This window comes from Bacillus massilinigeriensis (genome assembly GCF_900111815.1).
Taxonomy (GTDB): Bacteria; Bacillota; Bacilli; order Bacillales; family Cytobacillaceae; genus Mesobacillus_C; species Mesobacillus_C mediterraneensis.
In genome coordinates, this window is record NZ_LT630004.1 from 2192322 (window position 1) to 2292589 (window position 100268).

At 42.8% G+C, this 100268-nt stretch carries 93 protein-coding genes, 2 pseudogenes, 1 riboswitch and 2 other annotated features (1 of these 98 only partly in view); of the genes and pseudogenes, 29 read left to right on the forward strand and 66 right to left on the reverse strand.

Annotated elements, in window-relative coordinates; genetic code table 11:
- The 5 genes from accA to dnaE form a co-directional block, all read right to left on the reverse strand.
- Window positions 1-294, reverse strand: the start of a protein-coding gene (gene accA, locus BQ5796_RS11440) for an acetyl-CoA carboxylase carboxyl transferase subunit alpha (RefSeq protein ID WP_071460360.1). Its footprint begins 684 nt before the window's first position; 294 of the gene's 978 nt are visible here — the first part of the coding sequence; the start codon lies at window positions 292-294; the stop codon falls past the left edge of the window.
- The gene (accD, locus tag BQ5796_RS11445; RefSeq protein WP_071460361.1) at window positions 279-1157 is read right to left on the reverse strand and encodes an acetyl-CoA carboxylase, carboxyltransferase subunit beta; all 879 of its coding nucleotides are present in this window, start codon (window positions 1155-1157) and stop codon (window positions 279-281) included. The genes accA and accD overlap by 16 nt, the downstream gene beginning before the upstream one ends.
- 180 nt (window positions 1158-1337) lie before the next feature.
- Window positions 1338-1961 (reverse strand): FadR/GntR family transcriptional regulator, encoded by a 624-nt coding sequence (locus BQ5796_RS11450; RefSeq protein WP_071460362.1) that lies wholly within the window; start codon window positions 1959-1961, stop codon window positions 1338-1340.
- A gap of 6 nt (window positions 1962-1967) precedes the next feature.
- Complete coding sequence (gene ystJ / locus BQ5796_RS11455) at window positions 1968-3206, reverse strand: NADP-dependent malic enzyme (RefSeq protein ID WP_071460363.1); 1239 nt, start codon at window positions 3204-3206, stop codon at window positions 1968-1970.
- Window positions 3207-3327: 121 nt separating this feature from the next.
- Window positions 3328-6663 (reverse strand): DNA polymerase III subunit alpha, encoded by a 3336-nt coding sequence (gene dnaE, locus BQ5796_RS11460; RefSeq protein ID WP_071460364.1) that lies wholly within the window; start codon window positions 6661-6663, stop codon window positions 3328-3330.
- A 167-nt stretch (window positions 6664-6830) separates the two neighbouring features.
- Between dnaE and ytrH the strand changes: the two genes are divergently transcribed.
- Complete coding sequence (ytrH, locus tag BQ5796_RS11465; protein WP_071460365.1) at window positions 6831-7160, forward strand: sporulation membrane protein YtrH; 330 nt, start codon at window positions 6831-6833, stop codon at window positions 7158-7160.
- Between the two features lies 1 nt (window position 7161).
- Window positions 7162-7665: a sporulation membrane protein YtrI gene (gene ytrI, locus BQ5796_RS11470; RefSeq protein ID WP_071460366.1), complete on the forward strand. Its 504-nt coding sequence runs from the start codon at window positions 7162-7164 to the stop codon at window positions 7663-7665.
- A 48-nt stretch (window positions 7666-7713) separates the two neighbouring features.
- On the opposite strand, the gene BQ5796_RS11475 is transcribed toward ytrI, so the two are convergent.
- Entirely contained in the window at window positions 7714-8664 is a 951-nt protein-coding gene (locus BQ5796_RS11475; RefSeq protein ID WP_071460367.1) for a DHH family phosphoesterase, read from the reverse strand.
- A gap of 99 nt (window positions 8665-8763) precedes the next feature.
- Between BQ5796_RS11475 and BQ5796_RS11480 the strand changes: the two genes are divergently transcribed.
- The gene (locus tag BQ5796_RS11480) at window positions 8764-9069 is read left to right on the forward strand and encodes a YtpI family protein (protein ID WP_071460368.1); all 306 of its coding nucleotides are present in this window, start codon (window positions 8764-8766) and stop codon (window positions 9067-9069) included.
- Between the two features lie 46 nt (window positions 9070-9115).
- On the opposite strand, the gene BQ5796_RS11485 is transcribed toward BQ5796_RS11480, so the two are convergent.
- The 3 genes from BQ5796_RS11485 to BQ5796_RS11495 form a co-directional block, all read right to left on the reverse strand.
- On the reverse strand, window positions 9116-10435 hold the full coding sequence (locus BQ5796_RS11485; RefSeq protein WP_071460369.1) for a CBS domain-containing protein: 1320 nt from the start codon (window positions 10433-10435) through the stop codon (window positions 9116-9118).
- A 126-nt stretch (window positions 10436-10561) separates the two neighbouring features.
- On the reverse strand, window positions 10562-10801 hold the full coding sequence (locus tag BQ5796_RS11490) for a hypothetical protein (RefSeq protein ID WP_071461274.1): 240 nt from the start codon (window positions 10799-10801) through the stop codon (window positions 10562-10564).
- 106 nt (window positions 10802-10907) lie between these two features.
- On the reverse strand, window positions 10908-11588 hold the full coding sequence (locus BQ5796_RS11495) for a metal-dependent hydrolase (RefSeq protein WP_071460370.1): 681 nt from the start codon (window positions 11586-11588) through the stop codon (window positions 10908-10910).
- 154 nt (window positions 11589-11742) lie between these two features.
- On the opposite strand from BQ5796_RS11495, the gene BQ5796_RS11500 reads away from it, so the two are divergent.
- Window positions 11743-12840 (forward strand): M24 family metallopeptidase, encoded by a 1098-nt coding sequence (locus tag BQ5796_RS11500; protein WP_071461275.1) that lies wholly within the window; start codon window positions 11743-11745, stop codon window positions 12838-12840.
- A 51-nt stretch (window positions 12841-12891) separates the two neighbouring features.
- Here the strand turns inward: BQ5796_RS11500 and queF are convergent, their stop codons facing one another.
- Window positions 12892-13389, reverse strand: coding sequence for a preQ(1) synthase (gene queF / locus BQ5796_RS11505; protein ID WP_071460371.1), 498 nt, complete (start codon window positions 13387-13389; stop codon window positions 12892-12894).
- Between the two features lie 88 nt (window positions 13390-13477).
- Window positions 13478-13523: riboswitch (PreQ1 riboswitch) on the reverse strand.
- Window positions 13524-13707: 184 nt separating this feature from the next.
- Between queF and deoR the strand changes: the two genes are divergently transcribed.
- The 5 genes from deoR (at window position 13708) to BQ5796_RS11530 (ending at window position 18313) form a co-directional block, all read left to right on the forward strand.
- Window positions 13708-14652 carry a DNA-binding transcriptional repressor DeoR gene (gene deoR, locus BQ5796_RS11510; RefSeq protein WP_428839296.1) on the forward strand — a complete coding sequence of 315 codons (945 nt, stop codon included), beginning with the start codon at window positions 13708-13710 and terminating at the stop codon, window positions 14650-14652.
- A gap of 180 nt (window positions 14653-14832) precedes the next feature.
- Window positions 14833-15507 carry a deoxyribose-phosphate aldolase gene (gene deoC / locus BQ5796_RS11515; protein WP_071460373.1) on the forward strand — a complete coding sequence of 225 codons (675 nt, stop codon included), beginning with the start codon at window positions 14833-14835 and terminating at the stop codon, window positions 15505-15507.
- Between the two features lie 451 nt (window positions 15508-15958).
- Window positions 15959-16357, forward strand: a complete 399-nt coding sequence (locus BQ5796_RS11520) for a cytidine deaminase (protein WP_071460374.1) — start codon at window positions 15959-15961, stop codon at window positions 16355-16357.
- 62 nt (window positions 16358-16419) lie between these two features.
- A complete protein-coding gene (locus tag BQ5796_RS11525; RefSeq protein WP_071460375.1) occupies window positions 16420-17601 on the forward strand; it encodes a NupC/NupG family nucleoside CNT transporter in 1182 nt (393 codons plus the stop codon).
- Between the two features lie 91 nt (window positions 17602-17692).
- Window positions 17693-18313 (forward strand): AmiS/UreI family transporter, encoded by a 621-nt coding sequence (locus BQ5796_RS11530; RefSeq protein ID WP_071460376.1) that lies wholly within the window; start codon window positions 17693-17695, stop codon window positions 18311-18313.
- A gap of 52 nt (window positions 18314-18365) precedes the next feature.
- Here the strand turns inward: BQ5796_RS11530 and BQ5796_RS11535 are convergent, their stop codons facing one another.
- Both BQ5796_RS11535 and ald read right to left on the reverse strand, forming a co-directional pair.
- Complete coding sequence (locus BQ5796_RS11535; protein ID WP_071460377.1) at window positions 18366-19298, reverse strand: manganese-dependent inorganic pyrophosphatase; 933 nt, start codon at window positions 19296-19298, stop codon at window positions 18366-18368.
- Between the two features lie 158 nt (window positions 19299-19456).
- Entirely contained in the window at window positions 19457-20578 is a 1122-nt protein-coding gene (gene ald, locus BQ5796_RS11540; protein WP_071460378.1) for an alanine dehydrogenase, read from the reverse strand.
- Window positions 20579-20844: 266 nt separating this feature from the next.
- Here ald and BQ5796_RS11545 point away from each other — a divergent pair, with 266 nt between their 5' ends.
- On the forward strand, window positions 20845-21294 hold the full coding sequence (locus BQ5796_RS11545; RefSeq protein ID WP_071460379.1) for a universal stress protein: 450 nt from the start codon (window positions 20845-20847) through the stop codon (window positions 21292-21294).
- A 34-nt stretch (window positions 21295-21328) separates the two neighbouring features.
- Here BQ5796_RS11545 and argH read toward each other — a convergent pair whose 3' ends face one another.
- Window positions 21329-22723, reverse strand: coding sequence for an argininosuccinate lyase (argH, locus tag BQ5796_RS11550; protein WP_071460380.1), 1395 nt, complete (start codon window positions 22721-22723; stop codon window positions 21329-21331).
- Window positions 22720-23925, reverse strand: coding sequence for an argininosuccinate synthase (locus tag BQ5796_RS11555; protein WP_071460381.1), 1206 nt, complete (start codon window positions 23923-23925; stop codon window positions 22720-22722). Before BQ5796_RS11555 ends, argH begins: the two co-directional genes overlap by 4 nt.
- A gap of 209 nt (window positions 23926-24134) precedes the next feature.
- Here BQ5796_RS11555 and BQ5796_RS11560 point away from each other — a divergent pair, with 209 nt between their 5' ends.
- Window positions 24135-24449, forward strand: coding sequence for a hypothetical protein (locus tag BQ5796_RS11560; protein WP_071460382.1), 315 nt, complete (start codon window positions 24135-24137; stop codon window positions 24447-24449).
- Between the two features lie 213 nt (window positions 24450-24662).
- Here the strand turns inward: BQ5796_RS11560 and BQ5796_RS11565 are convergent, their stop codons facing one another.
- The 9 genes from BQ5796_RS11565 to sppA all read right to left on the reverse strand — a co-directional run bounded on the left by BQ5796_RS11565 (window position 24663) and on the right by sppA (window position 32398).
- Window positions 24663-25175: a MogA/MoaB family molybdenum cofactor biosynthesis protein gene (locus tag BQ5796_RS11565; protein ID WP_071460383.1), complete on the reverse strand. Its 513-nt coding sequence runs from the start codon at window positions 25173-25175 to the stop codon at window positions 24663-24665.
- Window positions 25172-26014 carry an EcsC family protein gene (locus tag BQ5796_RS11570; RefSeq protein WP_071460384.1) on the reverse strand — a complete coding sequence of 281 codons (843 nt, stop codon included), beginning with the start codon at window positions 26012-26014 and terminating at the stop codon, window positions 25172-25174. Before BQ5796_RS11570 ends, BQ5796_RS11565 begins: the two co-directional genes overlap by 4 nt.
- A gap of 138 nt (window positions 26015-26152) precedes the next feature.
- Window positions 26153-27340, reverse strand: a complete 1188-nt coding sequence (locus BQ5796_RS11575; protein ID WP_071461276.1) for an acetate kinase — start codon at window positions 27338-27340, stop codon at window positions 26153-26155.
- A gap of 249 nt (window positions 27341-27589) precedes the next feature.
- Window positions 27590-28585, reverse strand: coding sequence for a class I SAM-dependent methyltransferase (locus BQ5796_RS11580; protein WP_200792879.1), 996 nt, complete (start codon window positions 28583-28585; stop codon window positions 27590-27592).
- 106 nt (window positions 28586-28691) lie between these two features.
- Entirely contained in the window at window positions 28692-29192 is a 501-nt protein-coding gene (gene tpx / locus BQ5796_RS11585; protein WP_071460386.1) for a thiol peroxidase, read from the reverse strand.
- Window positions 29193-29318: 126 nt separating this feature from the next.
- Window positions 29319-29768, reverse strand: a complete 450-nt coding sequence (gene ytfJ / locus BQ5796_RS11590; protein ID WP_071460387.1) for a GerW family sporulation protein — start codon at window positions 29766-29768, stop codon at window positions 29319-29321.
- On the reverse strand, window positions 29741-30481 hold the full coding sequence (locus tag BQ5796_RS11595) for a DUF2953 domain-containing protein (protein WP_083413105.1): 741 nt from the start codon (window positions 30479-30481) through the stop codon (window positions 29741-29743). The genes ytfJ and BQ5796_RS11595 overlap by 28 nt, the downstream gene beginning before the upstream one ends.
- Window positions 30482-30732: 251 nt before the next feature.
- Entirely contained in the window at window positions 30733-31326 is a 594-nt protein-coding gene (locus tag BQ5796_RS11600) for an RDD family protein (RefSeq protein ID WP_083413173.1), read from the reverse strand.
- 58 nt (window positions 31327-31384) lie between these two features.
- The gene (gene sppA / locus BQ5796_RS11605) at window positions 31385-32398 is read right to left on the reverse strand and encodes a signal peptide peptidase SppA (protein WP_071460388.1); all 1014 of its coding nucleotides are present in this window, start codon (window positions 32396-32398) and stop codon (window positions 31385-31387) included.
- 130 nt (window positions 32399-32528) lie between these two features.
- On the opposite strand from sppA, the gene BQ5796_RS11610 reads away from it, so the two are divergent.
- Window positions 32529-33329 (forward strand): NAD kinase, encoded by an 801-nt coding sequence (locus BQ5796_RS11610; RefSeq protein WP_071460389.1) that lies wholly within the window; start codon window positions 32529-32531, stop codon window positions 33327-33329.
- Between the two features lie 534 nt (window positions 33330-33863).
- Here the strand turns inward: BQ5796_RS11610 and rarD are convergent.
- The 6 genes from rarD to ezrA form a co-directional block, all read right to left on the reverse strand.
- The gene (gene rarD, locus BQ5796_RS11615; RefSeq protein WP_071460390.1) at window positions 33864-34793 is read right to left on the reverse strand and encodes an EamA family transporter RarD; all 930 of its coding nucleotides are present in this window, start codon (window positions 34791-34793) and stop codon (window positions 33864-33866) included.
- A gap of 137 nt (window positions 34794-34930) precedes the next feature.
- A complete protein-coding gene (gene mbcS / locus BQ5796_RS11620; RefSeq protein ID WP_071460391.1) occupies window positions 34931-36514 on the reverse strand; it encodes an acyl-CoA synthetase MbcS in 1584 nt (527 codons plus the stop codon).
- 240 nt (window positions 36515-36754) lie between these two features.
- Entirely contained in the window at window positions 36755-36952 is a 198-nt protein-coding gene (locus tag BQ5796_RS11625; protein ID WP_071460392.1) for an alpha/beta-type small acid-soluble spore protein, read from the reverse strand.
- Window positions 36953-37048: 96 nt separating this feature from the next.
- Window positions 37049-38251 carry a tRNA uracil 4-sulfurtransferase ThiI gene (gene thiI / locus BQ5796_RS11630; RefSeq protein WP_071460393.1) on the reverse strand — a complete coding sequence of 401 codons (1203 nt, stop codon included), beginning with the start codon at window positions 38249-38251 and terminating at the stop codon, window positions 37049-37051.
- Window positions 38248-39393: a cysteine desulfurase family protein gene (locus tag BQ5796_RS11635; RefSeq protein WP_071460394.1), complete on the reverse strand. Its 1146-nt coding sequence runs from the start codon at window positions 39391-39393 to the stop codon at window positions 38248-38250. Before BQ5796_RS11635 ends, thiI begins: the two co-directional genes overlap by 4 nt.
- Before the next feature lie 128 nt (window positions 39394-39521).
- Window positions 39522-41207 carry a septation ring formation regulator EzrA gene (gene ezrA / locus BQ5796_RS11640; RefSeq protein WP_071460395.1) on the reverse strand — a complete coding sequence of 562 codons (1686 nt, stop codon included), beginning with the start codon at window positions 41205-41207 and terminating at the stop codon, window positions 39522-39524.
- Window positions 41208-41423: 216 nt separating this feature from the next.
- Here ezrA and BQ5796_RS11645 point away from each other — a divergent pair, with 216 nt between their 5' ends.
- Window positions 41424-41654: a hypothetical protein gene (locus BQ5796_RS11645; protein ID WP_071460396.1), complete on the forward strand. Its 231-nt coding sequence runs from the start codon at window positions 41424-41426 to the stop codon at window positions 41652-41654.
- 57 nt (window positions 41655-41711) lie between these two features.
- On the opposite strand, the gene refZ is transcribed toward BQ5796_RS11645, so the two are convergent.
- Window positions 41712-42347, reverse strand: a complete 636-nt coding sequence (gene refZ / locus BQ5796_RS11650) for a forespore capture DNA-binding protein RefZ (RefSeq protein ID WP_071460397.1) — start codon at window positions 42345-42347, stop codon at window positions 41712-41714.
- 162 nt (window positions 42348-42509) lie between these two features.
- Between refZ and BQ5796_RS11655 the strand changes: the two genes are divergently transcribed.
- The gene (locus tag BQ5796_RS11655; RefSeq protein WP_071460398.1) at window positions 42510-42995 is read left to right on the forward strand and encodes a GAF domain-containing protein; all 486 of its coding nucleotides are present in this window, start codon (window positions 42510-42512) and stop codon (window positions 42993-42995) included.
- A 40-nt stretch (window positions 42996-43035) separates the two neighbouring features.
- Here the strand turns inward: BQ5796_RS11655 and megL are convergent, their stop codons facing one another.
- On the reverse strand, window positions 43036-44217 hold the full coding sequence (gene megL, locus BQ5796_RS11660; protein WP_071460399.1) for a methionine gamma-lyase: 1182 nt from the start codon (window positions 44215-44217) through the stop codon (window positions 43036-43038).
- A 146-nt stretch (window positions 44218-44363) separates the two neighbouring features.
- The gene (locus BQ5796_RS11665; RefSeq protein ID WP_071460400.1) at window positions 44364-46250 is read right to left on the reverse strand and encodes a sensor domain-containing diguanylate cyclase; all 1887 of its coding nucleotides are present in this window, start codon (window positions 46248-46250) and stop codon (window positions 44364-44366) included.
- Window positions 46251-46612: 362 nt separating this feature from the next.
- Between BQ5796_RS11665 and rpsD the strand changes: the two genes are divergently transcribed.
- The gene (gene rpsD / locus BQ5796_RS11670) at window positions 46613-47215 is read left to right on the forward strand and encodes a 30S ribosomal protein S4 (RefSeq protein WP_071460401.1); all 603 of its coding nucleotides are present in this window, start codon (window positions 46613-46615) and stop codon (window positions 47213-47215) included.
- Between the two features lie 160 nt (window positions 47216-47375).
- On the opposite strand, the gene tyrS is transcribed toward rpsD, so the two are convergent.
- Window positions 47376-48635, reverse strand: a complete 1260-nt coding sequence (gene tyrS / locus BQ5796_RS11675; RefSeq protein ID WP_071460402.1) for a tyrosine--tRNA ligase — start codon at window positions 48633-48635, stop codon at window positions 47376-47378.
- Window positions 48636-48688: 53 nt separating this feature from the next.
- Window positions 48689-48903: a binding site (T-box leader), on the reverse strand.
- Window positions 48904-49043: 140 nt separating this feature from the next.
- Between tyrS and BQ5796_RS11680 the strand changes: the two genes are divergently transcribed.
- Window positions 49044-51890, forward strand: a complete 2847-nt coding sequence (locus BQ5796_RS11680) for a transglycosylase domain-containing protein (protein WP_071460403.1) — start codon at window positions 49044-49046, stop codon at window positions 51888-51890.
- A gap of 55 nt (window positions 51891-51945) precedes the next feature.
- Here the strand turns inward: BQ5796_RS11680 and acsA are convergent, their stop codons facing one another.
- The gene (gene acsA, locus BQ5796_RS11685) at window positions 51946-53664 is read right to left on the reverse strand and encodes an acetate--CoA ligase (RefSeq protein ID WP_071460404.1); all 1719 of its coding nucleotides are present in this window, start codon (window positions 53662-53664) and stop codon (window positions 51946-51948) included.
- Between the two features lie 192 nt (window positions 53665-53856).
- On the opposite strand from acsA, the gene BQ5796_RS11690 reads away from it, so the two are divergent.
- Genes BQ5796_RS11690 through BQ5796_RS11700 form a run of 3 tightly spaced genes read left to right on the forward strand, consistent with a single transcriptional unit; the run spans window position 53857 to window position 56337 of the window.
- Window positions 53857-54489 carry a GNAT family N-acetyltransferase gene (locus BQ5796_RS11690; protein WP_071460405.1) on the forward strand — a complete coding sequence of 211 codons (633 nt, stop codon included), beginning with the start codon at window positions 53857-53859 and terminating at the stop codon, window positions 54487-54489.
- Between the two features lie 31 nt (window positions 54490-54520).
- On the forward strand, window positions 54521-55168 hold the full coding sequence (locus BQ5796_RS11695; RefSeq protein WP_071460406.1) for an acetoin utilization AcuB family protein: 648 nt from the start codon (window positions 54521-54523) through the stop codon (window positions 55166-55168).
- Entirely contained in the window at window positions 55165-56337 is a 1173-nt protein-coding gene (locus tag BQ5796_RS11700; RefSeq protein WP_071460407.1) for an acetoin utilization protein AcuC, read from the forward strand. The genes BQ5796_RS11695 and BQ5796_RS11700 overlap by 4 nt, the downstream gene beginning before the upstream one ends.
- Window positions 56338-56371: 34 nt before the next feature.
- On the opposite strand, the gene ccpA is transcribed toward BQ5796_RS11700, so the two are convergent.
- The 6 genes and pseudogenes from ccpA to BQ5796_RS11730 form a co-directional block, all read right to left on the reverse strand.
- A complete protein-coding gene (ccpA, locus tag BQ5796_RS11705) occupies window positions 56372-57373 on the reverse strand; it encodes a catabolite control protein A (RefSeq protein ID WP_071461279.1) in 1002 nt (333 codons plus the stop codon).
- Window positions 57374-57594: 221 nt separating this feature from the next.
- Window positions 57595-58671, reverse strand: coding sequence for a bifunctional 3-deoxy-7-phosphoheptulonate synthase/chorismate mutase (locus BQ5796_RS11710; protein WP_071460408.1), 1077 nt, complete (start codon window positions 58669-58671; stop codon window positions 57595-57597).
- Window positions 58672-58833: 162 nt separating this feature from the next.
- Window positions 58834-59163: a bacillithiol system redox-active protein YtxJ gene (gene ytxJ / locus BQ5796_RS11715; RefSeq protein WP_200792881.1), complete on the reverse strand. Its 330-nt coding sequence runs from the start codon at window positions 59161-59163 to the stop codon at window positions 58834-58836.
- Window positions 59164-59180: 17 nt separating this feature from the next.
- Window positions 59181-59447 (reverse strand): annotated as a pseudogene (locus BQ5796_RS11720) (group II intron reverse transcriptase/maturase); the annotation flags it as partial.
- A gap of 598 nt (window positions 59448-60045) precedes the next feature.
- Complete coding sequence (locus BQ5796_RS11725; protein ID WP_071460411.1) at window positions 60046-60510, reverse strand: YtxH domain-containing protein; 465 nt, start codon at window positions 60508-60510, stop codon at window positions 60046-60048.
- 16 nt (window positions 60511-60526) lie between these two features.
- Window positions 60527-61006 (reverse strand): DUF948 domain-containing protein, encoded by a 480-nt coding sequence (locus tag BQ5796_RS11730; RefSeq protein ID WP_071460412.1) that lies wholly within the window; start codon window positions 61004-61006, stop codon window positions 60527-60529.
- 195 nt (window positions 61007-61201) lie between these two features.
- Between BQ5796_RS11730 and BQ5796_RS11735 the strand changes: the two genes are divergently transcribed.
- Window positions 61202-62317, forward strand: coding sequence for an aminopeptidase (locus BQ5796_RS11735; protein WP_071460413.1), 1116 nt, complete (start codon window positions 61202-61204; stop codon window positions 62315-62317).
- A 155-nt stretch (window positions 62318-62472) separates the two neighbouring features.
- On the opposite strand, the gene BQ5796_RS11740 is transcribed toward BQ5796_RS11735, so the two are convergent.
- The 12 genes from BQ5796_RS11740 to BQ5796_RS11795 form a co-directional block, all read right to left on the reverse strand.
- The gene (locus BQ5796_RS11740; protein ID WP_071460414.1) at window positions 62473-63666 is read right to left on the reverse strand and encodes an ABC transporter permease; all 1194 of its coding nucleotides are present in this window, start codon (window positions 63664-63666) and stop codon (window positions 62473-62475) included.
- A complete protein-coding gene (locus BQ5796_RS11745; protein ID WP_071460415.1) occupies window positions 63663-64355 on the reverse strand; it encodes an ABC transporter ATP-binding protein in 693 nt (230 codons plus the stop codon). Before BQ5796_RS11745 ends, BQ5796_RS11740 begins: the two co-directional genes overlap by 4 nt.
- Window positions 64352-65482 carry an efflux RND transporter periplasmic adaptor subunit gene (locus tag BQ5796_RS11750; protein ID WP_071460416.1) on the reverse strand — a complete coding sequence of 377 codons (1131 nt, stop codon included), beginning with the start codon at window positions 65480-65482 and terminating at the stop codon, window positions 64352-64354. The genes BQ5796_RS11745 and BQ5796_RS11750 overlap by 4 nt, the downstream gene beginning before the upstream one ends.
- The gene (yknW, locus tag BQ5796_RS11755) at window positions 65479-66138 is read right to left on the reverse strand and encodes a YknW family membrane protein (protein ID WP_071460417.1); all 660 of its coding nucleotides are present in this window, start codon (window positions 66136-66138) and stop codon (window positions 65479-65481) included. Before yknW ends, BQ5796_RS11750 begins: the two co-directional genes overlap by 4 nt.
- Window positions 66139-66380: 242 nt before the next feature.
- On the reverse strand, window positions 66381-67643 hold the full coding sequence (ltrA, locus tag BQ5796_RS11760) for a group II intron reverse transcriptase/maturase (protein ID WP_071460418.1): 1263 nt from the start codon (window positions 67641-67643) through the stop codon (window positions 66381-66383).
- Window positions 67644-68238: 595 nt separating this feature from the next.
- Entirely contained in the window at window positions 68239-69540 is a 1302-nt protein-coding gene (gene murC / locus BQ5796_RS11765) for a UDP-N-acetylmuramate--L-alanine ligase (protein WP_071460419.1), read from the reverse strand.
- A gap of 217 nt (window positions 69541-69757) precedes the next feature.
- Window positions 69758-70855, reverse strand: coding sequence for a nicotinate phosphoribosyltransferase (locus BQ5796_RS11770; protein ID WP_071460420.1), 1098 nt, complete (start codon window positions 70853-70855; stop codon window positions 69758-69760).
- 77 nt (window positions 70856-70932) lie between these two features.
- Entirely contained in the window at window positions 70933-73170 is a 2238-nt protein-coding gene (locus BQ5796_RS11775; RefSeq protein ID WP_071461280.1) for a DNA translocase FtsK, read from the reverse strand.
- Between the two features lie 217 nt (window positions 73171-73387).
- The gene (locus BQ5796_RS11780) at window positions 73388-74179 is read right to left on the reverse strand and encodes a DUF1444 domain-containing protein (RefSeq protein WP_071460421.1); all 792 of its coding nucleotides are present in this window, start codon (window positions 74177-74179) and stop codon (window positions 73388-73390) included.
- A 33-nt stretch (window positions 74180-74212) separates the two neighbouring features.
- Window positions 74213-74530 carry a thioredoxin family protein gene (locus BQ5796_RS11785; protein ID WP_071460422.1) on the reverse strand — a complete coding sequence of 106 codons (318 nt, stop codon included), beginning with the start codon at window positions 74528-74530 and terminating at the stop codon, window positions 74213-74215.
- A 127-nt stretch (window positions 74531-74657) separates the two neighbouring features.
- The gene (locus BQ5796_RS11790) at window positions 74658-75185 is read right to left on the reverse strand and encodes a DUF84 family protein (RefSeq protein WP_071460423.1); all 528 of its coding nucleotides are present in this window, start codon (window positions 75183-75185) and stop codon (window positions 74658-74660) included.
- A gap of 60 nt (window positions 75186-75245) precedes the next feature.
- Window positions 75246-76319, reverse strand: a complete 1074-nt coding sequence (locus BQ5796_RS11795; RefSeq protein ID WP_071460424.1) for a M42 family metallopeptidase — start codon at window positions 76317-76319, stop codon at window positions 75246-75248.
- Window positions 76320-76492: 173 nt separating this feature from the next.
- Here BQ5796_RS11795 and BQ5796_RS11800 point away from each other — a divergent pair, with 173 nt between their 5' ends.
- The gene (locus BQ5796_RS11800) at window positions 76493-76807 is read left to right on the forward strand and encodes a peptidase M4 (RefSeq protein WP_071460425.1); all 315 of its coding nucleotides are present in this window, start codon (window positions 76493-76495) and stop codon (window positions 76805-76807) included.
- Window positions 76808-76834: 27 nt separating this feature from the next.
- On the opposite strand, the gene BQ5796_RS11805 is transcribed toward BQ5796_RS11800, so the two are convergent.
- Both BQ5796_RS11805 and trmB read right to left on the reverse strand, forming a co-directional pair.
- On the reverse strand, window positions 76835-77674 hold the full coding sequence (locus BQ5796_RS11805) for a YtnP family quorum-quenching lactonase (protein ID WP_071460426.1): 840 nt from the start codon (window positions 77672-77674) through the stop codon (window positions 76835-76837).
- 118 nt (window positions 77675-77792) lie between these two features.
- Entirely contained in the window at window positions 77793-78440 is a 648-nt protein-coding gene (gene trmB, locus BQ5796_RS11810; protein WP_071460427.1) for a tRNA (guanosine(46)-N7)-methyltransferase TrmB, read from the reverse strand.
- 159 nt (window positions 78441-78599) lie between these two features.
- Here trmB and BQ5796_RS11815 point away from each other — a divergent pair, with 159 nt between their 5' ends.
- The gene (locus tag BQ5796_RS11815) at window positions 78600-78878 is read left to right on the forward strand and encodes a YtzH-like family protein (RefSeq protein ID WP_071460428.1); all 279 of its coding nucleotides are present in this window, start codon (window positions 78600-78602) and stop codon (window positions 78876-78878) included.
- A gap of 2 nt (window positions 78879-78880) precedes the next feature.
- Here BQ5796_RS11815 and BQ5796_RS11820 read toward each other — a convergent pair whose 3' ends face one another.
- From BQ5796_RS11820 to pepV, 6 genes are all read right to left on the reverse strand, one after another.
- On the reverse strand, window positions 78881-79663 hold the full coding sequence (locus tag BQ5796_RS11820; RefSeq protein WP_071460429.1) for a phosphotransferase family protein: 783 nt from the start codon (window positions 79661-79663) through the stop codon (window positions 78881-78883).
- 181 nt (window positions 79664-79844) lie between these two features.
- Entirely contained in the window at window positions 79845-82010 is a 2166-nt protein-coding gene (pulA, locus tag BQ5796_RS11825; RefSeq protein WP_071460430.1) for a type I pullulanase, read from the reverse strand.
- Window positions 82011-82035: 25 nt separating this feature from the next.
- A complete protein-coding gene (locus tag BQ5796_RS11830) occupies window positions 82036-82821 on the reverse strand; it encodes a hypothetical protein (RefSeq protein WP_071460431.1) in 786 nt (261 codons plus the stop codon).
- Between the two features lie 20 nt (window positions 82822-82841).
- A complete protein-coding gene (gene thpR / locus BQ5796_RS11835) occupies window positions 82842-83396 on the reverse strand; it encodes an RNA 2',3'-cyclic phosphodiesterase (RefSeq protein ID WP_083413107.1) in 555 nt (184 codons plus the stop codon).
- 145 nt (window positions 83397-83541) lie between these two features.
- Window positions 83542-84411, reverse strand: a complete 870-nt coding sequence (dat, locus tag BQ5796_RS11840; RefSeq protein ID WP_071460433.1) for a D-amino-acid transaminase — start codon at window positions 84409-84411, stop codon at window positions 83542-83544.
- Between the two features lie 14 nt (window positions 84412-84425).
- On the reverse strand, window positions 84426-85847 hold the full coding sequence (gene pepV / locus BQ5796_RS11845) for a dipeptidase PepV (protein ID WP_071460434.1): 1422 nt from the start codon (window positions 85845-85847) through the stop codon (window positions 84426-84428).
- Window positions 85848-86285: 438 nt separating this feature from the next.
- Between pepV and BQ5796_RS11850 the strand changes: the two genes are divergently transcribed.
- Window positions 86286-86507 (forward strand): DeoR family transcriptional regulator, encoded by a 222-nt coding sequence (locus BQ5796_RS11850; RefSeq protein ID WP_071460435.1) that lies wholly within the window; start codon window positions 86286-86288, stop codon window positions 86505-86507.
- Window positions 86508-86553: 46 nt separating this feature from the next.
- Here the strand turns inward: BQ5796_RS11850 and BQ5796_RS11855 are convergent, their stop codons facing one another.
- A complete protein-coding gene (locus tag BQ5796_RS11855) occupies window positions 86554-87267 on the reverse strand; it encodes a pseudouridine synthase (RefSeq protein ID WP_071460436.1) in 714 nt (237 codons plus the stop codon).
- A gap of 12 nt (window positions 87268-87279) precedes the next feature.
- Window positions 87280-88896 (reverse strand): putative polysaccharide biosynthesis protein, encoded by a 1617-nt coding sequence (locus BQ5796_RS11860; protein WP_071460437.1) that lies wholly within the window; start codon window positions 88894-88896, stop codon window positions 87280-87282.
- A gap of 208 nt (window positions 88897-89104) precedes the next feature.
- Between BQ5796_RS11860 and BQ5796_RS11865 the strand changes: the two genes are divergently transcribed.
- Window positions 89105-90379, forward strand: a complete 1275-nt coding sequence (locus tag BQ5796_RS11865) for a BaiN/RdsA family NAD(P)/FAD-dependent oxidoreductase (protein ID WP_071460438.1) — start codon at window positions 89105-89107, stop codon at window positions 90377-90379.
- Here the strand turns inward: BQ5796_RS11865 and BQ5796_RS11870 are convergent.
- Window positions 90376-90567 carry a sporulation protein Cse60 gene (locus BQ5796_RS11870; RefSeq protein WP_071460439.1) on the reverse strand — a complete coding sequence of 64 codons (192 nt, stop codon included), beginning with the start codon at window positions 90565-90567 and terminating at the stop codon, window positions 90376-90378. The two genes, BQ5796_RS11865 and BQ5796_RS11870, sit on opposite strands and share 4 nt — an antisense overlap.
- A gap of 138 nt (window positions 90568-90705) precedes the next feature.
- The gene (locus tag BQ5796_RS11875; RefSeq protein ID WP_071460440.1) at window positions 90706-91017 is read right to left on the reverse strand and encodes a rhodanese-like domain-containing protein; all 312 of its coding nucleotides are present in this window, start codon (window positions 91015-91017) and stop codon (window positions 90706-90708) included.
- 149 nt (window positions 91018-91166) lie between these two features.
- Here BQ5796_RS11875 and BQ5796_RS17960 point away from each other — a divergent pair, with 149 nt between their 5' ends.
- Complete coding sequence (locus tag BQ5796_RS17960) at window positions 91167-91934, forward strand: YhcN/YlaJ family sporulation lipoprotein (RefSeq protein ID WP_071460441.1); 768 nt, start codon at window positions 91167-91169, stop codon at window positions 91932-91934.
- An 80-nt stretch (window positions 91935-92014) separates the two neighbouring features.
- Here BQ5796_RS17960 and leuS read toward each other — a convergent pair whose 3' ends face one another.
- Together leuS and BQ5796_RS11890 are read right to left on the reverse strand one after the other, a co-directional pair.
- Window positions 92015-94432 (reverse strand): leucine--tRNA ligase, encoded by a 2418-nt coding sequence (gene leuS / locus BQ5796_RS11885; protein WP_071460442.1) that lies wholly within the window; start codon window positions 94430-94432, stop codon window positions 92015-92017.
- A gap of 57 nt (window positions 94433-94489) precedes the next feature.
- Window positions 94490-94708 (reverse strand) — a binding site (T-box leader).
- Window positions 94709-94933: 225 nt separating this feature from the next.
- Entirely contained in the window at window positions 94934-96622 is a 1689-nt protein-coding gene (locus tag BQ5796_RS11890; RefSeq protein ID WP_071460443.1) for an L-lactate permease, read from the reverse strand.
- Window positions 96623-96912: 290 nt separating this feature from the next.
- On the opposite strand from BQ5796_RS11890, the gene BQ5796_RS11895 reads away from it, so the two are divergent.
- The 4 genes and pseudogenes from BQ5796_RS11895 to BQ5796_RS18150 form a co-directional block, all read left to right on the forward strand.
- Window positions 96913-97647 (forward strand): FadR/GntR family transcriptional regulator, encoded by a 735-nt coding sequence (locus BQ5796_RS11895; RefSeq protein ID WP_071460444.1) that lies wholly within the window; start codon window positions 96913-96915, stop codon window positions 97645-97647.
- Between the two features lie 182 nt (window positions 97648-97829).
- Window positions 97830-98546: a (Fe-S)-binding protein gene (locus BQ5796_RS11900; protein WP_071460445.1), complete on the forward strand. Its 717-nt coding sequence runs from the start codon at window positions 97830-97832 to the stop codon at window positions 98544-98546.
- A gap of 32 nt (window positions 98547-98578) precedes the next feature.
- Window positions 98579-100006 (forward strand): LutB/LldF family L-lactate oxidation iron-sulfur protein, encoded by a 1428-nt coding sequence (locus BQ5796_RS11905; RefSeq protein WP_071460446.1) that lies wholly within the window; start codon window positions 98579-98581, stop codon window positions 100004-100006.
- Window positions 100006-100268 (forward strand): annotated as a pseudogene (locus tag BQ5796_RS18150) (lactate utilization protein C); the annotation flags it as partial. The gene BQ5796_RS11905 and the pseudogene BQ5796_RS18150, both read left to right, overlap by 1 nt.

Here is a 100268-nt window from a genome sequence, read left to right on the forward strand (position 1 = left end):
GACAATTGCTTCGTCATCTCCATATGCTCTGTCTCCATGGCATTCAAAGAAGTCGGTGAAAAGACGATTTATATACTCTAGCGTTGTTGGCCTGTCGGGGTGTCTTGCTATTTGGACACGATCCCAAGGTTTTAAATTTTCATATATATCTTTCTCAAGCTTCGCTAGCCTTGCTTCCAGCTTGTCTATTTCAGAACTTAAGTCGACATCTGTATTCATTGTAAACTCTTTTAATTCAGCAATCTTCTTTCTTAGTTCAGTTACCGGCTTTTCAAAAGCTAAATCTCCTGCCATTCGAAACGACCTCCCGGCTGGTGAATTTGTAAAATGGTAGTTAATTTCTCCTTCAATTCAATTCTGGAAATAACTGCATCAAGCTGACCGTGTTTAAGGAGAAACTCTGCAGTCTGAAAATCTTCCGGGAGTTCTTCGCGTATCGTCTGTTCAATAATCCGCCTTCCTGCAAATCCGATAAGGGCGCCTGGTTCTGCAAAATTGTAGTCTCCCAATGAAGCAAAGCTAGCAGAAACGCCACCTGTAGTAGGGTGCGTCATGATGGAAATGATTAGACCCCCATTGTCGCTAAATCGCTTTAATGCAACGCTAGTCTTTGCCATCTGCATGAGGCTCAGTACGCCTTCCTGCATCCTTGCACCACCTGAAGCAGTAAAAATAATGAAGGGAACAGATAGTTCATCCGCCTTTTCAATGGCTCTCGTTATTTTCTCTCCAACAACAGAACCCATGCTCCCCATTCTAAAAGTTGCATCCATAACAGCAACGACCGCATCTTGCTCTCCAATCTTCACCGTCCCAGTAACAACGGCCTCATGTAGACCCGTTTTCTTCCTATCCTGTTCGAGTTTTTCCTCATATCCAGGAAATCCAAGCGGGTTTTCTGAAACCATATTCTTATCAAGCTCCATAAAAGTTCCTCTGTCCGCAAGACTATGTATTCGTTCGCGGGAATCCATCTGATGATGGTATCCACAATGAAAGCATACTTTCAAATTTTTCAGCAGTTCTTTCGTATACATGATTTTTTTACAATTAGGGCATTTTGTCATGATGCCTTCTGGCACATCCTGCTTTGCACTTTCAGAAGGTATAGTCGCATATTTTTTTTTCTTCGATTTTGTAAATAGCTCCTTAAGCAAAGTAAAACCTCCTTCAATCTCGCAGTAACGATATGATGATATATCCAAACTAATTCCAGCGTGGCCAGACCACTAAACGAAAAAAATGAGCTAGGCTGCCAAAATCAAGTAACATAATTTTTTAGAAGCATGTCCTATATTATAAGGCAATAACAAAACATTGTCTGTTATAATGTGTCGTTAGTATTCCGACAATTTCCGCAAAGCATCATACGCGGAGCGAATTTCATCCTCGCTGTCTGCATCCAAGGCTTCTGCCAAGCGAACATACCACTCTGCCGGAAATATAGATTTCTTTACATGAAGGGAATGATTATAGTCCTTTAGTATCTGCCAAATCCGGCAAACAAGGTAATTATCAGCTAGTTCAGCCACTTTCTGAAAAAAACGATCGTCTTCTAGCATCCTTTGAGCCTGTACCCATTCCTTTAACCGAAATCCTTTTCCCCTACACTTTTTTGCAGCAAGCAGCAGACAATTCATTTCAATAAGCACTTTCGTTTCAGCCACATCTTTTCTAGCTTTTTCATCCTGAAGGACAAAAGTACCCAACAACTGAACAAGCTGATTCCCATGGAAGTCACGTATAAAGGTTCCTTCTCCCCGCCTAGTTTCAATAAGTCCCAGCAGTTCAAGCGCCCTTAGGGCCTCCCGGACAGAGGAGCGCCCAGCGTTCAGGCGCTCTGAAAGTTCTCTTTCGGAAGGGATTTTATCGCCAGCCTTCAGTCCATCCTTTTCAATCATAGACCTTAGCTGCTTGACAATTTCAATATAAACTTTCGTTCCCCTATCTGACGGAATCATACCATCTCACTCACTTTTGTCAATAATAGCAAGTTTCTTTGTACGCTTTTTAATTTCCTCAGGATCTACTTTCATTCTGGCAACGCCAGTTTCCATTGCCGCTTGTGCTACTGCAGCAGCCACTTCGGGAGCTACACGCGAATCAAATGGTCCTGGAATAACATAATCTGCTGTTAGTTCGTCCGCACCAATCAATCCCGCTATCGCTTCTACAGCTGCTACCTTCATTTTTTCATTGATGTGCGTTGCCCGGACGTCAAGCGCTCCTCTGAAAATACCTGGGAATGCCAGAACATTGTTTACCTGGTTAGGAAAGTCCGAACGTCCCGTTCCAATGACCTTTGCTCCAGCTGCTTTAGCATTTGCTGGCATAATTTCAGGATTTGGATTGGCCATTGCAAAAATGATTGGATCCTGATTCATTGTTTTAATCATTTCTTCCGTCAATGCACCTGCAGCAGATACACCAATGAAAACATCTGCCCCTTTGACTGCATCCTCCAATGTTCCTTGCAGGTTATCCCTGTTCGTGAACTTCGCTACTTCATTCTTTATATTGTTCATTCCATTCGGACGTCCTTCATAGATGGCACCTTTTGTGTCACACATGATGATATCCCTTACTCCATAAGCGTACACCAGCTTGATGATTGCAATCCCCGCAGCCCCTGCACCATTCGCTACAACTTTGATTTCATTCATCTTTTTTCCTGTAAGCTTCAGGGCGTTAACAAGACCTGCGACTGTAACGATGGCAGTACCATGCTGGTCATCATGGAAGACAGGGATATTTGTTTCTTTCTTAAGCCTTTCTTCGATCTCGAAGCAGCTTGGGGCAGCGATATCCTCCAAATTCACACCACCGAATGTAGGCTCAAGCAATTTTACAGTTTCTACAATTTTATCAATATCCGTTGTATTAAGGCAAATTGGAAAAGCATCCACTCCAGCAAAGCTCTTGAATAGCACTGCCTTTCCTTCCATTACAGGGAGAGCTGCTTCTGGACCAATATTGCCAAGCCCAAGAACAGCGGTTCCGTCAGATACAATCGCGACCATATTTCCTTTCATTGTGTATTCATACACTGTTTCGGGCTTATCATAAATCTCCTTACACGGCTCTGCTACTCCAGGGGAATAGGCGAGGCTTAAATCCTTTGCGTTCCTCACAGAAACCTTCGATTGGGATTCTAATTTACCTTTATGGAGCCTATGCATATGTAAGGCTTCTTCGCGTAATGTCACGGGTTATTTCACTCCTTATTTCTTAAAAGGAAACACTATTCTGTTACAGCGTTCCAAAAGTGGTCAGACCAAAAACTTCCGCTTATCAATATAACATATCTATTTGAGTTATAAAACTTTATTATTTCAATACGACATGCTTAGCACCAAGGTACGCTTGCAGTTCTTTCAAACATTGCTGGCTCGCATTGACGCTGTATTCTTCAGGCAGCAGGATTGTCCTGTCCTGGGCTGCAAAATGCAAAATAACCGGAACCGGACCATGGTAAACCTTTAAAATATTTTTCAGCTCCCGAAGGCTATCAGGCGTAGATAGTGAAGCTTCCACCTTCAGGAATAGCTTCGATGCAGTGCTAGAGCTTTCCTTTATGTCAAGGAATTGCTGAACGATAAACTGAATCCTGCCGCCTCTTTCTTCGAATTTCCCTTGTAAAAGGACGATCATGCCTTCGTTTAGTTCCTTGCTATAACGCCGATACACTTCTGGGAAGACAACCGCTTCCGTTTCACCGCCTTCATCGCTCAAAGTAAGAAATGCCATAGATTCCCCTTTTTTCGTCCGTATCTTCTTGACTGAAACAATATAGACCCCTACTTTTGCTTTCCTGCCAGGTTTTCCTTCCGAAGCTGGAATCGCCTGGGCAATAGAGAGCTTAGCAGCATGGAGGGAAACAGGATGGGTCGATAAATACAGACCTAATGCCTCTTTTTCCAAAAGGAGTTTATCCTCCATCCGCAATGGATCAGCTTTCACATACTTTGGAACTATGTTGAACTCTTCTCCTTGGAACAGATTTTCTTGTTTACTATCATCTGGAGCTACTAGGCGAGCATGCTCGCAAGCGACATCCAATGTTGCCAAGAGAACAGCCCTGTCCTGACCAAACTCATCAAAAGCTCCGGAGTTCACAAGTGCTTCCAATGTTTTTCTCCCACATGCCTTTTGCGGAACACGAATACAAAAATCGAATAGATCCCGAAACTTCCCATGTTTCCTTGCCTTAAAGATTTCTTTGAGACTGGATGAGCTTACCCCTTTTATCGCGGCGAGACTGTACCTGATATTATCCCCCTCTATGAGGAAGCTGTACCCGCTCTTATTGATGGATGGAGGAATCAAAGAACAGCCCATCCTTTTAAGTTCTCTTACAAATTGCGAAATCCTTTCCGCATTCCCAACAGCAGAAGTCAGGAGCGCAGCCATGAAATGCAAAGGAAAATTCGCCTTCAGATAGGCAAGCTGATACGATATGAAACTGTAGGCAACTGCGTGACTGCGGTTAAATCCATAGTTGGCAAACCTGACAATATAATCATATACTTGCCCTGCCACTTTGTCGTCATAGCCTTGAGCCGTAGCACCTTCTAAAAAGTGCGCTCTTTCCCTGTCGAGCACTTCCCTTTTCTTTTTGCTGACTGCACGGCGAAGCAAGTCGGCTTCTCCCAGCGAGAATCCCGCCATTTTGGAAGCAATTCTCATGATTTGTTCCTGGTAGACAATAACACCGTATGTATCTTCAAGAATTTCCTTCAAATCCGGATGAGGGTATTCTACCTCCTTCTTACCGTGCTTTCTTTCAATAAATAGTGGAATATTTTCCATTGGACCAGGACGGTAAAGCGCATTTACAGCTACAATATCCTCAAAGCGAGAGGGCATAAGCTCTCTTAGTACTTTCCGCATGCCTTCCGATTCAAGTTGAAAAATACCTGTCGTATCACCTTTTCCTAAAAGCCTGTATGTCTCTTTGTCATGAAGCGAAATTTTTCTTATATCCAGCTTCTTACCAGTGCTTCTTTCTATAGAAGAAACAACCATATCCAGCAGCGTCAAATTCCTAAGCCCTAAAAAGTCCATTTTTAACAGTCCGGCTTCTTCAACATCCTCCATGTCATACTGAGTAAGCAATACGTCGTCATGCCCGTTTTGTATTGGAATCACATCAGGAAGAGGAAGTTCGCTTATCACAACACCAGCTGCATGTGTGGAAGTATGGCGAGGAAGCCCCTCTATCTTCAGGGCGGTTTCGTAAAGCTTCCTGTAGGTTTCTTTTTCACCTATAAAACTCCTAAGACCCTTCGATTCTTTATATGCCATTTGCAACGTCGTCCCAGGCCGAGACGGGATTACTCTTGACAGTCTCTCCAATTCGGTTGGATGAAGTCCAAACGCTCTCCCCGCATCCCTTGCAGCCGCCTTTGCTGCAAGGGTACCAAAAGTAACGATTTGGGCAACATGCATCTTTCCGTATTTATCTGCAACATATTCAATTACTTCATCCCGGCGGTGATCTGGAAAGTCGATATCGATATCCGGCATGGTAATCCGTTCAGGATTAAGGAAGCGCTCAAAAAGCAGCTTGTGTTCAATCGGATCGACGTCAGTTATGAATAAGACATATGCCACGAGGGATCCCGCTGCTGAGCCACGACCGGGTCCTGTCAAAATTCCCTTGTCCCGGGCATATTTCATAAAATCCCAAACAATCAGGAAATAATCGCTGAAATTCATCGACCGGATGACGGATAGTTCATAATCCAGCCTACCAAAATGTACTTTCCCGGGATTTCCATACCGTTTGGCTACCCCCTCCCTGCAAAGCGTTTCAAGTAGCTCCCCGGCTGTCTCTCCTTTTGGAACAGGATACTTTGGCAAATGTTTTTCTCCTAAACCTAACATGACATTGCATTCTTCCGTTATTTTAATCGTGTTCAGAAGTGCATCAGGGTAACGGGAAAAAAGTGCTTCCATCTCTTTTGGTGACTTTAAATAAAACTGTCCCGTTTCCTTTGTATCATGTGCAAGTTTTGCACCTGCCTTGATGGCAAGCAGGACTTCATGCGTAAACGCATCTTCCTGTTGGAGATAAAGAACAGGATTGGTAGCAACTGTCCTTATGCCCGATTCGCCAGCAAGTTGAGCCATTGTTTCCATCCATTCCGCTTGGCCATCTAGATTCTGAAGCGAAATAAAGAAATTACCTTCACCAAAGATTTCTTTGTAAAGGGAAGCGGCTTCCTTGGCAAGTTCGTACTTTCCCAGTGAAGCGTAGTGTTCGATTTCCCCGCACTTGCCAGGTGAAAGTGCGAACAGCCCATCAGCATAATGCCTCAGCCATTTTACAGGTATACCACGGGGTGATTTTGTTTTAATGGCACTTGTTATTTTAATCAGATTACCAAAGCCTGTGTTGTTCTTTGCCAACAATACAATCGGAAAGGCATTTTCCTCTTCCTCATTGCTCCGCAGTATATCAGCAGTAAGACCAAGAATTGGCTTTACGGAATGTTCAAGACATTTTTTATAAAACTTTACAGCTCCGTACATATTGTTACAGTCTGTTAGCGCTAGTGCAGGATAGCCTTTCGCCTTAGCTTCTGAAACCAACTGCTCTACGGAAGCGGTGCTCGTCAGCAGGCTGTATGCACTATATACATGAAGATGGATATACGGCATTCTGCTCACACCCTCTCAAGATTTCTCTCTTGTTTCATTATATGGCTATACTGCGAAAAAAGAAAATACGTTCTCATCTCCAACTGCAAAATGCACAAACATAAATATTCCTTATTGTCCATACAATGAATTATCCGTTAGAAAAAAGAGGATAAGGGGATAGTGTTATGAACCAACCGTTTTTCGCCCATTTGCTCGAAAGTTATTTTATCGCCCTCGGTGTCCTGCTTGGCGGATCGCTCGTGGGCGGCATTGCTTCCTTTTTAACAGGCCAGCCGCTTCTGACGGAAATTTCCCGTTTCTCCGACTCCATCCGAATCTGGGCTATCATTGCTGCGATTGGAGGAACATTTGATACAGTATACAGCTTCGAACGTGGTTTTCTGGAAGGGGAGACAAAGGATATTTTTAAACAGTTTCTTTTAATTGTTTCTGCGATGGGCGGTGCTCAGACTGGAGCTATTATTATAAAATGGATTACTCTGGAGCAAGGATAGTATGAGAATACCCCCATACTATCGGCTTCCTTCATGGAAGCGGTTCTTTTCTGGAATGGCCATCGGAGGCGTTGTCAGCTGGATGATCTTTCTTTATATACATGGTGTTTGGATGGAAGAAAAGTCGAAGAAAATTACCGAACAAGCAGAAACAATCGAGAAACTGCAAAGCGGATTAAAAATATATCAAGAAGATGACAGGAAATTGAACGAAAAAAACATCGAAGCATTAAAGATTCAAGAAATAAATGTAAGAATTCTTAACTATGAGAAGTATGAACTCGATAGTTTTGGCGTTTTCGAGTCAGAGGAAGAAATAAAAGATGATTTAAGCATGTTCATCGCCAAAGATCTAGATTTTGTCTATAAAAGCAGGGACATGATCAGAAAAATGATAGAGAATAAAGTGATCAAACTGAATGGGAAACGGTACAGGCTCGAAATAAAATCAATGTTATTCTTTACTACAGTGAATGTGTTAGTGGACATACACTTAGAAGAATAGAAACCGCTTTCTGTATAAGTTTACAGGGAGCGGCTTCTTCTCTTTCAATCAATCACGAACTGCGTATTCTCTGCATAGCTCCTCGAGGCTACGAATGACGTGATTAGACTCTTCCCAGCTATGAATGGATGCTCCAGCGGCAAGCGGGTGCCCTCCGCCCCTGTATTCTCTAGCAAGGCCGTTGATAACAGGTCCTTTTGAACGCAGCCTGACACGGATTTGGTCTTCCTCTTCAATAAAGAAAACCCATGCCTTAATTCCTTGCACATTACCCAGTTCACTGACAAGGAGAGAGGCCTGTGAAGGTCTTACTCCGTATTTCTCCAACAATTCCTTCGTCATCTTCAACGAGGCCACCCCGTTTTTATGAATGGTAAAGTTCTGCAAAACATAACCGTTCAGTTTGACCACTTGTGGAGGAAGTTCATACATTTTATCGTAGACCTCTGTTCTCGAAAAGTTGTAAAGAATCAGCTCCCCCGCATAAGAAAAAGTTTTCTCCGTTGTGCTTGGAAATAAAAAGCGCCCCGTATCTCCAACGATTCCCGCATAGAGAAGTCTTGCTGCTTCATCGGAAAACTGTAGACCCTGGGCATTGAACTCCTTGTAAAACTCGTAAATCATTTCACTCGTGGAGCTTGCAGTCGTATCCACCCAGACTAAATCCCCGTATGGATCTTCATTTGGATGGTGATCAATCTTTACAAGCATTTCGCCCAAATCGTAACGCCTGTCACAAATTCTTTCTGCGTTAGCAGTATCACAAACAATGACTAGTGCTCCATTGTACGTATCATCATCAATATTATCAAGTCTTCTTAAAAAATGAAGGGATTCTTCTTCCGTTCCGACTGTATAAATGTTTTTTTCCGGGAAGGATTCCTTTAAGATTTCGGCGAGTCCGCCTTGTGATCCATAAGCATCGGGATCGGGCCGCACATGGCGGTGAATAATGATAGTGTCATACTTTAACATTGCTTCAAAGATTTTTTCCTTCATGTTCGGTTCCTCCAAGTCGTTATTTGTAAACAGAATGATGGCTTTTCCTTCAAAAAATCGTTAAAATGGAGAGAGATTTTTAGATGGGGGAATTTTTTCATGCCAATATTAGTATTGTTTATCGTACTTTCATTCTCGATGTATGTATTCTATAAAATTAAATTTGTGCGCAGCAGCCTTCCGGGAGAAAGACAGTTCCTCAGATCTAAATCCGGGATTTCTCTTGGCCTGTTCGTCGCCTTATTTGGAGTGAACCAACTGTTTCTCTTCCAGACAACTGTCACTTATATCATCGCATCCATTTTTATCCTTCTCGGCGGACTTAATGTTTGGGCGGGAATAAAAGCTTACCGGCACATCCTGCCGATTGCAGCAGACGAAGCAGAAAAAAATCGGGCCTTATAAAAAGAAATGCATAAAAGCCGGTCTAAATAGACTGGCTTTTATTTTTTTAATGCCTGTCGATCAGCTGACACATCATCATCGTCTTTCCGACAAGCGTTCCGTCATGATATACCTCGACATCCACTTTTCCGAACTTTCTCCCCACTTCTAATATCTTCGGAATAATTTCAATCGTACTGTCGATTTGGACAGGCTTGATAAAGTAGATTGTCATATTCTCAACGACTAGGTCTCCCTTTTTATAACCTCTCAAAACTCGGTTGGCTGCCTCAGAGACAATGGTTGTGAACACACCGTATGATATCGTTCCTAAGTGGTTCGTCATCTGCGGTGTGACAGTGCATCGAAAAATATCTTCTTCTTTCGTTTTCCCTTTTGATAACACTAATTGGCTTGTCACCGTATCATCAATAGTTTCTCCGACCTGAGGCTGACGTTGTGTCATCTGCAAAGCTTTTAACACATCCTGCCTGCTGATCATTCCTTGAAGTTTATTAGATTCGTCTACGACTGGAAGTACCTCTATGCCCTCCCATACCATCATATGTGCAGAGGAGGCAACACTTGTCTTTTCGCTCACTGTCATCGGATTCTTAGTCATGATTTTTTCAATAGTAATCCCTGGATCGTCTCCCATGATGTCTTTCGACGTTACTATTCCCTGTACCTTCATATTCCGATCCACAACAGGGAAACGGCTATGCAGCGTTTCTTCCTTATATCGAAACCAATCGCCAACTGTATCATCCGTCCTGAGGTAGACAGTATCCTGGAGAGGGGTTAGAATATCTTCCACGAGCACGATTTCCTTTTTGATTAACTGATCGTAAATGGCCCTATTTATCATAGTTGCAACAGTAAAGGTATCATAGCTTGTAGAGATGACAGGAAGCTGCAGCTCGTCTGCAAGCTTTTTCACATGGTCCTCAGCGTCGAATCCACCTGTCACCAAAACAGCTGCTCCGGCCCTCAGCGCCTGTTCATGGGCGCGGTCACGATTCCCGACGATAAGCAAGTTTCCGGCCCCTGTATACCTCATCATTGCCTCGAGCTTCATCGCCCCGATTACAAATTTATTCAAAGTCTTATGAAGGCCGGCTCTTCCGCCAAGCACCTGCCCATCAACAATGTTCACCACTTCTGCATACGTAAGTTTTTCAATATTCTCTTTCTTTTTTCTTTCAATCCTTATTGTTCCTACGCGTTCAATTGTACTGACATATCCCTTGACCTCAGCATCCTTGATAGCCCGGTAGGCAGTCCCTTCGCTCACATGCATCGCCTTGGCGATTTGGCGAACTGATATCTTTTCTCCGATTGGGAGTTCATCTATGTACTGTAAGATTTGTTCGTGCTTAGTTGCCAAGACTTTCACCCTTTATAGTAGAATTCCGACACATAATATATTCCTACTCTTTATTATAAGGTGAATAAAGCATGTATTCAATTCATCACAGTCATATTTCTCCCTCTCAAGTGCTTTCTAATCCGTTTATCCTCTTCCTCTTACTTTTTTTTGGAGGTGCACACCATCTTTCAGCAATCGTTTTTGCTTCCTTGGCCCATAGAGGAATGCAGAAAGATTTCCAGCTGCTACAAACGAGGCAAGCAGCAGCCAAGATAAAGCAAAAGCCCCACCCGCACCTGCAGCATTCAGCGGCAGCAACGGCAATGCGTAGTAGCAGAGAAGACCGCAAAGGAGAAAGCACAGCAAGTACCTATTTTTACTCAAATATATCGCCTCCGGCAAAAAGATATTTCTATACTCTATGATATATCTTTTGTAAAAAACACCTTCATAGGAAAATAAAAAACTGCGGAATATCCGCAGCCGATGATTATAACTCAAAATGATCTCCTGGATTCATTAGGCGCCCATTTTTCCCTTTTAGCATGCTAAGGAATGTTTCAGGGTTCTGTTTAATAGGAGGGAATGTATTGTAATGAATCGGTACAACTGTCTTTGCTTCTAAAAACTCTGCCGCAAGGGCCGCATCCTCCGGTCCCATGGTGAAATTATCGCCAATCGGCAAGAATGCTAAATCAATCGGATGCCTTTGAGCGATGAGCTTCATGTCAGAGAAAAGGCCGGTATCGCCCGCATGGTAAACTGTTTTCCCTTCCGCAAAGATAAGAACACCTGCCGGCATCCCACCATAGATGATTTTGTTATCATCTGTCACGTATCCTGAGCCGTGAAAAGCTTGGGTAAACTTCACTTTCCCGAAATCAAATTGGAAGGCCCCGCCAATGTTCATTCCATGTGTGCGCACACCTTGCATACTTAAATAGGTAGCAAGATCCGCATTTGCAATAACAAGCGCATCACTTTCCCGGGCAATCTTCACAGTATCTCCAACATGGTCGTTATGCGCATGCGTCAGGATAATGTAATTCGGCCTTTCACTGGAAGCATCAAGGTCTGTAAGATTATTTCCAGTAATAAACGGATCGATTAAGAGTGTTTTCCCTCCCGTAATAATTTTTACTACTGAGTGACCGTGAAAAGATATTTTCACACTTCTCTCTCCTTTTTTCTAAATTTAATGTAGTCTTCGATAAAACCTCGCGCTTTCCTTCCTTTATACCCGGAAAGGAGGGGAATAAAAGTTTACATTTTCCTTGATTGTTGCTACGCTCATTCTAGCAAGAAAATGTTTGGAGGTTTTCAATTTGAACGATCGGCTGAATAAACTGTCGCTTTGGATGCGGGAAAATAACGTGGACATATGCTTTGTGACAAATCCAGATAATGTTTTTTATCTGAGCGGTTTTCTTAGTGATCCACATGAAAGGCTTCTTGGCATCGCCGTTTTTAAAGAAAACGACGCTTTCCTCGTTTGTCCTGCAATGGAAAAGGATGAAGCAAAAAAAGCTGGGTGGAATGGAGATATCATCGGTCATACTGACACAGACCGTCCATGGGATTTAATTAAGGATGCAATTACTGCCAGGATATCTTCCGTACATACGATAGCCATCGAAAAAGAACATATGAGTGTAGAGCGGTTTGAAAGGATGAGAAATCTCTTTCCTGAAGCAAGCTTTATCCCTGCAGAGGAAAAATTAAGGATACTAAGGCTGAAAAAAGACAGGAACGAGCTTGCAACAATCAGGAAAGCATGCGAGCTTGCTGATTTCGCAGTACAGACTGGAATGGCAGAGATCAAGGAAGGCAAAACAGAACTTGATATCATTGCTGCGATCGAGTATGAGTTAAAAAAGAAAGGCGTTACAGCGATGAGTTTCTCTACCATGGTGCTTACAGGAAAAAACGCTGCTTCTCCGCACGGAAATCCAGGACTGACAAAAATTAAGAAAGGGGATTTAGTGCTGTTTGACTTGGGAGTCGTGGTAGATGGGTATTGCTCCGATATCACAAGGACGGTCGCTTACGGAGAAGTTTCCTCCAAACAGAAGGAGATTTATGATACAGTCCTTAAAGGCCAGTTGAAAGCACTGGAAGCGATCAAGCCGGGAACAGCAGCATCTGTTGTCGACCTTGCTGCACGAAACGTCATTTCTGAAGCCGGATATGGCGATTACTTCCCTCATCGCCTCGGACACGGACTCGGGATCAGCGTACATGAATACCCATCGATAACAGAATCCAACCCGCTTGTTCTTGAGGAAGGCATGGTATTTACTGTCGAGCCCGGAATTTACGTTCCAGAAGTTGCAGGTGTCCGAATTGAAGATGATATCGTTGTAACTGCAAACGGACTGGAAGTTTTAACAAAGCAGCCGAAAGAACTGTTGACAATAGAATAGATGACAAAAAGCCTCCTATTCAAACATCTGATAGGAGGCTTTTTTTATTGATCAGCGATTATCCACTGTTTCCGGATATAAATCATGGTTCATCATCCGATATTCCGCCATTTTCTCATACTTCGTCCCTGGTTTACCATAGTTTGTATAAGGGTCTATCGAGATACCGCCCCGCGGAGTAAATTTCCCCCATACTTCAATATATCTTGGATCCATTAGCTTAATAAGATCATTCATAATGATATTCATGCAATCTTCATGAAAGTCACCATGATTGCGGAAGCTAAACAGATACAGCTTTAAACTCTTACTTTCCACCATCTTCACATCAGGGATATAGCTAATATAAACTGTCGCAAAATCTGGCTGCCCTGTCTGCGGACAAAGACTTGTAAATTCAGGACAATTAAATTTTACAAAGTAATCCCTGTCTTTATGCTTGTTCTCAAAGGTTTCTAATACTTGTGGCGAATACGCAAAACTATAATCTGTCCCCTGATTCCCCAGCAATGTGATGTTCTCTAATTCTTTTTCCGTTCTTCCGGCCATATCGGCTTCCTCCCCCTAACGTATTTACGGGACAGCCAGCCTCTAAAAAAAACAAAAACCACATCCTCTGGACATGGTATGAACCTTCATATCCATAGTTTTTTATAGAGGGTGGTGCTATGAACCTCTCCCGCAAAACACGGTATTAAAATGCAAACACATATGAAACTATAATAAAAAAAACGCTTTCCGTCAAAAGGTTTTCCAACTAAAAAATCTTGATGTAAAACAACTTCCACGTTACAATCAACTTTGCAAGCGTTTTTACATTCGTTCATACAGAATTGAAATTATGTAAAAATCACTTAAAGAGAAGAGATGGTGAACATGGACGAGAAATTAAAAAAGGTCATAGAAGCCGCAAAATTGTATTATCTCCTAGATAAAAATCAGAATGAAATTGCCTCAATTCTCGGGGTTTCCAGGCCCACTGTCTCCAGACTTTTGCAAACAGCAAAAGCGGAAGGCATTGTGGAAATCAGGATTAACAATCCGGCTGAACACAGCAGCAACCTAACGAACGAATTGGAACAAAAATTCAAAATAAAAAAAGCAATCGTAACCGCTATTCCCCAATATGAAGACAAAATCATCAAGAATCACCTCGGAAAGCGGGCTGCTGACTTCCTTCATGAAATGGTGAAGGATGGGGATACAATTGGCGTAACATGGGGAACAACCCTTTACCATATCGCGAGAGAACTTCAGCAAAAGCCCGTTAATAATGTAAAGGTCGTTCAGCTAAAAGGCGGCATTAGTCATTCGGAAACAAATACCTATGTTTCGGAAATTCTTTATCTTTTTGGAAAAGCGTTCAATACTTCTCCTATCCACTTGCCCCTTCCAGCAATTGTCGACCACTTTGTTGTCAAACAGGCAATGGAAGCAGATCGACACATTAAAAGAGTATTAGACCTTGGAAAACAAGCAAACATAGCGTTATTCACGGTAGGAACTATCCGTTCAGAATCACTGCTATTCCGGCTGGGTTACTTTACGGATGCAGACCTGAAGGAAATATATTCTCATGCTGCCGGGGACATTTGTTCGAGGTTCTTTGATAAACAGGGAAATCTTTTGAATGAAACCTTGAACGATAGGACGCTTGGAATTGACCTTGAAGCATTGAAGAAGAAAGAGTACAGCATCCTTGTTGGCGGAGGACCTCAAAAAATAGAAGGAATTTATGGTGCATTAAAGGGTGGATACGCAAATGTACTCATTACTGATCAATTTACAGCTCGTTTCCTTCTTGATAAATAGGGGTAAACTTATTATGAACAAAATGTGAAAAAGAAAATAGTTCCACTTAACATTAGTTCAATTTAATATTTACATTTGTTCAACGGGTTGTTATATTGTTCAATGTAGAAATTACAATTTACGTTTTTGAAATGTAAGCGTTTCAGGATTTTTATCAATTTATAAGGAGCTGCATCAATAATGAGTGAAAAATTTGCACGTATGATTGATCATACACTTTTGAAAGCGAACGCAACAGAAAGCGACATCATCAAACTTGCCGAAGAGGCAAAGGAATATTCTTTCGCATCCGTTTGCGTGAATCCAGCATGGGTTAAAACAGCTGCTAGTATTTTGAAAGATGCGGAAGATGTCAAAGTTTGTACAGTAATCGGCTTCCCTCTTGGTGCTAGTACCCCTGAAGTAAAAGCGTTTGAAACAAGTAACGCTATAGAAAATGGCGCTACAGAAATCGATATGGTCATCAATATCGGCGCAATGAAGTCAAAAGATTTTGACCTTGTGGAAAGAGATATCCACGCAGTAACAGAAGCTGCGAAAGGGAAAGCTTTAACAAAAGTCATCATTGAAACATGCCTCCTGACAGAGGAGGAAAAAGTGAAAGCTTGCGAGCTTGCTGTAAAGGCAGGTGCTGATTATGTCAAGACTTCTACAGGCTTCTCCACAGGCGGAGCAACAGTGGAAGATATTAAGCTTATGCGGAATGCTGTTGGACCTGAAATCGGAGTGAAAGCTTCCGGAGGAGTCAGAAGCCTTGAAGATGCTCAATCAATGGTTGAGGCTGGGGCAACTAGAATCGGTGCAAGCTCAGGTGTTGCAATTGTAAACGGTCTAAAATCCAACACTGATTATTAGAAAAGCGAAAGCGCCCGGTCAGCGCAATACGGCCTGGAGGTCCTCCGACTGAGATAAGGCGAATCTTAACCAGCGTTTTTTGCTGGTTACTAGATGAGCCAATCGGGCTTTTACGGGCAGTTAGAAATTACTGCCCGTTAATGCGCGGCAAAGGAAACACGATGAGCGGAGCGAATCGATGTTGACTTTCAACGCTAAAAACGCGCACGTCCTGTGCGCATAGCCTTACTCGCACATCCGGTGCTTCGTCGTAGAGAGGAGACCGAAGGACGTTAGGCGCTGGGCGCTGCAGCTGGACAATGAAAAGCGAAAGCGCCCGGTCAGCGCAGTACGGCCTGGAGGTCCTCCGACTGAGATAAAAGAAATACAACCATCAGAGCTATATACGCACACGTTCACCCATTAAATGTTAAAGCACCAAAAAATTTAGCTATGAATGGAGAAATGACTTATGGATGCAAAGAAGCTCGTTGAAAAAGCGGTGGAAGCCCAGTCACAGGCATATGTTCCTTATTCCAACTTCAAAGTTGGGGCGGCCGTGCTCACGGAGAGCGGCGACGTTTTCTTAGGCTGCAACATAGAGAATGCTTCTTATGGACTGACGAATTGTGCAGAACGCACGGCCATTTTTAAAGCTGTTTCCGAAGGTAAGAAGAGAATTAAAGCAATTGCAGTAGTCGGTCATACCGAAGGTCCCATTTCTCCATGCGGAGCATGCCGACAAGTTATCTCGGAATTTGCAACAAATGAAACGAAAATTTTTCTTGCTAATAATAATGGTGATATTAAGGAAACAACTATTGCTGAAATCCTACCTGGCTATTTCTCGTCAGATGACTTAAATAAATAATCTTAGCAGCCTGCTCCTGCGGGCTGCTCCCCGGAAAACTACACCAATGTGGAGGCATATACATGAAATACATTATCGCAATTCTGGGACTTATAGTTGTAATTGCCCTAGCGCTCGCAGGAAGCAACGATCGCAAAAACATAAAGTTTAAGCATGTTATCATCATGATTGTATTGCAGCTTATCCTGGCATATATCCTGTTAAACACAAAATTCGGATTGATTTTAATCAAAGGGATTGCCGGTGTGTTCACCAAATTGCTTGAATATGCTGCTGAAGGAGTTAACTTTGTTTTCGGAGGCATCGCTAATGACGGCTCAATGCCTTTCTTCCTGAATGTTCTCTTGCCAATCGTCTTCATTTCTGTTTTGATTGGAATTTTCCAGTATTTAAAAATACTCCCTCTCATTATGAAAGGGATTGGAATATTGCTCAGCAAAATAAACGGAATGGGAAAACTCGAGTCGTATAACGCTGTTGCTTCTGCAATGGTTGGCCAGTCCGAAGTTTTCATTACTGTGAAAAAGCAGCTTGGAAAACTCCCTGAACACCGACTTTATACACTATGCGCATCTGCAATGTCCACTGTTTCCATGTCCATCGTTGGTGCTTATATGACGATGCTGGAACCAAAGTATGTCGTTACTGCTCTTGTACTAAATTTATTTGGAGGATTCATCATCGCTTCAGTCATCAATCCATATACTGTTGACGACAACGAAGATATTCTTGACATACAAGAGGAAGAAAAACAATCTTTTTTTGAAATGCTTGGTGAATATATTCTTGATGGTTTTAAAGTAGCGATTATCGTTGGAGCAATGCTTATCGGTTTCGTTGCATTGATTGCCGCGATTAACAGTGTTTTTGACATGATTTTCGGAATTTCATTCCAAGAAATTCTTGGCTATATTTTTGCACCTATCGCCTTTATCATGGGTGTGCCAATGGCAGAGACAGTAAAAGCCGGCGGAATTATGGCTACAAAACTTGTAACAAACGAATTTGTTGCAATGATGCAGCTTGCTGATGCTGCAAAAACCTTTAGCCCTAGAACCCTTGGAATCATCTCCGTATTCCTTGTATCATTCGCTAACTTCTCCTCTATCGGCATCATTTCCGGCGCCGTGAAAGGATTGAATGAAAAACAAGGTAACGTGGTTGCCCGATTTGGTCTAAAGCTACTTTACGGGGCTACTCTTGTAAGTGTATTGTCCGCGATTATCGTAAGCATAGTGCTTTAATATTCAACAAACATATTTGGAAAAAGCATTTCCCAATTCCTTAAAAAGTGCCGGGAATTGCTTTTTCTTTTTTAAAGGAAGGTCGTTCATCATGGGAGACGCAGGATTATTAATGTCTGGCGCAGCACTGTTTCTGAACAGTTTGATGCTGCTTGGTAAAGCAGAGGCAAGGAGCGTGGCTATGTTCAACATCTTTGCAGGCATTTTACAAGTAGCAGTGCCATTTTACCTCATCGCTGTTTCCGATCAGCAGCATTGGACCATTTATAGTCTAGCTTGTATTTTTTTATTCGGATTTACTTATCTTTATGTCGGATTTACCCTTTTAAAGGGGCTTGATGGGACTGGTCTAGGTTGGTATTCCCTTTGGGTAGCAATTATTGCAATTGTCTATACGATTGTAGCAGCAGTGCATTTTCAAGATTTCGTGAGTGCTTTAACGTGGCTTATGTGGGCACTCCTCTGGTTCTTATTCTTCCTTTCCATGGGGCTTGGCAAGAAAATTGATGCTTACGTCGGGAAGGTTGCTTTCATTCAGTCGTGGTTAACATTGACCATCCCTTCGCTTTTATCGATGATAGGAGTTTGGAAAATGCCTGAGGTAAAAAACACTTGGATTATAATTGCCCTCATATCCATCTCCTACTTTACAATAGCCGCTTACAAATGGAATCGCGGAAAGGAAACAGGCAGCGAGCCAGCAAATGCATAGATTGAAAAAAGACAGCCGGATTCTTAATCCGACTGTCTTTTTCTATTCTATTTTATTTCGCAGCAAGGACATTTGTTAGGACAGGTACAACCTGCTTCTTTCGGGAAACAACGCCTTGCAATACAGCTGTGTTATTAACAAGCGGTACATGGAAAGCTTCCTCAATAGATGGAGCAGCCGTTCCAAGAGCGATGGCAGCGGAATCGTTTGTCAAAATATCGGTGATAATGAAAACGAATAAGTCAAGACCTTTAGCCGAGATAGTCTTGTTCAATTCTGCCTCAAGTTCTTCCCTGCGCGCAAGCAGTTCATTAACATCTACCGTGTTAACCTGTGCGATTTCCACTTTAAAACTTCCCATTTGGAATTCTTTCGAATCAAGGGAAATTAGCTCTGGAACTGTTTTTGTACTGAGGTCAGCTCCAGCTTTCAGCATGTCTAGGCCGTACTTTTCTGCGTCCACTCCAGCAATCTCCGCAAGCTCACGAGCTGCATTGACATCCACTTCTGTACATGTCGGCGATTTGAATAACAAGGAATCAGAAATGATAGCGGATAGCATAAGTCCAGCTGTCTGCTTATCCAGCTCCACGCCGTTCTCCTTATACATTTTATTTAGGATGGTCGCCGTACAACCAACAGGTTCCACTCTAAAGTATAACGGATCGCTTGTTTCAAAATTCGCCACGCGATGGTGATCGATCACTTCAGTTATCTTAACATCAGCAATATCATCAGCACTTTGCTGACGTTCGTTGTGATCAACGAGGATAACCTCATTGGCTTCTTCTGATACCTTATTTACAAGGCGTGGTTCTGCACTTTGGAAATATTCAAGGGCAAAGCGCGTTTCCTCGTTAATTTGGCCAAGCCTTACCGCCTCTACTTCCTTTCCAAGCTTTGATTTCAAGTTTGCATATGCAAGGGCAGAACAAATAGAATCCGTATCAGGATTTTTGTGCCCAAAGATTAATGTCTTTTCCATTATGACACTCCCAATTTCTTAATATCGGCATGAATACATTTCTTGCAAGCATACCCATAAATAATATACTCCATATCGTAACAATTTTACACCCTTTGTAGGAAAATGCCCACATATGCTAAAAAGGGTGCAGTCTACCGACCACACCCCTTTGCATATTAAGCTTGCTCCAGCAATTGTCGAGCATCCATATATTCAAGACCTTGATCTTCTGCAACAGCCTTATATGTCACGAATCCCCTTAGAGTGTTGATTCCCTTCAAAAGAGCTTCATTTTCAAGGCATGCCTGCTTGAAGCCTTTATTAGCAATCTGCACAGCATATGGAACCGTTACGTTGGTTAGACCCATTGTCGATGTCCGTGGAACAGCCCCAGGCATATTTGCAACAGCATAATGAACAACACCGTGTTTCTCATAAGTAGGATTGTCATGTGTGGTAATCCTGTCAGTAGTTTCAAAGATTCCACCTTGGTCGATAGCAATGTCAACAACCACTGAGCCTTGCTTCATAGATTTTATCATGTCTTCTGTGACAAGTTTTGGCGCTCTTGCTCCCGGAATTAGAACCGCTCCTATAACGAGATCTGATTCCTTAACTGCTTCTGCGATATTATAAGGATTTGACATCAGTGTTGTAACATCACTTCCAAAAATATCATCAAGCTGGCGCAGACGCTCTGGGTTTAAATCGATCATCGTAACTTGTGCCCCAAGTCCGATTGCCATTTTCGCCGCATTCGTTCCAGCTACCCCACCACCGATTATTGTTACTTTTCCTCTTTGAACACCAGGAATACCGGATAGCAAAATTCCTTGACCTCCATAAACCTTCTCGAGGAACTGAGCTCCAATTTGTACAGCCATCCTGCCGGCAACTTCACTCATTGGCGTTAATAGTGGAAGCGCTTTATTTGGAGTCTGAACTGTTTCATAAGCAATACCAACAACCTTGTTGTCAATAAGCGCTTTCGTTAGTTCTGGTTCCGGAGCAAGGTGGAGATATGTAAATAAAATGAGATTTTCACGGAAGTAACTGTATTCCTCAGGAAGAGGCTCTTTCACTTTCATAACCATCTCTTGGGACCAAGCTTCGGAAGCAGTTTCAACAATTTTTGCTCCTGCGGCAACATAATCCTCATTGGTAAACCCTGAACCAATTCCCGCACCATCTTCGATGAATACTTCATGCCCGAAATTCAGCAAATTTACTACTCCGGCCGGTGTCATCGCGACACGGTTCTCGTTATTCTTTATCTCTTTAGGTACACCAATACGCATTTTGCATGCCTCCTATATAAATATGAAAATCAATTGTGGCCGATTCCACTATAACACTAAACCGTCGAATAATGGAAGAAAAAATATTCATTTTTCCACTAAGCGCAAACAATTAAAATTTTAGATTATTTCTTTGTTCATTGCAAAAAAATTCATTATAAATGTACTTTTCGCCTGTTTTTTCACTTGTCCTTATTTTTCGTCAATTTGTAACAGCTTATAACTTACGAATGTTGTATAATTAAGGTAAAGGGAGGATGAGAGAAATGGGACTAACTTATAAGAATATTTTAGTAGCAGTTGACGGTTCAAAGGAAGCAGCTTGGGCATTCAAGAAAGCAATTGAAATTTCTAAGCGCAATGATGCAAAAATCGTGATGGCGCATATTATTGACCTGCGCACTTTTGCAACAGTGGAAGCTTATGACCGAACTATTTCTGAGAGGGCTAGCCAGTTTGCGACAGAATTATTGGAAAGCTACAAGCAGCAGGCCCTCGAAGCCGGTGTTAAAGAAGTGACATACGAAATAGATTACGGTTCTCCTAAAGTGAAAATAGCCAAGGATATTGCCAAGAAATATGATGCAGATTTAATCATCTGCGGCGCTACAGGAATGAACGCAGTTGAAAGGTTCTTTATTGGAAGCGTTTCCGAACATATTGCCAGATATGCTAATTGTGATGTTCTTATTGTAAGAACAGAAAAAGAAGAATAACCGCCTGAAACAATTGAAAAACGCGCGCAATCGCTCAGATCGCACGCGTTTTTGCTGCCTCCAGCACTTCTCTCGCTTTCTCCAACTGTTCCTTGACTTTTATAAAGCCTGTACCCCCAGCGCTATTTCTTCTTTCAACAGATGTTTTAGGATTCAGCGCTTTGTAAATGTCTTCCTCAAAAAAAGGATGTGCTTGCTTGAAGGAAGTTAAAGGCAAGTCTACAAGATAGCAACCTTTCCTGATACAGGAAAGTACAAGCATCCCGACAATCTCATGAGCTTCGCGGAATGGAACGCCTTTTGCTGCCAAATAATCAGCTAGTTCCGTAGCATTGGAAAAATCCGAATGAACGGCCGATTTCATGTTCTCCATTTTCACAGTCATGGTTTCTACCATTCCAGTGAAGATACGTAGTGAACCTTTCAAAGTCTTAACCGTATCAAACATTCCTTCCTTGTCTTCCTGCATATCTTTATTATAGGCAAGCGGAAGACCTTTCAACACAGTCAGGAGACTCACCAGGTTCCCGTATACTCTCCCGGTTTTCCCTCTGATCAACTCTGCCATATCAGGGTTTTTCTTTTGTGGCATGATACTGCTCCCAGTTGAGAAAGTGTCAGAAAGTTCAATAAACTGAAACTCCTGACTTGACCATAATATAATTTCTTCCGCAAGGCGCGATAGGTGCATCATCAATATTGAAGAAGCTGAAAGAAACTCTAGGATGAAATCCCTGTCACTTACAGCATCCAGACTATTTTCATATATTCCATCGAAACTAAGTAAACTAGCTGAGTATGAACGGTCGATAGGAAAGGTTGTTCCCGCTAGTGCCCCCGCTCCAAGCGGGCTGATATTTATTCGTTGCAGCATTTCTGTAAAACGCTGCCGATCCCTTTCCATCATCCAAAAATAGGCCAGAAGATGATGGGCAAAAGAGATTGGCTGGGCACGCTGAAGGTGTGTGTATCCCGGCATCACTGTCTCGACATGGTCTCCTGCCTTCTCAATAATCCCCTGCTGAAACTCGGTAATCAGGATAATCAGCTCTTTCACCTGCTCTCGCAGATAAAGGTGCATGTCTGTAGCTACTTGATCATTCCGGCTTCTCCCCGTATGCAGCTTCCCGCCAACGGGTCCAATCATTTCCGTTAGCAAATGCTCAATGTTCAGATGAATATCCTCATATTTTGCTAAAAACTCAAGTTCTCCATTTTCCGCTTTGGCTTTAAGTTGGAACAGACCGTCCATCATTTTCGCTGCCTCTTCTTTACTTACAACCTTTGTTTTTTCAAGCATTTTAGCATGGGCAATGCTGCCTTCAATATCTTCTTTAACTAACTGCTGGTCGAAGGGAATGGATGCGCCGAACTCATCCACCCACTCTTCGGCAGAAAGGGTAAATCTTCCCCCCCAAAGTTTTTTCATACTGTCACCTTCTTGCCTTGAACCATGCTTTGTACTTTAGTAGGGAGACCCCAAAGATTGATGAAACCAACAGCAGCAGCATGATCGAATTCATCTTGAGAAGTATAGGTAGCCAGTTTCTCATTATAGAGGGAATATGGAGATTTTCTACCATCAACTATTGCATGCCCTTTAAAGAGCTTGATTCTTACTGTTCCTGTTACATACTGCTGCGTTGAAGCCAAGAACGCAGACAAAGCGTCGCGAAGCGGGGAAAACCATAAGCCTTCGTAAATTAGTTCGGTCATTTTTTTCTCAATCACAGGTTTGAAATGTGCTACTTCCTTCACTAACGTGATATCTTCCAGTTCTTTATGCGCTTTGATTAGCGTCACTGCAGCAGGACACTCGTAAACCTCACGTGACTTGATTCCAACAAGACGGTTCTCAACATGGTCGATTCTCCCGATTCCATGCTTTCCAGCTAATTCGTTCAAGTTCAGAATCAATTGAGACAGGGAAAGTGATTTTCCATTTAATTTTACTGGGACACCTTTTTCGAAGTCTATTTCAATCATTTCAGGGGTATCCGGTGCATTTTCAAGACTTGCAGTCAATTCATATGCTTCTTCTGGAGGAGCTGCCCATGGATCTTCTAATATGCCACATTCATTACTTCTTCCCCAGAGATTTTGGTCAATGGAAAAAGGACTATCTAGATTAATTGGGATAGGTATATTGTTTTTTTGCGCATATTGTATTTCCTCTTCACGGGACCATTTCCATTCACGGACAGGAGCCAATACTTCTAAATCAGGATTAAGCGCCTTGATTGACACCTCGAAACGCACTTGGTCATTCCCTTTTCCTGTACAGCCATGGGCTACTGCAACCGCTCCTTCTTTCTCGGCCACTTCCACAAGCTTTTTTGAAATAAGTGGACGTGACAATGCTGATACAAGCGGATATTTCCCTTCGTAAAATGCATGTGATTGCAAGGCAGTCAAAGCGTATTCCTGTGCAAACTCTTCCTTTACATCCAGAACATATGAGGTGACCGCACCGACTTTCAGAGCCTTTTCTTTTACAAAAGCTAAATCTTTTCCTTCTCCTAAATCGAGGCAGCACGCTACCACATTGTACCCTTGATCTTGGAGCCATTTGATTGCAACGGATGTATCAAGCCCGCCAGAATATGCGAGCACCACTTTTTTCGCTAACATTTTTCTCTCTCCTTCTGAATAAATATTCATGTAGATATATTATTATTCAATACTATTTAATAACTTATCAGGTTTCCTTATCTTTTTCAATGGTTACATTACTTTTTCCCATAACAATTTATGCACAAGCAAAATTTAAAGTGTCTTCACTTCTTCTTCATGGATGATTGTTGTAGAATGAAATCAATAGGGAAACACGGGGGAGAAATATGGAGAATTTTTTCAAGCATGATAAACGCTTAGGCATCCCGGTGCCTGATTTACTACAGGAATGGGAAGCATACAGTTCCAGTACTCAAGATTATATTCTGTTCCATTGGGAAAGGATTCGCGGTAGTATTCCCGATCGAATTGCGGCACTGGAACATGTCATCAACCAAAAGCAGGCTCAGTTAGACGAAGAGATGAATTTCAAACGGTCGTGCGAGCTGAACAGCGAAATTGCTGAACTTGCCTCGGTCATTAATGAGCTTTGGCTGTGGTACCGAACAAACCAGGATATTTCCGGCAAAGCGCACAGGTAATAGACTCGTTCGATATCAGAGGAACAGGTATGGCTCCTTTCAAGTGGCCGATCCGGCTCCATACTTCTGTAATAGAGATATCAACCGTAAACGACAAAACAACTATACCAGTATCCATTATATTCCATTTTAATCTTTAATCTCTGTAATTTATAAAACAGATCCGACAATTTTTCTGCCGGATCTGCTTTATTCGTATGAAAGACGCATATACTATAGATCTTTTTTTATTTCGCGGATAATATGGCCAAGCTCTGGCAAGATAAGCCGATTCATTGCGAGCTTCACTGCTCCTGTAGAGCCAGGAGTTGAAAAAACCGCAGTGTCCTTGATGACACCTGCAGTCGCTCTGCTCATCAAGGCTGCAGAACCAATGTCCTCCTGATAGCTAAGCATGCGAAACAGCTCACCGAAACCAGTGATTTCCTTGTCAAACATCTCTTGCACTGTTTCAATTGTCACATCTCGCTTCGCAATGCCAGTTCCTCCATTGATGAGCACAGCATTGATATCCTCTTTGCCGCAACCCTTCAATACTTCATCCGCAATGAGTTTCGCTTCATCCTTAACGATTTTATAGTCCATAATCTTATGACCAGCATTACAGAGCAAGTCAACCATCAGTCGGCCGCTTTTGTCCGTCTCCCTGTTCCTTGTATCACTGACAGTAATAATCTTGCAGTGAACCACTGATGGGGCATTTTCTTTATGTTCCTTCGTGCTCAATCTTCGGTCAGTCCCTTCCGAAAAAAATACCTTGCCTGATAATACCTATGCGCAAAGTCAGTCACTTTCCTCGTCATCTGATAATTGACTCCGGCTCCTATCCCCATGCTGATGAGCGGAAATCCTGACAGCTTTTTCTTACGGAAAAACAAAATAGCGATCCCTTTAAAGACCTGCTTCAATGGCTGTTCAAGCCAGCTAGGATTCGTAATTTCTTCACGACCGTGATAAAAATAAAAATCCTCTGCCTTCCTCAGGTCACGCATTAATTCATCCCAGCCTGCTGACTGCATCCTTTTCGGCATCATTGCTACGTGGAAAACTTTTAAGGCAGCCATCATTTCAAAAGGCGTATTCACTTCAAAGCCATAGGACATGGCCACCAGCTGGACTGCCCGCAGATTGATGACCGCCATTGCTGGAATATCCGCACCCAGCATTAAACTGCCACCACTCCCGGCGGAACCACCTTGCAAAAAGGAATACAGGCGGTGCCTTGAAATCTGCAAGGTTGCGATATATTCCATTTGTTCAAGTGATAACTCTCTCATATCCTCAACTGTCTCAATATCAGGTTGAAATATTCTACCCGCTGACAGGATTCTTTCCCTCGCGTCCGTTTGCAGCTGGGATCCTTGAATTAAAGCGTGAAGATGAAAAAGCCAGCCGTCCATCATGCCAAAAAAACGTTCCTGAATACCTTCCGGCAAAAGAGCAAAGGAACGATCAACATATTGATGATAGATTTGCTCGAAGTCATTGGGTTGATACTCAGCAAGTGCATTTTCCCACTCTTTCAAGCCGTTCAATACCTTTTGCTCCCTATCGCTAAAATGCATAGTATAACCCCCTGGATATTTGTCATTAATTCTCAGTATAGCATAATTAACTGTTAAAGATTCAGACCTGTCCTGAAAGGAATGGATAAAAAAATGCAAAAGCGTCCTAAGCGCTTTTGCATTTTTTCAAGGAAAGAATTACTTTGTCAACCGAACGATATCTCTTGCAATCATGACTTCCTCATTTGTCGGAATAACCATGACTTTTACAGGGGAATGAGGGTAGCTGATAAACGCTTCTTCACCGCGTACTTGGTTTAGTGCAGGGTCCCAGTATACGCCCATAAATTCAAGGCCTTTCAGGACACGTCCGCGAATTGCAGAACTATTCTCACCAATTCCTGCTGTGAAAATAATGGCATCTACTCCGCTCATACGCGCAGCATACGAGCCGATATACTTATGGATTCGGTTGGCGAATACTTGAAGTGCAAGCTCTGCACGTTCATTGCCTTTTTCTGCCTCATCTTCAATATCGCGAAGATCACTAGAAAAACCTGTTACACCTAGCATACCGCTCTTTTTATTGAGTACTTCTAGCACCTCTTCAGCAGTTTGATCTGTCTTTTCCATGATATACGGAATGAGCGCAGGGTCAATATTCCCAGAACGCGTACCCATTGTCACCCCTGCAAGCGGAGTAAATCCCATTGACGTATCGATGGATTTTCCTCCTTCGATGGCAGCAATGCTTGCTCCATTTCCAAGGTGACAAGAAATAAGGCGAAGTTGTTCAACAGGGCGCCCAAGCATCTCAGCAGCACGTTGGGAAACGTACTTGTGTGACGTACCATGGAAACCGTACTTCCTTACTCCAAACTTCTCATAGTATTCGTACGGAAGACTATAGAGGAATGAGTTTTCAGGCATCGTTTGGTGGAATGCAGTATCAAAAACCGCTACCTCTGGAACATTCGGAAGCGCATGCTGGAACGCCTTGATGCCTGTAACGTGCGCTGGATTATGTAAAGGCGCAAGCTCAGAAAGATCTGAGATCTTTTCAAGGACTTCATCCGTTATGACAGCGGAATCGCTGAAAGTTTCTCCGCCATGAACGACACGGTGGCCAATTCCTTCAATTTCGTTAAGGGAGCCTATAATCCCTTGAGAAATAAGCTTGTCCAAAAGCATTTTAACTGCTACTTCATGATCTGGAATATCAAGCGTTTCTTTCACTTTCTTATCATTTACAGTAATCGTAAAGATGGAATCCGGGAGTCCGATCCTCTCTACAAGGCCTTTTGTGATAACCTTCTCACTCGGCATTTCAAATAACTGAAATTTCAATGATGAACTACCTGCATTAATTGCAATCATTTTTGCCATAATCAATTTTCCACTCCTTTTTATATAACAGATTACGTATATTTTGTCTGCTCCATATACAATTTGTCGGCAAATAAGCTATAAATCATACTCTCATTTTTACATTAAAACATTGTCGTTATAACTTTTCAAGCAATCTCTTGTTACTTTTCTTTTTTATATAAATGTATATTTATTCAGACACTTCTGCTTAATCAATTTATTGAATAATGAAAAAAGCCGGTGTATTTTAAAACACCGGCTCTTCGTTTATTCTTGCTTATTTTCCTTAAACCATTCGTCCATTTTATCGAGGATTCTTCTCATTGCTCCGCTGTCCGAAAGTGATGGAAGCTCCGCAAGCAAGGCATGTTTAGGCGGTTTGATTCCTTCCCCCTTCTTTTGAAGGATAAGGATGCTCTTTGCCGCATTCTTGTTTTTGAAAAGTGAGGATGGAAGCTGAAGAATACCTTGGACATTCATATTGTTTTTTATATATTTGTGAAGATAACCAGACTGTTCGCTTTCAAACAATTCATTGGGGATAACGAAAAACAAGTAGGCTCCGTCCTTTGCATGCCGTCCGCTTTGCTCGATGAACAAATGATGCGAATAAGTATGTCCTGTTTCTGCAAATACTTCAAAGTCCTTTGCCCTCTCATCAACAGGATAATATCCTATAGGAAGGTCACAGACCACCGCATCCACAGGGTCAACGAGAAGTGGTTCAAGCGAATCTTGATTAAAAAGTTCCACATCATGTCCAAGCAGGTTTGCACTGACATAAGCCAATCTAATGAGGACATCATCAATTTCAGAACCAGTCGCAAAGATGCTTTTGCTTTCCTGTTGGTTGATCACCGTTGCAAGGAGGTTTCCTGTTCCGACAGCAGGATCAAGCAGGCTGTAACTTTGCTTCGTAATAAATTTATTTAATAAATATCCCATGAACATCCCAATAGAATCTGGAGTCATTTGATGGTGCTGCTGAATATTTACTTGCATTCCTTTTAAAATAGCAAGCTGGAAGCTTCTTCGAATTTCTTCTTTGCTGTAATCCTCGAGCGAAATTTCTCCATAGGCTTTTTCGAGACGCTTGATAATAAACTCTCCCAAATCCTTTTGGAGTACCGATCCGTGAAACATATTTTCACCCGTTTCAGCGACGGCCTCTAAGTATGTACAATCCAACTCTTCCTTTAAAATATCCGCTGTCACGTTGAATGTTGTAAACAGCTGTTCTACTTGCGTTACGCTCACATTCATATCCTCCTGAAACACCTATAGTTTTTCTGTTTGTTTACATTTTAACGTTCTCTTTCCATCGCTACAAGAATGGAAAAAGCTGCGGTCATCCGCAGCTTAATAACGATTAATGAGCGCTTTTGGCAGCCTCAATTGCATTTTCATAATTTGGATGGTTTGTTGCTTCGCTGACGTATTCCACATATGTTACCTCGTCACTTGAGTTAACAACGAAAACTGCACGTGCAAGAAGGCGAAGTTCCTTGATTGCCACACCGTACGCTTCACCAAAAGATAAATCGCGGTGGTCGGAAAGAGTCGTGACTTTATCGATTCCATTTGCTCCACACCAACGCTTCTGCGCAAATGGAAGATCAACACTTACTGTCAAAATTTCAACGTTATCAAGCTTCGCTGCTTCCTCGTTGAATCTGCGAGTCTGTGCATCGCATACCCCTGTGTCAATCGATGGTACAACACTGATCAACCTAACTTTTCCTGCACTGTCTTTCAATGTGATTTCTGACAGATCATTAGCAAGCACCTTGAATTCTGGTGCTTTATCCCCAACTTTTACTTCAGTGCCTAACAGCGTTACTGGGTTTCCCTTAAATGTAATGTTTGCCATGCTCATCGTCCTCCTTCATTCACATATGTACACAGTGTTAATATATCCTCTTAACCCGCAAGTTTCAAATAAATTGCCTTTTACAATACGATTGGCAGCTTTTTTTACAAGCTGCCAATCGTATTGCTATAAATCAAGATCATTTTTTGGTCCATCATAATCACTGCTGCTGTCTTTCTGTTCTTTCTTTCCGCTGTTCTTTGACATCATATTCTGCACTTTTTCCACAGCTTGTGGGGCAAGATCTAGAATTTTTTCAAGCAAATGAGTGTTTTCGTCAAGATGAAGCATCCGGACGCCCTGATGGCTGACAATCAGAAATGCGATTGGCGTGATGGAAACTCCACCGCCGCTCCCGCCGCCGAAAGGGTGCTTTGAGTCCTTCTCGGAACTTTCTCCATCGGACATAAATTCACTTCCACCTGCGGCGAAACCAAATCCCACTTTAGAAACTGTCAGGATTACGCTCCCATCAGGTGTTTCCACTGGATCTCCGATGATCGTATTGACATCTATCATTTCTTTCAAGTTCTCCATCGCTGTTGTCATCAGACCCTGGATTGGATGATCGGCCATTTATACTTTCCTCCCTCGATATGCATGCTCTGATTTTTTTTTAGATAGAACTGAAGGGGCCGGCTTTTAGGTTCTGGAAAGCCACCCTTCCAATATTTCACGATTCTTGTTCCTGCGAAAATAGCATGCCCAATCCGGACCTGAATGATACATGACAGCTCTGTCTGAGAAAATGGTGCTTGAAAGCATGGAGTGACGCTTAACTCCGGCTTACAGCGGATTTTCGCATATTTACTCATTAACCCAACTGTCGACCCTTTGGCTCCCCAGATTATCCCGAAGATGACTGCAGTTGCAGCAGCATCACCAATGCCTGCTTTTGTATGCCAAGAAAGCTTTCTTACGATAACCTTCTTCATGAAGTTCCGGACAATCCTCTCAAAACCAATGATATGTTGTAAGATTTCCTTTAAGTCATGGATGATTTTCCATACATCCTCAAACTCCACTTTCCCCTTGGTATTTTCCTCCATAAACGAATCTTCCCTGTTCACCTGAAACATGATGGCTGTCTCGTCGTCATCTGTTATAAGGACAGGGAACTCATATTTTCTCCACCACATTCCTGCAGCAGTCTTCACGACAATGCTTAGACGGTCATCTTTATTTTGATGAAAGTAATCAATGGTGACAGTTATTTTCATTAGGAAAATCAGTATTATCAAAAATGCGAGGGCAGTTAATAAACCACCTACAAACAATAACCCGTACACCTTCCTTCACATCCTTCAGCCTTCCATTATTGGCAAAGGTGCATAAAGATAAACCTGCCGTATCCGCATGTTTATCTGGATGTCGCAAGATAAAAACGTTGTTTTTCTAAATATCTGTCCGTATGTTCGCCCTTCGTTCATCTATCCCGACCACAAATCTTTAAAATTTATCATTATGTCTTTTGCTCTTGTGAAAGATGTAAAAACCTCCACTCTGCGAGAGTGGAGGCTTAAAATATCAACAGTTATTTTCATGCTTCGTGTACAACCGTCGTATCCGCAAAAAGGTCATGCAATCCTTGTTTCTTCGGAAGGAACGCGACGATGACATAACCAAGCAGGACGGTTATGGAGATGAACCTTCCAATCCATTCCCTGAACAAGACAGTGCCCCAGGAAAGTCGTTCGCCTTTTAAGTCTACCACTTTTAACCCGAACAACATTTTCCCTAGCGTTTGCCCCAGATACTTTGTCATTAAGACAAAATACAGGTAGAAAATAATAGCAGTCAGTACTGTGGCGGGATCAAAAAGGCTGTCTTTATCGGTAGATATCCCAAGTCCTCTAAGGATTGGATAAATCAATAATCCATTTAAACTCCATATTATAATGAGGTCAGTAAGATACGCCCAAAACCTCATCCAGAAGCCCGCATAACGGCCATGCTCTTCAGGAATCTGACTTGCTTTTGAAACCAGCGGTATTGGAGAAACAGTCTCAGATACCTCTCCACCAATATCCTTTCCCCCAGCAGTGGTTGTTTCATCACTGCCCAAACGGCTACCATTCACCGTTTCATTTGGTTCCTGGGTTGTATCTCCTTCTAATTCGGAAGAAGTCTTCATGCTCTCATTCTGTTCTTCTGCTGTCCTATCATTTTCTTTATTCAAGCCCACGCACCCCCTATTCCGAATACAGATACATCGGCCGAGGAGCATTCGGCTGCATGAGAAGCTTCGCCATATCTGTCATTTGCATTTCATTTCCCATCAACTTTTGTGCTCCAAAGCTGAAAAAGGAACCGAATCCCATATCCTCTGAATAACTTACAACCATGGCATCCGCCATATCTTTCTCCTTTTTCATTTGCTCCACAACATCTTCAAAGTGTCCGAATTCATCGATTAGACCTAGCTTTTTCGCCTGACGTCCATCGTAAATCCTTCCATCCGCAATTTCTTTTACTTTCCCAGTTGGTATACCTCGACCATCCGAAATGACCTTCACGAAGCCTTGATAAGAGTTATCTATCATGCTCTGAAGGATTTGGTGTTCCTCTTCTGTCATTTTCCTTGTAGGACTCATAATGTCTTTATGCTTACCGCTTTTGATCGTAACAAAATCGACGCCATATTTCTCAGCAAGACCTTCATAATTGATTCCTTGCATGATTACACCGAGAGAACCAGTAATTGTTTCAGGACTAGCATAAATCTTATCTGCAGGAGCAGATATGTAATATCCGCCTGAAGCAGCCATGCTGCCCATTGATATATAGACAGGTTTTTTTGTTTCCTCTTGGATTTCTTTAATTTTGTCATGGATTTCCGCACTTTCCACAACGCCTCCGCCTGGGGAATTAACGCGAATAATAATCCCTTTTACCTCATTGTCCTCTTTGGCATTGTCTAGCTTTTTGAGAAATTCACGGTGGTTATATCCTGAACTGGACATAAAAGCAGAAGGCTCCCCAGCATCCTGTATCGTACCGTCCACCGAGAGTACTGCGATTTTTTCAAAATCATTTCCTTCTTCTATTACTTCCTCGCTGAAAGTATACCCTCCAACTTCAATTAGCTGATCCAAAGAAGAAGGCTTCTCTTCTTTTGTACCGAAAAAGGACAGCGTATTCACTAATACAGAAATAAAGAATAAACCAACGGCGATCCCAAGTGCCGCCCATCTTTTCCCGTTCATGATGTTCCCCCTTAATGATTTGGCTTCGTACAGATTTATGGTAATATTGTCTCAACCCTTTTTATTCTAGCAAAATTGAGAAAAAAAGGGGACTAAAAACATTTAAATATATATGCCTGGAGGAATGAATATGCCTAACCGACGCAATCTCTTTTTTTATCACAACCATGAGACAGATAAAAGCGAGAGTATTTCCTCTCTTAAGGAAGCAGCTGAAAGATACGGTTTTACTATAGTAAAAGACTACCAGGATGCCAATATCATTGTTTCAATTGGAGGTGACGGAACTTTCCTCCAAGCAGTGAGAAAAACCGGATTTCGTGAAGATTGTCTTTATGCGGGAATCTCCACGAGAGGGAACTTAAATTTATACTGTGATTTTACTCTTGAAGATACATCCAAAATGATCGGTGCCATTCAAAACGTAGAGCTGGAGGTAAGACGCTATCCATTAATTGAAGTGACCGTTGATAAAGAAGCTAAGTTCTTGTGTCTGAATGAATTTAGTGTCCGCTCCGGAATTATCAAGACATTTGTTATGGACGTCTTTATTGATGATTTGCATTTTGAAACCTTCAGAGGTGATGGCATGATTGTGGCCACTCCAACTGGAAGCACAGCCTACAACAAATCAGTCAACGGAGCTGTCGTAGACCCTCTCCTCCCTTGCATGCAGGTAAGTGAGCTAGCATCTGTCAACAACAATCATTACCGGACACTCGGCTCTTCCTTTATACTGAGCGGTGACCGAAAGCTTTCATTGAAAGTGGTCCAGGACGGAAACGATTATCCAATCATGGGTATGGACAATGAAGCCTTGAGCATTCAGCATGTAGAAACACTTGACATCACCTTGAGCGGGAAATATATCAAAACCGTCAAGCTAAAGGACAACTCGTTCTGGGAAAAAGTAAAAAGAACCTTTTTATAAAAACGAAAAGCGGAAGCGCCCGTTCAGCGGCGTACGGCCTGGAGGTCCTCCGACTGAGATAAAGGAAACACGATGAGCGGAGTGAATCGATGTTGACTTATCGTAGGAAGGAGACCGAAGGGCGATAGACGCTGGGCGCTGGAGCTAGACAACGAAAAGCGGAAGCGCCCGTTCAGCGGCGTACGGCCTGGAGGTCCTCCGACTGAGATAAGGCGAATCTTAATCAGCGTTTTTTGCTGGTTACTAGATGAGCCAATCGGGCTTTTACGGGCAGTTAGAAATTACTGCCCGTTAATGCGCGGCAAAGGAAACACGATGAGCGGAGTGAATCGATGTTGACTTATAACGCTAAACGCGCACATCCAGTGCGCTTCGCCTTACTCGCACTTCCTGTGCTTCGTCGTAGGAAGGAGACCGAAGGGCGATAGACGCTGGGCGCTGGAGCTAGACAACGAAAAGCGGAAGCGCCCGTTCAGCGGCATACGGCCTGGTATCAGAAAAAACCGTCCACACCTTAAATGTATGGACGGTTTTTCAAGCACTTTTCCCTGTTCGTATTCTCGATTCCCAATCAGCTGCTTTCTTTGTTCTAGAAAACGTGTACAATGCTAACGCTGCCCATATAAAAGAAAAAGCATAAATATGGGTTGGTGTAAAAACTTCTCCATATATAAATACTCCTAATAGGAGCGTAAGAGTTGGCGCTATATATTGCAGGAACCCGAGCATGGAAAGCGGGATGCTCTGCGCTCCCTTGGCAAAGTAAAGAAGGGGCACTGCCGTAACTGCACCAGCTCCTATGAGAAGAAGTGTTTCCGCTATTGATCCTGCCACAAGCGAACTGTCCCCTCTGAAAAACAATATTGCCATATAGACTGCTGCAATTGGCATGACGACCATCGTCTCAAGCGCCAAACCAACGGAAGATTCCATCTTGATTTTTTTCTTTGCAAGACCATATAAGCCAAAGGAAAAAGCAAGGGTCAAAGATATCCAAGGAAACTTACCATAGGAAGAAGTCATGATAAGCACACCTACGGCCGCAAGAAAAAAAGAAAGCACCTGCGCTTTTGACAGCTTTTCTTTAAAAAAAACAATTCCTAAGAGGACGCTAACAAGTGGATTGATATAATATCCTAGACTCGCCTGTATCATTTGCCCCGTATTCACTGCCCATATGTAAATGAACCAGTTAATACTGATGATCACCGAAGCCGCAGCGAGCGCAGCTAACTGCTTTCGATTTTGCGTGAATCCTTTCAGCGTATCAGTAAAGATGCGAAACCTCCCTGCAATCCCGAGAAACCCCAGCATAAAAAAGAATGACCAAAATACCCTGTTTGCTAGTATTTCATCTGCACTTACATCACCAAGAAACTTCCAATATATCGGGAGTATCCCCCATAACAAATAAGAAAAAGCCGCGTAAAATATCCCTTTTTGCTGTTCTGTCCTGTCAGACAAATTCTCACCCCTAATCTTTCTGAACCCGAAATAATTTTATTATATATGGAGAAAGCTTTGCTGACAATCTTTTCATACTAAACATAATCAAAAAAAAAGATGCAGATTTGTCTCGACAAACTGCATCACTTCCCAACTTATTTTGTACTAGCGCCTTCCATCTCCCGTTTCCTTAATTCGCCCCTCATAATCTTACCAGAAGTTGTTTTCGGTAATTCTTCAAGGAACTCAATTTTTCTTGGATATTTATACGGGGCAGTTAGCTCTTTCACATGATCCTGCAGCAAAGGAATCAGACTAGGGTCCTCCTTATCCACCTCGTCACGAAGCACGACAAATGCTTTAACGATTGTGCCACGAACCTCATCAGGAGATGCAACTACGGCGCACTCCTTTACAGCAGGATGTTTGACTAGCGCATCCTCCACTTCAAATGGCCCAATTGTATAACCGGAACTAATGATTATGTCATCTCCTCGTCCTTCAAACCAGAAATATCCCTCTTCGTCTTTCTTTGCTCTATCTCCCGTAATGTAATAATCTCCCCTAAACTGCATGGCAGTACGCTCAGGATCCTTGTAATAATTTTTGAAAAGGGCAGGCGTCTCTGTGTGGACAGCAATATCCCCTACTACTCCTGGAGGGCATGGCTTTCCATTCTCATCAATGATTTCCACCCTGTTCCCTGGAGTTGGTTTTCCCATTGAACCTGGCCGAATCTCCATTCCCTTAGTCACACCGACAAGAAGGGTGTTTTCTGTCTGTCCATAGCCATCTCTTACATTAAGACCGAAGTGATTCTGGAAAGTTTCAATAACTTCCCGATTCAATGGCTCTCCAGCAGAGACCGCACTATGTAGTCCGGAAAGTTTGTAATCGCCAATTGTTGATACCTTTGCCATCAATCGATATTCAGTCGGTGTACAGCAAAGTACATTGATTTGGTAATATTCCAAAAGCCGCAAATATTTTTCCGGTTCGAATTTCCCATGATAGACAAAGCCTTCCCCACCTGACCCAAGGACAGATAAAAAAGGACTCCAAATCCATTTTTGCCAACCTGGTCCGGCTGTAGCCCAAACGGTATCTCCTTCTTCAATACATAACCAATTTTTCGCTGCTGTCCGCAAATGAGCGAATGCCCACCCATGTGTATGAACAACACCCTTTGGGCTCCCTGTTGTTCCAGATGTGTAAGAGAGGAACGCCATATCATCCTTTTCTGTATCCGCAAGCTCCAGCTTTTCACTAGCAATTTTCTTCTCTTTATCAAGATGAATCCAGCCAGGAACCTCTTGCCCAAGCGAAAATTTGATTAAACCAACTATTTCATTCATTCCCTCAAACTCAGGGATATACGGAGAATAACTGATGACTGCTTTAACATCACCATGGTGGATACGGTATTGCAAATCCTTTGTCCTCAACATTTCTGAGCTTGGAATGACAACAAGCCCCAGCTTCAGCGCAGCAGTGTAAACCTCGTATGCCTCGATAAGCCTTGGGACAACAACCAGGACCACATCCCCTTTATGGAGTCCTGCTCCTTTGAATACGTTTCCAATTCGGTTTGCATTATAAAGTAGTTCATCGTATGTAATACTCGCTGTATCTCCATTTTCATTTTCCCAACGGAGTGCTGTTTTTCCCTTATTGACATACTTTTCAAACTCAGAAATAAGATTATACTGTTGCGGGGCAATTAGTTCTTCTGTTTTCATTGCCTCTCCCCCTAATTGTATTTTTATGTTAACAATTTAATTATACAAAATTATTCAAATATTTCAAAATATTATTTTTAGATATAAAAAAATACTTCTTGATGATACTACCAATCATGAGGAAAAATTTTTGAATGGGGATAGTATAGTACTCAACCTCTTTTGGACAATAAAAGCCAAAAAACATAAGAAGAGGCAGGAATTACTTCCTGCCCCTTGTAGCCATATTATTTATTTTTATTATCTAGAAAATCCGCTCATTTGCTGTTGAGCCATAGAAACTAGACGCTTGGTGATTTCTCCACCAACAGATCCGTTTGCACGTGACGTTGTTTCACCACCAAGATTAACGCCGAATTCAGAAGCGATTTCGTACTTCATTTGATCAAGAGCTTGTTCTACTCCTGGTACCAAAAGGTTGTTTGAGTTGTTTGACATGTGGTTTCACCTCCTTGTGAGTATAGATTGTGTAAAACCACATGCCTTCATACTGTCTCCCCTTTGGTAATTGTTCTCAATTACATCATGAAAATTCTAGAATAAATCTTCGTCTATCCCGGTCTGTCTGCCAGGTGTTATAACAATGGTTTCTGTCTTTTCTACCGCTTTTTTGATTAGTGGTTCAAAATCATAAAATTCTTCAAAACGCTGAACTTTTTCTAGCTTTGGCCTTGTTTTAGGTGCAGCTGGGACAAAAATGGTGCAGCAATCTTCGTAAGGTTGAATGGAAATTTCATGCGTTCCGATCCTTTGAGAAATTTTCATTATTTCTGTTTTGTCCATCATGATAAGCGGCCGCAATATAGGAGTGCTAATCACTTCATTGATAGCATACATGCTTTCGAGCGTTTGGCTAGCCACTTGTCCAAGACTTTCGCCTGTGATGATTGCAAGTCCACCCTCTCGTTTACGCAGTTCCTCTGTAATTCGGAGCATGAACCTTCGTGTAGAGGTCATTGTATAATTTTCCGGGACTTGCTTGTGAATCGCTTGCTGAACTTCGGTAAACGGGACGATATGGAGCACGAACCTGCCGCTAACCTCCGCTAATTTTGCTGCTAAGTCAATAACCTTTTGCTTCGCTCTCTCGCTCGTAAACGGCGGACTGAAAAAGTGCACGCCTTCTACTTCCAGGCCCCTCTTCATGGATAGATGCCCTGCAACAGGGCTGTCGATTCCTCCAGAGAGCATGAGCATTGCCTTACCGCTTGAACCGGCTGGCATTCCTCCTGCTCCATGAAAATTCCCCGCAGAAAGGTATACACCTTCCTTTCTGATTTCTACCTGAAGATTAATATCTGGTTTGCGCACATCAACGGTAATTCCAGGTATGCAGTGGAGAATGTGCCCTCCTAGAGCATGATTCATTTCGTTTGTATCGAGTTCATAGTTTTTATCTGCTCTTCTTGCAGTCACTTTGAATGTAGATCCTTCTTTGTACATGCCTTTTACTAATGCAACTGCGGTTCCTTTTATTTCATCAAGGTCTTGACTCGTCTTAACAGCAAGACTGAACGATTGAATGCCAAAAATAGCTTGGAGTCTTTCGGCTACCCTTTCTCCATCCTCTCCATTTAGGAGGACATACATTCTGTCACGGTCTGCCCGAATGGTGGCATTGGTAAATCCCTCAAGCGCATGCTGAATATTTTTTTTCAGCATATCTATGAACTTCTTTCTATTTCTTCCCTTTGTTGAGATTTCACCATAACGTATTAAAACACGATCATAAATCATCTGCTCATTACCTCTCTCAGTCTTATTGCTGCCTCTCTCATTGCCTGTCCGGCAAATTCAGCTTCTTCAGGAGTATTCTCGTACGAAAGGCTGATTCTTATCGCACTTTCTGCCAAATCCTGCGGCACTCCCATTGCCAATAGCGTTTTGCTGCCTTTACTGTGTCTCGAAGAGCATGCACTTGTTGTCGAAACATAAATTCCTTTTTCCTCAAGAGCGTGAACAAATACCTCTGCTTTCACCCCACTTAAGGAAAAGTTAAGGATATGCGGTGCGCTTCCATGTTCAGGTGTGTGGATTACTGCTCCCGGAATGCCTTCTACGGATTTTCGCAGTATGGATAGAACTTCAGTCATTCTATCACTGTGCGCCTGCTGGCTTTCCATCGTCATCCGCAAGGCCTTGGCCATACTTACGGCACCTGCAACGTTTTCTGTACCGCTGCGCCTTATTTTTTCCTGGTTTCCGCCTGAGAGCAAAGGATGAAGACGGATTCCATCTCTAACAAAAAGAGCTCCAGTGCCTTTTAACCCGTGGAATTTGTGGCCTGAAATGGAGCATAGATCGATTTTACACTCTGTTAAATCCAACGGAACTTTTCCAACACCTTGTACATAATCCACATGGAAGAGAATCTTAGGATAATCCAGCAGTGCTTTCCCTATCTCGTTTATTGGCTGGATGATGCCAGTTTCGTTGTTCACATGCATAACCGACACCAGGATGGTATCCTCTTTGATTTCCTTTATGATATCCTTCACATTGATTTTCCCTGTTTTGTCAACAGGAACGATTGTGGAATGAAACCCTGATTCCTTCAGATGTTCCGCTGCATTAGAAACAGATGGATGCTCGATTGCAGATAGGATGATATGCTTGCCCCTGGAGGCAGCTGCCATTGTAGCACCTTTTAGAGCAAGATTATTGCTTTCGGTTCCTCCTGAAGTAAACACTATTTCTTCGCTCTTTACCCCAAGGATGCCTGCCACCTGTGCCCGTGCCTGCTGTAGAAGCTTTTCCGCCTTACCGCCGAGAGCGTGAAGAGAAGAAGGATTTCCGAAAAATTTTCCGGCAACTGTTATATACGAATCCAAGACTTCTGGATATGGTTTTGTCGTAGCGCTATTGTCTAAATAAATCATACACCGATCCTCCTCACAATGAAGATGAAAGTGCCAACAAATAATCTTACCATAAACATGCTGAGCAAAAAACAAAAATAAATAAATAGGCCTCCAACTTTCATTGGAGACCTTCAAACCTATACTCGCTATTCGTAAATGTATTCTTCGATTTTTCTCATGGCACCTGGCTCGACTTCCTCAATTACAGCGGCTGCCTTTTCGAGTGCTTCAGCATACTCGCAGTTTCTGAAAAGTCCCTCTGCCTCCTGGAGCCCTACTGAAACTGATGGGTACTTGCTTCTATATCTGTTGCCGTATTGGATTACTTTCTCTGTGAGCATGGCGTTTTCAATCGTCTCTTTTGTAGTTGCAGACAGTTTTTCAACCGTCAGAACCGCTATTTCGAGATGCTGCTGTACAACAGGAATATCTAAAGGCTTCTGCTCCAGTTTTTCTGATGCGTTTTCGATGGTACTCTTTGCATCTTGGAGCAACTCCTTATACTTTTGGGATAATCCCGGAAGATTGCTTTTCGTAACAAGTCTCACCATTTCCGTTATCTCTTTAGACAATTCCTTCACTTGACTTCTTGCAGCAAGTTCGTCTTTTCTGAGGGCACTTAATTTATTCTGGAACTCACCCTGTTTTGACCTTAGCTCCTCCATTTCTTCCTTCAGTTCGAGCATCTCTTCATAAAGGAAACTTTGAGCGATTTCCCCCTGAGAAATTTTTCCAGAAAGCCGTTCAAACCTTTTCAGGAGATCTTGGAGCAGATGATCCATTGTTCGCTGCGCTCCCAAATCATTTTCTTGCAAATGATAGCTCTCCTGAATCGTCTCCAGCTCTGCTTGAATATGATCCTGCTCCTCGGCTGCTTCAGCCATCACCTGTTCCAAGTCCGGCTTTATCCTAGCAAGTGAGTGCTTCGCTGTGACCTCCTGTTCAAACAAATCAAACAGTGTTTCCATAGCAGCCTTCAATTCGGAGATGCCCACTTCCACCTTCGCGATATCGCCTTCATCTATCATTTGCTGGTACTCTCCGAGTGCTTTTTCCATCTCAGCAATTTGTTCTTCAAAGCCGATATGCTCCAGCTGGTAACCCTGGCCTGCCATTTCCTTGAAGCCATCTTTTAAATCGCTGATCTGGGAGGGAATAACACTTTGACATTCATGTAAAAGACCAGGAATTCCGATCATGACTCCATTTATTTGTTGAAGCAAGGCAGCGATCGACAAAACGACTTCTCTCGCTTCCAGATAATTTCCATTTTCTGTTTTTTCTTCGAAATCGGTGAATTTTGCATTCACATCGTCAAGCTGGTGTTCAAGCATCTCTTCTGCTTTCCCAAAACTATGCCGATGCGCTAATAGATTCTTTCTGCACTCACGATACGTTTCTTTCAGTCCCTCGATTTCGTTCCGGTTCTTTTCTTCGCTTCCGATAAGCTCGTTCAATTCCTTCAGTATATTATCAATAACCTCTTCTATTTCGTTGAGTTTGTTCTCAATGACAGAGAAAGTCTCTTTTGCTTTATTAAACCTAAGCTTATCCGTGTATTCTTCCGCATCGAACAAAAGCTCCTCTATCGCAGGCAAGCCTACTGTAACAACTTCATCCCATTCCCGGCGCCATCTTTCAAAGAGATCTTCTGTCTGTCCAGTCATGTTCAATTGTTTCACTTTCGACATTTCATCAAGCACAGGACGGTTCATAATATCCAGTTTCCATGCCTCATATTTATCTACTTCGTTATAATATTTCCGTTTCAATATGTATCCTGTCAAAAAAAATCCCATCAGTAAAATGATTCCACCAATAATAAATTCCATACTAATCCTCCTGGCCTATCGAAAAAAATCGGAGCGTCGTTTCATCAATAATAATCATTGCATAAAATGATTTATAATGTATTTATGATACCATGTAAACGACACTTTTTGACCAGTTATTTCTTTTTTTTGATAAAATTATCGAAACTAATCTAATCATTTCACGACTTTGACGTGGGCAACCTACGCTTTTTGAGTAATGGGGAATATTTCTGTGTGGATTACAGTCCAAGGGTTTTCGGAGAAATGGCAGATGTACTCGGAGCCGTCAAGGCAGTTCGCACTGTACGCATGTCAATAAATGCAAATCTTGACCCTGAAAGCCATGCAATCAATTATAACGGGGCAGGAAAGGCAGAGCCTCTCAATGCTAGCGAGCTTTACCCTCCCGCCTTAATAGCAAAAACAAGCTGCGAGCTTCGGTATTTCTCTGAACTATGGTTCTGATGCCCGCCAAGCAAAAGGACTTGGCCAAAGACTCGTGGACATACAGAACTGATTTTCCTAGAGGGAAACGGCTTCCCGTATATTATGCTTTCTATCAGGTGAGAGAAAAGCCTTTAGCCAGCTGCTGACTTGCCGACTATATTTTTCGGCAAAATAGCTTTCGTGCGGCAGAATATGCAAAACTTCCTTTACATAGTCTGCATTTAGAAACGGCATGCCTAATAGTGATTTTAGTTGAAGAATCGTATAGGGAACAGACTGGCTTGCAAATTCACCCGCATTCATTCCAGCCTCCAGCACCTTTTTCAGGTAGTATCTTTCCTTCGCCATATAGGTTGCCATAATTTCTCTTGCCATCTGAGAATCAATTGTCATTTCTCTCAAAACAAACCTTGTAAGCTGGAGGTTTTTGCATTGATAAGCAGTGAGACTGTCAACAATAGCTTCGAGGCAGACATACGCCCCTTCTTCGAGCGAAGAGTATCCTTTTTCTAATTCTTTAAGATAATTTTCAAAGTACACGGTTAAACAGTATTCGAGAAGCCCATTTTTATTGTTGAAATAGTAAGCAATATTGGCAGCATTCACCCTGGCTTTGGCAGCAATGTCCCGAATCGATGTCCCGCTGTAGCCTTTCGTATTGAAAAGGTAAACAGCAGAATCTACGATTTTTTCCCTAGCATTTTTTTTCATTCTTCCACCCGCCTTTTCCTGGTTTTCCACATTCACTGCTCACTTACTAGTTTATCGGAAAAGCAGCCATTTTCCCCGGAAAATCTGTCGACAAAGTCTCCTTCTTTTCTCCAAGTTCTGTTAAAATGAATGGATATTCTACGATGCATGGGGGGAAAGATTGTGTTTCAAGTCGATTCTTATGGTGAAAACAGGGAAAAAAATTACGATTTACTGATTAAACAGTTAAGATCACTCCTCCAAGGGGAGAGTAATGTCATCGCCAACTTGAGCAATGCGTCTGCCTTACTGAACCAGTTCCTCGATCGAATTAACTGGGTAGGTTTTTATTTGATAGATGAGAGCGAACTCGTGCTCGGCCCATTCCAAGGTCTTCCGGCATGTGTGAGGATCCCATTGGGCCGTGGTGTTTGCGGCACTGCTGCCGAAAAGAGAGAAACGATGAGAATAGAGGATGTTCACGCCTTTCCAGGTCACATTGCATGCGATGCAGCCTCTAAATCAGAAATCGTCATTCCCCTTTTAAATGGCGAGAAACTTATCGGTGTGCTTGATATTGACTCCCCTGAAACAAGCCGATTCGATGAACTCGATCAAAAAAAGCTTGAAGAATTTTGTGCGGTTCTAATGACAATTTACAAAGGGTAAGATACGAAAGACCGGCAACTTTTGGCTGCCGGTCTTTCTTCTATGTTAATCTTTCCAAAGCAGAAGCAAGGTCATCACGGATATCCTCCCAAGCTTCGAGGCCTACCGAGAGACGAAGCATATTATCCTTGATTCCCATCCTAGCTCTCGCTGATTCTGGCACGACTGCGTGTGTCATGGTTGCCGGGTGCTGAATCAGCGTTTCTGCATCGCCAAGGCTTACTGCTATCTTAATAAGCTTTAATTCGTCCATCAGTTGCTGTGCAGTTTCCTTGGTACCCTTTATTGTAAAAGAGATAAGTCCCCCTGCCTTTTTCATTTGCTTTTTAGCAATTTTGAAATCTTTCGAGGAAGAATCCCCTGGATAGAAAACCTCATCTATCATGGGGTGCTCTTTTAAGAAACCAAAAAGCTTTTCTGCGTTATCACTGTGGCGGTCCATCCTGACAGGAAGCGTTTTAAGGCCTCGCAACAGGAGCCACGCATCGAAAGGAGCGATGATTCCGCCAATATCCTTTTGGGTAGTAACCGCGATCCGGTCCATTATTTCTTTTTTACCTGCTGCAATCCCAGCTACCACATCTCCATGGCCACAAATGTATTTCGTTGCGCTATGAACGACAATGTCACATCCTAACTCAATTGGGTTTTGTAAATATGGGGAACAAAAAGTGTTATCCACCACCACCGGAATACCATTCTTAGCGGCAACTTTAGCGACCATTTCAAGGTCGACAAGCTGCATCGTCGGGTTTATTGGTGTTTCCACATAAATACATGCCGTATCCGCCGAAATCAATGCATCTAGCTCTTCTTCTGTCCTCATTGCAGAAAAGTCGTGAGCTACATCAAATTTTTCTTCCAACAGCTCCAATAAACCGAACGTACAGCCATAAATCCCCTGCGAGCAAATGACATGGCTGCCGTTTTTCACTAGCGCAAAGAGGACTGCGGAAACAGCAGCCATCCCCGAGCCGAATGCTAATGCCTTTTCAGCCCCCTCCAAAACAGCCATTCTTTCCTCCAACACAGACACGGTTGGGTTACCGAGCCTTGAATATATATAGCCTTCTTCCTCCCCAGAAAATCTGGCAGCCCCTTGCCGTGCATGTTCAAATGCGAACGTGCTCGTCTGAAAAATTGGTGGGACAAGGCTTCCATTGTATAAACTTGAGTCATAACCAGAATGGATTGCCTTTGTTTCAAATTTCTTTTCGCTCATTGTGCTCCCCCTTCTCTTTGAAAACGCATACATCTTCTCTAACAGCATATGACAAGAATAGAAAACAGAAAAGCAATTTGCAATCTTTTGACGAAATTATCATAATATTTTTTCATAAAAATAGAGCAGATTGATGCTTCTGCTCCTCATAATTTGGTGATAGAACGCTCGAAAGTCATGTCTTCCTTAGCTGCGACCACTTTATTTTTTCCTGATTTCTTTGCTTCGTACAGTGCTTGATCAGCCCTGCGGAATAAAGATTCAACCGTATCCCCGCTTTCTTTTTTCCATGAGGATACTCCGCAGGAAATAGTGATAGGCGGGAACGTATTTTTTATCGCCATGCAAACAAGTCTCTCTGCTGTGCGAATCCCTACATGGATTGAACCACCTGGAATGTATATGGCGAGCTCTTCCCCACCCCATCTTGCACTGATATCGGAAGCCCGGATGCTTCCGCATGTAAGCCTCGCCAGCTGAATTAACACTTCATCCCCCGTCTGGTGTCCGTGTGTATCATTAATCAATTTGAAGTTATCGATATCAATGAGGATAAATGCTCCTTGCATATCCCGTTCCATTGATATATGCATTATTTCATCGAGGTAGCTTCTTGAAAAAAGTTTTGTCAAATGGTCTGTGATCACAAGCTCTTCAAGCTGTTCTTTGAGCATAGCGTTCGAAAAGGCAAGCGAGGAATGATAGACTAACGATTGAAGCAGCTTGAATTCCTCAAAAGTAAAAGCATACGGCTCCTTATTGAGGATGAGTGCGTATCCCTTTACTTGATTATTTTGCTTGATTGGCACGCCCATAATCGAACGGAAGGCAGAGTATTGGCTTTCTTCTAAGAGGACAGCATCGCCAATGAATATTGGTTCCCTTCGTTCTAATATCATCACACCAAATGAATGCAATTCCGGTTTAGAATAACCCGTTACAAAAAAGGGAGTGCTCCCATCAAGCACTTCCAGTTCGCCAGATTCCTCGTTCCGCCAAAAAAAACCTACCTCATCCGCATCAAGCGAAGTCTTAATCTTACTTGTTACATATTGAACCGTGTCTGTCAGGCGGAGATTGCTGTTCAATACATGTGTCGTATCATTAATGAGTTGAAGGTCACTAACCAGTTTGCGTGATTGCTGATAGAGTTGCGCATTTTCCAGTGCACTTCCCGCTGTGTTGGCAAGCAAACAAATAAATTCTCTTTCTTCTCCCGGAAATATCTGAGAATCAGGAGCGATCACTTGGAGGACTCCATATACTCCTTGCCTTCCTTTAAGAGGGGCATACAGAATTGATTTCCTTTCGAGGAGAGAATCCTCGATTTGCAGGGTTCCATTTACATAAGCCTGCATTGCTGAAAGATTATTGCTGTTATACTCAAAAGTTTTCACTGGCAATTCTCCATGCCCAGAGTTATCCTGACTCAATAAAAGGTAATATTCAAACCCTGGGTACACATCTTGGAGCGTATGGATAATTTCAGAGAGGACATCGTCCACATTCATTGTCGAGTGGAACTTTTCCGTCACTCTATGCAACTGGCGGTATCTTTGTTTTTCCGCCTCGATTTTTTCCAATCCAGAGACTTGGAATACTATACGGGAGATTTCATCTGCTACTTGTTCAAGTATACAATCAGAAAACATACGTAAGATCCCGGAGTTCCCTTCAATCACAATCGCTCCAGCAAGGCTATCATTGTGCTTGAGGACGAGCATCATTCTATTTGGGGAGAAAGATTCCCTAAAAACTTTGCCACGGCTGAGTTTATCAAAGGGTAACTTCTCCTGCACTTGAGAAACATTTGACTTCACGCTTCTGTTAGTAGCAACGAGATAGATGCTCTCATCCCATTCTCCGAAGTGGTAGAAATCCATAACTCCCTCAATGAAAGCTGTTTTTTTCAAGGCTTCAAGAAGGCTTTCACATAAATTTCCTTTTAAAATAGGAGTTCGTATACCTAAAATAATATCCAATAGGCGACATTTCAGCTCTTTTATAAACTGCTGTTCCGCGAAATTATTCATTCCAAACCACCCATTACAAAGCGAAATTCTTTATCCACAAGTAATCCATTCTTCCTATTAAGGTAAAAGTTACTATTCATAGTATAGCATACATCCTATTAAAAAAGTGGTTTATAATTTATTTTATAGTAAAATAGTCCCTTGACTTTACTGGTTGAGAAATTATATAATTGCTTTTGTGTAAAATATCGCAGCCTATGTGGACACCTTTACGACTTTATTTTATTCCTCGGATATCCCGATGGTGCATCTTGTAACCCGCTGCTGCTAGGGCGAAGGTGCATGAAAATAAAATAATCGTGACTGCTGTATCACAAACTGTTTTTATTTTACCAAAATAAAAACACGAGGAGGAGTCATTCATGGCTCGTTATACCGGCCCAAGCTGGAAACTATCCCGCCGTCTTGGAATTTCACTAAGCGGCACAGGTAAAGAATTAGAAAAACGCCCTTACGCACCAGGTCCTCATGGTCCTAACCAGCGTAAAAAGCTTTCCGAATACGGATTGCAGCTTCAAGAGAAGCAAAAACTTCGTCATATGTATGGAGTTACTGAGCGCCAGTTCCGCAACCTGTTTGACAAAGCAGGCAAAATGACTGGTAAGCACGGTGAAAACTTCATGATTCTTCTTGAATCGCGCCTTGACAACGTTGTTTACCGTCTTGGTCTTGCTCGCACTCGCCGTGCAGCACGCCAGCTAGTAAACCACGGTCACATTCTTGTTGACGGATCCCGCGTTGATATCCCATCATACCGCGTAGCTCCAGGACAAGTAATCAGCCTTCGTGAAAAATCTCGCAACCTTGATGTTGTGAAAGAAGCAATCGAAGTGACTAACTTCGTACCAGACTTCTTGACTTTTGATGCAGACAAGCTTGAAGGAACATTCACTCGTCATCCTGAACGTTCCGAGCTTCCAGCTGAAATCAACGAAGCGCTGATCGTAGAATTCTACTCTCGTTAATAAGACAGCCCCTCTGCAGCTTGCAGAGGGGTCTTTTCTTAGCTGAATAGCTATATGGTGACCATCACACAAAAAATGCTTGCAGAAAAAATTTTTTCCGCAAACTGAGATGAGTTTCACTACAATTTGAAATGCCCCCAATATCAGGAGGCATTCTTTTTTAATATTTAATAAGAAAATATTTTTTCTTTCCGCGGCGGATGATGGTAAACTTCCCTTCCATCCTGTCTGCCTCTCCAACTATATATGCCGTATCTGTCACGCGCTCTCCGTTCAATGATACAGCTCCATTTGCGACATCTTCACGAGCCTGGCGCTTCGATGGAGAAATTTTCGCCTCGACAAGCAGGTCTACAAGGTTGAGATTTGACTCCTTGTACGCTGTAAATGAAGGCACATCCTTGAAGCCCTGTTCAATTTCAGCAGCAGAAAGATTTTTGACATCGCCGCTAAATAATGCAGCTGAAATCTTGATAGCTTGCTGCAATGCTTCTTCTCCGTGGATCAGCCTTGTCATTTCCTCTGCAAGCGTCTTTTGGGCCTTGCGAAGATGCGGCTCTTCCGTTACAGAAGTTTCAAGCATCTCGATATCTTCCTTTTTAAGAAAGGTGAAGAATTTAAGGTATTTCACTACGTCAGCATCAGCAGTGTTGATCCAGAATTGGTAGAACTCATACGGAGATGTCTTGTCTGGATCGAGCCAAATAGCACCGCTTTCTGATTTTCCAAATTTAGTGCCATCTGCTTTCGTAACAAGCGGGATTGTCATCCCGTAAGCCTTGGAACCTTCTGGAGCCATCTTCCGAATCAATTCCAATCCTGTTGTGATATTTCCCCATTGGTCGCTGCCGCCGATCTGTATTTTACAATCATGATTTTCATACAAATGTAAGAAATCCATTGCTTGCAAGATAGTATAAGTAAACTCAGTGAAAGAGATTCCACTGTCAAGACGGGAAGCAATCGTATCTTTAGCAAGCATGTAATTGACTCCGATGTACTTTCCGAAATCGCGCAGGAATGTTACCACATCAAGTTTACTTGTCCAATCATAGTTATTCACCATGACAGCGCAGCTTTCGCCTTCCATATCAAAAATCTGTTTCAACTGCTTCGTAATACCTGCTACATTTCGGTTCACATCTTCCACTGTCTGCAGCTTCCGCTCTTCACTTTTACCGCTTGGATCCCCAATCATGCCCGTTGCACCACCGACAAGCACAATCGGACGATGGCCATTGTTCTGGAACCTTCGGAGAGTCAAGAACGGCAATAGATGGCCAATGTGCATGCTGTCAGCTGTCGGATCAACACCACAGTAAAGAGAAACCTTCTCCTTACCAAGAAGCTCAGCCATTCCATCTTCATCTGTTTGCTGGTACACTATACCCCGCCATTTTAAATCATTTAATAAATCCATCTTTGAAATTCCTCCTGCTTCTTTTTTGCAAAATAAAAGCGCCCTGCAACATGTGCAGGGACGCTTGTATGCGCGGTACCACCCAGCTTGAAAACAGGCTTACTGTTTTCCTCTTAAAACGATAACGGCAGTGCCGTCCGCAAAAAGTCACCTTCCTGCAGAAGCTCCGGGGTGTAATTCGCCCTTCCATTTGTACCGGCTCACAGCAACCGCCGGCTTTCTGAATACAGAGATGGAAGCGCTACTGTTTTCCCTTCAGCGCTTTGTCAATTATAAAGATATTAAAACTTTTTTATCATAATTCTCTTATCTTTGTCAAATTACTTTTAAAAAAAGAATATGAAAGCGTGTATCAATACATTGCTTTCATTATGCTATAATATAGGATATTTCAGGGGGTATGATACTATGAACCAAGAAAAAAAGAGCTGGAGAGAATACTGGAAATCTCTTCAAACTTTTATCACGGATAAACAAACATTGAGAAGAGCAAGGATTTCCTATGGAATCATCTGGAACCTTCTGCTTATTCTTATGATTGTAATCTTAATTGGTGCTGGATTCGCTGGCGGCGCAGGAGCAGGATACTTTGCATCGCTGGTAAAAGATGAACCAGTACGCTCCTATAAAAATATGAAGGAGGAGATTTACAATTACGAAGAAACTTCAAAATTATTTTTTGCTGATAATATTTATCTAGGAAAAATGAGAACGGATCTCTACAGAGAAGAAGTGAAGTTGGACGATGTTTCACCATACTTAATAAATGCCGTAATCGCAACAGAAGATGAATATTTTTACAGACATGATGGTGTTGTGCCTAAAGCAATCCTTCGCGCAATCTTGCAAGAAGCAACAAACTCCTCAAGCCAATCAGGAGGCTCGACCCTCACACAGCAGCTCATCAAGAATCAAATTCTAACCAATGAAGTTTCCTTTGAACGTAAAGCAAAAGAAATCCTGCTTGCGCTTCGCCTGGAGAAATTTTTCGACAAGCGGGAGATTCTTGAAGCATACCTCAATGTAGCAACCTTTGGAAGGAATGCTTCTGGAAAAAATATTGCCGGTATACAAGCTGCTGCAAACGGCATTTTTGGTAAAAATGCCAAGGACTTAACATTGCCGCAAGCAGCATTCATTGCTGGACTTCCGCAAAGTCCTTTTGGATATACGCCCTTCTCCAGTGACCACGGTAAACAAAAAGAAGATTTATCACCTGGCCTTATGAGAATGAAGACCGTCCTTACCAGGATGAAATCGGGCGGGTATATCGATGACAAACAATACAAAGAAGCAATGGCGTACGACATTACGAAAGATTTCGTCAAAAAAGCCGATGACGGAAATACGATCGAAAAATACCCATATTTAACATTCGAAATTGAAAAACGAGCAACGGAAATCCTGGCAAAAATTCTCGCAAAAAAAGATGGTTATGATGAAAAGGATTTCACGAAGGATCAAAACCTCCGAAAAGAGTACATGAACATTGCAGACAGAAATTTGCGCCAGAGCGGTTATTCCATCCATACAACGATTAATAAAAACATATACGATCGGATGCAGGAAACAGCTGTAAACTATCCGCACTATGGAAATGCAAGACCTGAGCAGGTACGCAATCAAAAGACCGGGAAAATCGAAACAATAATGGAGCCTGTAGAGCTCGGTGCAACGCTGATCGAGAATAAAACCGGAAAGATTCTGAGTTTCGTAGGAGGCAGGGACTTTAAGCGGGAACAGGTCAATCACGCAACAGATGCATTAAGGCCAAACGGTTCTACAATGAAACCGCTCCTTGTTTATGCTCCTGCAATGGAGCTAGGAACGCTGCATCCTGGATCTGTCCTGCCTGATGTAGAAGTCTATCTCAACCCAAACAACCCCGGTGTTCCTTGGCCAAAAAACTATGATTTGAGATACAGCGGTGTGACTTCCGTCAGACAAGCTCTCACCAAGTCATATAACGTACCGGCTGTCATTGCCTACAAGAACATCCTTAACCAAAATCCGGCATCCTTCCTTGAAAAAATGGGTTTTTCTTCTCTTAAAGAAGATGATTTTTATTACCCTGCCGCGGCATTGGGATCAATTAGCAGTGGTGTCACTGTTGAAGAAAATACAAACGCATTTGGCACATTTGCAAATGGCGGAAAATTTATCGATGCATATTTAATCGATAAAATTACCGACAGGGAAGGAAATGTAATCTATCAGCACACGATTGCCCCTGTCGATGTGTTCAGCCCGCAGACATCGTTTTTGACGATCGATATGATGCGCGATGTCATCAACAGAGGAACTGCCACCGCCGTAAAAAGCAGACTTAAATTCCAATCAGATTGGGCCGGGAAAACAGGAACGGGACACGAATATTACGATTCATGGTTTGTGGCAACAAATCCAAATGTATCCTTCGGCGTCTGGATGGGTTATGATACCCCAAAATCACTAGAAAGGTACTACAACGGATTAACATATGGCGTAAGGACGAATTACTTGTGGGCAGACTTAATGAACGCAGCCTATGATGCTGCTCCAGAAATCGTGGACCCGCCGCAAAGCTTCCAGATGCCAGGAGGAATCGTCAGAAGATCATACTGTATGGTTTCAGGTCTATTGCCATCTGATGCCTGTTCCAAGGCTGGTCTTGCCGCTTCAGACTATTTTATCGCAAAGCATGCACCGTCTAAAGTCGATGACTCCCTGAAAGCAAGCAAATTTGTCACAGTGGGCGGCAAAAGCTATTATGCGCTCGACAGCACTCCTGCAGAGTTTGTTGAAACAGGGGGCGTAGTTCTTGACCCCACATATATGGAAAGCCTTATAGGACATCGAATCAGTAATCCTGCCCAGCTTCTGCCACAAAGAGAGGACTGGTCGAAAAAACTCGTAGCAAGTGCTAAACTCAACGACAACGGAAGAACACCCGCACCACCAAAACTTTCTGCTGCCGGCGGGAAATTGCAATGGGGAACGCATCCTGAAGGAGATGTCGTTGGTTATCGGATTTACCGGAACGGTAAGAAAATTGCCAGTATCAAAGCAGGTACTTCGCTATCTCATGCAGGAGGAAGCGGCGAATATTACATTACGGCTGTAGATGTAGCAGGACGAGAGTCAGGGCCATCAAATACTGTAAAAGCTGCGGAAAAACAAGAAAAGAAAAAGCAAAGCAAAGATTCCGGCAAGAAAGAAAAAGAAGTAAAGAAAGATACCTCGAGTATCACCCAACAGAAGCCACAGAATAGATAAAAGCAAAAATAGAGCCGCCCATCTTTTGCAGGATGAGCGGCTCTGTTTTTCCCCATTAATCTTCCATTGTTGACAGATCACCTGTCGGTAAATCTAGCTCCCAGGCTTTCAGCACGCGGCGCATGATTTTACCGCTCCGTGTCTTCGGCAGCTTCTCACGAAAATCAATTTCCCGTGGTGCTGCATGAGCAGCCAAACCTTTTTTCACGAACTGCCGTATTTCTTCTTTCAGCTCTTCAGACTGTTCATATCCTTCCCTTAAGGCAATGAAGGCTTTGATTATCTCTCCCCTCACCGGATCAGGCTTGCCAATCACTCCTGCCTCAGCGACTGCCGGGTGCTCTACAAGCTTGCTTTCCACCTCAAACGGGCCAACGCGTTCTCCTGAGGTCATAATAACATCATCAATCCGCCCTTGGAACCAGAAATACCCGCTCTCATCCATATAGGCTGAATCACCCGAAACATACCAATCTCCAGGCATGAAGTAGGACTCGAACTTTTGTTCATTATTCCAAATTGCCGACATCATGGATGGCCAGCCCTTCTTAATGGCAAGATTCCCCATTCTATACGGCGGCAGTTCATTTCCCTGGTCATCCACAATCGCTGCCTGCACGCCTGGTATCGGCTTACCCATGGAACCTGGTTTTATTTCCATACAAGGATAGTTGCAAATAAGCTGTGCTCCTGTTTCCGTCATCCACCATGTATCATGTATGCGCAAGTGGAACACCTTCATCCCCCATCTTACCACTTCGGGATTAAGCGGCTCCCCAACGCTTAAAATGTGACGGAGCGATCCAAGACGGAATTTTTTCACTACCTCATCCCCTGCTCCCATGAGCATTCTGAAGGCAGTCGGGGCGCTGTACCAAACTGTTACACCATACTCCTCGATCATTTTGTACCATGTTTCAGGATTGAAGCGCCCTCCGATGACTACATTTGAAGTTCCGGTCAGCCATGGACCGAAAATACCGTAGGATGTTCCAGTCACCCAGCCTGGATCAGCTGTGCACCAATAAACATCTTCCTCCTTCAAATCCAGCACCCATTTTGCTGTCTGATATTGCTGCATCATCGCATTATGAACATGGAGAACACCTTTAGGTTTTCCAGTCGAACCGGAAGTATAGTGAAGAATCATTCCGTCCGTCCGCTCCACCCATTCCATTTGCAGATCTCTAGAGGCTTCAGCTAGCTTATGATTGAAATCAATCGTTTGGCTTGATTCTTCTACGTCATTGCCGACAAGGAAAATTCTCTTTAAAGCAGGCAGTTCTTCAACAGGTACTCGTTCTAGCAGTTCCGGTGTCGTAACAAGTACTTTCGCTTCGCTATCGAAAAGACGGTCTCGAACAGCTCCTTCCATGAAAGCCTCAAACAAAGGCCCTACAATGGCACCAAGCTTTATGGCACCAAGAATAGCAAAATAAAGCTCGGGTGACCTAGGCATGAAAATAAATACTCGGTCCCCCTTTTCCACGTCTCCATAAGCTTTAAGGACATTACCTGCCTTATTTGTCAGATCCTTCATTTCTTTGAAAGTGTATTTTTCCTTCCGAACCCCATCCTGGTAGTAGAGCGCAATCTTATTCTTTCTGAACCCGATTGCATGCCGATCAATTGCCTCATAAGCCATATTGACCTTTCCTGTCTCATGCCAGCTGAACTCCCGTTTCGTATCCTCCCAGTTAAAATCGCTGTACGCTCGATCATAATCTGCTAAATTATACTCGCCCTTGATAGCTGGCAAGGCTTCCACTTTCATATCCCCATCCCCCTTGCAATGATGTTTATCAAACATTATAGTATAATTTGCATCTTTTCTCAATTTTTAAAAAATTTACTTCTACAAACTCTATTGTATTCGTATATTACAGAAAATTTCGTTAAATCTCTTTTTAACCTTGGAATTTATGTATAATAGTGGTATGCATATTCGTATTCGGGTGGTGAACTAATGGAACATATAAAGACCTATAATGCAAAAGTATTGAAAACCTCTTACGGTCCCGTCATCATTGAGGGGCCAATCTCTCCTGCTCAGCTCGCAGGCCATAACTTCCATTCAGATTTGGTAGCATTCCGCCAACCCGCACAGCAGCACAAAGCCCTTGTCGAAATAGCTGGCCTTCCCGAGGGAAGGATTATCGTAGCTAGAAGCGGAGATACGGTAGTAGGTTATGTTACCTTCCTTTATCCCGATCCTCTTGAGAGATGGTCGGAAGGAAAAATGGAAGATTTGATTGAACTTGGGGCTATTGAAGTGATACCTAAGTTCAGGGGATGCGGAGTCGGAAAAGCGCTTTTGACAGTCTCCATGATGGATGATGCAATGGAAGACTATATCGTCATCACAACCGAATACTATTGGCACTGGGACTTGAAAGGAACCGGTCTGAATGTATGGGAATACAGGAAAGTAATGGAAAAAATGATGAACGCTGGTGGAATGGAGTGGTTTGCAACCGATGATCCAGAAATCAGCTCGCATCCTGCAAATTGCCTTATGGCAAGAATCGGGAAAAGAATTCCCCCCGACTCTGTCCAACAATTTGATAGATTACGGTTCAAGAACCGTTTCATGTACTAATAAACGAAATCGTTCAGTTAGGAGGATAAGGATGATTGTTGAAGAAATCATGAAGACGGAGGTTGCCACCTTATCACCTGAAAACACTATCGAGGATGCCGTCAAGCTGATGGAATTAAAGAAAATACGTCATCTTCCCATCCTTTGTTTGGATGGGAAATTAGAAGGCCTTGTTACAGATCGGGATATCCGGGCTGCTATGCCTTCAATCTTTGAGCTTGGAGAAAATAGTTGGGAACTGCAAAAACCTTTGCGATCAATAATGAAAAGGAATTTGATCACAGGGCATCCTCTCGATTTTGTGGAAGAAGTTGCAGCACTTTTTTATGAACATCATATTGGATGTTTACCAATCGTATCAGATGGGAAACTGGCAGGCATTGTAACTGAAACAGACATGCTCCATACGCTTGTTGCATTGACAGGAGCCCTTCAGCCTGGCTCCCAGATAGAGATTAAAGTTCCAAATAAGTCAGGGATGCTCTGCAATATTGCATCTATCATCAGCGAACGTAAAGCGAATATACTAAGTGTCCTTGTTTATCCTGACAGAAACGATGAAAACAGCAAGATTCTGGCGATTAGAATCCAGACGATGAATCCAATAGCTATCATTGATGATTTAAAAACAGCTGGTCATCATGTGCTTTGGCCCAACCTTCCGGGTGTTTCTTCATGAGCGGGCGCTCTGTTTTTGTCTTTTCCGAAGAACTGTTAAACTACAGATTTAACGCAAACCACCCTTTCAATCAGCAGCGTTTGAAACTAACGCTGGATTTGCTCAAGAAAAACGGGAGCATATCGGACAATGATATTATTGCTCCCAGGACTGCTTCCATGGACGAACTGTGTCTCGTCCATGACCCGGAATATGTGCAAGCTGTCATGAAAGCCGGCAAAGGAGAACTATCCGCAGAAAAAGGGGAAAGTTATGGACTTGGTACAGAGGATACTCCTGTTTTTCCGAATATGCATGAGGCAAGTGCGCTTTTAGCAGGAGGTACACTGACAGCCGTAGATGCTGTTATGGAAGAAAAAGCGGAGCACGCGTTACATCTGGGCGGAGGGCTTCACCATGGATTCCGGGGAAAAGCGTCTGGATTCTGTATTTACAATGACAGTTCCGTTGCGATCAAATACATGCAGGAAAAATATAAGGCAAGAGTGCTATATGTGGACACAGATGCCCATCATGGAGACGGCGTTCAATGGTCTTTCTATGATGACCCTGATGTTTGCACTCTTTCGATTCATGAAACCGGCCGCTATCTCTTTCCCGGTACTGGAAATGTAAATGAGCGAGGGCAAGGGAAAGGCTATGGGTTCTCCTTCAATATTCCGGTTGATGCTTTTACGGAAGATGAATCATGGCTAGATGCCTACTCACAGGCAATAACAGAAGTGGCTGATTTTTTTAAACCAGATGTTATTCTTACCCAAAATGGAGCAGATGCCCATTATTTTGATCCACTCACCCATCTCTCCTCCACGATGAAAATATTCAGAGAAATACCGAAGCTGGCGCACAGAGTCGCACACCAATACTGCAACGGACGCTGGATTGCTGTAGGCGGGGGAGGCTATGATATTTGGAGGGTCGTTCCAAGGGCATGGGCACTAATATGGCATGAAATGACCGAAAACTCAAATTGTTATGGCAGTTTGCCGAAAGAATGGTTGGAAGAATGGCAAATTTCAGCTCCTATCATTCTTCCTAAAGAGTGGGACGACCCGAATAATTTGTATGAACCAATCCCAAGGAAACCAGAGATTACGGAGAAAAACGCCAAGACTTTGGAAAAAGCACTATACCCAATCCGGAGCCATAAAAAATTGCCCACAACTTAAAAACACCCATTCCGAGATGGAATGGGTGTTTATTCTATTGTTTCGTTGATGCCCTGTATTCAATCCGATGAGGAAGAGTAACGGTATGGCCATGGACCGCTTCTTTATTCATCAACTTAGTCAACAGCCTCATTGCCACTGCACCAATGTCATAAAGCGGCTGAACGACACTTGTCAACTGCGGCCTTACCATCAATGCCATCCTCGTATTATCAGAGCTGATCACTTCAAAGTCGTCAGGCACATTGTAGCCATTGTCCATTGCACCGTGCACAACGCCAAGTGCCATTTCATCGGATGCAACAATGATAGCCGTCGGTTTTTCTTCCAATTCTACCAGCTTTTCAATTGCCTCAATGCCTGAGTCATATGTATAATCTCCCTCAAGGATGAATTCATCTTGCACTGATATGCCGCTGTCCTGCAAAGCTCTTTTGTATCCTGGCAGTTTCTTATCGTTATTAATTGGTTCACGCAATGGTCCAATGACAAACGCAATCCTGTTATGTCCCTTTTCAATCAATGCTTTAACTGAATCGTACGTGGCAGTTTCGTAATCGATATTCACCGATGGAATTGATTCTGTCTCTTCGATGGAACCAGCTAAAACAATCGGAACTGGAGACTTTTTAAATTCTTCTACATGCTCCTCCGTAATGTTACCACCCATGAATACGATACCATCAACTTGTTTTCCAAGCATAGTGTTCAAAAGGTGAAGTTCTTTTTCTTTATTCTGGTCCGAATTACTGAGGATAATATTGTATTTGTACATGGTTGCAATATCTTCAATTCCTCTAGTAAGTTCACCGAAAAACGGACTGGAAATATCGGGGATGATGACACCGACAGTGGTAGTTTTTTTGCTCGCAAGCCCCCGAGCCACTGCATTTGGCCTATACCCAAGGCGATCAATCACTTCCATTACTTTCTTCCTCGTAGCAGGTTTTACATTCGGATTTCCATTGACTACCCGGGAAACCGTTGCCATTGAAACGTTAGCTTCTCTTGCTACATCGTATATCGTAATATTCACTAATTCCATTCACTCCTTCAATTCTTGCTTAACCATATTGTTTATTTTAGAACAAAACATGGCTGAATCAGCATTTTATTAGATTGTGATATGTCAAACATAATTAATTATACTTTATCATACGACATGCAAGCCCCTCAAGCAATGTTCAAACGAGAGAAAGTGTAATTTTACGGCAAAAGCCTCCCCAAAAAAGGAGAGGCTTCTACTGCACAGCAACTTTAAAGGCTGACGAAGGATGATTTCTTTATTTGTGAAACAAACTCATCAAACTGCTTCAAATCCATTTGCTGTGCATTATCCGACAAGGCAACGGCAGGATCCGGATGAACCTCTGCCATTACACCATCTGCCCCAATAGCAATCGCGGCCTTGGCTGCAGGCAGCAGAAGATCCCTCCTTCCGGTGGAATGCGTCACATCAACCATGACAGGCAAATGGGTTTCCTGTTTCAGAATTGGGACGGCAGAAATATCAAGCGTATTCCGCGTTGCACGTTCGTACGTCCGGATTCCACGTTCACAGAGAATGATTCTTCCATTTCCCTGAGCCATTATATATTCAGCAGCATTAATGAACTCTTCTATTGTGGCAGAAAGACCACGTTTTAACAGTACTGGTTTGTCGGCAGCTCCTGCAGCTTTCAATAATTCAAAGTTCTGCATATTTCTTGCACCAATTTGGATGACATCCAAATATTCCATAGCGGTTTCAATGTCATTAGGGTGTACAATCTCGCTGATGACACCAAGATTATACTCTTTTGCCACGCGCTTTAATATCTTCAAGCCTTCTAATCCAAGCCCCTGGAAGTCATATGGGGAGGTCCTTGGCTTGTATGCCCCTCCACGCAAAAGCTTAAATCCTTTTTCTTTAACACTTTCAGCCACCTTTGCAACTTGCTCGTAGGATTCGACAGAACATGGCCCAAACACAAAGTGTGGCAAGCCATCACCGATTCTTTCCCCATTCACTTCGACAATCGTATCCTCAGGTTTTTTCTTGCGTGAGACAAGCAATGCTTTACGATGGTCATCAGCTTGAAGTTCGAGACCAGCCTTAAAGATCTCCTTAAAAATATGCTCAATTGTCGAACTTTCAAACGGTCCGTTGTTGTTCTCTTTAATGGAATTGAGCATATCCCGCTCTCGGACAGGGTCATAGCGGTATACTCCCTGGGTTTCCTTAGCCCGCCCGATTTCCTGAACTAAAAGTGCTCGTTCATTGATTAGGGAAAGAAGCTGCAAATTTAATTCGTCTACTCGTTGTCTTAGCTGATCCAGTTCATTATTGCCCAATACTCCCCCGTCCTTTCATTTATCTTGCTCATTTTATTATTAGGTAATTATAAATCATTAAACATGAAAAGTCATCAGATTTCTTTATTAATTAAACGCTTTTCAGCGTTAAAGCATACAGGAAAATACTTACAATAAAAGCACCCATGGGACAGGGGTGCCTCAGTTCTTTCCTTCAAATACTTCCGTAAGCGCATTTTCCGTCACTTTCCAATGAGATGCATGCCAAACCGGCTGACCTTCATGAAAGAAAATGGCCTGGGGAGATTCATGTTTGATGCCGTACTCTTCGGCAATATGGTCAGACAAAAGCCGAGCTTCCTGTACCGCCAAGTAATAGCAGTTGACTTCTGGCAACCCGGAAAACTTCTCCATTTCTTCAAATGCCGATTGGCTGATTGGACACGTCAAGCTATGCTTTAACAAAAAAAGCGGCTGCGCTTGTTCCATTAATGTTGTGAAATCTGCAACTGTTTCCAGTTTGTTTATCATTTCTCCCACTCCCTTTNCTGTTGAATGAAACGGTCCGTCACGGTCGGGATTCCTAATTTCCTTTTCCCTTTGCCGTCTGGTTTCGGGATTTCGACTCGACGGACGGGGGAAGGGACATAGGTTCCCTCGGCAAGGGATTTGCGCAGTTCGCTCCAGTTATCCACGATATGTGCGCGCAGAGCGGTGACGGGCATTCCGTCCACTCCATGCTTTCCCTTGTTCTTTTCTACTCTTTTAATCGCGTTAAGTAGATTTTCCCGTGACAGGATTCGTTCCATTAACATTGATATAACCTCCTGCGTAAATAGGGTTTCTGTTTGTGTTCTTCCATTCTCCACCCTGTCCTATTGACCCCCATGGATTCACCATTTCTTTCAATAGACAGGTTTCTCTGTTTTCTGTTTCACTGAATGGCAAGATTCGCCTAGCCCCTATTTTCCATAACTGGTTCAGCCCTTCCTTATCCTCTTAAGCGGACAAGTACTATGGCTTCTGCTGACGCCTGCCGTTCAACCTACCCTCACGGATAGGCTTACCGCATGAGTACGGCATTCCGACAGGTTCTCCCCGGGTAAGAGTACAGACTTTCCTTCCACGTCTCCGCCTCATTTACTCTGTGGCACCTTCGGCAGTAAGGGCTTTGTCTTGTTTTGCAGACTCACCCAATGCCACCTAGCCTTATATGAGGTTCGTGTTCCTCGGAGCGGAAGTTTGCCGCCGACTTCCTTCAGATATAAGGGTCGCCCCTTATACCCTTGTCTTGAGCTACAGCTACTACTGCCTTCACTGTTCAGGACTTTCACCTTAGAGCCTGTACCCATGCCGGGCACACAAAAATAAACGGTGAAGTAATTTTATCACTTCACCGTTTTGAAGACAAATTTACTGATTCAATTTATTTTCCGTTTCATCAAAAGCCTTTTGAGTCTCAGCGAGTTTCCTTTGAATTTCTTCTCCAGTCGCTGTATGGGTGCTTGTCATGCTGCTAGTTTCCGCCATTGACGTGGGAACCTGTTGCAAGTCTTCTGCTGGTCCGTTGTTCCCGCCTTGTTTTCCACTCTTAACTTTATTGATCAAGTCAGCGGACTGTTTTGTTAAAGTACTAGCCTTGTCCTTTGCAGTAGAAGCGAGCGAGCTTCCTTTTTCCATTGCAGTTTCACGAAGCTTTTCCGTTTTTCCAAGAAGCGCAGTTGTCTGATCGTTGAGTGTTGACCGCATCTCCCTTCCTGATTTCGGTGCAAGAAGAAGTGCTGCAACAGCACCCGCAAGCCCTCCGATAACGGCTCCTGTAACAAAATCCTTTGAACCTCTCTCATTGTTCACTTTATTATTGTATTCTCTGTTCATGTACATTCTCCTTTGCTTAGTAATTTGCCCTTTCCCTCTTACCTGTTAGGATTTCTTCATGATCAAGCTCGTGTGAAACAGGAGCAGTTCGGCGAGCTTTCCATTTATCCTTCAGTTCAAGAAACACATTGCTCCACTGGACAACTTGGGAAATCTTGTCTTGATTTTTATCAATTTGTTGATTTACAGCAGCTGAGATGCTATGAATCGATTGATTGAATTTCTGGACAGAATTGCCAACATCTTTTACAGCATTGACCACACCGTTCAAGCTTTCCGATTTACGCTGGATATCATCGGCCAATGTATTGGTCTTATGTAGCAATTGAGCCATTTCTTTCGTTACTCCATCAAGCTGTCTTTCCAAACCTGAAAGGTTATGAGCAGCGCTGTCCAGCGTTGCCTGCAGGGATTTCAACGTCTTTGCCAAGTAAATGACGAGAACTAGAAACGCAACCGCGATGACAGCAACGCTCAAGTACAAAATGATTTCCATTTCAGAACACCTCCATTAACTTACTTCTTTCTTACCCCCAGGATAAGTACATAAAACCATATCGTTCCTTTGTATTCCCTTAACAGCCCTTCCCCATTCCTCCTATTTTTATCATAAGGATTAAGCTCTGCAAAATCCAGCAGTTTCAGTTACAATAATAGTATGTTTTTTAAAAAGTCAATAGGGGGTTAAAGGATGAAAGATCCACGTATTGAAAAATTGGCAAAAAATTTGATTCATTACTCTGTAAACTTGAAAAAGGGCGAAAAGGTACTCATTGAAAACTTCGGCTTGCAACGTGAGCTTGTAACGGCGTTGGTGAAGGAAGCATACGAAGCAGGTGGCCTTCCATTCGTTCTGTTAAAGGATCAAGGTGTCGACAGGGCTCTGTTGATGGGGGCCGACGAGGAACAATATAATATGATGGCTGACTTCGAAGCTAATGTGATGAAAGAGATGGATGCCTATATCGGACTGCGCTCAGGGAATAATATTAACGAGCATGCCGATGTTCCGGACAAAAGTATGAAACTCCATAGTTCTACCATTGGTAAAAGAGTACATGGGGATATTCGCGTCCCGAAAACAAAATGGGTCGTATTGCGTTATCCGACAGCATCGATGGCACAACTGGCCAAAATGAGCACAGAATCGTTTGAAGATTTCTACTTTGAAGTCTGTAACCTGGATTATGGAAAGATGGATAAAGCGATGGACAGTCTGAAGAGCTTAATGGACCGGACAGATAAAGTCAGGATAACAGGACCTGGGACAGACATCCATTTCTCCATTAAGGACATTCCTGCAATTAAGTGTGCCGGGTTGGCTAACATTCCTGACGGAGAAGTATACACAGCTCCGGTGCGGGAATCTGTAAATGGAACTATTACTTATAATACGCCTTCCCCATATCAAGGTTTTACCTTTGAAAATGTGAAGCTGACTTTTAAGGATGGAAAGATTGTCGAAGCTACCGCCAATGACACAACACGCATCAACCAGATTTTTGATACCGATGAAGGAGCGCGCTATATCGGCGAGTTTGCAATTGGAGTCAATCCTTATATCCAACACCCGATGCAGGATATTCTCTTTGATGAAAAAATTGATGGAAGCTTCCACTTCACCCCAGGGCAATGCTATGATGAAGCATCCAACGGAAACCATTCCAACATCCATTGGGACATGGTGAACATCCAACGACCAGAATACGGCGGAGGGGAAATATATTTTGATGATGTACTAATCCGAAAGGACGGCAGATTCGTTCTACCAGAACTAGATGTCTTGAATCCAGAAAATTTAAAATAGCAAAAAAGCCATCCATTGCCAATCTTGCGTGCCAGGTGAAAGCGAAGCACCTCGAATGGCAATCAACAGACCTATATAGAGAAAAAAACAGACAAATTCGATGGATATCGAGTTTGTCTGTTTTCTAAGGCTCGTTTGAGCTGCCTTCTTCGTTATTATTCATATCTAAGAGAGTCTATTGGGTCCAGCTTAGACGCTTTGTTAGCAGGGAGCAGGCCAAAGATAATCCCGATGATCATGGAAAACAACAGCCCGCCAACAACTACCTGCCAGGAAACAAGCGATGGCCATCCTGCGAAAGCGCTGACCAATGATGCAATTCCCCACCCAGAAAAAATACCAATTATACCTCCAACGAGCGTTAAGGTAATCGATTCTATTAAAAACTGGGTCATCACTTGACCTCTTGTAGCCCCTAAGGCCATCCTAATCCCGATTTCTCTTGTCCTTTCGGTAACAGAAACTAACATGATATTCATAACCCCTATTCCACCAACAAACAGTGAAATACCGGCAATACTCCCGATAATCATCGTCATGATTCTTGTGACCTGGCCAATACCTTCCGTAATTTCCTCTATGTTGATAACTTGATAAGATTCCTTTGTTCCGTGCATATTATTCAGCAATTTGGCTGCTTCTTCTCCTACCGCCTTCAGTTCGTCGGCGGAATCAGCCTGCAGGGCCACTTGGGAATACTCACTTTTACCGTATACGGAACGCCATGTTTGCGAAGGAAGGTATACCTCAACTGATCCAAATGCGAACAAGCCACTGGGCTTCTCTAAAACACCGATCACTTCAACAGGTTGGTTGGCGATCCTGATAATTTCCCCAACAGGCGACCGTCCTTCAAACAGCTCCTCTTTTGCAGAGTGGCTGATCAGACCAACTCTTCTTCCGCTGAGAAAATCAGAAGAGGAGAAGTTTCTTCCCTTTTTTACTTTTAAACCATTCACTTCTAGGTATCCATTATTCATTCCAGTAACCGAAGCATCTACTGTCTTTTCCCTGAATCTTGCCGATGAAAACTCAGAGCTTGTTGCAACCACTTTTTTTACTCCTTGTATCCCCTCAAGCGCTCTTATATCCTCCTGCTTGAAAGGAGCTTGGGACAGGAGATTAGGGTTTGCTTCCATTTCTTCTTCGGGAGGCTGAAATAAGAGTTCAACCGTGTTTCCCGCTCCCGAAAATTGTTCTTTCAGCATTGCCTCTCCACCTTGTCCAATTGCTACGACAATAATTACCGCCCCAACACCGATGATGATACCAAGCATGGTAAGAATGCTGCGCATTTTGTGCGCCATCAGAGAGCCTAAAGCCATCCTTAAATTTTCGATAACGTTCACAGCTTCTCCCTCCTGGCACGGGCATCCCCATGTAAGACGACTCCATCCCTTACCAAAATGGTTCTCTCCGCATATTCAGCCACTTCAGGCTCATGGGTGACAACAATCAAGGTTGTACCTTCTTCGTTTAGTTCTCGGAAGAGCTCCATGATAGAAGTGCTCGTTTTCGTATCAAGCGCACCTGTAGGCTCATCCGCCAAAATTAACTTAGGACTATTTACGATTGCCCTAGCAATTGCAACCCGTTGCTTCTGACCTCCTGACAACGCATTGGGAAGATGATCCATTCTGTCAGCTAGGGCGACTTTTTCCAATGCCTTCCGCGCCCTTTCCATCCGTTCCTCTTTCTTAATTCCAGCATAAATCATTGGAAGCTCCACATTCTTCAAGGCTGAAAGCCGTGGAAGCAAATGAAATTGCTGAAAGACAAAGCCAATGGATTGATTGCGAACCCTTGCTAGTTCAGCATCCTTGTAGCCTGAAACATTTTCTCCCCCTAAGAAATACGAGCCTGCTGATGGCTTATCAAGACAGCCAACGATATTCATAAGCGTTGATTTCCCGGACCCTGATGGCCCCATAATGGCGACAAATTCTCCTTGGGAAATAGTTAGGCTGACATCATTCAAGACATGAACATTTTCTTTACCAACAGTATATGTCTTGGATACCGATTCAAGCTCGATCATCGGACATTCACTTCCATGCCATCCTTTAGGCGGTCTAGATTACCATTGGCTACTTTATCTTTTTCTGATAGGCCCTTTACAATCTCCACCTTGTCACCAGTGGCCATGCCCGTTTCTACTTTTTTCTTTTTAACAGTGCCATTTTTTACTATGTAAACATACTGTTTACCATTACTCTCCATAACAGCATCAACTGGAAGTAAGTCACCCTCCTTGCTTTCTGTCACGATTTCCATAATGACTTGGAATCCTGGCTTAAGCATCTCGGTATTACCCATCACCACTGCAGTTACTTTATACTGTACTGCTGCATTGCCTCCCGCCTCTCCTTCTTGAGATTGCTGGGGAAGCGTTGCAACCGTTTTAATTTCTCCTTCCCAATGCTTATCAGGCAAAGCATCCGTCTTAATTTTCACTTTTTGGCCTGCCTTCACTTTCAATGTATCAAATTCAGATAGAAACCCTGTTATAATCATATCCTCTAGTTTCCCTGCATGTACGATAGGTTCAGGCGCCTCTCCTTCAGCAAGAGGTTCTGTTCCTTCATTAACGGAAAATACCTTGCCGTCAATTTTACTTTTGACTTCAAGCTCCTCCAATTGTGCGGAAAGCTGCTCTTTTTGCAAGAGGCTTTGTTTCAAATCAAGTTCAGCCATTTTATTTTCCGTTTCAAGCTGTTCTATTTGGGCATCGATTTCTTTCTTTGCAGCATCTGCTTCTTCACCGCTGCCAAGTTCCTTTTTCTTTTCGTATAATGAGTTTAATTGTTTTTTGGTTTGATTGATTTTGAGATAAGAAGTTTCTATAGCAAGATTGTTTTTCTCTGCTTCTAACTCTGTTTCAGGATTCTCAAACTTAACGAGCACTGTATCTTTAGTGATATCCTGCCCTTCCTTAACCATAACTTCCTTTACTTTCCCCTTTTCAGGAGAAGAATAGACGATTTGCTCAGATTGGAGTTTCACAGTACCTGGGATCATGAGCTCCGATGACAGTTTTTCATTTTTCAGACTTACCGTCTCAACAGAGGGTGCTTTTGCAGACACCTGGCGAAATACACTTACACCGATCATGACTGCGAGGACAAGGATAATGCCGGACGCAATCCATACTTTTTTCTTTCTCATAGCGCAAACATTCCTGAAAGGCTTGCAAGACCTACTGTAATAAGGAATATAACTACAACGACAGTCCAGGACAAACCTTTAGAAAGGTTGGCAACTCGCTGCAGACCAATCGCTGTTAGTACCAAGCTCCAAATGGAAAACACTTCAATGGCAGATAAAACGCCCGGCTTCGTCTCGTTTACAAATCCACCAACAGATGTCACTGGAACTTCAGGGACCGAATCAATCACCAAACCTAAAAGGCCGTTCAACAACTGACCTGCAATACCAATTACAAGTATATACACATTCATTGACATCATTTGCTTGAATTTAACTTCCGAACCGGCAATCTTAGCAATAGCAAGATAGATTGCACTAGAAATTAAAACACCAATTATCGGGTATAAAACACCGGTAAAGATTGCCGTGATTTTCGTAAAGCCAACCATGGCATCTGCCATACTTGAATCAACACCGCTTTTAATCATATAATCGGCATCAATCTGCGAGGCAGCGGCAAAAGTAGAAATGGCAGCGATAACCGTTATCAGCAATAATGGAATCCAGATTCTTGGATTAGCTTTTATTCTATCAAACTGCACCCCTGGGCTTGTGAACATACCAAGCAATGATGGCTTGGCCGAAATCATATTTGTTTCTGTTTGTGTTTCCATAGTAATATTCCTCCTTCAATGTTCCTATATAAATACTACGTTGATCAATTACTTTAAGTTTCACGAAATATGCAATTTTTTCCGAAACCCTTCCAAAACTACCTTTCTACCTGAGAACGCACCAGAAATTGCCTTTTTACTGATCCGCATTAAAGAATGCAACCAATAGAGATAGGGGGAGGTGACTAACCTCCGTCCCTCTCACACCACCGTACGTACGGTTCCGTATACGGCGGTTCCAGTTATGTCTGACGCTGTATGTCATATCTTGCAGAAATACTTTTTAACCCTAGGGAAAGCCAGTAGGCTTTCCCTAGGGTTTTATGAAGAATTGGGCTCTTGGATATTCTCCAATAGGCTTTCCTCGTATTTCCCCATTCGTAAGCTTTTCCTCTTGGTACACCCAGTTCGATGAGTTTCCTGACTTTGGTTCGAGGAAGTTTCCATTCCTTCCACCTAATCATTCGCATTCTTCGATTTAGCCAGCCTTCCAGGCTAACAATTACTGACCGGGTATCAGCCAGGTGGTAATAGTTGACCCACCCCACTAGATATTCATTTAGGATATGAATCCTTGTCTCCATAGAGATTGAACTTCGCCTGCTAGTCAATTTCCTAGCTTTATCCTTAAACCGTTTTATTGCTTGAGGTGATATTCTCACCTTCGGTTTTAGGTTGCTTGTGAAACTGAAGCCGAGAAATTTTCTCTTCCACGGTCGGTCTACGGCACTTTTCTCCTTGTTCACCTTCAGCTTAAGCTTCCCCTCTATAAAATGAGTCATTGCTCTCATTACTCTTTCTCCAGCCCTTTTGGATTTCACATAGATGTTGCAATCATCCGCATACCTGACAAACCTGTGTCCTCTGCGCTCTAATTCCTTATCCAGTTCATCCAGGACTATATTGGACAGGAGGGGGCTTAATGGTCCTCCTTGCGGAGTGCCTTCCTGGTTCGGACTGAGAAGTCCGCCTTCCATAACACCCGCGGTTAGGAATCGTCGAATCAAACGGAGTAAGGATTTATCCTCTATTCTCCCGGCTAATTTACTCATTAACCTGTCGTGGTTAACCTTATCGAAGAACTTTTCGAGGTCAATGTCTACCACCCATCTATATCCTTCTTCCATGTAGCTTTGCGCTAGTTTGACTGCCTGGTGCGCCCGCCTGTTCGGCCGGAACCCAAAACTACTTTCAGAAAAGCCTGGGTCGTACATTCTGGTAAGCACCTGGGTTATTGCCTGTTGAATGAAATGGTCCGTCACGGTCGGGATTCCTAATTTTCTTTTCCCTTTGCCGTCTGGTTTCGGGATTTCGACTCGACGGACGGGGGAAGGGACATAGGTTCCCTCGGCAAGGGATTTGCGCAGTTCGCTCCAGTTATCCACGATATGTGCGCGCAGAGCGGTGACGGGCATTCCGTCCACTCCATGCTTTCCCTTGTTCTTTTCTACTCTTTTAATCGCGTTAAGTAGATTTTCCCGTGACAGGATTCGTTCCATTAACATTGATATAACCTCCTGCGTAAATAGGGTTTCTGTTTGTGTTCTTCCATTCTCCACCCTGTCCTATTGACCCCCATGGATTCACCATTTCTTTCAATAGACAGGTTTCTCTGTTTTCTGTTTCACTGAATGGCAAGATTCGCCTAGCCCCTATTTTCCATAACTGGTTCAGCCCTTCCTTATCCTCTTAAGCGGACAAGTACTATGGCTTCTGCTGACGCCTGCCGTTCAACCTACCCTCACGGATAGGCTTACCGCATGAGTACGGCATTCCGACAGGTTCTCCCCGGGTAAGAGTACAGACTTTCCTTCCACGTCTCCGCCTCATTTACTCTGTGGCACCTTCGGCAGTAAGGGCTTTGTCTTGTTTTGCAGACTCACCCAATGCCACCTAGCCTTATATGAGGTTCGTGTTCCTCGGAGCGGAAGTTTGCCGCCGACTTCCTTCAGATATAAGGGTCGCCCCTTATACCCTTGTCTTGAGCTACAGCTACTACTGCCTTCACTGTTCAGGACTTTCACCTTAGAGCCTGTACCCATGCCGGGCACACAAAAAGAGGATCTGGAATATTCATTCCAAACCCTCTTTTTGATGTTATTACTGATGAAGCTGTTTTTCGTAGGCTGCTTGGAACTTTTGAATGTCTCCAGCGCCCATGAAAAGAATGACAGCATTGCTATGTTCTTTAAGTATTTCCATTCCATGTTCTGAAATAATTTCAGCTCCTGGAATTTTTTCTCTAAGATCTTCAATCGAAAGCTTTCCATGATTCTCTCTTGCAGAACCAAATATGTCACAAAGGTATACTTTGTCAGCCATATTGAGGCTATCAGCAAACTGTTGTAAGAATTTTTGAGTCCTTGTAAATGTGTGTGGCTGGAATACTGCTACAATTTCCTTATCAGGATACTTTTGATTAGCTGCATTAACAGTTGCTTTAATTTCGGTTGGGTGATGTGCATAATCGTCAATGATAATTTGATCTCCGATTTCTTTTTCAGAGAAGCGGCGCTTAACACCTTTAAAGGTGGAAAGGCCTTCTGCAATCATGTTTTTTTCCATTCCTTCATATTGGCAAAGAGCAATAACAGCAAGCGCGTTTAAAATATTATGATCTCCGTATGCAGGAACAGAAAAAGCTCCGTAGAAAGTATTGCGTACAAAGACATCAAAGGAAGTACCTTCCGTAGACTTGACAATATTCCTCGCTTGGAAGTCGTTTTCCTCTGCAAAACCGTAAAATAACACAGGTACCTTCGCCTGGATTTTCTGCAATTGCTCATCATCGCCGCAAGCAAAGATTCCTTTTTTAACTTGCCAAGCCATGTCCTGGAAGGCAGAAAAAACATCATCTATATTTGCAAAATAATCCGGATGGTCGAAATCAATGTTCGTCATGATTGCATAATCAGGGAAGTAGGATAAAAAGTGACGGCGGTATTCGCATGCTTCAAAGACAAAATACTCCGATTCCTTTTCCCCCTTACCTGTTCCGTCTCCAATCAGGTACGACGTTGGCTTTGCTCCACCCATGACATGCGCAAGAAGCCCCGTAGTCGAAGTCTTTCCGTGCGCGCCCGTAATACCAACACTGATAAAATTCTGCATAAAATCTCCAAGAAAGCGATGATAGCGAACAATAGGCAGGCCCTGCTTCATTGCCTCTTCAATTTCTTCGTGGGTGTCTGGGAAAGCATTGCCGGCAATGATGGTCATGCCGGGCTTTATATTCTCCTTTTGGAACGGAAGGATCTTTATTCCCGATTGTTCAAGGGCGTCCTGGGTGAAAAAATGCTTCTCTACGTCAGAGCCTTGCACTTCATAGTTCATATCATGTAGAATCTGAGCCAAAGCGCTCATTCCAGACCCCTTTATACCTACGAAATGGTAAATAGTCATATAAAGAACCTCCAACAAACGTCTGTATGTAACACAGTATATGAGCGGTGCTATTTGTTTGCTATTGCACCGCCTGCTGCAAATACATTGATAACTTTAATCTCTTTAATTTTAGAACATTATATCATCTTTCCCTTGCAAAAACTATGTGCCCTGCAGGAAGCCAAGGGAGGCAGCAAAGTATATACCCGTAGCCTGCAGCCCGTAAACCACTATTTCAATCCACCCTTTGGAGCCGTGGATTAGGCATTAGCTTTCGTCCGGCCTTGGCCTGGTGCTGTCCGTTCAACAGAACATTGTCACCGGTAAAGCCTACATTTATTTTCAATAAACTTCCACCTACCCCGTACATGTCAACGGGTACACCACTTTTTTCAAATTCAGCAATTCTTGTTTCATTGAATCCCCCGCTGACAACAATTTTAACATGTTGGAACCCTTCCCCATCCAAGGCATTCCTCAAAGCAAAGATCAGCTCAGCATTAACGCCTCTTGGATCAAAGGTTCCGAGAAGATGCTGGTTTCTCAGGAAGTATTGATCTATCATTGTTCTGGAAGTGTCGACACGAACACCTTTCAAGTCGTTTCCGAATGTCCTAGCAACATTGAGTGCATCTGTAATGGCATCGTTATTATAGTCGACAAGCGCAATCAAATCATCCTCAGGGTAAGTCTCATGGTAGGCCTTCGTTGCCTCCACCACATCTCCGTTAAACATCTGGATGAGCGCATGCGGCATCGTGCCCATTCCTTTTTTGCCCCACCATTCACTCATTGCATGGGTTGCCTGGGCGGATGATCCTCCTATATAGGCTGCATATCCATCCCCTGCCTGCGTCGTAAAGTGGTCATCCCTATCCCCCATAAAAATGACCGGCTTGTTTCTGCCTGCACAGCTGGCGGCTTTCACCACATTATACACATTCGTAGCAACCGAAGTTCTCCTCGCGAGGATTCCATCAATCAGCCCTTCCAAATAACCGAAATCCTGATATGGACCTGTTATGGTCAAAACCGTTTCAAATGGTTTGATTTTATCGCCGTCTTTAAGTGAATATATTTCAAGTCCATCCGGTTTATCCGCAAAAGTCTTGATAAGGGCGATAGCTTCATCTGTCCCGCATAGGACAGCTTCATTACGCTGGAAAAATTGCATGGTGACTATGTTGTCTCTGAAGTATTTTTCGACAATTTCCCTCGTTTTCAGGAAGTATACAGCAGAAAACCAGCCGTCTCTTATCCTTTCATCGAATTTGAAAGTTTTGTTTGTCAGGCGGCTTATCTTCCCCTGCATCTTCAGTTCGATTTCTTTCATTGATAAACTCCTTCAACATAGACCTTAACTTAATAAGTCATGAACTCATGACAACGCAATTAAAAGAATACCACTTATTAAACAAGTATACTAGTCTCTTGTATTGCCTCCAGATCCGTTGGGGAAATAAGGACATCCCTTGGCCTGCTCCCTCTGCCTTCCGAAATGAATCCTTGTTTTTCCATCATATCAATGAGCCTGGCAGCACGGTTATAGCCTACTTTAAACCTTCTTTGGACACTGGAAGTCGATGCGGTCCCCTGTTCGATGACAAATTCACACGCTTCAAAGAAAAGCTCATCCTCTTCTTCCGTCACTTGGCTTCTCTTTATCAATTCATCCTGTTCAAACAAATATTTCGGTTCTTTCTGCTTTCTCACAAAAGCAACAATATCATCTATTTCGCGATCTGATACAAATGTACCCTGCAGACGGAAGGGCTTGGATGCCCCATTTTCAAGGAAAAGCATATCTCCTTTGCCTAGAAGCTTTTCTGCTCCGCCTATATCAATAATCGTACGGGAATCAACTTGTGAGGAAACAGAGAACGCAATCCTTGTAGGAACGTTCGCCTTAATAAGACCCGTAATGACATCCACGGAAGGACGTTGAGTAGCGATAATCAAATGAATGCCGCAAGCCCTCGCCTTTTGGGCTATCCTGCAAATCGCTTCTTCCACATCCGCTGGTGACATCATCATCAAGTCAGCAAGTTCGTCAATGACAATAACGATAAGCGGCAATTTATCTCCATCGCGCTTTTGTTCTTCCGCCAATGAATTGAACCTACCAATATCCCTTACTCCAGTATGGGCAAATAGGGCATACCTTCGTTCCATTTCTTCCACTGCCCATTTTAAGGCTGCGGTGGCAGCTTTCACATCTGTAATGACCGGACTGACAAGATGCGGGATATGATTATAAGGCGCAAGCTCCACCATTTTCGGATCGATCAGCAACAGCTTGACTTCATCAGGATGTGCTTTGAACAAAAGACTTACAATCATCGTATTGATACACACACTCTTTCCGGAACCTGTTGCACCAGCAATCAGGCCATGCGGCATCTTTCTCAAATCAGTGATGATCGGCTTTCCTGAAATATCGAGTCCTAGCGCAACAGCAAGCGGCGAGGAGGATTCTCCAAAGCTTTCATTTCCGATAATTTCACTAATTTGGACCGGCCTGCTTTTTTCATTTGGCACTTCAATTCCAATGGTATGCTTTCCAGGTATTGGCGCCTCTATCCTGATATCCTTCGCTGCTAGGCTCAGTTTGATATCATCCGACAGATTCGTAATTTTATTGACTTTCACGCCAGGGTCTGGCTGAACTTCAAATCGAGTGACGGAAGGACCTTGAGTCACATGAACAACTTTTGCTCCTACATTAAAATTGTTCATGGTTTGATTTAATAAAATTTCTTGTTCATCAAGCCAGTCCCAGTCTGCCTCAAGATGAACAGGAGGATCCAGAAGGCTAGTTGGGGGCACGGAATAATCACTATCAGCACTTTCCTTATCGACAGCATTTGTTATCCTGTTTCCAGGTGTTGCGCTTTCCCTTTTAACTCCCCTCTGAACCTGCGACACTTCCACCGATCTTTGCCTATTAGGAGAAATTTTTTGCTTATTTTTGTCGCTCTTGAGCATCATGACATTGAAAGGAACATGGCGGCGTGGGGCAGGGTCGGACTTTGGCTCTAGTTCCGATTCTAGCTTTGGTTCCGGTTTCGGTTCTAGTTCTGACTTTAATTCCGTTTTTGCTTCCATTACGGCAGCATGATTGGTTTCTTCTTTCGATGGATAGAATGTCTTTTCTGCTGTCACTGCTGCCGTTTCCGTTTCTTCTTCAGCAATCGTTTTTAGTAAATCTTCATTTTCTCGCTGCTTATTTGAGAAACCAGAAAGTTCCACTTCAATGACCGTTTCCTTCTTTGGCCTGCTGAAAGCATAAATTGGTGAAGGGATTTCCGTTGGCCGGAAAGGCTGCCTAGATTTCTTGTAGGGCCTCTCCACCTTGCCGCTCACCCCTTCTGTAGTGAAATCAGCATCAGGCTTATGAACTGTCGGTTTCACAGCCACATCCGGACGTTTAGTTTGTCCTGAAGTTGCGGGTCTCTTCCTCCTCATTTTTTCTTGTTCATTCAAACCTGCATCTGGTATTAGCGGGAATTTGAATTTTCCTTTCGGATACTGATACAACACCCTCGTATCCAGCTCTTTTTTTCCTTGAGGATAATGAGGCAATTTTCGATGGGTTTTTTCTTCTGCTTTTTTACTCTCATCTATTTCAATTATTTCTTCCTCTTCCATAATGAAAAAGTCTAACAGTTTTTTTAGCCAGCTCAAATACATCACTCTTTTCCGTTTCTTTTCCTCCCTATTTTAACAGTTATTCGCCTGTTTTCGAGATAAATTAATAAATCAATTATTTTTAGGTCCTTCAGTCCAAAAAATTGGAAACCCTATCCGACTTCATCCTCTTTTATCCACTAAAAAGACTGCCATATGAATAAGGCAGTCTTTTGATTCATTTTTTATTTTTCGCCATAATGAAAATCGGCTCTAATTCTCCCTTTTCATATAAGAAAGAGAGTGCCGTTACAGGAACCCTTCCAGAAGTGAAAAAGCTCATCGTCATTTGAGCGAGTATATCATACCCAGTATCGTTTCTGATATCGGCAACGATCAAAACATCCTGGTGAGGAATAGCGACTGCCATCGTCCCATGTATCTTCTCTGCCATTCCCTCCATCAGGCTACTGTTCAGCACTCTGCTTGCATCATAACCATCATTGCTGTTCTGAAAGTAAAAAGTATTTCCTGCAACACTATCTTCCTTGAACGTAGCTGCAAGGGACCTTGCATTGAACATTGCTGTTTCCCTCACCTGCGTTTCGCTCCATCCTTCACGGGCAAGAAGTTTTTGATCAATCAACCTGTATGTCTTTCCCATATCAAGAGCATAGTAAATTCTTGTTTCGGCAGTGTGGATATCAAAGAAAAACGGTACACCTGCTTCCGCTTCATCTGGGAATGATGCGGAGCGGATAACAGGGTAAATTTTCTTTTCCTCTCCCTTTAGCTCTGCATTTTTTTCCATAGCAGCAAGACCTTCGGAAACATAGTACACTGTCTCTTCAATTGCCTTCTCCTTACACTCATGCCATTTGGCAATGGTTCCCGGGAGTGAAACGTTGATCCCTGTGCCGCTTTGCTCATTTTCTATTCTCAGCTCGTCCTTTTTCCGGTTATAGATAAACTTGCGTCCTTGTTGCTTAAGCCTTGTTTCCAGCTCTTTGCGCATTTTTTTGCTATCCATTTGCCCACCCTTTCCGAGCAAGGAATCATGCTGCTATTTTGACAGCCCTTGGATGAATTCCTCAATTTGTTCTCTCGTTTTGCGTTCTTTGCTCACAAATCTGCCAACTTCCTCCCCATTATTGTATGCAATAAAGCTTGGAATACCAAACACATCCAATTCGATGCACAGATCAAGGAATTGATCTCTATCTACATATACGAAAGTATAGCTGGTGTATTGGCTCTCGACTTCCGGCAGAAAAGGCTCAATTACCCGGCAGTCCGGGCACCAATCAGCCGAAAAAAGAAACATATGCTTTCCGTTGTTTTTCATATCATGAAATTGTTCCATAGATTCAAGTTTTTTCATTTAATTTTTCCTCCCATCATTTTTCACTGTATCCATTTTACAGCGGTGAAAAAGAAAAAGAAACAAAACTGACTTACTTCCACAGGGAAGCAATGTCCATTGAGAATTCTTTTTAACCTCCATTGTTTCACTGCTCCAACTTTCCATTCGTTATCCGGTATTGGTACTGTCCAATTAACAGCTCCATAATATGGATAAACATTCCTGTCCGGTTAATCCGATTATTCGTGAAAACGCCTATTGCACCCTCATTGCTTCTGATATTTCTCTTTCCAGTATAATCATCCATTACAGGACCTAATTCTTCCCCTGCCATAAGCCTTAATGCAATTTCCTTTGGGAGCGGAACTCTAGCGCCTCCAGCAATGAGCGGTCTCTCTCCTCTTTGCACGAGAGCTCCCCAATTGCAAAGGTACAGGCTATCTCCTATCTCCTGTACCCCTCCCTCGAGCCCGATGCCAATATCACTCCCTGACAAAAGCAATGCTGCTTCCGCTCTGTTTATCGCGCCCTGGATTGTTTCAGAATCGGACATTGGCTGATTGCTGACACCTGATTCAACACTATTTGGAGTAATTTTAACATCGTAACCTTGAAATGCTTCTTTAACGGCTGATAATTTCGCCGGGTTTTTTGTACCAACTGAAATGTTCATACACTGCACTTCCTATTCTTTAAAATGCTAAAAAAGAGGCAGAAACTCTGCCCCCGTCCGTCAGCTATTATTCCTGATTGTTTCAACTGTTGTCTTGTCGCATGCTTTGACGAGTTTGATCAATAATTCCTTAGCAGCTGCGTAATCATCTACATGAATCATAGAGGCATGTGTATGGATATAGCGCGAACAAATGCCAATGACAGCACTTGGCACTCCCTCATTAGACGTATGCACACGCCCAGCATCTGTCCCTCCTTGAGAGACAAAGTATTGATAAGGAATGTTATTCGTTTCCGCCATATCGAGGATGAACTCTCTCAATCCCCGATGTGTAACCATGGAGCGGTCTAGGATACGAAGTAGTGTTCCTTTGCCCAATTGTCCAAACTCATTCTTATCACCGGTCATGTCATTGGCTGGGCTGGCATCCATTGCAAAGAAAAGATCCGGTTTTATGAGGTTCGCTGCCGTCTGTGCACCTCGAAGGCCTACTTCCTCCTGTACGGTTGCTCCAGAATAGAGGATATTCGGAAGGGTATCCCCCTTCGTTTCTTTCAGTAATTCAATAGCAAGCCCACAGCCATAACGATTATCCCAAGCTTTTGCGAGGATTTTCTTACTGTTTGCCATTGGTGTGAAAGGACAGATTGGCAGGATTTGCTGGCCTGGCTTAATTCCAATGGATAAAGCATCCTCCTTGTCATCGGCACCAATATCAATCAACATATTGCTGATTTCCATCGGCTTATTGCGCTTTGTTTCATCGAGCAAATGCGGAGGAATGGATCCAATCACCCCTGTCACTGGACCATTCTCCGTAATAACCTGCACTCTTTGGGCAAGAAGCACTTGGCTCCACCATCCTCCAAGCGTCTGAAAGCGAATCATTCCGTTTTCCGTTATGGATGTTACCATAAAACCAACTTCGTCCATATGCCCAGCAGCCATAATCACTGGGCCATCCTCTACATCTCTTCTTACTCCAAAGATACTTCCAAGTTTATCCTGAATGATCTCATCGCTGTAAAGCTCAATTTGTTCCTTCATGAACGCTCTTACATTATGTTCATTTCCGGGTGCGCCAGGCAGTTCTGTCAGCGTCTTAAAAAGCGCGAGTGTTTGTTCGTTCAATTATGCCGCATCCTTTCATAAATAGAGATAACTATCTAATATGTATCATCATTGCTATTGTAAACCAACAAGGAGGAAATCCGAAATAAAAATGCCCGAACTTTCGGTAAAATCCAATCTTTGTTATGATGTTAATAGAAAACTTCAAGTAGCAATCAATGGGAGGGTTAACAATGAATTGGAAATCATTTCTCCTCGGTGTAGGAGCAGGTTTAACTTGTGCCTATGCGCTTAAGGAAGCTGCAGCCAGGAACAGTTCTGTAACAGCCTCAAAAGCGCTTGGACATGCAAAAGCAGCCTTCAAAAAGGAGGGACCGATCCTTGGCTCCTGGATCAACATGAATCAGGAAGTTTATCAAAAAGGTCCAATCTCGTTTACTGTATATAAAGGCGGTATCTCAAGAAGCATGGAGGACGGCAAAACAGAGCAATTCGAGTTTGTCGCCGATGCTTCTACAGGATCTATCATCGATGTTTATCGACTATAAAATCTGCGATTGTCGCAGGTTTTTTTGTTAATTAGCTTTTCTGACAGCCTTTATGATACTTCCATTATCTTCAATCTTGATAGCACGATAAACGGCATCATGGTAAAAAGTAAACCAAGCATTTTTTTCTTTTCCAAACTTCATCCACTTTTGTTTAGCTGCGATAGAGTCCATTGGATAGTCATCATAAGCAAGCACCCAAAGTGGATTCTCGTGTGCGTGCGTCGGCATTAAGTCAGCCATATGCACAACCGTTTCTCCATTGTCCTCTAGGATAAGGATAGAATGACCATCACTATGGCCACCTGTATGGACCATTTTTATTAGCCCATGTTTCCATTCTTCCTTGAAAGTCTCTACCTGATCTTCAATGCATTCCCAGTTTACCTTCCAATATGTATTTTGCGACCTGATATTTGGTTCACGCATCTCGTCCCATTCCACTTCAGATGTAATAATTCGAGCATTAGGGAAAATAGAACGATATTGTTCCCCTGCCTTCTCTGTAAGTCCACACGCATGGTCGAAGTGCATATGTGTCATTAGGATGTAATCTATATCCTCTGGGGACAGCTTTAATTCCTGCAGCGATTCGACTAGCTTAGATTCTGATGTTACCCCGAAATTCCGTTTTTGTTTTTCATTAAGCTTCCCTGAACCAATCCCTGTATCAACGAGATAATTTACTCCGTTTGCCTGAATTAGTATAGGATCCGTCCTCAATTCAATTTGATTTTTTTCATTCACCTTATATTTTTTTGACCAAAGTGCCTTTGGAACAACGCCGAACATCGCTCCTCCGTCTAAATGGGTCACACCGCCATCCAGCCAAGTCATGGTCGCATTTTTTAAATGGAGCTTTTCCATGCAAATTCCCCCTTTACATTTTAGTTTCATTGTACCATTGTGTGAGAAAAGATTTAAAATATTAAAACTTTTTGCGCTAAAATAACGCCTGCCAAACGAATTCGGCAGGCGCCTTTCTCTATGCTCCGTTCTGAAATACCACTTCGCAACGGTAAATCCTGTTTCCTTTTGCTGAAAACTTTTCTTCGTATTCTGTCATGATATTTCCTTCAAAATCACTGTTATGCAAATCTAGGCTCACATATTTCAGCAGAACACCATAAGCAGAAAAACTCATGAGAGAATATTCAAACAGACCCTGATTGTCCGTCTTAAAATGAATTTCGCCGCCTTTGCCAAGGATTTCCTCGTAGACAGAAAGAAAGGACTTATAAGTAAGCCTTCTTTTCTCATGTCTTGTTTTCGGCCAAGGATCAGAAAAATTCAAGTAAATCCTACTGACATCTTTTCGTGAAAAGTAATGGATAAGCTCAGCAGCATCCACATTCATTAACCTAAGGTTAGGCAGGTCAGCTTCTATAAGCAAGTCGAGCGCCGAAACAATGACACTTGGCTGAAGCTCAATACCAATATAATTAATATCCGGATTCGCTTTTGCCATCCCAAGGATAAACCTTCCTTTTCCTGTCCCAATCTCTATATGAATAGGATTGCTATTTCCAAATACTTCTTTCCAATTACCACGGTGGGCTTCAGGTTCAAGGATAACATACTGGGGATATTCCAAGAGTTTATCCTTCGCCCACGGCTTATTTCTTAGTCGCATTCCTACACCTCTGCAATAATTATATCGTTCAAAACATAACATGACAGGCAATCATTTTTCAAGCTTAAAACGATTTCCTGCACGAATAAACATCAAAGGAATCCGTACAATAAGAAGGATTCCTTTTTAGTCGAATTTTTATTTGAAAGGGTGAACAGCATGCCTTTGGATCATAAAGACCAAATAAATTTAATGAAAGATATATTGACCAATCAGCAATCAGATTGCTGTGGGTCTGTATCCGAATGTGAACAGCTCGAAAGACTGATTAAGTCTTTAATGATTAGCAACAACATTCATGATAACGTAAAGCCTGTCCTTGAAGAAATCTACTCTTACAGCCAAAATGGCAAGTATTCATCCGATTTGGACGAGCATATCACTGCCCATCAAGAAAGACTTTCGCAATGGGTAGAGGACATTGGGGACATTACTTGATTTTAAGATTGCACTAAAGCTTTTTCGAGAAAAACGATCCAATTCTTCATTTCATGGAGCCTGTCCTGCTTCTTATGCCATTGGATTGACGAAAGCGCTTGTGCTACAACATACCATTTCATCCTAAGGGCTAATCCTTCTGTAAGCTTTAAACCATATTGTTCCAGCCATTCTGACCAGCTGGATCGCGGAATATAGGAATAGAGAAACAACCCAAGATCAATTGCGGGGTCTGCAATCATGGCCCCGTCCCAGTCGATGAGATACAGCTGATTTTGTTCGGAAAGCAGCCAATTATTATGGTTGACATCACAATGGCAAACGACTTTTTCGGCTACCACTACTTTGCTCACATTGCTTTCCAAAAAAGAAAAGGCTTTCTCTATAGAAGAATGAATAACAAGTTCTCCATCCATCCCATCATTCAGAATACGAAGAAGAACATCGGGTTCCAGCGGGTTTTTACCAAGCCTTTTTAACATCGAAAGCAATGGCTCGGACTCATGTATCTTCTTCAAAAGACCAGCCACCCTTGCATCCTTCATGTCAACAGGCTTCAACTCCCTGCCGTTCAGCCATTGCTGGGCGGTAATAACGTCTCCATTCTCCAGCCGCTTCGTCCAGACAAGCTTAGGAACAATCCCTTCGGCGGACAGAACCGCAAGAAAAGGAGATGAGTTTCTTTTTAAAAACAGGCGCTGTTCTTCATGCTGTGCAAAATAAGCGGCACCTGTAGCACCACCTGCGGGTATTATTTCCCATTCTTGTCCAAATAAATCTTCCAAGTTGTTCACCTTCAATTAAATCACTATTTCGTATAACATTGCCAGCCGCGATGCTGTCCGACAATGTAGGCTATGGCAGAAAAGAATAAAAAAGACAGCTATCGATCCGACTCTCGCAATAGCTATCTTTATAAATTTTATCTCCTATTCGGCGGCGGGTCAAGCATGTCTCAAACCTTTGTCAATTTTGTTGGTGCCGCGATGCTACAACAAGCAAAGAATAAGGGGCCACACTGCCAACAAGGGAAGACATTTTTCGAGCTGGATTGCTGCTTGCACGGGTGTCATCCGCAAGTACATGCCATTCTCCGACATCCGGAAGGGGAATTTCCCGCGCCGTTGGAGATGGATTAATAATAACTGCAATGTGACCCCATGCACCGAGTTCCTCCACGTCCTTCAGCCAGTACCCGATAATAGGGAGGTCAAGATCCATAAAATGAAGATGTTTTCTGATTGACTGTGTATCAGGTAGACGAAATGCACGGTGGGAGTGTCGAATAGAAATAATTCCTTTAAAATAGTTAATATACTTCAAGTTGTCATCACGCAAGTCCCAATCTAACCAATTGATGGTATCCGGAGATTTGTAACTGTTTCCGATTCCTTGTTTCGTACGAAAGAATTCTTGTCCTGCATGAATAAATGGAATTCCTTGAGAAAGAAGGACGATGGAAGTTGCAAGACTATGGCGTTTTTTTTGTATCATCACATCCAACTCTGGATCGATGATCGCTAACTTATCCCAGAGGGTATGATTATCATGAGACTCAATATAGTTAACCGATTGGATTGGTTCCAAGAAAAGCCCTGCCTTTCTCCTGCCAACTCCAACACTTCCCGCAATCACTTGTTTCGCAGCATCACCATACCGCTCATTTCCCATTGCATAACCTTTGTCATAAAGGTTAAAGGTACTCCCTTTTATCGTATCACGAAACCAGTCATTAAAGTGGCCGATTCGCGGGAGCTTCAGCTGGTTTCCAATGTTCGCTTTGCAGGAATCAGGAATGGGAGTGTTCAAATCCCATCCTTCTCCAATAATGAGCGCTGTCTTGTCTATGCAATCTGCTGCAGCTCTCACTTCTAGCATTGTTTCGATATCAAGAATTCCCATCAAGTCAAACCGGAAGCCATCTACTTCATACTCCTTCATCCAATAAGCAACGGAATCTACTATAAATTTCCGACCCATTCTCCGTTCTGAAGCAAAGTCGTTTCCTACCCCTGTTCCATTTGAAGGCATTCCATGTTCATCATGCCGAAAAAAATACCCTGGTACCAGTTTTTCAAACACTGAATTTTCTCGAATGTACACATGGTTATACACAACATCCATGATCACCCTTATGCCATGTTCATGTGATTTTTTAATCAGCTGTTTCAACTCGTTAATCCGGCAATAAGGATCATCTGGATCTGTTGCATAACTTCCCTCCGGGAGATTGAAGTGGACAGGATTGTAGCCCCAGTTATACTGCTTATCGGGATTCCTTTCATCTACCCCTTCAAAATCGTTAAAAGGCAAGAACTCCACATGAGTTACCCCAAGGGCTGCTAAATAAGAAAGACCCGTGCTTATACCAGCACTGCTAACAGTATCACTATCGGCAGCGCCACGATACTTCCCTTTATACATTGTCCCGCTGTTTTGATGAGATGTTAAGTCACGAATATGGACTTCATAAATTACCGCATCACAAGGATTTTCAAAACGAGGGAGAAGGTGTTTAGAAGGAAGGGTTGTTTTTTCCATGTCCACAACCACTCCATATTCCCCATTCTCTCCTATAGCTCTAGCATACGGATCAACTGCTTCATTCCAGACAAGGTTGATATTTGCCCGATAACGGTAACGGTAATATTCGAGATTCCCTTCTACCTCTAATTTCCAAATCCCTCTCGTCTTTCTTACCATTTCAAAGGACTCAAAACTACCGCTACCAGGCTGGGCCAAGATTAGCTGTAATTTCGTTGCGGTCGGTGACCATACTTTAAAGACCGTTCTTTCCCTGCTATAATCAACACCCAATTCCCCATTATATGAAAAGGTCTCATCGAACGCTTCTGTTCGTATAACTGCTCCAATCTGTAAATCCGTACTGCCGCCATGCTCATCAAAAACAGTATGGCAATCTCCTATTTCAGGAGGGTAGGAAGAAGTGCAAACATATTTTTTACAGTCAGGAAGGTCATAACAGTCTACTATTTCCAATTCCATTGAGTCTCGGGAGCTCCTAAGAGTGAATCGTGAAGAAAAGCCATTATGATAGTTTCGCGGCAAAAGAATGGTAATCTTCTGTATTTCGTCGAGGTAAGCATGATACAGGCGTTCAATTGCTGTCATTTTTTCAGCTCCTTAGGATGCCGGCCTAGAATCTTTCGGACCACTCCGGGCGTTTGACTGATGTTGTCAGGCATAACTGAAGCAAGCATTTTGCGGCTTTTAACTGTGCATGTTTCAGAGGCGATCGCTGGCTCCTCATTCCTTTGAACCATTCCTCGTAATTTCGTTTATCAATTAACTCTATGCCAAAGGGAGATAAAGAATAATCAATATACCCATTTCTCGTTAAAATCACTTGATGAACTGGCAAGTCGATATCATGCCTTTCCATCAGTGTTTTCACAATTGCCCCAGTCCTCTCAAGGCTTGGAAGCGGATTAATTTCTGTTCCATCACCGTTCTGTTTCTTTACAATCCAAAAGCGAGCTTTTGAACCAATAAACACATCATCATTCTCTTGTTCGATTACTTTTATGCACCATATGGCAGTTGGAGTCAGAAAAATGATTTCCCCCTCCATCATTGCTTTTTTTAAGAGGAAAACTGGACGATACATTATTAGAAATGTATCGGGAAACCGCTGCAGAAAAAACTTCAGCATTTCGTCATTTTTATACATACCATCTATAAAGGATTTTCTTGCAACTGTTGAACTTGCCCATTTCAACTGAAGCGGAAACAAACGATCTAAGAAAAGTTGCTTTCGTTTTTCAATGGAGTGATCTGTTCCGTGTGCTGAATTTCTTTTCTCCCATTTTTCATTCATTGCTTGCCACTGTCTATTTTTCAAGGATAGATACCTTGTAGGATACTTATAAATCTCCTGTTCATAACGCGATATATAATCCTGTAATTTTATTAATTGCGCCATGCTCTCCCTGCTTTCTGCCACTATTCTCCGGATAAATAAAATGTATGGGCACTTTCATATTTAGGTACTTTCCCTACACGAGTCTTATATAAAACGACTTTCTTAGCTTCAAACTTTAATGGTTCCTGTGCAAAAAGATCGTTTTCCATAAGTTGGATTGTGGATAAAGGTTCCTTCCCTTCCCAATTCCTTGCCAAGGTGATATGAGGAGAAAACGGGCGTTTTTCCAGCTGGAAACCTGCTTCACAGCAGATATGATATACCGTATCTCTTATCTTTCCCAGCATTTCTTCATGCTTTAAACCTGCCCAAAAAACCCTGCTCCCGAAAGTTCCGATCACGTTTATTTCCATCGGAAACGCTGCAAATCCCGACAGCCTTGCCTCTGCCATTTCCAAGGAGGCATTCAACATCACATTTTCAGCATGACCTAAAAAAGCAAGCGTAATATGAGTATCCTCAGGGTAGACCCATTTCTTGAAAGGAAGACTGGATTGCATGATTTCCATTCTCCTTCCAATTTCCTCCTTCACTTCTGCTGGCAGTGCCAGAGCATAGAAAAAGTGGTTTTCCATCATTCATCCCCCCAATTTTGGAGTTTGGCTCTTGTACTCTTACAATACATCCATTATAACTATTTTCTATCAAAATTCTTACATCTATTCATAAGTAAAGATCAACGAAAAATGCAGGCGGGATGCACCGCCTGCATTTTTCGATTCACACCCTGTTTTCAAGCAAGGGACCACATTCTCGTACAATTTCGTCTTCAAATAAGCTTTGAAGCTTTCTTGTCATGGTTCCTGGTACCCCCACTCCAACAGGCTTTTCATTTATCATGATGACAGGAACGACTTCAATGGTTGTACCCGTCAGAAACACTTCATCAGCAGCGTTCAGTTCTTCTAACGTAAAAGCTCTTTCCTCAAACGGAATATCATGCTCCTTGCAAAGTTTAAGCATGACCTGCCTTGAAATTCCATTTAGGATAAAATTATCTGCTTCATGTGTTATAACTATTCCATTTTTAACGATGGAGATATTTGTATGGCTTCCTTCTGTCACCGTATTTCCCCTATGAAGGATAGCTTCATCACAGCCGGCCTCAGTAGCTTTTTGGTTTGCAAGCAGATTTCCTAATAAATTAAGGCTTTTGATATCACAACGAAGCCAGCGGATATCTTCCTCAGTGATGGCCTTCATTCCTCGTTCCATCTTCGCTTGCGGGCGATCTACCTTTCTTGTATACGCCACAAATGTTGGTGCTACATCAATTCCTGGAAAGGCATGCTTTCTTGGGGACTCACCTCGAGTAAATTGCAAATAGACAATTCCAAGGTCAACTTCGTTCTTGGAAATCAATTCTTCAAGCATGGTCTGCAGTTCAGCAACCTTATATGGAAGAGTGATACCCACTTTCGCCGCACTTTCCACTAACCGTTGAAGATGCTCTGTAGCAGTAAAGAGTTTACCATTATAAATTCTTATGACTTCATATACTCCATCGCCGAACTGGTAGCCTCTGTCTTCGATATCTACTTTCGCGTTTTTCCGCTCCAACATTTCTCCATTATGAATAACCCAATCCATCTGTTCATCTCCTTTTATCTAGTAAGCTCCATGATTGCTTGTGAATAAATAGCGGCAGCCTTTAACATATCCTCGATGATAATATACTCATCCTTTTGGTGAGCAATGTCAGGACGGCCCGGGAAAAGGGGGCCGAAGGCAACACCTGATTTAAGTGAACGCGCGTAAGTTCCCCCGCCGATTGAAAGCAGTTTTGCTTCTTCACCTGTCTGCTCTTCATATACCTTTTTCAGCGTTCTGATAAGGAAATCATCTTCCGCAACATGATGCGGTTTTGAGTCGGAAAAGTTCTCAATAGTGAATCCTTCTTTTACTATTGTACTTTCCAGCTTCTTCATGATTTCCTCCGACTTGGCAGTGACAGGGTAACGCATATTGAGGCCGAGTTTCCCCCCCTTTTCATGAGAGTAGTTCAGCACTCCAACATTAATAGTTAAATCACCGGTTATATTGTCGTTATATTGAATTCCTAAGCTGTTCCCCCGGGAATCGCCAAAAAAGTAGTTATTGACGAAGGAGAAAAACTGCTTGGACTTTTGATCAATCTGCAATTCTCCAAGGAATTTCGCCATATAAATCCCTGCATTTTTGCCGTTATCCGGCTCCATGCCATGGGCAGAAACTCCGTTGAGTTCAAAAACGAGAAGCCCGCTATCAATATGATATTTTCCTTCAAGGCCATTGGATTTTCTGTAATCCTCGAACTTTTGCAGCAGTTCTGTTTCTTCCCTGCCATTTTCTGTTTCCAATACGGTACGAGCCAAGTCGGGAACCATATTATATCTTCGTCCGGAAGAAAACTCGATTACTTTCACTTCAGTATCTTCAGCTTCCTTACTTCCTTCTTGTTGAACGAGGTCAAAGTCAGCGATTCCCTTTTCAGCGTAAATAATTGGGAAATCCGCGTCTGGAGCAAACCCCATTGCCGGCATTTCCTCATGTGCGAAGTAATGGTCAACACATCGCCAATTGCTCTCCTCATCCGTCCCAATGATCATTCTCACTCTTTTATTTAGAGGGAGCTCAAGTTCTTTAACAATTTTCATTGCGTAATAGGCGGCCATTGTTGGTCCTTTGTCATCAATAGCGCCCCGTGCAAAAATCTTTCCATCGCAAATCTCCGCACCAAATGGATCGCTTGTCCAGCCATCGCCTTCTGGAACAACATCCACATGGCAAAGAATCCCCAGTATGTCGTCCCCTTCTCCAAATTCAATGTGACCTGCTAAATTGCCGACGTTTTTCACCTTAAAGCCATCCTTTGCGCCAAGCTCCAGCATGAAATCTAAAGCCTGTTTCACACCTTCTCCAAGGGGTGCCTGATCCGTTGCATTCTCTTCGTCCAGGACACTTTTAATCTGTAGCAGTTCCTGGGTATCTCTGATTAGGCCGTCTTTTCTTTTCTCTACTTCTTGACTCCACTCTATTGATTGCATGTGTGATTCCTCCGATTTATGTACTTTAATCGTGCCGACTCCTATTTTACTCTTTGTTTTCATTTCGGCAAAGTATCGGGCTATGATATAAGGGAAATTAAAGATAAATATTTTACAATTTTCTGTTTAGTATACATATATCGAGGTTTGATTGCATTATTTTAAATAAAAAAAGTTTTTACAGAAACAGCATTTTCCGAACTTTCAACAGGGATGAAGGTTTAAATTCTTGTAAATTCGGTTAATTTACTAGAAATTAAATAAATTAAAGGGTAAAATAATTAAAAAGCAGGTAAGATCATCTCGAATCAGCATAATGAAACCTTAATAAAGGAGATGTCTGAACAGCAAAAACTACATATGTCTAACCTCAGCTTCAGGTAAATGTCGGTTGCAGGATTTTGGCCAATGGTTTTATTAAGGATAGGGAGTGGTTGTTTGAAACCTTCGACTAACCGGATGATAAACCGAATCAAGTCCATCTACATGTTTATCCTTAGGAATGGAACTGTATCAACCCATGAGCTTGTAGAGGAATTTGGCATTACCCCCCGGACAATTCAAAGGGATTTAAACGTCCTGGCTTATAATGATCTTGTTAAAAGCACCAGCAGGGGAAAGTGGACAACAACACAAAAAAAAGTGAAAATGACGTCATGACTTCATCATATGAAAAAAGGAACCGCATCTGCGGTTCCTTTTTTTATTATCCTAGTTTTTGTAACAACTCTAACTCTTCCTCAGTCAATTCCCGATATTCCCCAGGTTGCAGTGTATCATCAAGCGATAGCGGTCCCATACTGACCCGCTTCAAAAACAGAACGTTCTTTCCAACAGAACGGAACATTCTTTTCACCTGGTGAAATTTCCCCTCTGTTATGGTGAGTAAAATTTTTGAAGGCATTCCCTCGGTTAAAATCCTCAGGTCTCCTGGTTTGGTAGAATACCCGTCATCAAGCGTGACTCCGTTCCTGAAAGCCTCAATATCTCCCTGGGTAACCTGTTTGTCTATTAATGCAAAATAGGTTTTCGGCACATGCTTTTTCGGTGAAAGCAGCTTATGAGCGAGGGCACCGTCATTCGTGATAAGCAGCAGGCCTTCCGTATCTTTGTCAAGCCTTCCTACCGGAAACGGCTGGAACAGGGCGTCTTCAAACTCGAGCAAATCAACGACTGTCTCCTCGAAATTGTCTTCGGTAGCAGACACTACTCCTGGAGGCTTGTTCATCATGAGATAAATATACTCCCTATATCGAACCGTTTCCCCAGACACGGTAATTTCATCTGCAAAGGGATCAGCATGCTTCCCTGCATCTTTGACCGACTTCCCATTAACTGCTACAGATCCATTTTTAAAAAGTTTTCTGACTTCCTTCCTGCTGCCAAAACCCGCATTGGCTAATATTTTATCCAGTCTCATTGTTCATCCCACCTAATGCATTCTTAACTTGCTTTTTATTTTCCCCACTTTATCGCCAAATAGCTTATCCACAAGCTTTAAACGCAGGCCAAGATATAGATAGACGGCTGCTCCTGCAGCAGCAGCGACAGCAATAATAACGAGCGATTGCACCTTGCTCTCAGGAGTAAGGAACAACAGCAGCCCTTGATAAACAAGCATGGTAAAAGCGGACATAATTCCTGTTAAAGCAAGAATCAATGCAATTCGCCTTGAAACAAAACGGAAGGGGTAGCGTGCAAACTTCCGAATGACATATAAATTAATCAATATTGCAGCAGTATATCCTAATGCCGTTGCAAGAACGGCACCTTGAGTCTCATACAACCGAATGAGCGGAATATTAAGCGTCAATTTCACTAGCAATCCTGTCAAAAGACTCAGGATTGTAAACCGCTGTTCATTGATTCCCTGGAGGATGGCAGCCGTAACAGAGAATAAAGAAAAGAGGATAGCAACAGGTGCATAACTCCTTAGCACTTCGGTTCCAAGTTCCTTATGCTCATAAAACACCGTAAACACTGGTTCTGCCAAAAGTGCTATACCAACGGCGGCAGGGACTGTAAGGTACATTAGCACTTGAAAAGTTTGGTCAAGCTGCCGGTTCATACTTTTTCTATCCCTTTCCACAAAAGATTTCGTTATGCTTGGAACAAGTGTCAGCGAAAAGGCTGTAGCTAATGAAACCGGTATAATGACTAATTTGTGAGATTCAAAGTTCAAAACGGAGAATGCTTCCGATGCCCCGTTATGCATTCCGATGGAAGCCATCGCCTTGCTGAAAGTAATTTGATCAATGAACTGAAAAAGTGGATTTGCAATACCGACGAAAACAAAAGGCGCAGCATAGAGGATGATTTCTTTATAAATTTCCTTTAAGGAAATATCCATCGTTCCCCTATCCTCCAATAGGAGCTCGTCAAGAAAGCTCTTTCGCTTATACCAGTACCAGCATAGGACAGCTAAGCTGCCAAGCGCCCCGATTAAAGCAGCAAAAGTTGCAATGCTTACAGCGGCAACAAGGCTTCCATCCAGTACTTTGTAAACGAGGAAGGCACCCCCAAGAACAAATGCAATCCTGACAATTTGTTCTATGACCTGTGAGACAGCCGAAGGCCCCATAGACTGATGTCCTTGAAAGAAACCTCTAATAAGGCTCATGAACGGAACAACAATCAACGCGAAACTAACCGCACGCATGACGGTAGTGACATCCGCAACATCAATGAGGCCTTTATCTTCTGGGCTGATAGACATTTCAGCAAGGATCGGAGAAGTAAAATACATAATCAAAAAGGACACAATTCCTGTTGCCAACATGACTGCAAGTCCTGATTTAAACAGTTTCCGGCCTACAGCATACTCTCCCATTGCGTTATACTTTGCTACAAATTTCGATACTGCGAGCGGCACTCCTGCTGTCGCGATACTGATAAATATCGTATACGGGATATAAGAATAGGAATACAAGGCGGTTCCTTCTGCCTTGACAATCGCATAAAACGGAATAACATAAAATAGCCCTAGCACCTTTGAAACAATTGTTCCAAGGGTCAGGATAAAAGTACCTCTTAACAGCTTCGATGACATGAATATCCCTTCCTGTTACCGGGTTAAGCCGAAGCTCCCCATTATATAAAAGCTTTTTACAACGATGGATTTACAACAGCACAATCAATAGTTTACCTTTTCTTCTTCCGGTGCGCCACTTTCTTTCACGATTTTTCGTTTCCTTTTCCGCTATGTATGAAATGCTATATAATAAAAAAATGACAGAAATAAAGTTGGTGAATCCGTAATGAATTATGATTGTATAGTACTTGGCGGGGGTCCATCCGGGCTAATGGCTGCCATCGGGGCAGGTGAACAAGGTGCGAGAGTCCTTCTGCTGGATAAAGGGGACAAGCTTGGCCGCAAGCTGGCTATCTCCGGCGGAGGTCGATGCAATGTTACAAACCGAAGGCCCATTGAAGAAATCATCGAGCATATCCCCGGAAATGGGCGCTTTTTATATAGCGCACTTTCCATCTTTGGCAATGAAGATATTATCGCTTTCTTTCAAAAGCTTGGAATTGAGCTCAAAGAGGAAGACCATGGCAGAATGTTCCCTGTAACCGACAAAGCTCAATCGGTTGTGGATGCACTTCTTACAAGACTGAAGGAACTTCATGTAGATATCAAAACAAACTGCCCTGTTAAAACGATTAACTATAAGGATGGAAAAATCGATTCCGTCGTTTCATCCAGCGGAGAAGTTTTTGAAACAGCATCAGTTGTGATTGCGGTTGGCGGAAAATCCGTCCCGCACACCGGCTCTACTGGTGATGGTTATGCTTGGGCGAAAAAAGCCGGACACACGATCACAGAACTATTTCCAACAGAAGTGCCGCTCACTTCTGCTGAAGCGTATATAAAGGAAAAAACATTGCAAGGACTCGCCCTGCGGGATGTGGCATTAAGTGTGCTGAATCCGAAAGGAAAAACATTAGCAACCCACCGGATGGATATGATTTTCACCCACTTTGGGATCAGCGGTCCTGCTGCTCTTCGCTGCAGCCAATTCGTCGTTAAAGCAATGAAAAAGTGGCATATGAGTGAAGTTGTTATGGTGATTGACAGCGTTCCAGATAAAAAAGAAGAACCGCTGTTTCAGGAAGTATGGGCGAGTTTGAAAAGCAATTCAAAAAAGTCTGCTAAAACAATCCTAAAAGGCATTGTTCCTGAAAGATATTTGCACTTTTTGCTTGAGAAGAGCGATATTGAACCTTCTGCGCAGGGAGCGCAAATACCGCAGGAAAGCGTCAGGGAGCTATGTAAAATGTTAAAAGGGTTGCGGTTTAAAGTAAATGGAACCCTTCCGCTTGAAAAAGCTTTTGTGACAGGAGGCGGAGTATCGGTAAAAGAAGTGGAACCGAAAACAATGGCATCGAAAAAAATGGAAGGCTTGTATTTCTGCGGGGAAATCCTTGACATCCATGGATACACTGGAGGTTACAATATTACCTCGGCACTGGTGACTGGTAGGCTGGCCGGAATAAATGCAGGTATGTCTGCTCGCGGACAGCATGATTAAACCCTGTATACAATCATGGCGGTGAAGCAGTAGATTTGACCCTCGCTGTCTTCTCCGTCTTCTTTTATCGCTGCTACATTGTATTTAATTTCAACAAGCTTTTTTTCATCTAGCACTTCGAGAAAACTGTTCATTTCCATCTCCAAATCTTTCTCATGTTCATAATCAAAGACCTTCACTTGGATCATGTTATCCGACCTTTCTTTTTTTATCCATTCTTGACGGAAATCCAGATTTATATAAGAAAAGGCTGGGGAAATTGCAGCGAAGAAGATTTTTCACTTTCGAAATAGAAAAGGCTTGCCCACTTTCGGACAAGCCAATCCTTATTCTGTCTTGCCTTCCCACGAAAGCATACCCCCAACCATGTTACGGACTTTGTATCCCTTGTCCTGAAGGTAATAGCATACATTTCCGCTCCTGTTGCCAGAACGGCAAATAAAGATATATTCTTGATTCTTATCAAAAGCATCAAGGCTTTCTGGAATCTCCCCCATTTTGATATGTTTTGCACCTGGGATCATTCCGTAGGCAACCTCTTCATCTTCCCTTACATCTATAAGGTGAAGATTTTCACCTGCATCTAATTTTCTCCATAATTCCTCTGCAGTAATCGTCTGAATATCCACTCGACTCATCTCCTTTTCAGTTCGTACACAATATTAACAATTTATCATCCTGCCGCGAAAAAAGAAATGATGAAGTCCTGATGTTTTTTCCAATAAGAATAAGCTAGTAAAAAAAAAGACAAGCTAAAAGGGAAAAAACATTTTTGGGAGGTTACGCTGTGAAGAAAAAGTGGAGCGTGCTTGCAGCTGGGGTATTTGCAATAGGACTTGCAGCATGCGGAGCAGACGATAATGATCAAGCCAATGATAACGGACAGCAGAAAGTACAGATGGATAAACCGAAAGTAAATAATACGAGAGATAATAAAAAGCTTTCCCTTTCCGACCGTGCTGAACGCCAAGTTGAGCAAATGAATGAAGTGGATGACGCAAACGTCATTATCACTAATAACAATGCTTATGTAGCAGTGAAGCTGCGTGATGGAAACAGAAATAATCAGGACGGTAATAATGACGATGCCAATCGTGGCGGAGAAGCCTTTGGCGGAGGCGGAATGGGAACAGACGGCGCTGGTACTGGGAATGCGGATACTTACGGTACAGGGATGGGCGGCGACAGACCTGGGTACGGCCAAGATGGAAAAATCAGCCAGGATCATGACAAAGGATCTGACGGCTTTATCGATGGAAAGGGAGATGCAGGAAATAAAAACAATAACCAAAATAATAACAATAATGTCAACAACCAAGAAGAGAATAAAGACCGAAGCAATTACAGCGAAGTTTCAACTAAGTTTGAACAGCGTATTGCAGACAAGGTAAGGCAGGCTGATGATAGGATTCATAAGGTATACGTTTCATTTGACGAAGATTTTTATAATACGATGGGCAACTATACAAACGATATTCGTAATAACAATAATCGCGATGGTTTGTTCAGGGATTTCAACAATACAATTGACGATGTTTTCAACAGAAACAAATAAGAATTCCTTAAATTTTTACAAAATCATAGTTACAGCAGTGCTAAAAATAAACAGGGTGCCCATTGGGACACCCTCTTCTATTAATTAGCAACAATATTGACGAGCTTGCCTGGAACAGCAATTACCTTTCTAATTGTTTTTCCGTTGATTTGTTCTTGAACCACATTTTCACCCATCGCAATTTTTTCTAATGTTTCTTTGTTTGCATCTGCAGGGACCATGATTTTCGCTTTGATTTTCCCATTTACTTGAATAACAATTTCAACTTCATCGTCAACAAGTTTGGCTTCATCATATGCAGGCCAGGCTTCATAGCTAATCGTACCTTCATGGCCAAGCTTTTCCCACAGCTCTTCCGCAACATGCGGAGTAATCGGGGAAAGCATCTTCACAAAACCTTCCATATACTCTTTCGGAAGCGCTTCTGCCTTGTAAGCTTCGTTAATGAAGACCATCAATTGAGAAATAGCGGTATTGAAGCGAAGTCCTTCAATGTCTTCCGTCACTTTTTTCACTGTTTGATGATAAACCTTTTCCATGCTGTCTACTTCAGCATTTTCCTTAATCTTGCTGTTTAGTTTACCTGACTCGTCGATAAACAGCCTCCATATTCTATCAAGGAATCGGCGAGAACCATCAAGGCCATTTGTAGACCAGGCAATCGAAGCTTCCAATGGGCCCATAAACATTTCATACATCCTCAACGTGTCAGCACCATGGCTTTCGACAACAGAATCTGGATTTACGACATTCCCTTTCGATTTGCTCATTTTCTCATTGTTTTCTCCTAGAATCATTCCTTGATTGAACAATTTTTGGAACGGCTCTTTCGTATGGACAATGCCTAAATCATACAGAACTTTATGCCAGAAGCGAGCGTAAAGCAAATGGAGAACCGCATGCTCCGCTCCACCGATGTAAATATCAACCGGCAGCCATTCCTTTAGTTTGTTCGCATCAGCAAGTGCTTCTTCATTATGAGGATCGATGTAGCGAAGGTAGTACCAGCAGCTTCCTGCCCACTGTGGCATCGTATTTGTTTCCCTGCGCCCCTTCTTGCCAGTTGCCGGGTCAACAACGTTCACCCAATCTTCCATAACCGCAAGTGGCGATTCCCCTGTTCCTGAAGGCTTGATTTCCTTTGTCTTCGGAAGGACTAACGGAAGCTCCGATTCAGGAACGGCGGTCATTGTTCCATCTTCCCAGTGAATGATTGGGATAGGCTCCCCCCAATAGCGCTGGCGGCTGAAGAGCCAATCGCGCAGTCTATAGGTAATTTTCTTCTTGCCGATACCTTTTTCCACAAGCCATCCTATACTTTTTTCGATTGCTTCTTCCTTTTCCAATCCATCAAGGAAGCCGGAATTAATATGCTTTCCATCGCCAGAATAAGCTGTTTCGTCAATATTTCCGCCTTGGACGACCTCTTTGATTGGCAAGTTAAACTTCTTCGCGAACTCATAATCACGTTCATCATGCGCTGGAACTGCCATGATAGCACCTGTCCCATAAGACATTAAGACATAGTCCGCAATCCAGATTGGCATTTTCTCCCCACTCGCAGGATTGATAGCGTAAGCACCTGTGAATACGCCTGTTTTATCCTTTGCCAAATCTGTCCGTTCCAGATCACTCTTGCTCTTGATATTATCTAAATAAGCTTCGATTTCAGCCTTCTGAGCTTCCGCCGCAATCTTTCCAACAAGCGGATGCTCGGGAGCAAGCACTGCGTATGTTGCACCGAATAATGTATCAGGTCTTGTTGTAAAAACAGTGAATCGTCCTTCATGACCTTCAATGTCAAAAGTAACTTCCGCGCCTTCCGAGCGTCCAATCCAGTTGCGCTGCATATCTTTTATGCTTTCAGGCCAGTCAACCTCGTCCAAGTCCTCAAGCAGACGATCGGCATAAGCAGTAATTCTTAGCATCCACTGTTTCATCGGCCTGCGTTCAACTGGATGGCCACCGCGCTCGCTCTTCCCGTCAATTACTTCCTCGTTCGCAAGGACAGTTCCAAGTGCTGGGCACCAGTTAACTGCAACTTCATCGATATAGGCAAGCCCTTTTTCATAAAGCTTCAGGAAGATCCACTGTGTCCATTTATAGTAGGAAGGATCTGTTGTGTTCACTTCCCTATCCCAGTCATACGAGAAGCCAAGTGACTTAATTTGGCGGCGGAAATTATTGATATTCTGCTCTGTAAATTGTGCTGGATCATTGCCAGTATCAAGCGCGTATTGTTCCGCAGGGAGACCGAAAGCATCCCAACCCATTGGATGAAGAACATTATATCCCTGCATCCTTTTCATACGAGAAAGAATGTCTGTCGCTGTATATCCTTCTGGATGGCCAACATGCAACCCAGCTCCTGAAGGATATGGAAACATATCTAGCGCATAGAATTTTCGTTTTCCTTCCTCTTCCGCCGTTTTGAAAGTTTTGTTCTGATCCCAGTACTGCTGCCATTTCTTCTCGATTTCATGATGGTTAAAACTCATTTTTCAGATACCTCCTGCGTTGGTTTTCTTTGATAAAATAAAAAACTCCCGTCCCAAAAAAGGGACGAGAGGATATGTATGATCTCCCGCGGTACCACCCAACTTAGTGACAAGTCACTCGCTTCATTGCTCCTTAACGCGGAAAACGGCAGGCACTACTAATTTCACGCCAGCGACTCTGAAGGCGAGTTCATGGGGACCTGGCTGACTTGCACCGTCCGTCAGCTCTCTTCTGCAGGGTTTTCCGCACTAATACTCCTTCGTCAATACCTTTTTCAATATAATATACAGCTATTGTAAACAATTATATCTTGTGATGCAAGTGAAGGAGCAATTATTTCTTGTCCAGCTTCTCGCTAAGTAATGCAATCATTATTATGCCATCTTGGAACTCGATATTAACATTCAATTTCATTTCCCATTCCCTTGTTCTTCTTGACAAAACTGCAAAAAGCTCCTGCCATCATGGACAGAAGCTTTTGACAGCGATTATTCTCTATCCTACGGCACCATCCAGGACAGAACTGAGTTTTGCAGGAAGGTGATAATCCCGACCAACACGACAAGGAAAAGACTGTGTTTAATGGTGAAGCGGAAGAGTTCTGACTCTTTCCCTGCCAAACCGACTGCAGCACACGCAACTGCAATGGACTGCGGCGAAATCATTTTCCCTGTTACCCCACCAGAAGAGTTTGCCGCAACAGCCAGAATCGGATTCATGCCGACAGATTCAGCGGTAATTTTTTGCAGATTACCGAACAGCAGGTTGGCAGATGTATCGGATCCAGTAATGAATACTCCCAACCATCCAAGGAATGGTGAGAAGAACGGGAATAGTGTTTCCCCTGTTTTTGCCAGCGTCATTCCGAGGGTTGTACTCATGCCGGAAGAATTCGTTACATAAGCGAACCCGACAACAGAAGCAATCGTTAAAACTGGATACTTCAATTCATTCAATGTCTCTCCAAATGTAATGCACCAGTCCTTCCAATCCATCCCAACAATATATTTCGTCATAACGGCAGCGATTAAAATCGCAGTACCAGCAGCACCTAAAATTTCAAGCTTGTACACTGCCGGAACAGCTTCACGTGCGAAATTAAAGACTCTATTATTTAACAGTGGTACTTCTGGAGCAAAAGTCACCATGTGACCAAGCGAATTAATGCCTTTCAGAATGATATTGCTTCCTTCATAGTGACCAGTTAAAGCCAATTTAATAGCTGGTATGCCCCATACCGAAATGATTAGTGTAAGGATCAAGAACGGTGACCATGCTTTGAAAACTTCACCGCCAGTATGACTTGCTTCCTTTAATTGTTCTGCTGCAGCAGTTGATGCTGTTTCCTCCTCAGAAGCAAATCTGAAAATAGTCTTTGGTTTCCAGAACTTCAGGAAGATTGTCAGAGCGAATAGTGATACAAGCGCTGACAGAATGTCTGGCAGCTCTGGACCCATAAAGTTAGAGGAAAAATATTGAGTGAGTGCAAAAGAAAGACCGGAAACAAGTATTGCAGGCAATACTTCCAAAGCTCTCTTAAAACCAGCCATGATGACAATCAAGTAAAATGGAATGAACGCGGATAAGAATGGCAATTGGCGTCCGACCATTTTGGAAATCTCCATTGCAGGAATGCCTGTTGGTCCTTCAACTGCAATAATAGGAATTCCGATTGCACCAAATGCTACAGGTGCAGTGTTTGCAATCAAGCATATCCCTGCAGCATACAATGGATTGAAGCCAAGTCCTACAAGAAGTGCCGCCGAAATGGCCACAGGTGCTCCAAAGCCTGCTGCACCTTCAAGGAATGCCCCAAAAGAAAAGGCAACCAGCAACGCTTGAAGACGTCTGTCTTCTGTAATAGAAAGAACGGAGTTGCGAATAATATCAAATTGCCCTGTTTTTACTGTGAGCTTATACAGAAAAACGGATGTAATAATAATCCAGCCTATTGGCAGAAGCCCGTATGCAGCACCCTGCGATGCAGACATCACTGCCATTCCGGCAGGCATCTTAAACGCTATAACTGCGACAAGCAAAGCAACAAGTAATGTTGTCAATCCAGCAATATGCCCTTTCATCCTTTTGATGGCTAGTGCCCAAAAAAAGTATAGGATTGGAATCAGCGCAACAATCGCCGATAATGCCAGGCTGTCACCGACTGCGGTGAAGTTCTGTGTGAAATTCATGTTTTTCCCCCTTGCATCTTAATAAATGAAATGGTCCCCATAATGTCTTTCCCCTCGCGGCAGTAACCGCTTTCACTATTTTGGTATGGTCATCTGATGACTTGGTGATTAACCACTATGTTCAAATTATATGTGACAATCTTGTAACATATCAACCTATTTTTTTATCTTTTTAAATAATTTATATAGTATCTACGCCCAATAAATTTATAACAGATTTCAACTAGTATCCAAATATCCTTAAATATGTATAATGGAGTTAGGAACAAGGTGATGTGGAGGACTATAAATTGAAATATAAAAAAATCAAACCCAAGAAAATATATGAAGAGGTTGCAGAAGCCATCCTTGAAATGATCAAATCCGGGCAAGTAAAGCCGGGAGAAAAACTGGATTCCGTCCAGCAGTTAGCAGAAAATTTTCAGGTGGGACGCTCTGCCATAAGAGAAGCCTTAACAGCACTTCGTGCAATGGGACTGATTGAAATAAGGCAAGGGGAAGGCACTTATGTCAAAGAGTTTGAAACAGAACAAGTTTCTCTTCCTTTATCGACAGCTATCCTGATGAATAAGGAAGATGTCGCCCACCTTCTTGAAGTTAGGAAAATCATTGAACTCGGAACAGTTTATGCCGCTGCTGAGCGAAGAACAGAGGAAAACCTTGAAGCGATGGAAAGAGCACTTGAAGGAATGAGACTTGCCCTTGGTAACGAAGAGTTAGGAGAAAAGTCAGACCTGGAATTTCATTTGGCAATTGCCCAAGGCTCACAAAATCCACTTTTGATCAGTCTTATCAACCATGTTTCAGGCTTGATGGGAGAGACAATGAAAGAAACTCGCAGGGTATGGCTCTATTCAACACAAACAACCCTCGATAGGCTTTACCACGAGCATTGTGAAATCTACCAATCCATCAAAAATCAGGATCCTGAAAATGCCAGGTCCCTCATGCTTCGCCATATAGGTGATGTAGAAAACGTTCTTAAACATTATCTTGATAAAACAATTGCGAATACAGATTGTTAATAGGTGCACACCGCTTTTTTCCATAAAGTGGTGTGCACCTTTTTGAAATTATTCTGTTGAATGCCCTTTCAAAGGTAAACATATTTATAGTATGATAAAAATTATCAGGATTAATACACAGGTCATCTGATGACCATACTATTTAATAGTAGCAGTTATGAAATAACAAGGAGTGGTAATAAGTGAAGGTTACTCTTTTTGCAACATGTATTGTCGATTTGTTCCAGGGAAATGTCGGCAAGGCAACAGTAGAATTGCTCGAGCGGCTGGGATGTGAGGTAGAATTCCCGGAATCCCAAGTATGCTGTGGACAACCTTCCTATAACAGCGGCTATGTTAATAAAACGAAGGATGCCATGAAAAAAATGATCGATACATTCATCGATGCGGAGTATGTAGTTTCTCCATCGGGTTCATGCGCATACATGTTCCATGAGTACCAGCATATTTTCAAAGGCGATCCAATATGGGAGCCAAAAGCAAAGAAGCTAGCGGAAAAAACATATGAACTGACTCAGTTCATTGTGGACGTCTTAAAAATCGAGGATGTAGGTGCCCGGTTCGATGCGACCGTCACTTACCATACATCCTGTCATATGACCCGTTTGCTTGGCGTGAAAGAAGCTCCAATGAAGCTATTAAAAAATGTACAAGGACTGAAGTTTACCGAGCTTCCAGGAAAAGAACAATGCTGCGGGTTTGGTGGAACTTTCGCTGTCAAGATGGCACAGATTTCAGAGCAAATGGTTGATGAGAAAGTCATGCATGTGGCAGAAACAGGAGCCGAATACTTGATTGGCGCCGACGCGGCATGCCTCATGAATATCGGAGGGCGAATTGAGCGCCATGGCAAACCTATCAAAGTCATGCATATTGCGGAAGTTCTTAATAGCCGGTGACTCATAACTTTTAGAATGGAGGGGATAAACCCATGACAATGAAAATCAGTGAAGATAAGTTCAAGGAGCGGGTTCAAAAAGGGATTGACAATTCCTTTATGCGCGGAGCTGTCGCCGGTGCCCAGGAGCGAATGGGAACACGCAGACAGGATGCAACAGACGAACTTGGCAACTGGGAGGAATGGCGAGCTCTCGGAGAAGAAATTCGACAGCATGTCCTAGAAAACCTCGATTTCTATTTGGAACAGCTTAGTGAAAACGTTGCTTCAAGAGGCGGACATGTGTTTTTTGCCCAAACTGCCGAACAGGCTAATGAATATATTCAGGCTGTAGTGAAACAAAAAAATGCAAAAAAAGTCGTAAAGTCAAAATCGATGGTTACCGAAGAAATTTCGTTAAATTCCGCATTACAGAATGCTGGATGTGAAGTCATTGAAACGGATTTGGGCGAATATATCCTGCAAGTGGATGATCATGATCCTCCGTCCCATATTGTCGTACCTGCACTGCACAAAAATAAAGAACAGATTCGCAACGTGTTTGCTGAAAAACTCGGATACCAAAAAACTTCCAAACCCGAAGAACTTGCTCTCCATGCAAGGCAAAAGCTTCGGGAAGAATTTTTAAGCGCTGATGTTGGTATTACTGGCTGTAACTTCGCAGTTGCTGAAACCGGCTCTTTCAGTCTAGTGACAAACGAAGGCAACGCGGACCTAGTCACCGCACTTCCAAAAACCCAAATTACCGTGATGGGAATGGAGCGTCTTGTTCCTACTTTCGAAGAGATGGAAGTGCTGGTAAGCCTGCTCACCAGAAGCTCCGTCGGACAAAAATTGACGAGTTACATCACTGTTTTGACCGGGCCGAGAGAAGAACTAGAATCAGATGGTCCTGAAGAGTTTCACCTTGTTATTGTGGACAATGGCCGGTCTTCCATTCTAGGCGGAGAATTCCAGTCTGTCCTTCAATGCATCCGTTGTGCAGCATGCATTAACGTCTGTCCAGTATATCGTCAAGTTGGAGGACATTCATACGGATCCATCTATTCCGGTCCTATCGGTGCAGTACTCTCACCGCTTCTTGGCGGATATGATGAATTTAAGGAATTGCCGTATGCCACGACTCTTTGCGGTGCATGTACAGAGGTTTGCCCTGTGAAGATTCCATTGCATCAGCTGCTTCACAAACATCGGCAAGTCATTGTGGAAGAAGAAGGAAAAGCACCTTTTGCGGAAAAAATTGCGATGGCTGCATTTGGTATGGGCGCTTCCTCCCCTGCTCTATACAAGTTAGGAACAAAATTTGTCCCATCTGCGATGAGTCCCTTCACAGAAGGCGATACAATCACAAAAGGTCCTGGCCCTTTGAAGCTATGGACAGACAGCCGAAACTTTCCCGCACCAAATAAAGAGCGGTTTAGGGACTGGTTCAAAAACAGGGAAAAAGGAGGCGCTAAATAATGAGCGGATCCATTCAGAACAAGGATGCTTTCCTAGCGCAAATCGCAAAGAGTCTTGGCAGGGAAAGACGAACAGAAGGAGTAAAAACCCCCTCCTATAAACACCGTCCTCAAGATGATGTTTTAAAAGGTGCAACACAAGATGAACTTGTGGAAGTACTAAAAAACCAATGCATGAAAATTCATACAAGCCTTGTGGAAACAAATCTAAAAAACCTTCCCGCCACGCTTGCAGAAACAGTTGCCGAATATGGCGGGGGGCC

Excerpts from the sequence above, each read along its gene's own strand:
- BQ5796_RS11805 (WP_071460426.1), bottom strand. The coding sequence starts at position 77,674 with ATGGAAAAGCTCCATTTAAAAAATGCGACCATGACTTGGCTGGATGGC.
- tyrS (WP_071460402.1), bottom strand. The coding sequence starts at position 48,635 with ATGGATTTATTAAATGATTTAAAATGGCGGGGTATAGTGTACCAGCAA.
- sppA (WP_071460388.1), bottom strand. The coding sequence starts at position 32,398 with ATGAACGGGAAAAGATGGGCGGCACTTGGGATCGCCGTTGGTTTATTC.
- BQ5796_RS11865 (WP_071460438.1), top strand. The coding sequence starts at position 89,105 with ATGAATTATGATTGTATAGTACTTGGCGGGGGTCCATCCGGGCTAATG.
- BQ5796_RS11815 (WP_071460428.1), top strand. The coding sequence starts at position 78,600 with ATGCCTTTGGATCATAAAGACCAAATAAATTTAATGAAAGATATATTG.
- BQ5796_RS11775 (WP_071461280.1), bottom strand. The coding sequence starts at position 73,170 with ATGGAAGAGGAAGAAATAATTGAAATAGATGAGAGTAAAAAAGCAGAA.
- BQ5796_RS11545 (WP_071460379.1), top strand. The coding sequence starts at position 20,845 with ATGGGACTAACTTATAAGAATATTTTAGTAGCAGTTGACGGTTCAAAG.
- BQ5796_RS11855 (WP_071460436.1), bottom strand. The coding sequence starts at position 87,267 with ATGAGACTGGATAAAATATTAGCCAATGCGGGTTTTGGCAGCAGGAAG.
- queF (WP_071460371.1), bottom strand. The coding sequence starts at position 13,389 with ATGGCCGGAAGAACGGAAAAAGAATTAGAGAACATCACATTGCTGGGG.
- pulA (WP_071460430.1), bottom strand. The coding sequence starts at position 82,010 with ATGACAGCAATTGAACGCCTGTATCATGCTTACCTCGACGAAATACAG.
- argH (WP_071460380.1), bottom strand. The coding sequence starts at position 22,723 with ATGAAAAAACTTTGGGGGGGAAGATTTACCCTTTCTGCCGAAGAGTGG.
- BQ5796_RS11680 (WP_071460403.1), top strand. The coding sequence starts at position 49,044 with ATGAACCAAGAAAAAAAGAGCTGGAGAGAATACTGGAAATCTCTTCAA.
- refZ (WP_071460397.1), bottom strand. The coding sequence starts at position 42,347 with ATGAAAAAAAATGCTAGGGAAAAAATCGTAGATTCTGCTGTTTACCTT.
- BQ5796_RS11735 (WP_071460413.1), top strand. The coding sequence starts at position 61,202 with ATGAAAGATCCACGTATTGAAAAATTGGCAAAAAATTTGATTCATTAC.
- BQ5796_RS11475 (WP_071460367.1), bottom strand. The coding sequence starts at position 8,664 with ATGAAGGAAAAAATCTTTGAAGCAATGTTAAAGTATGACACTATCATT.
- BQ5796_RS11745 (WP_071460415.1), bottom strand. The coding sequence starts at position 64,355 with ATGATCGAGCTTGAATCGGTATCCAAGACATATACTGTTGGTAAAGAA.
- thiI (WP_071460393.1), bottom strand. The coding sequence starts at position 38,251 with ATGATTTATGATCGTGTTTTAATACGTTATGGTGAAATCTCAACAAAG.
- tpx (WP_071460386.1), bottom strand. The coding sequence starts at position 29,192 with ATGGCAAACATTACATTTAAGGGAAACCCAGTAACGCTGTTAGGCACT.
- BQ5796_RS11535 (WP_071460377.1), bottom strand. The coding sequence starts at position 19,298 with ATGGAAAAGACATTAATCTTTGGGCACAAAAATCCTGATACGGATTCT.
- BQ5796_RS11580 (WP_200792879.1), bottom strand. The coding sequence starts at position 28,585 with ATGAATGTGAGCGTAACGCAAGTAGAACAGCTGTTTACAACATTCAAC.
- pepV (WP_071460434.1), bottom strand. The coding sequence starts at position 85,847 with ATGCAATCAATAGAGTGGAGTCAAGAAGTAGAGAAAAGAAAAGACGGC.
- BQ5796_RS11665 (WP_071460400.1), bottom strand. The coding sequence starts at position 46,250 with ATGAATAATTTCGCGGAACAGCAGTTTATAAAAGAGCTGAAATGTCGC.
- BQ5796_RS11800 (WP_071460425.1), top strand. The coding sequence starts at position 76,493 with ATGAATTGGAAATCATTTCTCCTCGGTGTAGGAGCAGGTTTAACTTGT.
- BQ5796_RS11770 (WP_071460420.1), bottom strand. The coding sequence starts at position 70,855 with ATGAAAGAAATCGAACTGAAGATGCAGGGGAAGATAAGCCGCCTGACA.
- ald (WP_071460378.1), bottom strand. The coding sequence starts at position 20,578 with ATGCGTATTGGTGTACCTAAAGAGATAAAGAATAACGAGAACCGTGTC.
- BQ5796_RS11690 (WP_071460405.1), top strand. The coding sequence starts at position 53,857 with ATGGAACATATAAAGACCTATAATGCAAAAGTATTGAAAACCTCTTAC.
- BQ5796_RS11575 (WP_071461276.1), bottom strand. The coding sequence starts at position 27,340 with ATGGCAAAAATGATTGCAATTAATGCAGGTAGTTCATCATTGAAATTT.
- BQ5796_RS11780 (WP_071460421.1), bottom strand. The coding sequence starts at position 74,179 with ATGGATAGCAAAAAAATGCGCAAAGAGCTGGAAACAAGGCTTAAGCAA.
- deoC (WP_071460373.1), top strand. The coding sequence starts at position 14,833 with ATGAGTGAAAAATTTGCACGTATGATTGATCATACACTTTTGAAAGCG.
- BQ5796_RS11870 (WP_071460439.1), bottom strand. The coding sequence starts at position 90,567 with ATGATCCAAGTGAAGGTCTTTGATTATGAACATGAGAAAGATTTGGAG.
- acsA (WP_071460404.1), bottom strand. The coding sequence starts at position 53,664 with ATGAAAGTGGAAGCCTTGCCAGCTATCAAGGGCGAGTATAATTTAGCA.
- BQ5796_RS11570 (WP_071460384.1), bottom strand. The coding sequence starts at position 26,014 with ATGCATTTTAGCGATAGGGAGCAAAAGGTATTGAACGGCTTGAAAGAG.
- ytxJ (WP_200792881.1), bottom strand. The coding sequence starts at position 59,163 with ATGATAAACAAACTGGAAACAGTTGCAGATTTCACAACATTAATGGAA.
- BQ5796_RS11610 (WP_071460389.1), top strand. The coding sequence starts at position 32,529 with ATGCCTAACCGACGCAATCTCTTTTTTTATCACAACCATGAGACAGAT.
- BQ5796_RS11785 (WP_071460422.1), bottom strand. The coding sequence starts at position 74,530 with ATGAAAAAACTTGAATCTATGGAACAATTTCATGATATGAAAAACAAC.
- BQ5796_RS11860 (WP_071460437.1), bottom strand. The coding sequence starts at position 88,896 with ATGTCATCGAAGCTGTTAAGAGGTACTTTTATCCTGACCCTTGGAACA.
- BQ5796_RS11830 (WP_071460431.1), bottom strand. The coding sequence starts at position 82,821 with ATGGCGCAATTAATAAAATTACAGGATTATATATCGCGTTATGAACAG.
- BQ5796_RS11555 (WP_071460381.1), bottom strand. The coding sequence starts at position 23,925 with ATGTTAGCGAAAAAAGTGGTGCTCGCATATTCTGGCGGGCTTGATACA.
- BQ5796_RS11560 (WP_071460382.1), top strand. The coding sequence starts at position 24,135 with ATGGAGAATTTTTTCAAGCATGATAAACGCTTAGGCATCCCGGTGCCT.
- deoR (WP_428839296.1), top strand. The coding sequence starts at position 13,708 with ATGGTGAACATGGACGAGAAATTAAAAAAGGTCATAGAAGCCGCAAAA.
- murC (WP_071460419.1), bottom strand. The coding sequence starts at position 69,540 with ATGACTATTTACCATTTCGTAGGTATAAAGGGGTCTGGAATGAGCGCT.
- BQ5796_RS11635 (WP_071460394.1), bottom strand. The coding sequence starts at position 39,393 with ATGATTTATTTAGACAATAGCGCTACGACAAAACCATATCCAGAAGTC.
- BQ5796_RS11525 (WP_071460375.1), top strand. The coding sequence starts at position 16,420 with ATGAAATACATTATCGCAATTCTGGGACTTATAGTTGTAATTGCCCTA.
- BQ5796_RS11480 (WP_071460368.1), top strand. The coding sequence starts at position 8,764 with ATGCCAATATTAGTATTGTTTATCGTACTTTCATTCTCGATGTATGTA.
- trmB (WP_071460427.1), bottom strand. The coding sequence starts at position 78,440 with ATGCGACTAAGAAATAAGCCGTGGGCGAAGGATAAACTCTTGGAATAT.
- BQ5796_RS11790 (WP_071460423.1), bottom strand. The coding sequence starts at position 75,185 with ATGAACATTTCAGTTGGTACAAAAAACCCGGCGAAATTATCAGCCGTT.
- ytrH (WP_071460365.1), top strand. The coding sequence starts at position 6,831 with ATGAACCAACCGTTTTTCGCCCATTTGCTCGAAAGTTATTTTATCGCC.
- BQ5796_RS11750 (WP_071460416.1), bottom strand. The coding sequence starts at position 65,482 with ATGAGAAAGAAAAAAGTATGGATTGCGTCCGGCATTATCCTTGTCCTC.
- dat (WP_071460433.1), bottom strand. The coding sequence starts at position 84,411 with ATGGATTGGGTTATTCATAATGGAGAAATGTTGGAGCGGAAAAACGCG.
- BQ5796_RS11700 (WP_071460407.1), top strand. The coding sequence starts at position 55,165 with ATGAGCGGGCGCTCTGTTTTTGTCTTTTCCGAAGAACTGTTAAACTAC.
- rpsD (WP_071460401.1), top strand. The coding sequence starts at position 46,613 with ATGGCTCGTTATACCGGCCCAAGCTGGAAACTATCCCGCCGTCTTGGA.
- BQ5796_RS11695 (WP_071460406.1), top strand. The coding sequence starts at position 54,521 with ATGATTGTTGAAGAAATCATGAAGACGGAGGTTGCCACCTTATCACCT.
- megL (WP_071460399.1), bottom strand. The coding sequence starts at position 44,217 with ATGAGCGAAAAGAAATTTGAAACAAAGGCAATCCATTCTGGTTATGAC.
- BQ5796_RS11905 (WP_071460446.1), top strand. The coding sequence starts at position 98,579 with ATGACAATGAAAATCAGTGAAGATAAGTTCAAGGAGCGGGTTCAAAAA.
- BQ5796_RS11450 (WP_071460362.1), bottom strand. The coding sequence starts at position 1,961 with ATGATTCCGTCAGATAGGGGAACGAAAGTTTATATTGAAATTGTCAAG.
- ytrI (WP_071460366.1), top strand. The coding sequence starts at position 7,162 with ATGAGAATACCCCCATACTATCGGCTTCCTTCATGGAAGCGGTTCTTT.
- ytfJ (WP_071460387.1), bottom strand. The coding sequence starts at position 29,768 with ATGGCCGATCATCCAATCCAGGGTCTGATGACAACAGCGATGGAGAAC.
- ltrA (WP_071460418.1), bottom strand. The coding sequence starts at position 67,643 with ATGTTAATGGAACGAATCCTGTCACGGGAAAATCTACTTAACGCGATT.
- BQ5796_RS11520 (WP_071460374.1), top strand. The coding sequence starts at position 15,959 with ATGGATGCAAAGAAGCTCGTTGAAAAAGCGGTGGAAGCCCAGTCACAG.
- BQ5796_RS11730 (WP_071460412.1), bottom strand. The coding sequence starts at position 61,006 with ATGGAAATCATTTTGTACTTGAGCGTTGCTGTCATCGCGGTTGCGTTT.
- dnaE (WP_071460364.1), bottom strand. The coding sequence starts at position 6,663 with ATGCCGTATATCCATCTTCATGTATATAGTGCATACAGCCTGCTGACG.
- BQ5796_RS11890 (WP_071460443.1), bottom strand. The coding sequence starts at position 96,622 with ATGAATTTCACACAGAACTTCACCGCAGTCGGTGACAGCCTGGCATTA.
- BQ5796_RS11530 (WP_071460376.1), top strand. The coding sequence starts at position 17,693 with ATGGGAGACGCAGGATTATTAATGTCTGGCGCAGCACTGTTTCTGAAC.
- yknW (WP_071460417.1), bottom strand. The coding sequence starts at position 66,138 with ATGGAAACACAAACAGAAACAAATATGATTTCGGCCAAGCCATCATTG.
- BQ5796_RS11625 (WP_071460392.1), bottom strand. The coding sequence starts at position 36,952 with ATGTCAAACAACTCAAACAACCTTTTGGTACCAGGAGTAGAACAAGCT.
- BQ5796_RS11725 (WP_071460411.1), bottom strand. The coding sequence starts at position 60,510 with ATGAACAGAGAATACAATAATAAAGTGAACAATGAGAGAGGTTCAAAG.
- BQ5796_RS11875 (WP_071460440.1), bottom strand. The coding sequence starts at position 91,017 with ATGAGTCGAGTGGATATTCAGACGATTACTGCAGAGGAATTATGGAGA.
- ezrA (WP_071460395.1), bottom strand. The coding sequence starts at position 41,207 with ATGGAATTTATTATTGGTGGAATCATTTTACTGATGGGATTTTTTTTG.
- BQ5796_RS11600 (WP_083413173.1), bottom strand. The coding sequence starts at position 31,326 with ATGAAGACTTCTTCCGAATTAGAAGGAGATACAACCCAGGAACCAAAT.
- leuS (WP_071460442.1), bottom strand. The coding sequence starts at position 94,432 with ATGAGTTTTAACCATCATGAAATCGAGAAGAAATGGCAGCAGTACTGG.
- thpR (WP_083413107.1), bottom strand. The coding sequence starts at position 83,396 with ATGGAAAACCACTTTTTCTATGCTCTGGCACTGCCAGCAGAAGTGAAG.
- mbcS (WP_071460391.1), bottom strand. The coding sequence starts at position 36,514 with ATGAAAACAGAAGAACTAATTGCCCCGCAACAGTATAATCTTATTTCT.